This window comes from Methylobacterium litchii, assembly GCF_038442315.1.
Classification (GTDB): domain Bacteria; phylum Pseudomonadota; class Alphaproteobacteria; order Rhizobiales; family Beijerinckiaceae; genus Methylobacterium; species Methylobacterium litchii.
The window spans coordinates 1-114,048 of record NZ_JBBXMY010000014.1 but is presented as its reverse complement, the minus strand read 5'-3'; the positions used below and the strand labels follow the sequence as shown (position 1 = coordinate 114,048).

At 70.7% G+C, this 114,048-nt stretch carries 95 protein-coding genes, 1 tRNA gene and 3 pseudogenes (1 of these 99 only partly in view); 44 read left to right on the top strand and 55 right to left on the bottom strand.

The genetic code is table 11. The features are described from left to right. The 3 genes in view from AAHF99_RS21385 to AAHF99_RS21375 are tightly spaced (at most 19 nt apart) and all read right to left on the bottom strand, a layout consistent with a single transcriptional unit that may run on beyond the window. Positions 1 to 247, bottom strand: partial view of a DUF3618 domain-containing protein gene (locus AAHF99_RS21385; protein ID WP_342166495.1) — the 5' portion only. It extends 125 nt beyond the left edge of the window; the window shows 247 of its 372 coding nt (coding positions 1-247); its start codon is at positions 245 to 247; its stop codon lies off the left edge, out of view. Between the two features lie 19 nt (positions 248 to 266). Continuing rightward, complete coding sequence (locus tag AAHF99_RS21380) at positions 267 to 677, bottom strand: phage holin family protein (protein ID WP_243954250.1); 411 nt, start codon at positions 675 to 677, stop codon at positions 267 to 269. 2 nt (positions 678 to 679) lie between these two features. Further along, positions 680 to 1,198 (bottom strand): hypothetical protein, encoded by a 519-nt coding sequence (locus tag AAHF99_RS21375; protein ID WP_243954248.1) that lies wholly within the window; start codon positions 1,196 to 1,198, stop codon positions 680 to 682. Positions 1,199 to 1,483: 285 nt separating this feature from the next. Between AAHF99_RS21375 and AAHF99_RS21370 the strand changes: the two genes are divergently transcribed. The 7 genes from AAHF99_RS21370 to glgB all read left to right on the top strand — a co-directional run bounded on the left by AAHF99_RS21370 (position 1,484) and on the right by glgB (position 21,033). Further along, positions 1,484 to 2,905 carry an alpha,alpha-trehalose-phosphate synthase (UDP-forming) gene (locus AAHF99_RS21370; RefSeq protein WP_342166480.1) on the top strand — a complete coding sequence of 474 codons (1,422 nt, stop codon included), beginning with the start codon at positions 1,484 to 1,486 and terminating at the stop codon, positions 2,903 to 2,905. Between the two features lie 25 nt (positions 2,906 to 2,930). Beyond that, positions 2,931 to 5,021, top strand: a complete 2,091-nt coding sequence (gene glgX, locus AAHF99_RS21365) for a glycogen debranching protein GlgX (protein WP_342166479.1) — start codon at positions 2,931 to 2,933, stop codon at positions 5,019 to 5,021. Between the two features lie 181 nt (positions 5,022 to 5,202). Continuing rightward, a complete protein-coding gene (gene treZ, locus AAHF99_RS21360) occupies positions 5,203 to 7,008 on the top strand; it encodes a malto-oligosyltrehalose trehalohydrolase (protein WP_342166478.1) in 1,806 nt (601 codons plus the stop codon). After that, complete coding sequence (locus AAHF99_RS21355; RefSeq protein ID WP_342166477.1) at positions 7,005 to 11,906, top strand: malto-oligosyltrehalose synthase; 4,902 nt, start codon at positions 7,005 to 7,007, stop codon at positions 11,904 to 11,906. Before treZ ends, AAHF99_RS21355 begins: the two co-directional genes overlap by 4 nt. Before the next feature lie 103 nt (positions 11,907 to 12,009). Next, positions 12,010 to 15,390: a maltotransferase domain-containing protein gene (locus tag AAHF99_RS21350; RefSeq protein WP_342166476.1), complete on the top strand. Its 3,381-nt coding sequence runs from the start codon at positions 12,010 to 12,012 to the stop codon at positions 15,388 to 15,390. A gap of 97 nt (positions 15,391 to 15,487) precedes the next feature. Beyond that, positions 15,488 to 18,760, top strand: coding sequence for a maltose alpha-D-glucosyltransferase (gene treS, locus AAHF99_RS21345; RefSeq protein WP_342166475.1), 3,273 nt, complete (start codon positions 15,488 to 15,490; stop codon positions 18,758 to 18,760). Then, a complete protein-coding gene (glgB, locus tag AAHF99_RS21340; RefSeq protein ID WP_342166474.1) occupies positions 18,757 to 21,033 on the top strand; it encodes a 1,4-alpha-glucan branching protein GlgB in 2,277 nt (758 codons plus the stop codon). The genes treS and glgB overlap by 4 nt, the downstream gene beginning before the upstream one ends. Positions 21,034 to 21,040: 7 nt before the next feature. Here glgB and AAHF99_RS21335 read toward each other — a convergent pair whose 3' ends face one another. From AAHF99_RS21335 to glgA, 3 genes are all read right to left on the bottom strand, one after another. Beyond that, entirely contained in the window at positions 21,041 to 21,469 is a 429-nt protein-coding gene (locus AAHF99_RS21335; RefSeq protein WP_342166473.1) for a hypothetical protein, read from the bottom strand. Between the two features lie 15 nt (positions 21,470 to 21,484). Continuing rightward, on the bottom strand, positions 21,485 to 21,736 hold the full coding sequence (locus AAHF99_RS21330) for a type II toxin-antitoxin system prevent-host-death family antitoxin (protein ID WP_342166472.1): 252 nt from the start codon (positions 21,734 to 21,736) through the stop codon (positions 21,485 to 21,487). 74 nt (positions 21,737 to 21,810) lie between these two features. Then, positions 21,811 to 23,289, bottom strand: a complete 1,479-nt coding sequence (gene glgA / locus AAHF99_RS21325; protein ID WP_342166471.1) for a glycogen synthase GlgA — start codon at positions 23,287 to 23,289, stop codon at positions 21,811 to 21,813. 563 nt (positions 23,290 to 23,852) lie between these two features. Here glgA and AAHF99_RS21320 point away from each other — a divergent pair. Both AAHF99_RS21320 and AAHF99_RS21315 read left to right on the top strand, forming a co-directional pair. Continuing rightward, a complete protein-coding gene (locus AAHF99_RS21320) occupies positions 23,853 to 26,315 on the top strand; it encodes a glycogen/starch/alpha-glucan phosphorylase (protein WP_342166470.1) in 2,463 nt (820 codons plus the stop codon). A gap of 76 nt (positions 26,316 to 26,391) precedes the next feature. Continuing rightward, entirely contained in the window at positions 26,392 to 26,736 is a 345-nt protein-coding gene (locus tag AAHF99_RS21315) for a hypothetical protein (protein WP_342166469.1), read from the top strand. A gap of 6 nt (positions 26,737 to 26,742) precedes the next feature. Here the strand turns inward: AAHF99_RS21315 and rlmN are convergent, their stop codons facing one another. From rlmN to recQ, 6 genes are all read right to left on the bottom strand, one after another. After that, a complete protein-coding gene (rlmN, locus tag AAHF99_RS21310) occupies positions 26,743 to 28,020 on the bottom strand; it encodes a dual-specificity RNA methyltransferase RlmN (protein ID WP_342166468.1) in 1,278 nt (425 codons plus the stop codon). 170 nt (positions 28,021 to 28,190) lie between these two features. Beyond that, on the bottom strand, positions 28,191 to 28,529 hold the full coding sequence (grxD, locus tag AAHF99_RS21305; RefSeq protein ID WP_243996921.1) for a Grx4 family monothiol glutaredoxin: 339 nt from the start codon (positions 28,527 to 28,529) through the stop codon (positions 28,191 to 28,193). A 30-nt stretch (positions 28,530 to 28,559) separates the two neighbouring features. Next, a complete protein-coding gene (locus AAHF99_RS21300) occupies positions 28,560 to 29,066 on the bottom strand; it encodes a DUF29 domain-containing protein (RefSeq protein ID WP_342166467.1) in 507 nt (168 codons plus the stop codon). Positions 29,067 to 29,089: 23 nt separating this feature from the next. Next, positions 29,090 to 29,326, bottom strand: a complete 237-nt coding sequence (locus AAHF99_RS21295; RefSeq protein WP_238206256.1) for a BolA/IbaG family iron-sulfur metabolism protein — start codon at positions 29,324 to 29,326, stop codon at positions 29,090 to 29,092. A 15-nt stretch (positions 29,327 to 29,341) separates the two neighbouring features. Beyond that, positions 29,342 to 31,567, bottom strand: a complete 2,226-nt coding sequence (gene purL, locus AAHF99_RS21290) for a phosphoribosylformylglycinamidine synthase subunit PurL (protein ID WP_342166466.1) — start codon at positions 31,565 to 31,567, stop codon at positions 29,342 to 29,344. 131 nt (positions 31,568 to 31,698) lie between these two features. Next, positions 31,699 to 33,540, bottom strand: a complete 1,842-nt coding sequence (recQ, locus tag AAHF99_RS21285) for a DNA helicase RecQ (protein ID WP_342166465.1) — start codon at positions 33,538 to 33,540, stop codon at positions 31,699 to 31,701. An 80-nt stretch (positions 33,541 to 33,620) separates the two neighbouring features. Between recQ and AAHF99_RS21280 the strand changes: the two genes are divergently transcribed. Then, positions 33,621 to 33,866, top strand: a complete 246-nt coding sequence (locus AAHF99_RS21280) for a type II toxin-antitoxin system VapB family antitoxin (protein ID WP_342166464.1) — start codon at positions 33,621 to 33,623, stop codon at positions 33,864 to 33,866. Between the two features lie 150 nt (positions 33,867 to 34,016). Here the strand turns inward: AAHF99_RS21280 and denD are convergent, their stop codons facing one another. Genes denD through AAHF99_RS21255 form a run of 5 tightly spaced genes read right to left on the bottom strand, consistent with a single transcriptional unit; the run spans position 34,017 to position 39,323 of the window. Continuing rightward, positions 34,017 to 34,985, bottom strand: a complete 969-nt coding sequence (denD, locus tag AAHF99_RS21275) for a D-erythronate dehydrogenase (RefSeq protein WP_342166463.1) — start codon at positions 34,983 to 34,985, stop codon at positions 34,017 to 34,019. 7 nt (positions 34,986 to 34,992) lie between these two features. Next, positions 34,993 to 36,270, bottom strand: a complete 1,278-nt coding sequence (gene otnK / locus AAHF99_RS21270; protein WP_342166462.1) for a 3-oxo-tetronate kinase — start codon at positions 36,268 to 36,270, stop codon at positions 34,993 to 34,995. Between the two features lie 4 nt (positions 36,271 to 36,274). Then, a complete protein-coding gene (gene otnI, locus AAHF99_RS21265; protein WP_342166461.1) occupies positions 36,275 to 37,051 on the bottom strand; it encodes a 2-oxo-tetronate isomerase in 777 nt (258 codons plus the stop codon). A gap of 33 nt (positions 37,052 to 37,084) precedes the next feature. Continuing rightward, complete coding sequence (ltnD, locus tag AAHF99_RS21260; protein WP_342166460.1) at positions 37,085 to 37,993, bottom strand: L-threonate dehydrogenase; 909 nt, start codon at positions 37,991 to 37,993, stop codon at positions 37,085 to 37,087. A gap of 10 nt (positions 37,994 to 38,003) precedes the next feature. Further along, positions 38,004 to 39,323 carry an MFS transporter gene (locus AAHF99_RS21255; RefSeq protein WP_342166459.1) on the bottom strand — a complete coding sequence of 440 codons (1,320 nt, stop codon included), beginning with the start codon at positions 39,321 to 39,323 and terminating at the stop codon, positions 38,004 to 38,006. Positions 39,324 to 39,488: 165 nt separating this feature from the next. On the opposite strand from AAHF99_RS21255, the gene AAHF99_RS21250 reads away from it, so the two are divergent. Then, positions 39,489 to 40,502, top strand: a complete 1,014-nt coding sequence (locus AAHF99_RS21250) for a LacI family DNA-binding transcriptional regulator (RefSeq protein WP_342166458.1) — start codon at positions 39,489 to 39,491, stop codon at positions 40,500 to 40,502. Continuing rightward, a complete protein-coding gene (otnC, locus tag AAHF99_RS21245; RefSeq protein ID WP_342166457.1) occupies positions 40,499 to 41,176 on the top strand; it encodes a 3-oxo-tetronate 4-phosphate decarboxylase in 678 nt (225 codons plus the stop codon). The genes AAHF99_RS21250 and otnC overlap by 4 nt, the downstream gene beginning before the upstream one ends. Positions 41,177 to 41,346: 170 nt before the next feature. Here the strand turns inward: otnC and glyS are convergent, their stop codons facing one another. From glyS to AAHF99_RS21230, 3 genes are all read right to left on the bottom strand, one after another. Beyond that, positions 41,347 to 43,446: a glycine--tRNA ligase subunit beta gene (glyS, locus tag AAHF99_RS21240; protein WP_342166456.1), complete on the bottom strand. Its 2,100-nt coding sequence runs from the start codon at positions 43,444 to 43,446 to the stop codon at positions 41,347 to 41,349. 50 nt (positions 43,447 to 43,496) lie between these two features. Beyond that, entirely contained in the window at positions 43,497 to 43,940 is a 444-nt protein-coding gene (locus tag AAHF99_RS21235) for a hypothetical protein (protein WP_342166455.1), read from the bottom strand. A 92-nt stretch (positions 43,941 to 44,032) separates the two neighbouring features. After that, positions 44,033 to 44,953: a glycine--tRNA ligase subunit alpha gene (locus AAHF99_RS21230; protein ID WP_342166454.1), complete on the bottom strand. Its 921-nt coding sequence runs from the start codon at positions 44,951 to 44,953 to the stop codon at positions 44,033 to 44,035. Between the two features lie 211 nt (positions 44,954 to 45,164). Between AAHF99_RS21230 and AAHF99_RS21225 the strand changes: the two genes are divergently transcribed. Then, on the top strand, positions 45,165 to 45,434 hold the full coding sequence (locus tag AAHF99_RS21225) for a hypothetical protein (RefSeq protein ID WP_342166452.1): 270 nt from the start codon (positions 45,165 to 45,167) through the stop codon (positions 45,432 to 45,434). Positions 45,435 to 45,437: 3 nt separating this feature from the next. On the opposite strand, the gene AAHF99_RS21220 is transcribed toward AAHF99_RS21225, so the two are convergent. From AAHF99_RS21220 to AAHF99_RS21210, 3 genes are all read right to left on the bottom strand, one after another. Then, positions 45,438 to 47,042: a Na+/H+ antiporter gene (locus AAHF99_RS21220; RefSeq protein ID WP_342166451.1), complete on the bottom strand. Its 1,605-nt coding sequence runs from the start codon at positions 47,040 to 47,042 to the stop codon at positions 45,438 to 45,440. Positions 47,043 to 47,091: 49 nt separating this feature from the next. Further along, positions 47,092 to 47,586: an MmcB family DNA repair protein gene (locus tag AAHF99_RS21215; protein WP_243954202.1), complete on the bottom strand. Its 495-nt coding sequence runs from the start codon at positions 47,584 to 47,586 to the stop codon at positions 47,092 to 47,094. Between the two features lie 81 nt (positions 47,587 to 47,667). After that, a complete protein-coding gene (locus tag AAHF99_RS21210) occupies positions 47,668 to 48,189 on the bottom strand; it encodes a DedA family protein (RefSeq protein WP_342166450.1) in 522 nt (173 codons plus the stop codon). 119 nt (positions 48,190 to 48,308) lie between these two features. Between AAHF99_RS21210 and pdxY the strand changes: the two genes are divergently transcribed. The 9 genes from pdxY to AAHF99_RS21165 all read left to right on the top strand — a co-directional run bounded on the left by pdxY (position 48,309) and on the right by AAHF99_RS21165 (position 59,552). Then, on the top strand, positions 48,309 to 49,157 hold the full coding sequence (pdxY, locus tag AAHF99_RS21205) for a pyridoxal kinase PdxY (RefSeq protein WP_243954200.1): 849 nt from the start codon (positions 48,309 to 48,311) through the stop codon (positions 49,155 to 49,157). A gap of 32 nt (positions 49,158 to 49,189) precedes the next feature. Next, positions 49,190 to 50,074 (top strand): PhzF family phenazine biosynthesis protein, encoded by an 885-nt coding sequence (locus AAHF99_RS21200; RefSeq protein ID WP_342166449.1) that lies wholly within the window; start codon positions 49,190 to 49,192, stop codon positions 50,072 to 50,074. Continuing rightward, a complete protein-coding gene (locus AAHF99_RS21195) occupies positions 50,067 to 50,768 on the top strand; it encodes an NUDIX hydrolase (RefSeq protein ID WP_342166448.1) in 702 nt (233 codons plus the stop codon). Before AAHF99_RS21200 ends, AAHF99_RS21195 begins: the two co-directional genes overlap by 8 nt. 106 nt (positions 50,769 to 50,874) lie before the next feature. Beyond that, complete coding sequence (glgX, locus tag AAHF99_RS21190; protein ID WP_342166447.1) at positions 50,875 to 53,142, top strand: glycogen debranching protein GlgX; 2,268 nt, start codon at positions 50,875 to 50,877, stop codon at positions 53,140 to 53,142. Positions 53,143 to 53,277: 135 nt separating this feature from the next. Continuing rightward, positions 53,278 to 53,367 (top strand) — tRNA-Ser (locus tag AAHF99_RS21185). A 562-nt stretch (positions 53,368 to 53,929) separates the two neighbouring features. Continuing rightward, complete coding sequence (gene oxlT, locus AAHF99_RS21180; RefSeq protein ID WP_342166446.1) at positions 53,930 to 55,246, top strand: oxalate/formate MFS antiporter; 1,317 nt, start codon at positions 53,930 to 53,932, stop codon at positions 55,244 to 55,246. Positions 55,247 to 55,345: 99 nt separating this feature from the next. Continuing rightward, positions 55,346 to 55,528 carry a hypothetical protein gene (locus tag AAHF99_RS21175; RefSeq protein ID WP_342166445.1) on the top strand — a complete coding sequence of 61 codons (183 nt, stop codon included), beginning with the start codon at positions 55,346 to 55,348 and terminating at the stop codon, positions 55,526 to 55,528. A gap of 127 nt (positions 55,529 to 55,655) precedes the next feature. Continuing rightward, the gene (locus AAHF99_RS21170) at positions 55,656 to 57,359 is read left to right on the top strand and encodes a porin (RefSeq protein WP_412759925.1); all 1,704 of its coding nucleotides are present in this window, start codon (positions 55,656 to 55,658) and stop codon (positions 57,357 to 57,359) included. Between the two features lie 255 nt (positions 57,360 to 57,614). After that, on the top strand, positions 57,615 to 59,552 hold the full coding sequence (locus AAHF99_RS21165) for a methyl-accepting chemotaxis protein (RefSeq protein WP_412759926.1): 1,938 nt from the start codon (positions 57,615 to 57,617) through the stop codon (positions 59,550 to 59,552). 33 nt (positions 59,553 to 59,585) lie between these two features. Here the strand turns inward: AAHF99_RS21165 and AAHF99_RS21160 are convergent, their stop codons facing one another. The 3 genes from AAHF99_RS21160 to AAHF99_RS21150 form a co-directional block, all read right to left on the bottom strand. Further along, positions 59,586 to 59,780, bottom strand: coding sequence for a hypothetical protein (locus tag AAHF99_RS21160; protein ID WP_342166442.1), 195 nt, complete (start codon positions 59,778 to 59,780; stop codon positions 59,586 to 59,588). A 148-nt stretch (positions 59,781 to 59,928) separates the two neighbouring features. Further along, positions 59,929 to 61,602, bottom strand: a complete 1,674-nt coding sequence (locus AAHF99_RS21155; protein ID WP_342166441.1) for a putative bifunctional diguanylate cyclase/phosphodiesterase — start codon at positions 61,600 to 61,602, stop codon at positions 59,929 to 59,931. A gap of 2 nt (positions 61,603 to 61,604) precedes the next feature. Beyond that, the gene (locus tag AAHF99_RS21150) at positions 61,605 to 63,437 is read right to left on the bottom strand and encodes an ATP-binding protein (RefSeq protein WP_342166440.1); all 1,833 of its coding nucleotides are present in this window, start codon (positions 63,435 to 63,437) and stop codon (positions 61,605 to 61,607) included. Between the two features lie 293 nt (positions 63,438 to 63,730). Between AAHF99_RS21150 and AAHF99_RS21145 the strand changes: the two genes are divergently transcribed. The 4 genes and pseudogenes from AAHF99_RS21145 (at position 63,731) to AAHF99_RS21130 (ending at position 70,351) form a co-directional block, all read left to right on the top strand. After that, positions 63,731 to 64,117, top strand: a complete 387-nt coding sequence (locus AAHF99_RS21145) for a hypothetical protein (RefSeq protein ID WP_342166439.1) — start codon at positions 63,731 to 63,733, stop codon at positions 64,115 to 64,117. Between the two features lie 92 nt (positions 64,118 to 64,209). After that, positions 64,210 to 65,454, top strand: coding sequence for an efflux RND transporter periplasmic adaptor subunit (locus AAHF99_RS21140; RefSeq protein ID WP_342166438.1), 1,245 nt, complete (start codon positions 64,210 to 64,212; stop codon positions 65,452 to 65,454). Between the two features lie 11 nt (positions 65,455 to 65,465). Continuing rightward, positions 65,466 to 68,645: pseudogene (locus tag AAHF99_RS21135) on the top strand (efflux RND transporter permease subunit); the annotation flags it as partial. A 221-nt stretch (positions 68,646 to 68,866) separates the two neighbouring features. After that, positions 68,867 to 70,351 (top strand): sensor domain-containing diguanylate cyclase, encoded by a 1,485-nt coding sequence (locus AAHF99_RS21130; RefSeq protein WP_342166437.1) that lies wholly within the window; start codon positions 68,867 to 68,869, stop codon positions 70,349 to 70,351. 3 nt (positions 70,352 to 70,354) lie between these two features. Here the strand turns inward: AAHF99_RS21130 and AAHF99_RS21125 are convergent, their stop codons facing one another. Next, positions 70,355 to 71,101, bottom strand: a complete 747-nt coding sequence (locus tag AAHF99_RS21125) for a Crp/Fnr family transcriptional regulator (RefSeq protein WP_342166436.1) — start codon at positions 71,099 to 71,101, stop codon at positions 70,355 to 70,357. 340 nt (positions 71,102 to 71,441) lie between these two features. Here AAHF99_RS21125 and AAHF99_RS21120 point away from each other — a divergent pair, with 340 nt between their 5' ends. The 3 genes from AAHF99_RS21120 (at position 71,442) to AAHF99_RS21110 (ending at position 77,588) form a co-directional block, all read left to right on the top strand. Beyond that, positions 71,442 to 73,400 carry a putative bifunctional diguanylate cyclase/phosphodiesterase gene (locus AAHF99_RS21120; protein ID WP_342166435.1) on the top strand — a complete coding sequence of 653 codons (1,959 nt, stop codon included), beginning with the start codon at positions 71,442 to 71,444 and terminating at the stop codon, positions 73,398 to 73,400. Between the two features lie 173 nt (positions 73,401 to 73,573). After that, the gene (locus tag AAHF99_RS21115) at positions 73,574 to 74,134 is read left to right on the top strand and encodes a PAS domain-containing protein (RefSeq protein WP_342166434.1); all 561 of its coding nucleotides are present in this window, start codon (positions 73,574 to 73,576) and stop codon (positions 74,132 to 74,134) included. Continuing rightward, the gene (locus tag AAHF99_RS21110; RefSeq protein WP_342166433.1) at positions 74,115 to 77,588 is read left to right on the top strand and encodes a CheR family methyltransferase; all 3,474 of its coding nucleotides are present in this window, start codon (positions 74,115 to 74,117) and stop codon (positions 77,586 to 77,588) included. The genes AAHF99_RS21115 and AAHF99_RS21110 overlap by 20 nt, the downstream gene beginning before the upstream one ends. Here AAHF99_RS21110 and AAHF99_RS21105 read toward each other — a convergent pair. From AAHF99_RS21105 to AAHF99_RS21065, 9 genes are all read right to left on the bottom strand, one after another. Continuing rightward, positions 77,575 to 78,513 carry an NAD(P)/FAD-dependent oxidoreductase gene (locus AAHF99_RS21105; RefSeq protein ID WP_342166432.1) on the bottom strand — a complete coding sequence of 313 codons (939 nt, stop codon included), beginning with the start codon at positions 78,511 to 78,513 and terminating at the stop codon, positions 77,575 to 77,577. The genes AAHF99_RS21110 and AAHF99_RS21105 overlap by 14 nt on opposite strands. A 17-nt stretch (positions 78,514 to 78,530) precedes the next feature. Next, on the bottom strand, positions 78,531 to 79,661 hold the full coding sequence (locus AAHF99_RS21100) for an FAD-binding domain-containing protein (RefSeq protein WP_342166431.1): 1,131 nt from the start codon (positions 79,659 to 79,661) through the stop codon (positions 78,531 to 78,533). 33 nt (positions 79,662 to 79,694) lie between these two features. After that, on the bottom strand, positions 79,695 to 80,852 hold the full coding sequence (locus AAHF99_RS21095) for a M20 aminoacylase family protein (RefSeq protein ID WP_342166430.1): 1,158 nt from the start codon (positions 80,850 to 80,852) through the stop codon (positions 79,695 to 79,697). Positions 80,853 to 80,886: 34 nt separating this feature from the next. Further along, the gene (locus AAHF99_RS21090; protein WP_342166429.1) at positions 80,887 to 82,239 is read right to left on the bottom strand and encodes a DUF3100 domain-containing protein; all 1,353 of its coding nucleotides are present in this window, start codon (positions 82,237 to 82,239) and stop codon (positions 80,887 to 80,889) included. Between the two features lie 24 nt (positions 82,240 to 82,263). Next, positions 82,264 to 83,802 (bottom strand): aldehyde dehydrogenase family protein, encoded by a 1,539-nt coding sequence (locus AAHF99_RS21085; protein WP_342166428.1) that lies wholly within the window; start codon positions 83,800 to 83,802, stop codon positions 82,264 to 82,266. Continuing rightward, positions 83,802 to 84,686, bottom strand: a complete 885-nt coding sequence (locus AAHF99_RS21080) for an NAD(P)-dependent oxidoreductase (protein ID WP_342166427.1) — start codon at positions 84,684 to 84,686, stop codon at positions 83,802 to 83,804. The genes AAHF99_RS21085 and AAHF99_RS21080 overlap by 1 nt, the downstream gene beginning before the upstream one ends. 100 nt (positions 84,687 to 84,786) lie before the next feature. After that, positions 84,787 to 85,698, bottom strand: a complete 912-nt coding sequence (locus AAHF99_RS21075) for a LysR family transcriptional regulator (RefSeq protein ID WP_342166426.1) — start codon at positions 85,696 to 85,698, stop codon at positions 84,787 to 84,789. After that, complete coding sequence (locus AAHF99_RS21070; RefSeq protein ID WP_342166425.1) at positions 85,695 to 86,882, bottom strand: amidohydrolase family protein; 1,188 nt, start codon at positions 86,880 to 86,882, stop codon at positions 85,695 to 85,697. The genes AAHF99_RS21075 and AAHF99_RS21070 overlap by 4 nt, the downstream gene beginning before the upstream one ends. Next, positions 86,879 to 87,325, bottom strand: a complete 447-nt coding sequence (locus AAHF99_RS21065) for an Lrp/AsnC family transcriptional regulator (RefSeq protein WP_243954161.1) — start codon at positions 87,323 to 87,325, stop codon at positions 86,879 to 86,881. Before AAHF99_RS21065 ends, AAHF99_RS21070 begins: the two co-directional genes overlap by 4 nt. A gap of 147 nt (positions 87,326 to 87,472) precedes the next feature. Between AAHF99_RS21065 and alr the strand changes: the two genes are divergently transcribed. Both alr and AAHF99_RS21055 read left to right on the top strand, forming a co-directional pair. Continuing rightward, positions 87,473 to 88,576, top strand: coding sequence for an alanine racemase (gene alr / locus AAHF99_RS21060; RefSeq protein WP_412759924.1), 1,104 nt, complete (start codon positions 87,473 to 87,475; stop codon positions 88,574 to 88,576). 8 nt (positions 88,577 to 88,584) lie between these two features. Then, a complete protein-coding gene (locus AAHF99_RS21055; RefSeq protein ID WP_342166423.1) occupies positions 88,585 to 89,844 on the top strand; it encodes a D-amino acid dehydrogenase in 1,260 nt (419 codons plus the stop codon). A gap of 58 nt (positions 89,845 to 89,902) precedes the next feature. Here the strand turns inward: AAHF99_RS21055 and AAHF99_RS21050 are convergent, their stop codons facing one another. Continuing rightward, entirely contained in the window at positions 89,903 to 90,892 is a 990-nt protein-coding gene (locus tag AAHF99_RS21050; RefSeq protein ID WP_342166422.1) for a hypothetical protein, read from the bottom strand. 103 nt (positions 90,893 to 90,995) lie between these two features. Here AAHF99_RS21050 and AAHF99_RS21045 point away from each other — a divergent pair, with 103 nt between their 5' ends. Together AAHF99_RS21045 and zigA are read left to right on the top strand one after the other, a co-directional pair. Next, a complete protein-coding gene (locus AAHF99_RS21045) occupies positions 90,996 to 91,493 on the top strand; it encodes a peptide deformylase (RefSeq protein WP_342166420.1) in 498 nt (165 codons plus the stop codon). An 80-nt stretch (positions 91,494 to 91,573) separates the two neighbouring features. After that, entirely contained in the window at positions 91,574 to 92,788 is a 1,215-nt protein-coding gene (gene zigA / locus AAHF99_RS21040) for a zinc metallochaperone GTPase ZigA (protein ID WP_243954156.1), read from the top strand. Positions 92,789 to 92,798: 10 nt separating this feature from the next. On the opposite strand, the gene AAHF99_RS21035 is transcribed toward zigA, so the two are convergent. The 4 genes from AAHF99_RS21035 to AAHF99_RS21020 form a co-directional block, all read right to left on the bottom strand. Next, positions 92,799 to 93,464, bottom strand: coding sequence for a response regulator transcription factor (locus AAHF99_RS21035; RefSeq protein WP_342166419.1), 666 nt, complete (start codon positions 93,462 to 93,464; stop codon positions 92,799 to 92,801). Between the two features lie 17 nt (positions 93,465 to 93,481). After that, entirely contained in the window at positions 93,482 to 95,551 is a 2,070-nt protein-coding gene (locus tag AAHF99_RS21030; protein WP_342166418.1) for a sensor histidine kinase, read from the bottom strand. Positions 95,552 to 95,620: 69 nt separating this feature from the next. Further along, complete coding sequence (locus tag AAHF99_RS21025) at positions 95,621 to 95,821, bottom strand: ribosome modulation factor (protein WP_342166417.1); 201 nt, start codon at positions 95,819 to 95,821, stop codon at positions 95,621 to 95,623. A 181-nt stretch (positions 95,822 to 96,002) separates the two neighbouring features. Further along, complete coding sequence (locus tag AAHF99_RS21020) at positions 96,003 to 96,254, bottom strand: hypothetical protein (protein ID WP_342166416.1); 252 nt, start codon at positions 96,252 to 96,254, stop codon at positions 96,003 to 96,005. Positions 96,255 to 96,459: 205 nt separating this feature from the next. Between AAHF99_RS21020 and AAHF99_RS21015 the strand changes: the two genes are divergently transcribed. From AAHF99_RS21015 to AAHF99_RS21005, 3 genes are all read left to right on the top strand, one after another. Continuing rightward, positions 96,460 to 96,705, top strand: coding sequence for a hypothetical protein (locus AAHF99_RS21015; RefSeq protein WP_342166415.1), 246 nt, complete (start codon positions 96,460 to 96,462; stop codon positions 96,703 to 96,705). Beyond that, positions 96,683 to 96,859, top strand: coding sequence for a hypothetical protein (locus AAHF99_RS21010; protein ID WP_342166414.1), 177 nt, complete (start codon positions 96,683 to 96,685; stop codon positions 96,857 to 96,859). The genes AAHF99_RS21015 and AAHF99_RS21010 overlap by 23 nt, the downstream gene beginning before the upstream one ends. A gap of 197 nt (positions 96,860 to 97,056) precedes the next feature. Beyond that, positions 97,057 to 99,219, top strand: a complete 2,163-nt coding sequence (locus tag AAHF99_RS21005) for a malate synthase G (protein WP_342166413.1) — start codon at positions 97,057 to 97,059, stop codon at positions 99,217 to 99,219. 148 nt (positions 99,220 to 99,367) lie between these two features. On the opposite strand, the pseudogene AAHF99_RS21000 reads toward AAHF99_RS21005, so the two are convergent. Continuing rightward, positions 99,368 to 99,652, bottom strand: a pseudogene (locus tag AAHF99_RS21000) (ArsR/SmtB family transcription factor); the annotation flags it as partial. After that, on the bottom strand, positions 99,649 to 100,242 hold the full coding sequence (locus AAHF99_RS20995; protein WP_342166494.1) for a peroxiredoxin: 594 nt from the start codon (positions 100,240 to 100,242) through the stop codon (positions 99,649 to 99,651). The pseudogene AAHF99_RS21000 and the gene AAHF99_RS20995, both read right to left, overlap by 4 nt. A gap of 239 nt (positions 100,243 to 100,481) precedes the next feature. Between AAHF99_RS20995 and AAHF99_RS20990 the strand changes: the two genes are divergently transcribed. Genes AAHF99_RS20990 through AAHF99_RS20980 form a run of 3 tightly spaced genes read left to right on the top strand, consistent with a single transcriptional unit; the run spans position 100,482 to position 103,005 of the window. After that, complete coding sequence (locus tag AAHF99_RS20990) at positions 100,482 to 101,885, top strand: cytochrome ubiquinol oxidase subunit I (protein WP_342166411.1); 1,404 nt, start codon at positions 100,482 to 100,484, stop codon at positions 101,883 to 101,885. Positions 101,886 to 101,896: 11 nt separating this feature from the next. Beyond that, the gene (gene cydB / locus AAHF99_RS20985; RefSeq protein WP_342166410.1) at positions 101,897 to 102,907 is read left to right on the top strand and encodes a cytochrome d ubiquinol oxidase subunit II; all 1,011 of its coding nucleotides are present in this window, start codon (positions 101,897 to 101,899) and stop codon (positions 102,905 to 102,907) included. Then, complete coding sequence (locus AAHF99_RS20980; RefSeq protein WP_243954145.1) at positions 102,907 to 103,005, top strand: DUF2474 family protein; 99 nt, start codon at positions 102,907 to 102,909, stop codon at positions 103,003 to 103,005. The genes cydB and AAHF99_RS20980 overlap by 1 nt, the downstream gene beginning before the upstream one ends. A gap of 298 nt (positions 103,006 to 103,303) precedes the next feature. Here AAHF99_RS20980 and AAHF99_RS20975 read toward each other — a convergent pair whose 3' ends face one another. The 5 genes from AAHF99_RS20975 to AAHF99_RS20955 form a co-directional block, all read right to left on the bottom strand. After that, on the bottom strand, positions 103,304 to 103,687 hold the full coding sequence (locus AAHF99_RS20975; protein ID WP_342166409.1) for a CsbD family protein: 384 nt from the start codon (positions 103,685 to 103,687) through the stop codon (positions 103,304 to 103,306). A 57-nt stretch (positions 103,688 to 103,744) separates the two neighbouring features. Further along, positions 103,745 to 103,948, bottom strand: a complete 204-nt coding sequence (locus AAHF99_RS20970) for a CsbD family protein (RefSeq protein ID WP_342166408.1) — start codon at positions 103,946 to 103,948, stop codon at positions 103,745 to 103,747. Between the two features lie 86 nt (positions 103,949 to 104,034). Beyond that, the gene (locus AAHF99_RS20965; RefSeq protein WP_342166407.1) at positions 104,035 to 104,961 is read right to left on the bottom strand and encodes a PhnA-like protein; all 927 of its coding nucleotides are present in this window, start codon (positions 104,959 to 104,961) and stop codon (positions 104,035 to 104,037) included. Between the two features lie 47 nt (positions 104,962 to 105,008). Then, positions 105,009 to 105,509, bottom strand: a complete 501-nt coding sequence (locus AAHF99_RS20960) for a CsbD family protein (protein ID WP_342166405.1) — start codon at positions 105,507 to 105,509, stop codon at positions 105,009 to 105,011. Between the two features lie 37 nt (positions 105,510 to 105,546). Continuing rightward, entirely contained in the window at positions 105,547 to 105,720 is a 174-nt protein-coding gene (locus AAHF99_RS20955; protein WP_342166404.1) for a CsbD family protein, read from the bottom strand. A 367-nt stretch (positions 105,721 to 106,087) separates the two neighbouring features. Here AAHF99_RS20955 and AAHF99_RS20950 point away from each other — a divergent pair, with 367 nt between their 5' ends. Then, positions 106,088 to 106,339, top strand: a complete 252-nt coding sequence (locus AAHF99_RS20950) for a hypothetical protein (RefSeq protein WP_342166403.1) — start codon at positions 106,088 to 106,090, stop codon at positions 106,337 to 106,339. Between the two features lie 61 nt (positions 106,340 to 106,400). Beyond that, complete coding sequence (locus AAHF99_RS20945; RefSeq protein ID WP_342166402.1) at positions 106,401 to 106,637, top strand: hypothetical protein; 237 nt, start codon at positions 106,401 to 106,403, stop codon at positions 106,635 to 106,637. Positions 106,638 to 106,689: 52 nt separating this feature from the next. On the opposite strand, the gene AAHF99_RS20940 is transcribed toward AAHF99_RS20945, so the two are convergent. The 4 genes from AAHF99_RS20940 to AAHF99_RS20925 all read right to left on the bottom strand — a co-directional run bounded on the left by AAHF99_RS20940 (position 106,690) and on the right by AAHF99_RS20925 (position 110,868). Then, the gene (locus tag AAHF99_RS20940) at positions 106,690 to 106,845 is read right to left on the bottom strand and encodes a hypothetical protein (RefSeq protein WP_243953481.1); all 156 of its coding nucleotides are present in this window, start codon (positions 106,843 to 106,845) and stop codon (positions 106,690 to 106,692) included. A gap of 177 nt (positions 106,846 to 107,022) precedes the next feature. Further along, positions 107,023 to 107,259, bottom strand: a complete 237-nt coding sequence (locus AAHF99_RS20935) for a hypothetical protein (protein ID WP_342166401.1) — start codon at positions 107,257 to 107,259, stop codon at positions 107,023 to 107,025. 49 nt (positions 107,260 to 107,308) lie between these two features. Then, positions 107,309 to 109,342, bottom strand: coding sequence for an ATP-binding protein (locus AAHF99_RS20930; RefSeq protein ID WP_342166400.1), 2,034 nt, complete (start codon positions 109,340 to 109,342; stop codon positions 107,309 to 107,311). Beyond that, positions 109,342 to 110,868 carry an ATPase domain-containing protein gene (locus AAHF99_RS20925; RefSeq protein WP_342166399.1) on the bottom strand — a complete coding sequence of 509 codons (1,527 nt, stop codon included), beginning with the start codon at positions 110,866 to 110,868 and terminating at the stop codon, positions 109,342 to 109,344. The genes AAHF99_RS20930 and AAHF99_RS20925 overlap by 1 nt, the downstream gene beginning before the upstream one ends. A 258-nt stretch (positions 110,869 to 111,126) precedes the next feature. Here AAHF99_RS20925 and AAHF99_RS20920 point away from each other — a divergent pair, with 258 nt between their 5' ends. Next, positions 111,127 to 111,387: a hypothetical protein gene (locus tag AAHF99_RS20920; protein ID WP_342166398.1), complete on the top strand. Its 261-nt coding sequence runs from the start codon at positions 111,127 to 111,129 to the stop codon at positions 111,385 to 111,387. Positions 111,388 to 111,678: 291 nt separating this feature from the next. On the opposite strand, the gene AAHF99_RS20915 is transcribed toward AAHF99_RS20920, so the two are convergent. The 3 genes from AAHF99_RS20915 to AAHF99_RS20905 form a co-directional block, all read right to left on the bottom strand. Continuing rightward, positions 111,679 to 112,101 carry a response regulator gene (locus AAHF99_RS20915; protein WP_342166397.1) on the bottom strand — a complete coding sequence of 141 codons (423 nt, stop codon included), beginning with the start codon at positions 112,099 to 112,101 and terminating at the stop codon, positions 111,679 to 111,681. Beyond that, complete coding sequence (locus AAHF99_RS20910) at positions 112,098 to 112,241, bottom strand: DUF3606 domain-containing protein (RefSeq protein WP_342166493.1); 144 nt, start codon at positions 112,239 to 112,241, stop codon at positions 112,098 to 112,100. Before AAHF99_RS20910 ends, AAHF99_RS20915 begins: the two co-directional genes overlap by 4 nt. Before the next feature lie 189 nt (positions 112,242 to 112,430). Next, the gene (locus AAHF99_RS20905) at positions 112,431 to 112,925 is read right to left on the bottom strand and encodes a response regulator (RefSeq protein WP_342166395.1); all 495 of its coding nucleotides are present in this window, start codon (positions 112,923 to 112,925) and stop codon (positions 112,431 to 112,433) included. 81 nt (positions 112,926 to 113,006) lie between these two features. Here AAHF99_RS20905 and AAHF99_RS20900 point away from each other — a divergent pair, with 81 nt between their 5' ends. Together AAHF99_RS20900 and AAHF99_RS20895 are read left to right on the top strand one after the other, a co-directional pair. After that, positions 113,007 to 113,867, top strand: coding sequence for a transglutaminase family protein (locus tag AAHF99_RS20900; protein WP_342166394.1), 861 nt, complete (start codon positions 113,007 to 113,009; stop codon positions 113,865 to 113,867). Between the two features lie 97 nt (positions 113,868 to 113,964). After that, positions 113,965 to 114,048 (top strand): annotated as a pseudogene (locus AAHF99_RS20895) (IS5/IS1182 family transposase); the annotation flags it as partial.

The window sequence follows — 114,048 nt, the reverse complement described above, 5'->3', positions numbered from 1 at the left end:
GCTCGGTCTCCTTGGCCATGCGGCTGAACAGCATCCCGACGCCGGCCGCGATCAGCAGCACGGGAACGGGATTGCGGCGCACCGCGTCGAGCGCCCCGTCGTAGGCGGTGGCGAGCTGAGGCACGCGACGGGCGTTGCCGAGCATTTCATCGACGAGATTGGGCACCGAGAGGCGGCCCTGGATCTGGTCGATCGTCTCGTCGAGACGGGCGCGGCTTTCCTCGATCTCGCGTTCGAGGTCGTTCATCGAACTCATGACGGCATTCTCATCCTGAGACGCGTTCCGACAGGGCCTGGGCGTCCTGTCGAACCTGACGGGTGGTGCGGGTGGGCGCCAGGGTCGAGAGCGAGAGCACGCTCCGCGCCCACAGGGCCATGCCCGCCGCGAGGACGAACAGCGTGCCGCCGACGATGAGCGCCGCGAGCCATTCCGAGCCGACGATGGTGGCGAGCCACTTCACGAAGGCGTCGATGAGCACCAGCAGCGCCACCACGGCGAAGACCGCCGCGCCGATCATGCAGGCGAGGCCCGCGATGAGCTGGCGGACGTTGCCCGCCATCTCCGCCCGGAACAGGGCGATCTCCTTGCGCGCGAGATCGTTGGTCTCGCGCAGGGCGTCGCCGATCAGGCTCTGGATCGAGCTGGCGCCCGGGCGGGGGTCGGATCCTTGGCTCATGGTCAGGCCCGGAATTCGTCGCGGAGGTCGTCGTCCGGCGGAGCGTTCGAGGACTTGATGAAGCGGGCGGCCAGCAGGCCCACCATGAAGGTGCCCACCGCCACGGCGACCGGCGCCCGGCGGGCCAGGGACTCGGCCTCGCCGTAGAAGTCGCTCAGGCTGCGCCGCTCGATCGAGGTGCCGAGCTGTTCCAGCCCGTCGGCCGCGCTGTCGAAGAAGGCGCGCACATGCGGCTTGTCGGACATGTCCTTGCCGGAGCCGCGCAGGGAGCGCGCGAGGTCCTGCACCGATTGGGCCGCCTCACCCTTGCGGCGCTCGACGTAATCCTGAGCCTGGAGGCGAGCCGCGTCGAGGAGGCCGCGCCCCTGCTCGGCGGCGACGCCGGCAAGGTTCTCCACATCGCCCTGCAGGCCGCGCCACTCGGCCTTGGCGCGGGCACCCTCGGTCCCGTCCGGCCCGGAGGCGGACGCCTGGCCGGCGGCGCCGTGCGGCACGTCGTGCGGGAATTCGGGTTCGGCCATCGCGCTCAGACTCCTTTTGTCGCGGTGTCCCGCGACGGCTGTGTAACCGGCTGCGCCTAGGACAGTTCCTCGATTCGCCCCGAAACCCGCAAGGCTCAGCTTGCGTTCACGCGGGGGATGGCATCAGCCGGGCGTCACCCTCGCGAACCCGGCCCTGCTTGACCCGGGCCCGGCTTCGCGCTTGGGTTGATCGCGTTAAGGATCGTGTCTCATTCAGGCGCGTTCTACACACGGTATCTGTGCGTCGGCGCGGGGTTTTCGCGCCAAGAACGGGAGCCCACCCGCGTGGCACGCCTTGTGATCGTATCGAACCGCGTGGCCGTCCCGGAAGAGGGCGGCAAGGCCGTCGCGGCCGGCGGTCTGGCGGTGGCGGTCAAGGAAGCGTTCTCGGCCTATGAGGGCCTGTGGTTCGGCTGGAGCGGGCGCATCACCGAGGAGCCCTCCGAGGAGCCGACGCTCATCGACCGGGGCCGGGTGCAATATGCGGTGGTGGACCTCTCCCCCCGCGACCACGCGGAATATTACGCCGGCTTCGCGAACCGCGCCCTTTGGCCGATCATGCATTACCGGCTGGGGCTCGGCGCCTTCTCGCGCTCGGACTATTCCGGTTACAGCCGGGTGAACCGCACCTTCGCGCGGGCGCTGGCCAAGCTGGTGGAGCCCGAGGACATCATCTGGGTCCACGATTACCACCTGCTGCCCTTGGCGGCAGAGCTGCGCGGCCTCGGCCTCGACAACCCGATCGGCTATTTCCACCACATCCCGTGGCCGGCGGCGGATGTGTTCAACTCCCTGCCCGCGAGCGGCGAGTTGCTGCGCGCCATCGTCGATTACGACCTGATCGGCCTGCAGACCGACCCGGACGTGCAGAACCTGCAGCGCAACCTCATCGACACGCTGCGGGCCATTCCGCTCGGCGGCGGCTCGCTGATGGTCGACGGGCGCCGCACCCGGCTCAAGAGCTTCCCCATCGGCATCGACGTGGCGGGCTTCCAGGAGGCCGCCGACAAGGCCGGCTCCAACAAGGTTGTCCGCGAGACCATGGCGGGCCTGCGCACCCGCAAGCTGCTGATCGGCGTCGACCGGCTGGACTATTCCAAGGGCGTGCCCGAGCGGATGGAGGCGGTGGAGAGCTTCTTCGCCTCGAACCCCGACCAGCGCGGCAACGTCACCTACATCCAGATCACCCCGAAATCCCGCAGCGAGGTGCCGGAATACGAGCAGCTGGCCCGTGACGTGAACGAGAAGGTCGGCGAGATCAACGGCTCGCTCGGCGACCCGGCCTGGACGCCGATCCAGTACATCACCAAGGCCTATCCCCGGCCGGTGCTGGCGGGCCTCTACCGGGCGGCCCGCGTCGGCCTCGTCACGCCGATGCGCGACGGCATGAACCTCGTCGCGAAGGAATACGTCGTCGCCCAGAGCGAGGACGATCCCGGCGTGCTGGTCCTCTCGAAATTCGCGGGCGCGGCACGGCAATTGCCGGAGGCCCTGCTGGTGAACCCCTACGACCGGTTCGAGGTCGCGGAGGCGATCCGCATGGCGCTCTACATGCCCAAGGCCGAGCGCGTGGCGCGCTGGCGCCCCATGGCCGACCGCATGGCCCGCGAGGACGTGGATTGGTGGGCGCGCAACTTCCTCGTCGAGTTGGAAGCTTTCCGCACCACCGAGCGCGAGCCGCCGACCACCGCCGCCGCCGCGGAATAACCCCGATCCTGTCCGGACCACGCCCATGATCGCCGTCGATGACGGGGTGCCGGCACCGCTCGGCGCGCATTTCGACGGGCGCGGGGTGAACTTCGCCCTGTTCTCCGAACACGCGACGGCGGTCGACCTCTGCCTGTTCGAGCCGGGGGAGCGCCACGAGACCCGCACCGTGCGGCTCCCCTGCCGCACCGACGACGTGTGGCACGGCTACCTGCGCGGCCTCCTGCCGGGGCAGCTCTACGGCTACCGGGTGCACGGGCCGTGGGACCCTGCCAACGGCCATCGCTTCAACGCCTCGAAGCTCGTCCTCGACCCCTATGCGCGGGAGATCCGGGGCCGCATCCGCTGGCACGACGCCCTCTACAGCCACCGCCGGAGCGGGACCCGCGCCGACCGGATCGACCGCCGCGACAGCGCCGTCTACATGCCGCGCGGCGTCGTCACCGCCCCCGACGTGCCCGACCTCGCCCTCACCCCCGTGCGCCGGCCGCTCTCGGAGACGGTCATCTACGAGGCGCACGTCAAGGCGCTGACCCGCACCCATCCGGCGATCCCCGAGCAGGAGCGCGGCACCTACGCCGCCATGGCCCACCCGGCGATCATCGAGCACCTCGTCAAGCTCGGGGTCACGGCCCTGGAATTGCTGCCGATCCAGGTCTTCGCCGACGACCGGTTCCTCGTGGACAAGGACCTCGTGAACTTCTGGGGCTACCAGCCCTACGGCTATTTCGCCCCGGACCCGCGCTACCTCGGGGAGGGCGGCGTCGGCAGCCTCAAGGCCGCGATCCGCGAACTGAACGCCGCCGGCATCGAGACCTGGCTCGACGTGGTCTACAACCACACCGCCGAGGGCGGCCTGACCGGGCCGACCCTGAGCTTCCGCGGCATCGACAACGCCACTTACTACAAGGCCGAACCGGGCGACCCGTCCCGCGACCTCGACTGCACCGGCTGCGGCAACACCCTCGACGTGAGCCATCCGCGCGTGATGCAGATGGTGCTCGATTCCCTGCGCCACTGGGTGAGCGCCTACGGCATCGCCGGCTTCCGCTTCGATCTCGCCTCCAGCCTCGGGCGCTCCCCCGTGGACTTCACCCCCCGCGCCGCCTTCTTCCAGGCGGTGGCGCAGGACCCCGTCCTGGCGCGGGTGAAGATGGTGGCCGAGCCCTGGGACATCGGCATGGGCGGCTACCAGCTCGGCGGCTATCCGCGCGGCTGGAGCGAGTGGAACGACCGCTTCCGCGACGCCGCGCGGGGATTCTGGCGGGGGGATTCGGGCACGCTCGCCAAGCTCACGCAGGGGTTGACCGGCTCGCGGGAGACCTTCGCCGCCTCCGGCCGCTCGCCGCTCGCCAGCATCAACTTCATCGCGAGCCACGACGGCTTCACCCTGGCCGACGTCGTCTCCTACGAGGAGAAGCACAACCACGCCAACGGCGAGGACAACCGCGACGGCCACGGCCACAACGTCAGCCGCAATTACGGGATCGAGGGCGACACCGACGATTCCCGCATCCTCGCCCTGCGCGCCCGCCAGAAGCGCAACATGCTCGCCACGATCTTTCTCGCGCAGGGCGTGCCGATGCTGCTGATGGGCGACGAGCGCTCGCGCTCGCAGGGCGGCAACAACAACGCCTACGCCCAGGACAACCCGACGAGCTGGATGGACTGGACGTCCGACCCCGACCCGGACCTGACCGCCTTCGTCGCCCATTGCCTGAGCGTCCGGCGGGCCCAGCCGGCCCTGCGGCGGCGGGCCTTCTTCACGGGCGAACTCATCGACCCCGACGAGCCCCTGCGCGATGTGCACTGGCTCTCCCCCGAGGGCGTCGAGATGGAGGGCCGCCACTGGGGCGACGACGGCTTGCGGGTCTTCGGCATGCAGATCGGCAACGACCGGGTCGAGGCCGACCGGCTGCTGATCCTGTTCAACGGCGGGGAGGGGGAGGTGGCCTTCCGCTTCGCCCCCATCGTCGGCGGCCCCTGGACGCCGGCCCTCGACACGGCCCGCCCGACGGGCGAGCCCCCGGCCGACGCCCCCGCCTACCCGGCGTCCGGCGCCGTGCCCCTGCCGGGCCGCTCGCTCCTCGTGCTGACCGCGTCGGGCGCGCCGTGAGGCGGGTTCCGCCCGCGATGACGGCGGCCCTGATCTGCACCACCCGGCATCCTCGACGCGACTTGGCGCGCTAGGTGCGTTGCATGGGAACCGGATCGGAGCCGGGGCCTTCTCCCCTCACCAGGGTGCGGCCCCGCTTCGCGGCGGATCCGGCGCGAGCGAAAAAGGATGGCGGCCTAAGATGCGGCATGCCCACAGCATGGATTTCGGGGCCGAGATCGTCGAGGGCGGCGTACGCTTCGCCCTCTGGGCGCCGACCGCCCGGAGTGTCACCGTCGTCGTGGACGGCACCGAGCACCCGTTGCCGGAATCCGGCGGCGGCTGGCGGCGCACCGCTCTGCCGGGGATCAAGCCCGGCGCCCGCTACGGCTTCCGCATCGACGGCGACCTCGTCGCACCCGATCCCGCCTCGCGCTTCCAGCCGGAGGACGTGTCCGGCCTGTCCGAGGTGATCGACGCCAGGGCCTTCGAATGGACCGACGACGCGTGGCAGGGTCGCCCCTTCGAGGAGGCGGTGATCTATGAGTGCCATGTCGGCGCGGCGACGCCGGAGGGTACCTATGCCGGCCTCGAAAAGCGCCTGCCCGACCTGAAGGCGCTCGGCGTCACCGCCATTGAGTTGCTGCCGCTCGCCGACTTCAAGGGAAGCCGCAACTGGGGTTACGACGGGGTGCTGCCCTACGCGCCGGATGGCGCCTACGGGCGGCCCGACGACCTCAAGCGCCTGATCGACACGGCCCACGGCCTCGGGCTGATGGTCTATCTCGATGCCGTCTACAACCACTTCGGCCCGGCCGGGAATTACCTCCACGCCTACGCCAAGACCTTCTTCACCGAGCGCCACCAGACCCCCTGGGGCGCCGGCATCAACTTCGACGGCAAGGACAGCGGCGCCACCGTGCGCCAGTTCTTCATCCAGAACACCCTGTACTGGCTGGAGGAATACCGCTTCGACGGCCTGCGCTTCGACGCCGTCCACGCCATCCTCGACGATTCCGCCAAGCACTTCCTCGGCGAACTCGGCGAGACCGTCCGGCAGCGGTTCCCGGGCAGGCACATCCACCTGATGCTGGAGAACGAGAAGAACGAGGCCCGCTGGCTCGAACGCGACGCGGGCGGACGGCCCCGGATGCACGACGCCCAATGGGCGGACGACCTGCACCATTGCTGGCACGTCCTCCTGACCGGCGAGGATGCCGGCTATTATGAAAGCTTTGCCGACAAACCCGTCGCGCGCCTCGCCCGCTGCCTGTCCGAGGGCTTTGCCTACCAGGGCGAGCCCTTCCCGACCCTCGACAACCATCCGCGCGGCGAGCCCTCCGGCCACCTGCCGCCGTCCGCCTTCGTCACATTCCTGCAGAACCACGATCAGGTCGGCAACCGGGCGCTCGGCGAGCGCCTGAACCACCTCGCCGACCCGGACAAGCTGGCGCTGGCCCGCGCCGGCTTCCTGCTGGCGCCGCAGATCCCGATGCTGTGGATGGGCGAGGAATGGTCGGCCTCGACGCCGTTCCTGTTCTTCGTCGATTTCGCGCCGGACGAGGACCTGAACAAGGCGGTGCGCGAAGGGCGCCGCAAGGAGTTCAAGAGCTTCGCCGCCTTCGCGGACGACACGTCCAAGATCCCCGACCCGACCGAGGAGGAGACCTTCCTGGCCTCGAAGCTCGATTGGTCGGAGCGGGAGCGCTCGCCCCACCGGGAGGTGCTTGCCGACACGACGCACCTGCTCGCCCTGCGCCGCGACGTGGTGGTGCCGCTGGCGAAGTCCGGCATCGAGACTGCGCAGGCGCACCTGCCCCGGCCGGATGTGGTCGATTGCACCTGGACGTTCGCGGCGGGCACGCTCCGCTTCGTGGCGAATTTCGGCGACGAGCCCTTTACGGTCGAACCGGGCGGGGGCCGCTCCGTCTGGACGAACGCACCCGACGGGCGCGGCGCATCCCTACCCCCCTGGACCGGCGTGGTCCTGACGGAGTCCCGTTCGTGAGCCGCCTCAAGGAAGACCTCGCCGATCTCGTCGGCGTTGCAGCCGGCTACACGGATGCCTTCGGCAAGCCCGTCGAGACCTCCCTCGATGTCCGCGTCGGCCTGCTCGCCGCGCTGGGCTTCCCCGTCGCGGACGAGACCGAGTTGCGGGAGGGGCTGGACGCCGTCCGCAGCCTGCGGTGCAACCTCGTGCCGCCGCTCCTGCCGGTGGAGGCGCGCCGCGCCACCCGCATCCCGCTCCGCCTGCCCGGCGGGGCGAGCACCCTGGTCTGGCGCCTCGTGGACGAGCGCGGAGCCGCCCGCGAGGGCCGCGCCGCCATCACCCCGTCGGACCCGGCTTTCGACCTGCCGCCGCTGACCCCCGGCTATCACCGCTTGACGGTGGCCGTGGGCGAGGCCCGCGCGGAGTCCTTCGTCATCTCGGCGCCGCAGCGCTGCTGGCGTCCCCGCGCCTACGCGGAGGAGGGGGCCTCCGATTGGGGCCTCGCGGCGCAGCTCTACGGTCTGCGCTCCCCCGGCAACATCGGCATCGGCACCTATGCCGACGCGGGCGAGGCGGCCCGCGAGGCGGCGCTCCGCGGCGCGGCGTTCCTGGGGCTCAGCCCCGTCCACGCCCTGTTCGGCTCCGACCGCACCAAGATCTCGCCTTACTCGCCCTCCTCGCGGCTGTTCCTCGAAACCCTGTTCATCGCGCCCCGCGCCCTGCCGGGGCTCCAGGGCTCGCGGGCGGAGCAGATCCTGGCCGAGTCCGCCCCCGCCGTGGCGGCGTTGCGCGAGGCCGCGCTGGTGGACCATGCCGGCGTCGCCGCCGTGCTCGATCCGGTGCTGCGGGCGCTCTGGGCGGACTCCCCGGCTCGGGCCGGCACCGACGAAGCCTTCGACCGCTTCCGGCGGGAGGGCGGGGAAGACCTCGTCTCCCACGCGCTGTTCGAGGCCCTGTCCGCCCACTTCAAGGGGCGCGGCGCCTATTGGCTCGGCGACTGGCCGGAGGATTTCCGCCGCGCCGGCACCGACTCCGTGCGTGCCTTCGCCGCCGACCATGCGGAGGAGGTCAGCTACTTCGCGTGGCTGCAATACCTCGCCGACACCCAGCTCGCCGCCGCCTCGCAATCGGCGCAGGATGCGGGGATGCGGCTCGGCCTCTACCGCGACCTCGCGGTCGGCGCCGACCGGGGCGGATCGGAGATCTGGTCCCATCCCGAGCGCTTCGCCGACAAGGTCTCGATCGGCGCGCCGCCGGACCTGCTGGCGCCCAAGGGCCAGAACTGGGGCCTGCCCGCCTTCGACCCGCTGGAGATGGAGCGCGACGGGCTCGCCGCCTTCCGCGCCCTGGTCCAGGCGAACATGCGCCATGCCGGCGCGATCCGCATCGACCACGCCTTCCAGCTCGCCCGGCTGTTCCTGATCCCGCTCGGCGAGGGGGCCCATGCCGGTGCCTACGTCGCCATGCCCTTCGAGCCGATGCTCGCGGTGCTGCGGCTGGAGAGCCACCGCAACAAGTGCCTCGTCATCGCCGAAGACCTCGGCACCGCGCCGGAGGGTTTTTCCGATGCGCTGATGAAGGCCGGCGTCCTCAGCTACCGCATCCTCGCCTTCGAGCGCGAGAGCGACGGCCGGTTCAAGGCGCCCGGCGCCTACCCGCGCGACGCGCTGACCGCCATCACCACCCACGACCTGCCGACCTTCGTCGGCTGGTGGCGCGGCGTCGACACGGACACCCGCCAGTCGCTAGGCCTCTACGATCAGGACCGAGCCGAGGCCGAGCGCGGCGAGCGGGTGGTGGAGCGCCGCCGCCTCGCGGAGGCCCTGGCCGGGGAGCAATTGCTGCCCGAGTCCGAGCCGCCGGAGGCCGCGCCCTTCGAGGGCGCCGCCCGCTACCTCGCCCGCGCCCCCTCGGTGCTGACGGCCGTGCAATACGAGGACGTGGTCTCCGAACTCGCCCAGGCCAACGTGCCGGGCTCGACGGAGGGCTATCCGAACTGGCGGCGCAAGCTCGACCGCGACCTCTCCGAGATCGCCGCGCCGGGCGGGCCGCTAGCCAAGCTCGCCGCCGCCCTCTCGGCCGAGGATCGCGGCGCGCGCAGCGCCTCGCGGCTGGCCGACGCCCCGCCGCGGGCGACCTACCGGCTGCAATTCCACAAGGACTTCACCTTCGCGGATGCCGAACGGATCGTCCCCTATCTCGCCAAGCTCGGGATCAGCCACGTCTATGCCTCGCCCCTGCAGAAGGCGCGGCCCGGCTCGACCCACGGCTACGACATCGTCGATCACGGCCGGATCAACCCGGAACTCGGTGGCGAGGAGGATTTCGCGCGCCTCGCCGACGCCCTCCACGCCAACGGGCTGAAGCTCCTCCTCGACATCGTGCCCAACCACATGGGCGTCGGCGGGTCCGACAACCCGTGGTGGCTCTCGGTGCTGGAATGGGGGGCGCTGTCCCCCTTCGCGCACGCCTTCGATATCGATTGGCAGCGCCTCGGCGCCGGCCGCAACCTCGTGATCCCGTTCCTCGGCGAGCGCTACGGCGAGGCGCTGGAGAACGGCCTGCTGGAACTGAAGTTCGATCCCGAAAAGGGCGCCTTCAGCGTCTGGCACTTCGAGCACCAGCTTCCGATCCGGCCCTTCAGCTACCCGACGATCCTCAGCCGGGTGCTCGCGGCCATTGGCGCCGTCGATGACGACACGACGGCGGAACTGCTCGCCATCTCCGAGCGCCTGCGGGCCATGTCGCTCGACACCGACGAGACCCGCCGCCGGGGCTTCCCGGAGGAGGCCGAGGACCTGAAGCGCCGGCTCGCGGCCGTCTACGCCACCTCGCCCTCGATCCAGCAGGCGACGGAGCGGACGCTGGCGCTCCTCAACGGCTTCAAGGGCCGGCCCGACAGCTTCGGCACCCTGCACCGGCTGCTCGAATCCCAGGCCTACCGCCTCGCCCATTGGCGGGTGGCGTCGAGCGACATCAACTACCGCCGCTTCTTCGACGTGAACTCGCTCGCTGGCCTCAGGGTGGAGATGTCGGACATCTTCCACCGCTCGCACGAGGTGGTCTTCCGCCACATCCGCGAGGGACGGATCGACGGGTTGCGCATCGACCACATCGACGGTCTCGCCGACCCGGCGGGCTATGCCCGCGCGCTCCAGGCGGCGGTGGGCCCCGGCTTCTACGTGGTGGTGGAGAAGATCCTCGAACCCGGCGAGCGCCTGCGGCCCTGGCCGGTCGCCGGCACCACCGGTTACGACGTGCTGAACCAACTGGACGGCGTGCTCGTCGACAAGGGCAAGCAGACCAAGGTCCGCCGCCTCTACGAGTGGGCGACCGGCATGGATGAGCCCTACGGCGTGCAGCTGCGCGCCGCCAAGGCCGAGATCCTGGAGATCAGCTTCGCCAGCGAGCTCGAGGTGCTGACGAGCGACCTCAAGGAGGTGGCCGACGGCGACCGGCGCACCCGCGACTTCACCGTCAACGCGCTGCGCCGGGCGCTGATCGAGATCATCGCGCGCTTCCCGACCTACCGCAGCTACCTGCCAGCCGACTTGGAGGAGGGCGAGGTGGAGCCGGAGGACGTGCGGCTCATCGAGGGCGCGGTGGCCAAGGCCAAGCGCTGGTCGAGCCTGCCCGACCGCTCGGTCCACGACTTCGCCCGGGACGTGCTCCTCGGCCGGATCGAGACGACGGGCCCCGGACGGCCCGACCCGCACGTGGTGCTGCGCTTCCGCCGCCGGTTCCAGCAATTGACCGGCCCGGTCATGGCCAAGAGCCTGGAGGACACGCTGTTCTACCGCTACGCGGCGCTGCTCGGCCTCAACGAGGTCGGCGGCGATCCGGGCGAGTACGGCATCGACGTGGAGCATTTCCACGACCTGCAGGCCGCCCGCGCCCGCGACTGGCCGAACGCCATGATCGCGACCGCGACCCACGACACCAAGCGTGGCGAGGACGCCCGCTCGCGCCTCCTCGCCCTCTCCGAGATGCCCGAGGGCTGGGCCGGCGCCTGGGACCTCTGGCAGAAGACCACCGGCCCGCATCTCTCGCGGATCGACGGCGAGCCCGCGCCGGACGCCAACGACCAGTGGATGTTCTTCCAAGCCATCCTCGGGGCGTGGCCCCTCGAACTCATGGAGGGCGAGGACCGGCCGGCGGTCGAGTCGTTCCGCGAACGCCTCAGCGCCTATGCCGAGAAAGCGATGCGCGAGGGCAAGCGCCGGTCGAGCTGGGTCAACGTAGACGAGACCTACGAGGGCACCGTCCGCAAGCTGTTCGAGGCGATCATCGCGCCGGGCTCGGACTTCCTGCGGGAATTACGCCCCTTCGCGCAGCACCTCGCCCATCTCGGGATGCTCGCGGGCCTCGGCCGCACCGTGCTGAAGACGACCCTGCCGGGCCTGCCCGACACCTACCAGGGCACGGAGATCTGGGACTTCTCCTTCGTCGATCCCGACAACCGCCGCCCGGTCGATTACGCCGCCCTGACGCGGATGATCGACGGAGAGGGAGAGGTGGCGCCGCTCCTGTCGCACTGGCCGGACGGCCGGGTGAAGCAGGCGACGCTCCACCGGATGCTGGCCGAGCGCGCCGCCCGGCCGGAGTTCTTCGCCCGCGCCGGCTACGAGGCGGTGGACGCGACGGGCGAGCGGGCGGCGCATGTGCTCGCCTTCCGCCGCACCGATCTCGATCCGGCCGGGGAGGGCGACCTCGTCGTCGCCGTGCCGCGCCTGTTCTCCGGGCTCGTCGGGGATTCCGTGTGGTCCGGCGAGGCCTTCGCCGGCACGACCCTGGCGCTGGGAGCGGGGACGCGCTGGCGCGACGTCGTCACCGGGCAGGCGATCGACGGGGAGGGGGCCGACGCCGGCACCCTCTTCCGGGACCTGCCCTACGCCGTGCTGCGGCGGGTGGGGTGAGGCGACCCGAGACCGTCACAGGTCTCGGGCTAGGGCAGGGCACGCGTGAGGCCGGCACGGCCGGCCACCTCACGCGTTAGCGAGCAGCAGAAGAGGCATCCGCATGAACGCACCGACCAAGGCCGCCGCGCCCGCACAGGCGACGGGAACCCCCGGCACGCTGCCGGCCTCCCTGGCGCCCCGGGCCGAGGGGCCGCGGATCTACAACCTGTTCCCGCTGCTCGTGGGACGGGTCTCGGCCTGGACCGCCGAGCTGCCGCGCATCGCCGATCTCGGCTTCGACTGGATCTACCTGAACCCGTTCCACCAGACCGGCGGCTCGAAGAGCCTCTACGCCGTGGCCGACACGGACAGCCTCGACGAGCGCCTGCGCGACCCGGACGGCACCCCCGACGACGAGCAGATCCGCCGGTTCTGCGCCGCCGCCCGCGCGGCCGGCATTTCGGTGATGACCGACCTCGTCATCAACCACACCGCCGACAACGCCCGCCTCGTGCAGGAGCGGCCCGACCTGTTCATGCGCGAGCCCGACGGCTCGATCATGCACCCGGCGGCGGTGGATCCCGACGACCCGTCGATCCGCACCGTCTGGGGCGATCTCGCCGAACTCGACTATCACAGCCCCGCCGCCCGGCAGGCGCTGACGGAGATCTTCGCCGGCTACGTCGCGCGGATGCAGGATCTCGGCGTCGGCGGCTTCCGCTGCGATGCCGCCTACAAGGTCCCGCCTGAGGTGTGGCGCGTGCTGATCGCCGCCGCCAAGGACAAGGATCCCGCCTGCCTGTTCGCCGCCGAGACCCTGGGCTGCACCTTCGAGGAGGCGCGGGCCACGGCGGGCGCCGGCTTCGACTACCTGTTCAATTCCTTCGCGTGGTGGGACCTCAAGAAGCCCTGGGCGCTGGAGCAGTACGAGCGCCTGCGGGTGCTCGCCCCCTCCATTGCCTTCCCGGAGAACCACGACATGCCCCGCCTCGCCGCCGGGATCGGTGGGGGCAAGGAAGCGGTCGCCGCGCAGTTGCGGACCCGCTACGCGCTCGCCGCCTTCTTCTCGGCCGGCGTGCTGATGCCGATCGGGTACGAATGGGGCTACCGCCGGTCGCTCCATGTGGTCGACAGCCACCCGGGCGACCGGGAGCACGACACTGGCATCGACATCTCGGATGCGATCCGCGCCATCAACGCCCTCAAGGCCGAGTTGCCCGCCGCCAATGTCGAGGGGGCGCAGATGCGTCTCTCGGCGCCGGATGCGGGCTTCGTCGCCCTCGTCCGCTACGACACCGGCCACCACGCCTCGGCGGGCCACGCGGTGCTGGTGCTCTACAACCCGACCGAGGCCCCGGTGCCGGTGGAGGCCGGGCCGCTCATCGCCCGCACGGGCGGGATGCTCGGCCCCTTCGTGGACCGCACGCCGGGCGTCGAGCCCATCGCCTTCCACGGCGGCAGCCATGTCGACCTCGCGCCGGGCGAACTGCGCATCCTCGCCGCGAGCCGCGCCAGCGTCGCCCGCCAGCCCACCCGGGGGGAGCCCCAGGGCGAGGGGCGCGTCGTCATCGAGGCGGTGACGCCGGAACTCGACGGGGGCCGCTCGGCGGTGAAGCGCATCGTCGGCGAGGACCTGCGCGTCGAGGCCGACATCTTCTCCGACGGCCACGAGATCATCGCCGCCGCGATCCTGTCGCGGGTCGTCGGCACGACGGAGTGGCGCGAGGACCCGATGGTCTTCGTGGACAACGACCGCTGGGCGGGCCGCTTCCCCCTGGAGCGCAACGCCCGCTACGAGTTCACCATCGACGCGTGGCGCGATCCCTTCGCCTCGTGGATGCGCGACACGATCAAGAAGCGCGACGCGGGCGTCGACGTGCGCCTGGAGACCATCGAGGGCGTGACCCTCGTGGAGAACGCCGCCTCGCTCGCCACCGGCCGGGACAAGGATCGCTTGGCGGCCCTGGTCGCGGCGCTCGGCGCCGAGCCAAGCGGGTCCGCCGCCCAGCTGGAAAAGATCCTCCAGCCGGATTCCGTCGCCCTGGTGCGGCCCCATGCCGAGCGGGTGAACCGCTCGCGCTACCCGGTGGCGATCCCGGTGATCGCCGACCGCCTCGCGGCCCGATTCTCGGCCTGGTACGAGATCTTCCCCCGCTCGCAATCGATGGACGTGAACCGCCACGGCACGTTCGACGACGTGATCGCGCGCCTGCCGGAGATCCGCGAACTCGGCTTCGACGTGCTGTATTTCACGCCGATCCACCCGGTCGGGCGCACCAACCGCAAGGGCAAGAACAACACCCTGAAGGCGCTGCCCGGCGATGTTGGCTCGGTCTACGCGGTCGGCGCGGAGGAGGGCGGCCACGAGGCCGTCCACCCGGACCTCGGCACCCTCGAAGACTTCGAGCGGCTGGTGGCGGCGAGCCACGCCTACGGCATGGAGATTGCCCTCGATTTCGCGATCCAATGCTCGCCCGACCATCCCTGGATCAAGAACCACCCGGAATGGTTCGAGTGGCGCCCGGACGGGACGCTGAAATTCGCCGAGAATCCGCCGAAGAAATACGAGGACATCTCGAACGTCCATTTCTACGGCGGGGCCCTGCCCTCCCTCTGGATCGAGTTGCGCGACATCCTGCTCGGCTGGTGCCAGCGCGGGGTGCGCATCTTCCGCGTCGACAACCCGCACACCAAGCCGATTCCGTTCTGGGAATGGGTGATCGGCGAGGTGAACGGACAATTCCCGGACGCGATCTTCCTCGCGGAGGCCTTCACCCGGCCGAAGATGATGAAGAAGCTCGCCAAGGCCGGCTACCAGCAGAGCTACACCTACTTCACGTGGCGCAACACCAAGGCCGAGCTGATCGAGTACAGCACGGAACTGGCCGGCGAGATGGGCGAGTACTATCGTCCGAATTTCTTCGCGAATACGCCCGATATCAATCCCTACTACCTCCAGACCAGCGGGCGCGCGGGCTTCGTGGTGCGAGCGACGCTCGCCGCGACGCTCTCCTCCGTCTACGGGATCTATAACGGTTTCGAGCTGTGCGAGGCCGCGCCCTATCCCGGCAAGGAAGAATATCTGAACTCGGAGAAGTACGAGCTGAAGGCCTGGGATTACGATCGGCCGGGCAACATCCGGGAGCACATCGTCAAGCTCAACCGGATCCGGCGCGACAACCCCGCCCTCTGGGACTTCCGCAACGTCGTGTTCACGCCGGCCTGGAACGAGAACATCGTCGCCTACGCCAAGACGACGCCGGAGGGCGACAATTGCGTGTTCGTGATGGTCAACCTCGATCCCAAGAACCGCCAGGAATGCAGCTACGAGGTGCCCCTCTGGCTCTTCGGCCTGCCCGACGACGGGGCGGTCGAGGTCGAAGACCTGCTGCAGGGCTACACGTTCTCGCTCCGGGGCAAGGGGCACCGCATCGCCCTCGATCCGGCGGAACGCTCCTGCGTGATCTGGCGTCTCACCCCACCACGCCGGGTTGCGGGCTGAGGCTGCCCGTGGCACCTGCGGCTTTCTACGAAGGCCGCCCGGCCGCCGGCCAACTCCTGGCCGGCTCCTTCGACTTCATCGATGAGGCAGCGACGCGATGATCGATCGCAGCGATCCGCAATGGTACCGGGACGCCATCATCTACCAGATCCACGTCAAGTCGTTCTTCGACTCGAACAATGACGGGATCGGCGATTTCGAGGGGCTGACCCAGCGCCTCGACTACGTCCGAGACCTCGGCGTCACGGCGATCTGGCTGATGCCGTTCTACCCCTCGCCGCTCCGCGACGACGGCTACGACATCGCCGATTACGAGGGCATCAACCCGTCCTACGGGACGATGGAGCAGTTCCGTGCCTTCGTGGAGGCCGCCCACGAGCGCGGCCTGCGCGTGATCACCGAATTGGTCATCAACCACACCTCGGACCAGCACCCCTGGTTCCAGGCCGCCCGCGAGGCGCCGGCCGGTTCGCCGGAGCGGGACTTCTACGTCTGGTCGGACACCGACGAGCCGTACAAGGACACGCGGATCATCTTCCTCGACACCGAGGCCTCGAACTGGACCTGGGACCCGGTCGCCAAGCAGTATTTCTGGCACCGCTTCTACAGCCACCAGCCCGACCTGAACTTCGACAACCCGAAGGTGCTCGAAGCGGTCATCGCGACGATGCGCTACTGGCTCGACATGGGTGTCGACGGCCTGCGCCTCGACGCGATCCCCTACCTGATCGAGCGCGACGGCACGAACTGCGAGAACCTCAAGGAGACCCACGACGTCATCAAGGCGATCCGGGCCGCCCTCGACGAGAGCTACCCCGACCGGATGCTGCTGGCCGAGGCCAACCAGTGGCCGGAGGAGACCGCGCAGTATTTCGGCGACGGCGACGAATGCCACATGGCGTTCCACTTCCCGCTGATGCCGCGCATGTACATGGCGATCGCCCGCGAGGACCGGCACCCGATCACCGACATCATGCGCCAGACCCCGGAGATCCCGGAAGGGTGCCAGTGGGCGATCTTCCTGCGCAACCACGACGAGCTGACCCTCGAAATGGTGACCGCCGAGGAGCGTGACTACCTCTGGTCGTTCTACGCCGCCGAGCGCCGCGCGCGGATCAACCTCGGCATCCGCCGCCGCCTCGCGCCGCTGCTCGAGAACGACCGGCGCAAGATCGAACTCATGAAGTCCCTCGTCCTGTCGATGCCCGGCACGCCGGTGCTCTACTACGGCGACGAGATCGGCATGGGCGACAACATCTATCTCGGCGACCGCGACGGCGTGCGCACGCCGATGCAGTGGACGCCCGACCGCAACGGCGGTTTCTCGCGTGCCAACCCGCAGCGGCTGTTCCTGCCGGCGATCCAGGACCCGATCTACGGCTTCGACGCGATCAACGTCGAGGCGCAGACCCAGGCGCAGACCAGCCTCCTGAACTGGACGCGGCGGATGATCGCCATCCGCAACAACAGCGTCGCCCTGGGGCGGGGCTCGATCCAGTTCCTCTACCCCTCGAACCGCAAGGTGCTCGCCTGGATCCGCGAGCACGAGGGCGAGCGCATCCTGTGCGTGGCGAACCTGTCGCGGGCGCCGCAGGCGGTGCAACTCGACCTCTCCGAATTTCGCACGGCGGTGCCGATCGAGCTGACCGGCGGCACCGAGTTCCCGCCCATCGGCGAGTTGCCCTACCTCCTCACCCTGCCGGCCTACGGCTTCTACTGGTTCTCCCTGTCGGCCGCCCAATCGGGCGTGGTCGGCCCGCAGCAGGAGCCGCCGGAGCTGTTCACGATGGTCCTCACCGGGGGCATCGAGAGCCTGATGGCGGGACGCGAGCGCGTCGCCTTCGAGCGCACCGTGGTGCCGCCCTTCCTGATGAGCCGCCGCTGGTTCGGGGCCAAGGGCTCGCGGATCAAGGGCGTGAAGGTGGTCGATTGCGCGGCCTTCGGCCCCCGCGAGGGCGGCGAGCCGCGCTACCTGCTGCCGCGCCTGGCCGTCTCGCTCTCCAACGGCGAGACCCACGAGTACTTCGTGCCGGTGGGCGTCGATGAGGGCCGCGAGGACGCGGACCTGATGGAATTCGCCGTGGCGCGGGTGCGGCGCGGGCCGCGCACCGGCCTGCTCTTCGGGGCGGCGGGCTCCAACGATTTCGCCGCCTGCCTCATCGAGGACATGCGCCAGCACCGGGAGATCCCGACCGAGCGCGGCAAGCTCGTCTTCGCCACCACCTCGGCCTTCGATCCGGGCGTGAGCGTGGACGTCGCTGACATCCGCCGCCTCAAGGCCGAGCAGAGCAACACCTCGATCGCGGTGGGCTCGAAGCTGATGCTCAAGCTCCTGCGCCGGCTCCAGCCGGGCACCCATCCCGAGATCGAGGTCGGGCGCTTCCTCACCGAGGTGGCGGGCTTCCCCCACACCCCGGCGCTGCTGGGCACGCTGGAGCACGTCGCCGAGGACGGCACCCGCACCGCGCTCGCCGTGCTGCAGAAGTTCGTCCTCAACCAGGGCGACGCGTGGACCCTGATGCTGGAGGGCCTGCGCCGGGACTTCGAGACCGTGGTGCTCGCCCCCGAGAGCGAGGCCCTGAGCCCGCAGGAGGCGTTCCGCGACCACATGCGCTGGGCCGACCTGCTGGGCCAGCGCACGGCGCAGATGCACGCCGCCTTCGCCATGGAGACCGACGACCCGGCCTTCGCGGCGGAAGCCTTCGAGGAGGACGACCTCGCGATCCTCGCCAGGGACGCCCGCCATCAGGCCGAGCGTGCCTTCCGGGGTCTGAAGGGCCTCGCGGAGCGCGGCCTCGATGCCGGCAAGGACGCCTGCGCCGACCTCCTCGGCCGCCGGGCCGAGGTCGAGGCGCTGATCGAGCGCCTGACCCATGGCCCGCTGCGCGGGGCGCACAAGATCCGCATCCACGGCGATTACCACCTCGGTCAGGTGCTGGTCGCCGAGAACGATCTCATCATCGTCGACTTCGAGGGCGAGCCCTCGCGGCCGGCGGACGAGCGGCGGGCGAAGTCCATGCCGCTGCGCGACGTCGCCGGGATGATGCGCTCCTTCGCCTACGGCGCCGAGACGGTGATCCGCGAGATCGCGAGCCGCTTCGCGGATTCGCAGGAGCGCGCCCGCGCGGCGGCCACGGCGTGGCGTGGCATGATCGATGCGGCGTTCCTCGACGGCTACCAGGGGGCCGTGGACGGCACCCGGGCCGCCGTGACCGACGAGCCCACCCGTGACCGCCTCCTGCGGCTCTGCCTTCTCACGAAGGCGCTGTACGAGGTCGATTACGAGGCCAACAACCGCCCGGACTGGATCGAAATTCCCGCACGTGGGGTTCTGTCCATTCTGGACGAGGACGGAGAGCGTACCGAATGACGGTGACCGACGAGACCTTCGCGCTACGGGCCGGAGAGGGAGCTTCCGGCTCGCCCGCTGGCTCCGAGCGTGCCGCGTCCCCGACGATCCCGACCGTCCACGCGGATGCGATCGCCGCGATCATGGGCGCCAGCCACGGCGATCCCTTCTCCGTGCTCGGGCCGCACAAGGTCGGCCCGAACCATTGGGAAGTCCGCGCCGTGCTGCCGGAGGCCCGCGCCGCGAGCCTGATCGTCGGCGAGCGCACCGTGCCCTTCGAGAAGCGCCACAATGACGGTTTCTTCGTCGCCCGCGTCGAGGGCGAGGGGCGGCCCCTCTACGAGATCGAGATCGAGGCCTGGGACGGAAGGACGAGCCGCCGCTTCGACCCCTACGGGTTCGGCTCGTCCATCGAGCAATACGACGTCGCCGGCCTGCGCGAGGTCGGCACCAATCTCGTCTACCGCATCCTCGGCGCCCAGGCCGGTCGCCTCGATGGGATCGACGGGTTCCGCTTCGCCGTCTGGGCGCCGAACGCCAAGAAGGTCAGCGTCGTCGGCGACTTCAACGAGTGGGACGGCCGCCGCCACCCGATGCGCCTCTGGCAGGATGGCGGGGTGTGGGAGCTGTTCGTCCCCGGCCTCCAGCCCGGCGGGCGCTACAAGTTCGAGATCCGGGGGCCGGACGGTGCCCTGGTGCCGCTCAAGGCCGATCCGGTCGCCTTCGCCGCCGAGCATCCGCCGGCCACCGGCTCGATCCTGCACGGCCTCGGGGCCTTCGACTGGCGGGACGACGGCTGGATGGGCAGCCGCGGCGCCAAGGATCCGCGCCACGCCGCGATCTCGATCTACGAGGTCCATCTCGGCTCGTGGATGCGGGTGCCGGAGGAGGGCAACCGCTACCTCACCTACAAGGAACTGGGCGAGCGCCTCATCCCCTACGTCAAGGAGATGGGCTTCACCCATATCGAGATGCTGCCGATCACCGAGTTCCCGTTCGACGGGTCCTGGGGCTACCAGCCGGTGTCGCTGTTCGCGCCGACCAGCCGCTTCGGCACGCCGGACGAGTTCTCGGCCTTCGTGGATGCCGCCCACGAGGCCGGCATCGGCGTGATGCTCGATTGGGTGCCCGGTCACTTCCCCCTGGACGCCCACGGGCTCGGCCAGTTCGACGGCACGCATCTCTACGAGCACGCCGACCCGCGCCAGGGCTTCCACCAGGATTGGGGCACCTACATCTACAATTTCGGGCGGACCGAGGTCGCGACCTTCCTCACCGCCAACGCCCGGTTCTGGCTGGAGCATTACCACCTCGACGGCCTGCGCGTGGATGCCGTCGCCTCGATGCTCTACCTCGACTACTCGCGCCGCCAGGGCGAGTGGATCCCGAACCGCTACGGCGGCAACGAGAACCTCGAGGCCATCGACTTCCTGCGCAAGACCAACGAAGCCACCTACAGCCACGCCCCCGGCACGATCACGGTGGCCGAGGAATCGACCTCCTGGCCGGGCGTCTCGCACCCGACCTACACGGGCGGCCTCGGCTTCGGCTTCAAGTGGAACATGGGCTGGATGCACGACACCCTGCATTACATGCAGGAAGACCCGATCCATCGCCGCTACCACCACCACAACCTGACTTTCGGGCTGCTCTACGCCTTCTCCGAGAACTTCATCCTGCCCCTGTCCCACGACGAGGTGGTGCACGGGAAGGGCTCGCTCCTGTCCCGGATGCCGGGCGACCGCTGGCAGAAGTTCGCGAACCTGCGCGCCTATTTCGGCTTCATGTGGGGGCATCCCGGCAAGAAGCTGCTCTTCATGGGCGGCGAGTTCGGCCAGGAGCGGGAGTGGAACCACGATGCCAGCCTGGACTGGCATCTGCTCGACGACCCCCTGCACAAGGGCGTCAAGGACGTGGTGCGCGACCTCAACCACCTCTACGCCGCGACGCCGGCCCTCCACAGCCGCGACTCGGAGCAGGCCGGCTTCCAGTGGCTCGTGGCGGACGACCAGGACAACAGCGTCATCGCCTGGGCGCGCAAGGGTGCGGGCGGCGAGATCGCCATCGTGGTCTCGAACTTCACGCCGATCCCGCGCGAGGGCTACCGCGTCGGCGTGCCGGCGGGGGGCCATTACCGCGAGGCGTTCAACTCGGACGCCGCGCAGTATGGCGGCTCGAACATGGGCAACGGCGGCGGCCGCGCGGCGGAGGCGCAAGCCAGCCACGGCCAGCAGCACTCGCTCAGCCTGACGATCCCGCCGCTTGCGACGGTGATCCTCGTGAGAGAGGGGTGAACCTCGGTCAGCGCCCGGTCGTGGTCACACGCCGGGCCCTGATCAAGGTCTGCATGTGCGCCAGCACATCGCGGAAGAAGGCCCTCGTCAGCGTCCCGTAGACGAAGGTCGCCGGATCGCGGCCGGGAACCTCGCGCAGATCGGGACCGGGCCACTGGAACGTGTTGACGTCGGTCAGCACGACCCATTGGCGTTCGCCGTCGAGGCCGAGCCGCGTGCGGAGTTCGGGTGGAACCTCGATCCCAATGGATGGTGCTTCCGGCTCGCGGTGGGTGATCGGGACGACCACGCACTGCCCCTCCTCGGCACGTTTGGCGATCACCAGAGCCGCCGGCCGGTCCTTGCTGCCCTCCGTACGGCCGAGCTTGGCCTCGTGCGACCAGAGGTAGGCGTAGCGGATGACCGTGCCTGCGCCGGGTAAGTCCTGCCGGACCATGGTCGGGACGCCCGGCTAGTCCTTCAGCTCCTCGGGAACGGTGGCATCGAGGATCGCCTGGGCGACATCCTCCGGCAGGTCATCCAAGGTGTAGACCTGCCGGTCGCGCTCGCGCAGCCGGACAAATTCGTCGTAGGCGATCAGCACGGTCTTCGGCCGGCCATGCTTGCTGACGACGATCGGCTTGCGGATGGCCTCGTCCTGGAAGAAGCCGTTGCGCTTGGCGAAATCCGTCGCGTCGGTGTCGAGGGTCGCGAACAGGTTCATGGCGGAGGGCCCGGCCGCGCCGTCCGGCGCGTGTTATCCGTAATTTACGGATTTGGCCGGACGGAACAAGGGCCTTAGACCGTGCTCCACCGCAGGGCGACGCTGTTGCCGATCGCCCTGGCGTAGAGGTCCGCGTAGTTGTCGGCCGCGCGGTCCCAGCCGAAGCGGGTCGCCATGGCCCGGCGGCGCATGGTGTTGAGGCGCTTCTTCTGGCCGAAGACGTCGAGCGCCCGGCGCACCGCGCCGGTCAGCCCGCTGGGCGAGGGGTCCGAGAAGGAGAAGCCCGTGGCGCCGTCCTCGACCGTGTCGGCGAGGCCGCCGGTCTGCCGCACGATCGGCAGGGAGCCGTAGCGCTGGGCGTACATCTGCGCGAGGCCGCAGGGCTCGAAGCGCGAGGGCATCAGCAGGAAGTCGCTGCCCGCGAAGATCCGCCGGGCCTGCCCCTCGTCGAAGCCGACATGCACGCCGACCTGCTCGGGATGCCGCTTGGTGAGGCCGCGGAGCGCTCCCTCGAACCGGCCCTCGCCCTGGCCGATCACCACGAGCTGGCCGCCCTCGGCGACGATGGTCTGGGCCGCCTCCAGGCTGAGGTCGATGCCCTTCTGGTGCACCAGCCGCGAGACGATGGCGAAGAGCGGCCCGCGCGAGACCGCCATGCCGAAATCCTTTCGGACCACATCGGCGTTGGCGCGCTTGCCCTTCCAGTCGTCCGCCTCGAAGGGCAGGGCGAGGTGCGGGTCGGTACGCGGGTCCCAGGATTCGTCGATGCCGTTCAGGATGCCCGCGAGGCGCCCCTGGCCGGCGCGCACCCGCAGCAGGCCGTCGAGGCCGCAGCCCATCTCCGGCGTCTGGATCTCGCGGGCGTAGGTCTCGCTCACCGTCGTGACCTGCGAGGCGTAGTAGAGCCCCGCCTTCAGGAACGAGAGCTGCCCGTAGAACTCGCAGCCATCCATCTGGAAGGCCGAATCCGGCACGCCGATCCGGTGCATCCCGTCGCGGGGGAAGAGGCCCTGGTAGGCGAGGTTGTGCACGGTCAGCACGCTCGGCAGCCGCACGCCACGCCAAGCGAGATAGGCCGGGGCCAGGGCGGCCTGCCAATCGTGCAGGTGCAGGAGGTCCGCCGCCCAGCCGGCATCGACACCCAGCGCGAGGTCCGCCGCCGCGAGGCTGAGGCGGGCGAAGCGCACGTCGTTGTCCGCGAAGTCGCCCGAGGCGTCGCCGTAGGGCGTGCCCGGACGCTCGTAGAGCTCCGGCGCGATCAGCACGTAGACGCGCAGGCCGTCGGCCGTCTCGGCGAGGCCGAGGTCGCAGGGGGGGATGCCGGCGAGACCTTCGAGGCGGGCCACCACCGGCATGTCCGGGAAGGCCGCGCGCACCTGCGGGTAGCCGGGCATCAGGACGCGGACGTCGTAATGCGCCCGCAACGCCCGGGGCAGGGCGGCCGAGACCTCGCCGAGGCCGCCGGTCTTCACGAAATCGGCCATTTCCGGGGTGGCGTAGAGGATGCGCCGGCCCATCGGAATCGCAGAGGGCAGGGGCTTGTACGTGCACATATCGGACTTCCGCGCGGTCAGTCCGGAGCGGTGCACGTGAAGCATGGGCGGTCTTCCAGCCCGGGAGAGATGCCCCGGATGCGCAAAGACCGGGTCAAACGGAACTGCCGCGATCTCAACCACGCCTAACGCTCCCTGTGCGCGACGGTTCCGCTGCGACGCACAAACGAGGCCACTTTTTCGGTTAAGGGCGCGTTATTGATGGTTGCAGTGCGACAATAAAAATCACGCTCGCGCTGTGAAAAGCAGTCGGGCCGGGCTTGCTAGTCTTTTGTGCAGGGCCGTCCAGGGGTCTGCCCTTGATCGCCAAGTCACTGTGCCTATAAAGACACATCGTCGAGGCGCCGATGCCGAAAAGAGCGGCGTCACAAGGTGTTGCCTCGACTTTGCCCGAGACCGTCCACAGGATCGGTGCGATCGGGCCCGGATGCCGGCCCGTTCATGCGGCGGCAATCTGGAACAGAACATAATCCGCCGACGTTATTGGGGGTTCGACTGTGCTCACCGAAGTTCAGACGCGTGCCGCTTCGCCCAGTGCCCCGTCCGAGACCGGACGCGACTCCGTGAAGGCGGCCGTCATCCCGGCGAAGGTGCGTCCGGTCCTGGCCGGAATCGGCGATCCCGTGGTCGACCTGCGGGAGGCGATCCGGGCCAAGCTCGGCATCGTCATCGGCACGACGCCGGAGAATGCCCGTCCGCGCGACTGGTTCGTGGCGACGGCGCTCGCCCTGCGCGACCGGATCGCGGAGGCCGGCCTGCCGAACGCGGGCAAGATCCCGCACAAGCGCGTCTATTATCTCTCGCTGGAATTCCTCATCGGCCGTCTGATGTCGGACGCGCTGAACAATCTCGGCCTCACCGAGACCGTGCGCGAGGCGCTGGCCGAACTGGGCATCGACCTCGATGCCGTGCAGGACGCCGAGCCCGACGCGGCCTTGGGCAATGGCGGCCTCGGGCGTCTGGCGGCCTGCTTCATGGAGAGCATGGCGAGCCTGTCGATCCCCGCCATGGGCTACGGCATCCGCTACGATCACGGCCTGTTCCGCCAGTCCTTCAAGGACGGCTGGCAGCAGGAGGCGCCGGAGACGTGGCTTGCCGAGGGCAACCCCTGGGAGTTCGCCCGCCGCGACGCGACCTACCGGATCGGCTTCGGCGGCGGCGTGACCATGTCGCTCGCGGGCGAGGGGATCGAGCGGCGCTGGCAGCCGGCCGAGACCGTGCTGGCCGTGGCCCACGACGTGCCGGTGGTCGGCTGGCGCGGGCGGCAGGTGAACAGCCTGCGCCTGTGGAAGGCCGAATCCGAGGCGCCCCTCGACCTCGCCCGGTTCAACGGCGGCGACCATGTCGGCGCCCTCTCCCAGCGGATGAGCGCCGAGGCGATCTCCCGCGTCCTCTACCCGAGCGACGCCTCCGCCGAGGGGCAGGAACTGCGCCTGCGCCAGGAATACTTCTTCACCTCGGCCTCGCTGCAGGACCTCGTGGCCCGGCACAAGGCCGAGCGCGGCGACCTGCGCTCGCTGCCGGACCACGCCGCGATCCAGCTCAACGACACCCACCCGGCCATCGCCGTGCCGGAGCTGATGCGCCTCCTCACCGACGACCACGGCCTCTCGTGGGAGGATGCGTGGCACGTCACCACCAACACGCTGCACTACACGAACCACACCCTCCTGCCGGAGGCGCTTGAGACGTGGCCGGTGGAGCTGATGGAGCGGCTGCTGCCGCGCCACATGCAGATCATCTACCTGATCAACTGGATGCACCTTGAGGAGCAGGGCCAGTCGGGCAAGGGCGATGCCGCCCACCTCGCCTCGGTCTCGCTGATCGACGAGGCGAATGGCCGGCGGGTGCGGATGGGCCACCTCGCCTTCCACGGCGCGCGCCGGGTGAACGGCGTCTCGGCGCTCCACACCGACCTGATGCGCTCCACCGTCTTCTCCGATCTGCACGCGCTCGATTCGGACAAGATCGTCAACAAGACCAACGGCATCACCTTCCGCCGCTGGCTGCACACGGCCAATCCCGGCCTCACGAAGCTCGCCGTCGAGGCGGTGGGTGAGGGCGTCCTCGACAATCCCGAACTGCTCACCGGCCTCGACCGGTTCGCGCAGGATGCCGGCTTCGTCGCGCGCTACCGGGCCGTGCGCCGCGAGCGCAAGGAGGCGCTGGCGTCCATCGTTGCCGACCGCACCGGGATCGACATCGACCCCGACGCGCTCTTCGACGTGCAGGTGAAGCGCATCCACGAATACAAGCGCCAATTGCTCAACGTCCTGGAGACGGTGGCGCTGTATCAGGCGATCAAGGCCGAGCCGCACCGGAACTGGACGCCGCGCGTCAAGATCTTCGCCGGCAAGGCGGCGCCGAGCTACGTCCAGGCGAAGCTGATCATCAAGCTCGCCGCCGACGTGGCGCGGGCGGTCAACGACGACCCGGAGGTGGCGGGCCGCCTCAAGGTGGTGTTCCTGCCGAACTACTCGGTGAGTCTCGCGGAGGCGATCATCCCGGCGGCCGACCTGTCGGAGCAGATCTCCACGGCGGGCCTCGAAGCGTCGGGCACCGGCAACATGAAGTTCGCCCTGAACGGCGCGCTGACGGTCGGCACGCTGGACGGCGCCAACATCGAGATCAAGGATCACGTCGGCGCGGAGAACATCTTCATCTTCGGCCTCGACGCGGCCGGGGTGATCGCCCGCAAGGCGGTGCCGGGCTATGCGCGGGCGGCGATCGCGGCCTCCCCGCGCCTCGCGGCGGCGCTGGACATGATCGCCTCCGGCCGGTTCTCGCCGGAGGAGCCGGGCCGCTTCCGCCCGCTCACCGACGACCTGCGCCACCGCGACCCCTACCTGCTGACCGCCGACTTCGACGATTACTGGCGGACCCAGCGCGCCATCGACGCCGCCTGGGGCGACCCGGCGACGTGGTGGGCCAAGGCGATCCACAACACCGCCCGGATGGCGTGGTTCTCCTCCGACCGGTCGATGCGCGAATACGCCCAGGAGATCTGGCGCGTCCGCCTGGATTGAGGGGGATTCCCAAGGGCAAGCCCTTGGGTGGGGTGCCGGGGCGACGCCCCGGCATCGTCGGCGTGGAAGGACAGTGATGCGTACCGTGTTCCGGCTGGCCTTCTGGGGCATGCTCGGCCTTCTGGCCTTCGTCACTCTCTCGCCCATCGGGCTGCGGCCGGAGGTCGGCCCGGCCACCGTCGAGCGCGCCTTGGCCTACGCGGCCTTCGGCACGCTGGCGGCGTTGGCCTATCCGCGCCAGCGCCTCGCGATCCTCGTTTTCGTCGTCGTCGCGGCGGGCCTGCTCGAAGCCGGGCAGAACCTGTCGGCCACCCGCCACGGCCGGGTCGCCGACTTCCTGGTGAAGGCCGCGAGCGGCGTCGCCGGCTGGCTCGCGGCCAGCGCGCTCACCGCCCTCGCCCCGCGCCCGAAGGCCGGCTGACGGGGCCTAGTCCTCGTCGGAGCCGAGATAGAGGCCCTCGGCGATGCCGTCCTCCATCATCATCCGGGCGCGGGCGCGCAGCTTCTCGGTCTCGCTCTTGAGCTGGCCGCAGGCGGCCAGAATGTCCCGCCCGCGCGGCGTGCGCACCGGCGAGGCGTAGCCGGCGTTGAACACGATCTCCGAGAAGCGCTCGATGCGCTCCCAGTCGGAGCATTCGTAGCGGCTGCCGGGCCAGGGGTTGAACGGGATCAGGTTGATCTTGGCCGGGATGCCCTTGAGCAGCCGCACCAGTTCCCGCGCATCCGCATCGGAATCGTTGACGCCCTTCAGCATCACGTACTCGAAGGTGATGCGCCGGGCGTTGTTGAGGCCCGGATAGGCGCGGCAGGCGGCGAGCAGGTCGCGGATTGGGTACTTGCGGTTCAGCGGCACCAGCTCGTCGCGCAGGTCGTCGCGCACGGCGTGGAGGGAGATCGCGAGCATCGCGTTCGCCTCGGCCCCGAGGCGGGGGATCTGCGGCACCACGCCGGAGGTCGAGACGGTGATGCGCCGCCGGGACAGGCCGAGGCCCTCCTGGTCCGACATCACGCCGACCGCATCGACCACCGCGTCGAAGTTGTACAGTGGCTCGCCCATGCCCATGAACACGATGTTCGTGACGAGGCGGCCGACCTCGCCGGCACCCCCGGCGTCGCGGCTCGGCATCTGGCCGGTCCAGTCGCCGAGTTCGTCGCGGGCGACGACGAGCTGCTGGACGATCTCGGCCGAGGAGAGGTTGCGCACGAGGCGCTGGGTGCCGGTGTGGCAGAACGAGCAGGTGAGGGTGCAGCCGACCTGACTCGACACGCACAGGGTGCCGCGATCCGGGCCGGGGATGTAGACGCACTCGATCTCGGCGCCGCGATTGTGCTCCTGCGCGTTGGTCGGCGCCATGCGGATGAGCCATTTGCGGGTCCCGTCGCGGGAGACCTGCCGGGTGACGACCTCGGGCCGCTCCAGGGTGAAGTGCTGGGCGAGTTCAGCCTTCAGGCCCTTGCCGACATTGGTCATCTCGGCGAAGTCCTGCGCGCCGCGCAGGTTGACCCAGTGCCAGATCTGGCCGGACCGCATCCGGCTCTCGCGCTCGGGCACGCCGGCCTCGATGAGGCGGGCCTTCAAGGCGTCGCGGGTGAGACCGACGAGGGAGAGCTTCCGGCCGGGCAGGGCCTCGGGCCGGAACTCGGGGGTCTTCTCGATCGCGGAGAAAGTGGCCGCGCGGGCGCTGTCGAGCGACGGCGTCGCCATGGTGATGCACATCCCTTCGTGTGAAGGGAGTTCATATAGTCGATCTCGCGAGCGGATGCGACCTTGGGGGCTATGCGCCCCCGGCATCCCGGATCAATCCCGTCATTGCTTCGCTTACGCTCGCAATGACGAAAAGGATGATGCTGGGCGCATAGGCGCCCGGCTTCGGCTCACGCGGCGGCGGTCTTCACCGGGATGCCCTTCTCGGACAGGAAGGTCTGCAGCTCGCCGGACTGGAACATCTCGCGGGTGATGTCGCAGCCGCCGACGAACTCGCCCTTCACGTAGATCTGCGGGATGGTCGGCCAGTTGGAGAAGGCCTTGATGCCCTCGCGGATGCCCTGGTCGGCCAGGACGTTCACGCCCTTGAACGGCACGCCGAGGTAATTGAGGATCTGCACCACCTGCCCCGAGAAACCGCATTGCGGCATCTGCGGCGTGCCCTTCATGAACACCACCACGTCCTGGGAGGCGATCTCGTTCTGGATGGTCGTGTTGGCGTCGGTCATCGAAGAGTCCTTGGTTTCCGTATCCGTGATCTAGTGACGGTCGGGCGGGGATTTCAACACGGCGGCGAGGCGTTCGAGGCCACGATCCATGTCGAAGTCGGGTGCCGTCAGTTCTTCGGGAGTGAACGGCAGTCGATCGGGTAGGTTGGCGATGAGGGAATCCCCGAACTCATCGAGCGCCGCCCGGGCGAGCCTGATGGAACGCGTCCAGAGGCGATCCCAGTCGATCCGCTGGCGCATCGAACGGCGATACGTCTTCTCGGCGGCCGCGTGGTGCAAGAGGACTTCGGTTCGCCACGAGCGGGTGGATTGCGCCGACGGTGCCGAGGCATATTTCAGGATGTGAATCAGCATTTGAGCAAGGGCGCTTTCCACTCGCTCTATATCGGACCGCCCCACGCTCTCGATCTCCTCGATCACGTTCTCCCAATCGACCGCGTTCGACAGGTCGCTCCGGGCGGCGAGGGCGCGCAGGGCCGCGACCTGCTCGTCGGCCCAGGTCACGATATCGTCGTCGTAGAGGGTCGGCTGGTCCATCGGCAGCGCCTCCGCGGGAGATCTCAATCCTGCGGGACGCCCGTGGTCAGCGCAAGGGCGTGGAGCACGCCCCCCATGCGCCCCTGGAGGGCGCCGTAGACCATCTGGTGCTGAGCGACCCGGGTCTTGCCCTTGAAGGCGTGGCTCAGCACCGTCGCGGCGTAGTGGTCGCCGTCGCCGGCGAGATCGCGGATCTCCACCTTCGCGTCGGGCAGGGCCTCGACGATCATGCGTTCGATCTCGCGGGCATCCATCGGCATGGGGTTTCTCCGGATTCAGGCGGCGGGGGCGGCGGGCTGGCTCGCCATGTAGGCCGGCAGCCAGCCCTCGTGGGCCTCGCGCAGGTCGGCGATGGCGACGGTCTCGCCGCCCGGCAGGGTCAGGCGGTCGGACCCGGTGATGCCGATGACGGCCGCGTCGATGCCCTGCGCCGAGGCGCTGTACAGGAGGTCGGTCGCCGCCTCGGGCGGGATGGCGATGAGGTAGCGGGCCTGATCCTCGCCGAACAGGTAGGCATGGGCGGGCAGGTCCACCGGCACCTCGGGGAGCGCCGCGCCGATGCCGCCGGCCATCGCCATCTCGGCGAGGGCCACGGCGAGGCCGCCATCCGACAGGTCGTGGACCGTGTCCGCGACGCCGGAGGTGATGAGGCCGCGCACGAAGTCGCCGTTGCGGCGCTCCAGGCCGAGATCGACCGGCGGCGGCGCGCCCTCCTCGCGGCCCTCGACCACGGCGAGGTAGGCGGACTGGCCGAGCCAGCCCTCGCCCGCGCCGATCAGCACCAGGGCGTCGCCCTCGCGCTTCAGGGCGATGGTGGCGTGGCGGGCCACGTCGTCCATCACGCCGACGCCGCCGATGGTCGGGGTGGGCAGGATGCCGACGCCGTTGGTCTCGTTGTAGAGGGAGACGTTCCCGGACACGACGGGGAAGTCGAGGGCGCGGCAGGCCTCGCCGATGCCCTTCAGGCAGCCGACGAGCTGGCCCATCACCTCGGGCTTCTCCGGGTTGCCGAAGTTCAGGTTGTCGGTGATGGCGAGGGGCTTGCCGCCCACCGCCGTGATGTTGCGCCACGCCTCGGCGACGGCCTGCTTGCCGCCCTCGACGGGATCGGCCTCGCAATAGCGCGGCGTCACGTCGCAGGTGATCGCAAGGCCCTTCGGCCCGTCCTCGACCCGCACGATCGCCGCGTCGCCGCCGGGCTTCTGCACGGTGTTGCCGAGGATGAAGTGGTCGTACTGCTCGTAGACCCAGCGCTTCGAGGACAGGTCCGGCGAGGCCAGAAGGCGCGTCAGCGCGTCCGCCAGGGAGGCGGGGGCAGCGACATCGGCCGGGCGGATGACGTCCTGATGGGTGTTGGCGAGGTGGGGCCGATCGTAGAGCGGGGCCTCGTCGCCGAGTTCCTTGATCGGCAGGTCGGCGACCGTCTCGCCGTGCCACTTGATGACGAAGCGCAGGGTATCGGTGGTCTTGCCGATCACCGCGAAGTCGAGGCCCCATTTCACGAAGATCGCTTCCGCCTCGGCCTCCATGCCGGGCTTGAGCACCATGAGCATCCGCTCCTGGCTCTCCGAGAGCATCATCTCGTAGGGGGTCATGCCCTCCTCGCGGGCGGGCACCTTCTCGATGTCGAGTTCGACGCCGAGATCACCCTTGGCGCCCATCTCGACCGCCGAGCAGGTCAGCCCCGCCGCGCCCATGTCCTGGATGGCGATGACCGCGCCCGAGGCCATCAGCTCCAGGCAGGCTTCGAGGAGCAGCTTCTCGGCGAAGGGATCGCCGACCTGCACGGTCGGGCGCTTGGCCTCCGTGCCCTCGTCGAACTCGGCGGAGGCCATGGTGGCGCCGTGGATACCGTCGCGGCCGGTCTTGGAGCCGAGATAGACGATCGGGTTCCCGACGCCGGCGGCGGCGGCGTAGAAGATGCCGTCCTGCTTGGCGAGGCCCACCGCCATCGCGTTGACGAGGATGTTGCCGTCGTAGCGCCGGTGGAAGCCGACCTGCCCGCCGACGGTCGGCACGCCGAAGGAATTGCCGTAGCCGCCGACGCCGGCCACCACGCCGGAGACGAGCCCCCTTGTGCGGGGATGCTCGGGATCGCCGAAGCGCAGCGCGTTCAAGGCGGCGATGGGCCTCGCCCCCATCGTGAAGACATCCCGAAGAATGCCGCCGACGCCGGTCGCCGCGCCCTGGTAGGGCTCGATGAAGCTCGGGTGGTTGTGGCTCTCCATCTTGAAGACGCAGGCCAGCCCGTCGCCGATGTCGATGACGCCCGCGTTCTCGCCGGGGCCCTGGATCACCCACGGCGCCGAGGTCGGCAGGCCGCGCAGGTGCTTTCGCGAGGACTTGTACGAGCAATGCTCGTTCCACATCGCCGAGACGATGCCGAGCTCGGTCAGCGTCGGGTCGCGGCCGATGAGCGCCCGGAAGCGGTCGTACTCGTCCGGTTTGAGGCCGTGCTGGGCCACAAGCTCGGGCGTGATCGGGACATCGTTGCGGAACATGCGGCGGTCTCGACGAACAGGCCTACGGCGACGGACCCGAACACGGTGCTGGAGTGGGCCGCGACGGATTAGTGCCTTCCTGACCTGCGATGCAACATCTTGGGTGAGAGTCGCCTGAACGGAATAGGGGATCAGGCGGCCGTGGGATGGCTCAGGAACTCCTTGATCGCCTCGGCGAAACGGTCGCCGTAGGCCTCGCGCTTGCGCTCGCCGACGCCGTGGATGCTGCGCATCGCCCAGAGATCGACGGGTTTCTGGCGGGCCATCTCGATCAGCGTGCGGTCCGGGAAGACCATGAAGGCGGCGATTCCCTCGGCCCTGGCGATGGTCGCGCGAAGACCACGCAGATGCTGGAACAGCGCCTCGTCCGCCTCGGGCAGGCCCAGTTCCTCGGCCGCGCGGGGTGCGGTGCGGCGACGCTCGCGGGATTCGGGCTTGGGCTCGGGGTCCGGCCGCAGGGTGATGGGCTCGCGCCCGTAGAGGATCTCCGTGCCCTTCTCGGTGAGGCTGAGGCCGCCATACCCGTCGGCGTTCTCGGCCACCGCGCCCGCCGCGAAGAGCTGGCGCAGGATCGCCCGCCACGCCGCCACCGGCTTGTCGGCGCCGACGCCGAAGGTCTTCAGCCCGTCATGGCCGTTGCGGCGGATCGAATCGCTCTCCTTGCCGTGGACCACGTCGCAGACATAGGCCGCGCCGAAGCGTTGCCCGGTGCGCACGATGGCCGAGAGCAGCTTCTGCGCCGGCACGGTGCCGTCCACGAGTTCCACCCCGTCCCGGCAGAGGTCGCAGCGGCCGCACCGCCCGCTAGTCTCGCCGAAATAGGCGAGCAGCGATTGCCGCCGGCAGGAGGCGCCTTCGCAGAGCGAGATCATCGCCTCGAGCTTGCGCCGCTCGACGCGGCGGCGCTCGTCGGAGATCTCCTTCTCGTCGATCTGGCGGCGGCGGAGCGCCATGTCGTCGAGGCCGTAGAGGGTGAGGGTGTCGGCGGGCAGCCCGTCGCGGCCGGCGCGGCCGATCTCCTGGTAATAGCCCTCGACGTTGGTCGGCATGTCGGCGTGGATGACGAAGCGCACGTCGGGCTTGTTGATGCCCATGCCGAAGGCGACGGTGGCGGTCATCACCATCCCGTCCTCCTGCAGGAAGCGGTCCTGGTTGCGGGCTCGCGTCCCCTGGTCGAGGCCGGCATGGTAGGGCAGGGCGGTGAACCCGTCCTTGCTGAGCGTTTCGGCCAGTTGCTCCGTGCGCTTGCGCGACGAGCAATAGATGATGCCGCTCTCGGAGCGGCGGTGCCGCAGGAACCGCTCGATCTGCCGGGACGGGTTGTCCTTCGGCTGGAAGGTCAGGCGGATGTTCGGCCGGTCGAAGGAATGGACGAAGATCCGCGGATGCCGCCCCTCGGGGAACAAACGCTCGGCGATCTCGGCGCGGGTCGCGGCGTCGGCGGTGGCGGTGAGCGCCACGGTCTGGACGTTGCCCAAAGCCTCGCGGGCGCGGGCGATCTCCCGGTATTCGGGGCGGAAATCGTGGCCCCATTGCGAGACGCAATGCGCCTCGTCCACGGCGAGCCGCTGGACCCCGGCTCCGCGCAGGGCCTCCATGCAGCCGTCCATGAGCAGGCGTTCCGGGGAGACGAACAGAAGGCGCATCTCCCCCGAGCGGATCGCCCGCCATGCCTCACGCGATTCGGCCTCCGGCACGGTGGAGTTGAGCGTCGCCGCCGGGATCCCGACGCTGCGCATCTGCTGCACCTGATCGTGCATCAGGGCGATGAGCGGCGAGACCACCACGGTGAGCCCGGCATCGACCAGGGCCGGCAGCTGGTAGGTCATCGACTTGCCGGAGCCGGTGGGCATCACGGCGAACACGTCCTGCCCGTCGAGGACCGCGCCGATCACCTCGTCCTGGCCGGGCCGGAAATCCTCGTAGCCGAAGGTTTCCTTCAGCGCGGCGCGGGCCTCGTCGAGGCGGGTCATCCGTGTTCTCTCAATTTCTGGTGTGCTTGCGGCAAGGGTCGGGCTGGCTTACGTTTTTCCCGCTCATCACGGAGGCAGCCATGCCGCTCACCATCGCCAGCGACGAGGTCGATCAGCTTGCCGAGAAATTGGCATCGCGGACGGGCGTGAGCAAGGCCGAGGCGGTGCGGGTCGCGTTGGTGCACGAACTGGCGCGGACCGGCAAGACGCTCGCCGAGCGCATCCGGCCGATCCAGGACGAGTTGGCACGCTACCCCAAGACCGGCCTCAAGGCGGACAAGGCGTTCTACGACAGTCTGGAAGAAGGGCAGTCGATACAATCGTGAGGGTGCGCGCGAGGCGGCTATCCCCCGCACCGTCATTGCGAACGCAGTGAAGCAATCCAGCAGCGCTACGGTCGGAAACGTCCCGCTTCCCTGGATTGCTTCGCTTCGCTCGCAATGACGATGAAGGAGGAAGGGCGGATGCAGCCCTCTTCAGCCCCCGTGGAACTCGGCGATGTGCTGGGCCACGATGGCGTCGAACGAGGCGTCCGCTTGGAAGCCCAGTTCCGTCGCGGCTTGGGTGTCGAACGCCGCAGGCCATGTCTCGACGATGCGCATCACCGCCTCGTCCGGCTCCCGGCGGATCAGAGCGACCGCCGTGTCGCCGGCCGCGCGACGCAGGGCCTCGATCTCCTCGGCCACCGTCGCGGAGACGCCCGGCATGGTCAGGCTCCGGCGGGTGCCGAGACGGGTGAGGTCGAGCCCCGCCGCGTGGGTCAGGAAGCCGACCGCCGCCGCCGGGCTCGCGAACCAGTGCCGCACCGTGTCGGGCACCGGCAAGCGGGCTTCCTGCCCGGCCAGCGGTTCGCGGATGATGCCGGAGAAGAAGCCCGAGGCCGCCTTGTTCGGCTTGCCCGGCCGCACGCAGATCGTCGGCAGGCGCAGGCCGATGCCGTCGAAGATGCCCCGGCGCGCATAGTCGGCGAGGAGCATCTCGCCCATCGCCTTCTGCGTGCCGTAGGAGGTCGCCGGGCGCAGGATGTGGTCGTCGGGAATGACACCCGGGAAGGGCGGCCCGAACACCGCGAGCGAGGAGGTGAACACCACCTTCGGCCGGTAGCCCTCGATGGCGCGGATCGCCTCGAACAGGAAGCGCGTCGCGTCGAGGTTCACCCGGTAGCCGAGGTCGAAATTCGCCTCCGCCTCGCCCGAGACCACCGCCGCGAGGTGGAAGATCACCTCCGGCCGGTCGCGCACCGCCGCTGCGGCGGCGCCGGGCACCGACAGGTCGGCGGCCTCGGCGCGCACCGGGCCGGGCACGCCGTCGGGGGCGGTGGGGGCGACGACGTCGAGGAGCGTCAGGCCGGTGAGCGGCTGCCCGCCGACCATCCCCTCGCTCACGAGGGTGTCGACGAGGCGCCGGCCGATCATGCCGGCGGCACCGAGGATCAGAGCGTGCATCGAAACCTCACTGCATCATGTCGAGGGCGCGGGCGAAGAAGTCGGGGCCGCCGAAATTCCCCGACTTGAGGGCGAGCAGCATCGGCTCCGGGCGGCCGGCGCTGCGCAGCACCGGCACGCCGGCGGCGATCTCCGGCCCGACGAGGAAGGCGCGCAGGCCGAGGCGGTCGACGCAGGCGCCGGAGGTCTCGCCCCCGGCGATCACGAGGCGCCGCACCCCCGCCGCGACCAGCCCCTCGGCGATGGCCGAGAGGGCCGCCTCGACGGCATGGCCGGCGGCTTCCGAGCCGTGGCGAGATTGGAGCGCGCGCACCGCCTCCGGCTCGGCGGAGGAGGCGATCAGCACCGGGCCTTGCGCGATGCGCTCGCGGGCGAAGGCCAGCGCCTCGGCCACCACCGCCTCCGGCTCGGCAAGCAGCCGCCCGGCCTCGAGGCGCAGCACCGGCATCAGGGCTTCCGCCGCCGCGACCTGCCCGAGGGTCGCCTGCGAGCAGCTGCCGGCAAGGCAGGCGGCATGGCCACCGACCGGCTCACCCACGGCGGCGCCGGCCGCGTCGCGCGTGCCCCTACCATCCGCCGCCAGCGCGCGGGCGAGGCCGAGGCCCAGGCCCGAGGCGCCGACCGAAAACCGCCGCCCGACGATGGCGCGGCCCAGCGTTTCGAGGTCGTGGTCGAAGATGGCGTCGGCGATGGCCGCGCCCTTGCCCTCGGCAGCGAGCGCGTCGAGCTTGGCGGCGACCGCCTCCGGTCCCTGCGTGACGGTCGCCATATCGATGAGCCCGACCCCGCTCCGGCTCTGGCGGGCCAGCACCCGCACGAGGTTGGCGTCGCGCATCGGGTTGAGGGGGTGGTCCTTCAGCGGGCTCTCGTTCAGGGGCAGGGCGCCGACGAACAGGTTGCCCTGGTAGACGCTGCGGCCGGTCTCCGGGAAGGCGGGGGTCACGAGGGCGATGGCCTCGCCCGCCGCCTCCCGCAGGGCGTCCGCGACGGGGCCGATATTGCCCTCGTCCGTCGAGTCGAAGGTCGAGCAGACCTTGAACATCACATGTGCGGCGCCCCGCTGGCGCAGCCAGGCTTCCGCCTCGCGCGAGCGGGCGACGGCCTCCGGCGCCGGGATCGAGCGGCTTTTCAGGGCCACCACCACCGCATCCGTCTCCGGCAGCGAGAGGTCGGGGCTGGGGATACCGATGGTCTGGACCGTGCGCAGGCCTGCCTTGGTCAGGGTGTTCGCGAGGTCCGAGGCGCCGGTATAGTCGTCGGCGACGCAACCGAGGGCGAGCGTCATCGGGTCAGGCCTTCCTGTAGGGGGCGAACCAGCCGAGGCCCGCCTCGGTGTTCCCCGCCGGGATGTATTCGCAGCCGACGAACCCGTCGTAGCCGAGCCGGTCGAGTTCCGCGAAGAGGAACGCGTCGTCCATCTCGCCGGTGCCGGGCTCGTGCCGGTCGGGCACGCTCGCCGTCTGCACGTGGCCGACCATCGGCATCAGGTCGCGCAGGCGCATGGTCACGTCGCCATGCAGGATCTGGCAATGGTAGAGGTCGAACTGGAGCTTCAGGTTCGGCAGGGCCAGCTCCCGGATCAGGGTCGCCGCCGCCCCGAAATCGTTGAGGAAATAGCCCGGCATGTTGCGGCCGTTGATCGGCTCCAGCACGAGGTCGAGCCCGGCTGGGGCGAGTTTTTCAGCGGCGTAGGCGACGGCCTTCCGGTAGGCGTCCCGGGCCTGCGGATCCGCCGGGTCGGCGAGCCCGGCCATCAGGTGCAGGCGCTTCACGCCCGTCGCCTCGGCGTAGCGGAGGGCCGTCTCGACGCCAGCCTTCACCTCATCGAACCGGTGAGGAAGCGCCGCCAACCCCCGCTCGCCGCCGGCGAAATCCCCCGGCGGCATGTTGAACAGCGCCTGGGTCAGGCCGTTCGCGCGCAGGCGCTCGGCGATGGCCTCCGGCGGATGCTCGTAGGGGAACAGGAACTCCACCGCCGTGAAGCCCGCCCGGGCGGCGGCCTCGAACCGGTCGAGGAACGGCACCTCGTTGAACATCATCGTGAGGTTGGCGGCGAAGCGGGGCATTTTCTTCAGACTCCCTGGGTCGAGGACGGCGGTCTACTTCTCCGGCAGCACGGCCCCGGAGACCTGCGCGTAGAGCCTTGCCACGGAGGCATCGTCGTCCCGGCCCATGCCGGCACCCGAGGCCATCAGGAACATCTGCAGGGCGGCGGCCGCCACCGGCACCGGGTACTTCTCCGCCCGCGCCATGTCCTGCACGATGCCGAGGTCCTTCACGAAGATGTCGACGGCGCTCTTCGGCGCGTAATCCGCGTCGAGGATATGCGGCACCCGGTTCTCGAACATCCACGAATTGCCGGCGGATTTCGTGATCACCTCGTAGACGCGGCGGAGGTCGAGGCCCTGCTTGGCCGCGAAGCTCATCGCCTCGCAGGCGGCGGCGATGTGCACCCCCGCGAGCAACTGGTTGATCATCTTGAAGGCCGCGCCCTGGCCCGCCTCGTCGCCGAGTTCGTAGACCGTGCCAGCCATGGCGGTCAGCGCGTCCCGCGCCCCCGCAAACGCCGCCTGCGAGCCGGAGGCGAGGAAGGTCAACTCCCCCTCGGCGGCACGCGCGGCGCCGCCGCTCATCGGCGCGTCGAGGTAATGCCGGCCGGTCTCCTCCAGCCGGGCCGCGAGGCGCCGGGCGATGGCCGGGTCCATGGTCGCGGAGGAGACGAACACCGCCCCCTCCGGCATCGCCGCCGCCGCGCCGTCCGGCCCGAACAGCACCGCCTCGGTCTGGGCGGCGTTCACCACCACCGCGACCACCACGGCGGCCCCCTTCGCCGCCTCGGCGGGATTGGCCGCCGCCTCGCCGCCGGCCTCCCGGAAGCGGGCGACCGCCTCCGGGTTCACGTCGCAGGCCGCGACGGAAAAGCCCGCCCGCAGGAGCGAGGCCGCCATCCCTGAGCCCATCGAGCCCAGGCCGATCACCGCCGCGTGGCGCTGTCTGGTGTCCGTCATCGCGGCCTCCTCACTTGTTCACGAGGCGGGGCGGCACTACGAACACGCAGGCCGCGCCGAGGACCAGGGTCACGGCCAGCACGTACATGCCGGCGGCGGTGCTGCCGGTGTAGTCGCGCAGCGCCCCGATGGCGTAGGGGCCGGCGAAACCCGCGAGGTTGCCCACCGAGTTGATGAGCGCGATGCCCGCCGCCGCGCCCGCGCCGCTGAGGAAGGCGGTCGGCAGCGACCAGAACAGGGGCGAGCAGGCGAGCACGCCGCCGGCCGCCACCGAGAGCGCCGCGATGGCGACCACCGTGTCGGTGCTGGAGGCCGAGACCGTGAAGCCCACCGCGCCGATCAGCGCCGGGACGATGAGGTGCCAGCGGCGCTCGCGGAAATGGTCGGCGCTGCGGCCGAGGGCCACCATCACCACCGTCGCCACGAGGAACGGGATCGCGCTCACGAGGCCGATGTTGAAGTTGCCCTGGATGCCGGACGCCTTGACGATGGTCGGCACCCAGAAGGCCAGTCCGTACTGCCCGGCCACGAACAGGAAGTAGATCAGGCTCATGAACCACACGCGGCCGTTGCGGAACACGGTGGCGATGGAGTGCGGGCTGTCGGTCTTGGTGCGCTCCTCCGCTGCGATGTCCCGCTCCAGCACCTGCCGCTCGGCGGGGTTCAGCCACTTCGCCTCGGAGGGGCGGTTGTCGAGGTAGAGCAGCACGGCAATGCCGACGAGGACGGCGGGGATCGCTTCCAGCAGGAACATCCACTGCCAGCCGGACAGGCCGTGGGTCTCGTGGAACGTGTCCATGATCCAGCCCGAGAGCGGGTTGCCGAATACGCCCGAGACCGGGATCGCCGCCATGAACACGGTGATCACCCGCGCCCGGCGGTGGGAGGGGAACCACGAGGTCACGTAGAGGATGACGCCCGGATAGAACCCGGCCTCGGCCAGCCCGAGGAGGAAGCGCATCGCGTAGAAGCTCGCCTCCGAGTTCACGAACACGAACGCCCCGGAGATCAGGCCCCAGGTGATCATGATCCGCGCGATCCAGACCCGCGCGCCGACCCGGTGGAGGATGATGTTCGAGGGCACCTCGAACAGGAAGTAGCCGAGGAAGAAGATGCCCGCGCCGAGGCCGTAGGCGGTCTCGGAGAAGCCGAGCTCCTTCGACATCTGCAGCTTGGCGAAGCCGACATTCACCCGGTCGAGATAGGCGACGATGTAGCAGAGCATCAGGAACGGCACGAGCCGCCAGAAGACCTTGGCGTAGGTCCTGTCGATGAAGCCCTTGTCGCTGGACGCGGTGCTCCCCGTCACCGCGGCGGCCTGCACTGGCATGGCTGTGTCCCTCCCTTGCCCCCCGTTGCGGGTAGGCCGATCCGCCGCTCCCCGGCGGCTGTGAATCGCGCTATATCTCGCTTTGGCAGCGCTGCCAATTCTGTTGTGAAACAAAATGCAGCCCTGTATGCCGGTCCTGGGGAAGGGCGCCGGGAGGATGCGGGGATGGCAGGGTTCGACCCGCCGGGACGGCTCGTGACGCTCACCGACGTGGCGCGGGAGGCCGGCGTCGGCGAGAGCACGGTCTCGCGGGTGCTGCGCAACCACGGCTCCTATTCGAAGCGCGCGGGCGAGCGGGTGGCGGAGGCCGTGGCCCGCCTCGGCTACGTGCCGAACCGGCTGGCGGGGAGCCTCGCCGGGGGCGGGGCGGGCACGGGGTCGGGCCTCGTCGGGGTGGTGATCCCCTCGCTCGCCAACATCGTCTTCCCGGACCTGCTGCGCGGCCTCACGGCGGCCCTCGACGGCACGGGGACGCAGAGCGTCGTCGGCGTCAGCGAATACGATCCCGACCGGGAGGAGGCGCTGGTCGCCGCGCTGCTGTCGTGGCGGCCGGAGGCTCTGCTGCTCACCGGGCTGGAGCACAGCCCCGGCACGGTGAGCCTCGCCCGCGCGGCGGGGGTGCGGGTGGTGGAGATGATCGACACGGACGGGGAGGGGATCGACCGGGTGGTCGGCTTCTCGAACCGGGCGGCGGGGGAGGCGAGCGCCCGGCATCTCCTGGCCCGGGGCTACCGGCGGATCGGCTATATCGGCCTCGATCCGGGGAGCGACCGGCGGGGCGGCAAGCGGCTCGCGGCCTTCGAATCGGTGCTGGCGGAAGCCGGCCTGTCCCTCGTGGGGCGGGAGGTCCGGGAGGGCCGCTCCTCGGCCGCCATGGGCCGGGCGGGGTTCGAGGCGCTGCTGGCGCGCCACCCGGACCTCGACGCGGTGTATTTCGCCAACGACGACATGGCGCTCGGCGGCTGGTTCGCCTGCCTCGCGGCGGGGCTCGCCGTGCCGGAGCGGATCGCCCTGTTCGGCTTCAACGGGCTCGACTTCACGGAGGCGATGCCCCAACCCCTCTCGACGATCCGCACGCCGCGCCTCGCCATCGGGCGCGCGGCTGCCGGCTGCCTCACGGGCGACGGCCCGGCCCGGATCGACCTCGGATTCGACCTCATCGAAGGAGCCACCGCATGAGCGAGGAAGCCCGCCTGCGCGAGGAGATCTGCCGCTACGGCCGGTCCCTGTTCGAGCGCGGGCTGACGCCCGGCTCCTCGGGCAACATCTCGCTGCGCCTGCCCGATGGCGGCTGGCTGGTGACGCCGACCAACGCGTCGCTCGGCTTCCTCGATCCGGCGCGGATCTCGCGCCTCGACGGGGAGGGGCGGCTCCTGTCCGGCGACAAGCCGACGAAGGAGATCCCCCTCCACACCGCCCTCTACGAGAGCCGGGGGAGCGCGAAGGCCATCGTCCACCTGCACTCGACGCACGCGGTGGCGGTGTCGATGCTGCCGGAGATCGACCCGAAGGCGGTGCTGCCGCCGATGACGCCCTATTACCTGATGCGCACCGGGGGCACGGCGCTGGTCCCCTATTTCCGCCCCGGCGACCCGGCAGTGGCCGACGCGATCCGGGGCTTGGCCGGGCGCTATTCCTCGGTGCTGCTGGCCAACCACGGGCCGGTGGTGGCGGGCGACAGCCTGGAAGCGGCGGTCTTCGCCACGGAGGAACTGGAGGAGACGGCCAAGCTCTACCTCCTCCTGCGCAACCTCAACCCGCGCCACCTGTCACCGGGGCAGGTGCAGGATCTGGTGAGCCATTTCGGGCTCACGCTGCCGGAGCATGACGGGCATGGGCACGATCACGGGTGAGGGGGGCCTCCAAAGCCCTCCTCCGTCATTCCGGGGCCGCGCAGCGGAGCCCGGAATCCAGAACCTTGACTGTTCAGAACGTAGCGAGGCCGTTCGGGAAGGTTGCGGCTCTGGATTCCGGGCTCTCGCCTTCGTCGAGCCCCGGAATGACGAAAACCGCAAGTCTGGCGTCACCCCTCGATCTTCGAGAAGTCCGCGACCTCCCGCGTCGCGGCGCGGAGCGCGTTGAGGAGCGCCAAACGGTTCTCGCGCAGCTTCGGATCGTCCGCGTTCACGGTGACGTCCGTAAAGAAGGCATCGACCGGGGCGCGCAGCGTCGAGAGCGCCCGCATGGCGCCGGCGAAATCCTCCGCCGCGACCGCCTTGGACGCCTCGGCGCGGGCCGTCTGCAAGGCCTCGGCCAGCGCCCGCTCGGCCGGCTCGCCGGAGGCCGCGAGGGCGGCATCGGGTTCGGCGTCGTAGGCACGGCCGTCCTTCTTCTCCTCGATGCGCAGGATGTTGGCCGCGCGCTTGTAGCCCGCAAGCAGGTTCTTGCCGTCCTCGGTCTCCAGGAATTTCTGCAGCGCCTCGACCCGGCGGGCGATGAGCAGGAGGTCGTCCTGGCCGGGCAGGGCGAAGACCGCGTCCACGAGGTCGTGCCGGGCGCCCATGTCCCGAAGGGTGATCTTCAGGCGGTCGGCGAAAAAGGCGAGGAGGTCCGCCGGATCGGCCCCGGCCCGCTCGGCCAGACCGCGATCGGCCGCGGCGAACCGGTCGAGCAGCCGCAGGCGCAAACCCCGGTCGAGGATCAGCCGGACGACCCCCAAAGCCGCCCGGCGCAGCGCGTAGGGGTCCTTGCTGCCCGTGGGCTTCTCGTCGATGGCCCAGAAGCCGACCAGCGTGTCGAGCTTGTCGGCCAGTGCCACGGCGATGGCGACGGGGTCGCTCGGCACCCGGTCGGAGGGGCCGAGGGGCTTGTAATGGTCGCCGAGCGCCGTCGCGACGCTGGGCGGAAGGCCTTCCAGCGCCGCGTATTTCGCGCCCATCAGCCCCTGCAACTCGGGGAACTCGCCGACCATCTCGGTCACGAGGTCGGCCTTGGCCAGCAGCGCCGCCTGCTCGGCGAGCGCCGGGTCGGCGCCGACGAGGGGCGCCAATTCCTTGGCGAGCGCCGCGATGCGCGCTACCCGCTGCCCCTGCGTCCCAAGCTTCTCGTGGAAGACGATGCTGTCGAGCTTCGGCAGACGGTCTTCCAGCGGGATCGCCTTGTCGGTCTCCCAGAAGAACTTGGCGTCCGAGAGCCGCGCCCGCACCACCCGCTCGTTGCCGGCGGTGATGGCGAGGCCGCCGTCGCTGGCCATCAGGTTCGAGACCAGGATGAAGGCCGGGGCCAGCTCCTCCGAGCCGGACTTCCGCAGCACGAAGCACTTCTGGTTCGCGCGGATCGTGGCGCGGATCGCCTCGGCGGGAATGTCGAGGAAGGCTTCGTCGAAGGAGCCGAGGAGCACGACCGGCCATTCGACCAGCCCGGCGACCTCTTCCAGCAGGCCCTCGTCCTCGACCAGTTCGAGGCCGCGGGCGAAGGCGAGGTCGCGGGCGTCGTGCAGGATCACGTCCTTGCGCCGGTCGGCGTCGAGGATGACCTTCGCCTTCTCCAGAGCCTGGATGTAGTCGTCGAAGCGGCGGACCTCGATGGGGCCCGGCGCCAGGAAGCGGTGGCCGTAGGTCGTGGTGCCGGCCGTGATACCGCCGACCGTGAAGGGGACCACCTCCGGCGTCTCGGTCTCGGGGCCGAAGGTCGCCACGATGGATTGCAGCGGGCGCACCCAGCGCAAGGCGCCCGGCTGGGCCGAGGCCGCGCCCCAGCGCATCGCCTTCGGCCAGGGGAAGCTCTTGACGATCTCCGGCAGGATCTCGGCCAGCACGTCCAGCGTCTCGCGCCCGGCCTTCTCGATCACCGCGAGGTAGAACTCGCCCTTCTTCGGGTCGGTGATCGTGGTCGCCTGATCGAGGCTCGTCAGCCCGGCGCTCTTGAGGAAGCCCTGGATCGCGGCCTCGGGGGCGCCGACGCGGGGGCCGCGCCGCTCCTCGCGCACGGCCTCGCCGCGCGCCGGCAGGCCGGCGACGTGGAGGGCGAGGCGGCGGGGCGTCGCGAAGGCCTTGGCGCCCTCGTAGAGGAAGCCCCGCGCCACGAGGGCGTCGGTGACGAGCTTCCGGAGATCCTCGGCCGCGCGCCGCTGCATGCGGGCGGGGATCTCTTCCGAGCGGAGTTCGAGCAGGAGGTCGGGCATGGCGCGGCCATATCGCCGCGCCGCAACCCTGTCGAGGGCTCAGGCCGGCGTCAGCGCGCCTCGCCCTTCAGGATGGTGGAGAGCTGCCACTTCCGGTCGCCGATGGAATGGGCGTCCGACACCCGCCACGCCCCATCCTCGCGCACGAGATCGTAGACGATGGACTTCGCGCCGTCGCCGCCCTTGCGCTGGACCGTGACCTTCGCCTGGTCCTTGCCCTCGGTGGCCTCCTTGAAGGTGAGGCTCTTCACCGTGTCGGGCTTCATCGGCTCGCCGTTGAGGCGGAAGTCGAAATCGAGGTTGCCGGTGGCGCCGTTCGCCTGCTTCGCGTCCGCGTCGAACAGCCCCTGCAGGCGCTTGGTATAGACGGCCGAGTGATTCGGGTGCGGCTCGGCGTAGAGCTTCTTCACCACGGCCTCCGGGCCGGGCTCGGCAGCGAGCGCCGGGGCGAGGCCCAGCGCGAGGAAGCCGAGGGCGAAGGCGGTCTGTTTCATGATGCAAATCCCGCTGTGAGAGGCGCCGGAGACGCCTGCCTGAGCGGGGTGTGGAACGCGCGAGGGGCCAAGGGGCTCCCTTGAGGATCCGCTTACGCGCCGCCGCCCGCCGTCCTGAGCCACGCCGCGCCGCAGGCCTTGGCGAGTTCCCGCACCCGCAGGATGTAGCTCTGGCGCTCCGTGACCGAGATCACCCCACGCGCGTCGAGCAGGTTGAAGACGTGGCTCGCCTTGATGCACTGGTCGTAGGCCGGCTGCACCATGCGGTGGCGCTCGCCCTCGTTCGGCGCGCCCGCGTCGAGATAGGCGCGGCAGGCGGATTCCGCGTCGGTGAACTGGCGGAACAGCATCGTCGTGTCCGCCGCCTCGAAGTTGTGGCGGGAGTATTCCTGCTCGGCCTGAAGGAAGACGTCGCCGTAGGTGACGCGGTCCTCGCCCTCGGCGCCGTTGAAGTCGAGGTCGTAGACGTTCTCGACGCCCTGCACGTACATGGCGAGCCGTTCGAGGCCGTAGGTCAGCTCTCCCGCCACGGGGGCGCATTCGAAGCCCGCGACCTGCTGGAAGTAGGTGAACTGGCTCACCTCCATCCCGTCGCACCAGCATTCCCAGCCGAGGCCCCAGGCGCCGAGCGTCGGGCTCTCCCAATCGTCCTCCACGAAGCGGATGTCGTGCAGGGCGAGGTCGACGCCGATCGCCGCCAGGGAGGCGAGGTAGAGTTCCTGCAGGTTCGGCGGGTTCGGCTTCAGGATCACCTGGAACTGGTAATAGTGCTGCAGTCGGTTCGGGTTCTCGCCGTAGCGCCCGTCCTTCGGCCGGCGGGAGGGCTGGACATAGGCGGCCTTCCACGGCTTCGGCCCCAGCGCCCGCAGGGTCGTGGCCGGATGGAACGTGCCCGCGCCGACCTCCATGTCGTAGGGCTGCAGGATCACGCAGCCCTTGTCCGCCCAGTAGGTCTGGAGCGCCAGGATCAGCCCCTGGAAGGATCGGTTGGGAGTGGGCGCGGGGCTCGGCATGCTCGGTCGGTGCTTTCGGACTCGGCCGGGGGTCTAGGAGAGCGGGGCCCTCGGCGCAAGGCGCGGCGGGCGAGGGGCGCGCCCTATGGCGCCGACGCGAACGGTCAAGATTGCTGCGACGACCGGAACCGGGACGCCCACAGCCAAGTTATTCGCGCAACCAGGGGTTATCCGGCGCCCGATGTGCTGCCGAATGTTGCGGAATTGGACCATGACCACGTCGCCCAGGAAGTCTTTCGCCCGTCGTAACCTTGCCCTCGTCGCCACCCTTGCCCTCTCGGCGATGGCCGCGACCCCCGTCGTGATGAATGCGAGCCGCGCGCTCGCGACCTCGGACGACCCCATCCCCGCCGCGACGCTCCGCGTCGAGCCGGTGGAGGTCGCCCCCATCGCCCCGGTCGCCAAGCCGGCGTGCCAACACAAGGTGCGCGTCGTCTACGGCAGCTACGGCACGCCGGAGGGCTGCGCCGCCGCCCGCTGAACCTCAGCCATGCCCGGCGGCCTCGCCCGAGAGCCGCCGGAGATGCAATTCCTCGAGGTCGAGTTCGGCCTCGATGGTTCTCAGCACCGAGCCGTGGATGCGGCCCTCCCGGTGCAGGGAGGCGAGGGCGGCCCGCCCGGCCCGGACGGCCCCGAGCGCAGCCTCCATGTGGGCGTCGCGCTCCAATTCGGCTTCGGAGCGCGCGTCGCGCAGGCGCGAGGTCGCCCAGACCCGGCGGCGATACTGCTCCACGAGGATCGGGTGGCGGTGCTCCCCCGTCTCGGGGGCGAGCAGGGTTTCCAGGGCGGCGAGCCCCGCCTCGTTCACCGCGACGCGGGCCATGGCGGCGTCGAGATGCCCATCCGGCAGGCTTGAGCGCGCATCGAGGCGCAGGCGCCGGATCAGCGGACCTAGCGTCGTGCCCTGCACCAGCACCGTGAACAGGATCACCGCGAAGGCAGCGAGCAGGATCGGGTCGCGGCCGGGGAAGCCGAGCGGCAGGGCGAGGGCCGCCGCCAGCGTCACGACTCCGCGCATCCCCGCCCAACCGACCACCAGCGGGATCGCCGGGCGCAGCGCGGGGGAGGGGTCCCGCCAGCGCCGGGGCAGCAGCCGCGACAGGTAGACGGCGGGAAACACCCAGGCGAGCCGCGCCGCGACGCAGGTGGCCGTCGCCGCCAGCGCCAGGGGCAGGCCGGTGACGAGCGCGTCCGCGCTGCCGCCCATCCGGTCGAGCACGCCGCGCAGCGCCAGCCCGATCAGCACGAAGACCAGCGCCTCCAGCACGAACACCACGAAGCCCCACACGGCCAGCGCATGCGTGCGGGTGCGGGCGTCGAAGGTCTCGTGCTCGCGCCCGCCGAGCATCAGGCCGCAGGCCACCACGGCGAGGACGCCGGAGGCGTGGATCTCCTCCGCCGCCAGATAGGCGAGGTAGGCGACGAGGAAGGTGACGATCGTGGCCGCGTCGGCATCGTGCAGGCGGGCGACGATCCGGGTGGCGACGAAGCCGAGGGCGACGCCCACCGCTACGCCCGCCACGGCGAGCCACGCGAAGCTGCCGAGCGCCGCCCAGGCATCGAAGGCGCCGGTGAGGGCGGCGGCCACCGCGAAGCGGTAGAGCACGAGGCCGGAGGCGTCGTTCACGAGGCTTTCGCCTTCGAGGACGGTGACGGTCTTGCGCGGCAGCGTCACCCGCGCGAGCACCGCCTTGGCCGAGACGGCATCCGGCGGCGAGACGATGGCGCCGAGCGCGAAGCAGGCGGCCCAGGGCAGGCCGGGGGCGACCGCATGGGCGACCACCCCGACGACCAGCGTCGTGAACAGCACGGCCCCGAGGGACAGGGAGAGGATCGGCCCGATCGCGGCGCGGAAATCCCGCCAGACGGTGAAATAGGCCGATTCGAGCAGGAGCGGCGGCAGGAACAGGACCAGGATCAGGTCCGGGTCGAGATCGAAGGCCGGCAGGCCCGGCGCGACGGCGAGCGCCATGCCGCCGACCACGAGCGCCACGGCGGGCGGCAGGCCGAGCCGGCCGGCGACCAGGGACAGGACCAGCGCGGCCGCGAGCAGCGCGAGCACCAGTTCGAACAGGGCGACGGGTGTCATGCCCCCGCTGTGGACGCGGCGGCGCTCCGGGGCAAGCCGGACGCGGTGTTCAGAGCGCCCCTTCGCGGATCGCGCCGGGGTCGGCGAGCGCGTGCAGGAGCCGCGCGGCGCTGTGGGCGAAGCGCAGCGTCACCGCCTTGCGCCGGGGGCCGCTGAGGGCATGCTCGGGCGCCTCGCGCAGGATCGCGGCGCCGTAGGCGTCGGCGACGATCAGGCCGCATTCCTCGGGGATCAGGTCCTCCGGCACGTCGTCGGGGATCGCGAAGAAGAAGCGGTCGCAGAAGTCCCGGTAATCCGGCCATTTCCGGTCGGCGCGGAAATCGGCCACGCTCGACTTGATCTCCACGATGGTGAGCCGCCCCGCGCCGCAGAGGGCGATGACGTCGGCCCGGCGCCCGTTCACCAGGGAGAATTCCGGCAGGGTCACGCAGCCCATCTCCGAGAACAGCCGTCGCACCCCGCGCTGGATCCGCAGGGCGGTGGGGGATTGGCGCCGGTCCGGGGGGAGGATCAGCGCGGGTTCTGGTGTGGCGGTAGCTGTCATGACCGAATCGGTATCGTGCCGAATCGGGACATGGTGAAGGCGCGCGCCGGCCGCGTCACCTGCGGCGCGGCATCACGCGGCTCACTTCTCGAACCACGCGAGCAGCCCGGCGCCGGGCGCCAGCAGCACGAAGGCCCAGACCAGCGCCGAGGCGACGTTGGCGAGTTGGAAGGGCAGGCGGCTCATGCCGAGCACCCCGGCGAGCAGCGGCACGAGGGCCCGCGCCGGGCCGAAGAAGCGCCCGAGCGCCACGGCGGCGACGCCCCAGCGCTGGATGAAGCCCTCGGCCTTGGCGGTCATCTCGGGGTAGCGGCTCAGGGGCCATTTCTGCTTGGCGCCCGGCCCGAGCCAGTGTCCGAACTCGTAGGAGACCCAATCGCCCAACGCCGCCCCGACGGCGGCGCCGATCACCACCGGCCAGAAGGCGAGCCCGGCCCCGCCGACCAGCGCGCCGACGGCCACGAGGATCACCGTCGCGGGGACGAAGATCGAGAGGACGGCGATCGATTCGCAGAAGGCGAGCCCGGCCGCGATCAGCGGTGCCCAGGCCTTGTGGGTCTCGACGAAGGCCATCGTCGAGTCCTTGAGGGCTTCGATGTCCATGGGGGCGGAAAACTCTCCTCGTGTCGGTCCCATCTGAGTCCGGCATGGCAGCTCGGCAAGAGCGGGGGTGCGAAGGCGCGTGGAACGGGCTAACCACGGCGCGTCGAGGAGCCCTTCAAGTGAACGTCCTCTCCATCCAGTCCCACGTCGCCTACGGCCATGTCGGCAACGCCTCGGCGGTGTTCCCGATGCAGCGGCTCGGGGTCGAGGTGTGGCCGGTCCACACCGTGCAGTTCTCCAACCACACCGGCTACGGCGCGTGGCGGGGCGAGGTGTTCGCCGCCGAGACCATCCGCGACGTGGTGCGGGGCGTGGGCGAGCGCGGAGCGCTGGCCCGCTGCGACGCGGTGCTCTCCGGCTACATGGGCTCGGCCGCCATCGGCGAGGCGATCCTGGAGGCGGTGGCCGCCGTGCGCGCCGAGAACCCGGCCGCCCTCTATTGCTGCGATCCCGTGCTCGGCGACACGGAGGAGGGCGTCTACGTCCGCCCCGGCATCACCGAGTTCATGCGCGAGCGCGCCGTGCCCGCCGCCGACATCCTCACCCCGAACCAGTTCGAGCTGAACCTCCTGACCGGCCTGCCGAGCGGCACCCTGGACGAGGCGCGCGCCGCCATCGCCGCCCTGCAGGCGCGGGGGCCACGGGTGGTGGTCGTGACCTCGGCGGCCACCGCCGAGACGCCCGCCGACCGCATCGACCTGTTGGCCGGGGAGGGCGGGCGGCTGTTCCGGGTGCGCACCCCGCGTCTCGACCTCGCGATCAACGGCGCGGGCGATTGCATCGCCGCCCTGTTCCTCGTCCACTACGCCCGGGAGCGCTCCGCCGCCCTGGCGCTGGAGAAGGCGGCGGCCTCGGTCTACGGCCTGTTGCGCGCCACCGCCGAGGCGGGCTCGCGGGAGATCCTGACCGTGGCCGCGCAGGACGAGTTCGTCGCCCCCTCCGCCGTGTTTCCCGCCGAGGCGGTCTGAGGACGGCCGCCCCATCCGACAGAGGTGATGCCATGACGCGCCGCTTCGCCACCCTCGACGTGTTCACCACGCAGCCGCTCGCCGGGAACCCGCTGGCGGTGGTCCTCGATTCCGAAGGCCTCGACGGGGCGGCGATGCAGGCCATCGCCCGAGAGTTCAACCTGTCGGAGACGGTGTTCGTGCTGCCGCCGGCCGAGCCCCGCCACCGGGCGCGGCTGCGCATCTTCACCCCCGCCCGGGAACTGCCCTTCGCCGGTCATCCCACCGTCGGCACGGCGGTGCTCCTTGCCCTGCAGGATCCACCCGGCGCCGACGCCCGCGCCTTCGGCCTGGAGGAGGGGATCGGCGTCGTGCCCTGCGTCGTCGAGACCCTGCCCGACGGCACGGGCGGGCGCGCCCGGTTCAAGCTGCCCGCCCTGCCCGAATATCTCGGGCCGGGGCCGGAGCCGGAGGAGCTGGCCGCCCGCCTCGGCCTGGAGCCGGGGGAGATCGGCTTCGGCCGCCACCGCCCGAGCCGGCACGGGACGGGGCCGCGCTTCACCTGCGTGCCGGTCGCCTCGGCCGCGCGCCTCGATGCGGTGCGCCCCGCCGCCGCGCCGGAGGAGGGCGACGGGCTCTATCTCTACGCCCCCGACCCGGAGGGGATGGGCCTCGCCTTCCGCACGCGGATGTTCGCCCCCCGGATGGGCGTGCCGGAGGACCCCGCCACCGGCTCGGCAGCAGCGGCCTTCGCCGGGGTGCTGATGCAGTTCGAGGCGCTGGGCGACGGCGTCCACGACATCGCCATCGCCCAGGGGCAGGCGATGGGCCGCCCGAGCACCATCGCCCTGCAGGTCGACATCGCGGCGGGCGCCCTGCGCTCGGTGGAGATCGGCGGCGCGGCGGTCCTCGTGTCGGAGGGTACCTTGCGTGCCTGAGGCTTTGCGGACCACGCGGCTGCGGGGGATCGAGGGCCGCCTCGTGCCCTACGCATGGCCCTGGGCGCGGGACAACGCGGACAAGATCGCCGCCCATTGGGAGCGGCGCCGCGCGGCGCGGCCCGCCATGTTCGACGGCATCGTCCTCCTGTCCTGCGCCTGCACCGTCGAGGGCGGGATTGCCCGGGTGGACCTGTTCGAGGCGCGGTTCTCGCAATTCGTGGCATATCGCGACGGCGGGGCCTTCGACGCCACGGTCGCCAACGCCTTCGCGGCCATCGTGCCCTGGAGCGCGGACGGGGCGGTGCTGGTGGGCGAGATGGGCGCACACACCGCCAATGCCGGCCAGCTCTACTTCCCCTGCGGCACCCCCGACCGGGACGACCTGCGGGGCGAGACGGTCGATCTCGCGGGCAGCGCGGAGCGGGAATTCGCCGAGGAGACCGGCCTGTCGGTGCCCGAGGGCGGCGCCGAAGAGTGGATCCTCCTCGAAGGCGAGGGGCAGCTCGCCTTCCTGCGCCCCGTGCGCTTCCCCGAGACGGCCGACATCCTCCTGGCCAGGGCCGAGGCCCACCGGAGGGCGGAGGCCGATCCGGAACTCGCCGCGCTGCGCCTCCTCCAAGGACCCGCCGACGTCGACCCGCAGCGGATGCCGGGCTTCGTGCGGGCCTATCTGGCGCAGGCGTTCGGCTAGATCGGCGCCGCACCAAATTTTCGCCGAGCGGGGGGAGCTTCGCCGTGTCCGGCACGTTCCCGCACTGCCCCCGCCGCGACGTGGCGGGCCGAGCACCGGAGACCCCATGTCCGATTCCCCTCGTTCGACGTTCCAGGCCCGTGCGGCCCGCTCGCGCATCCTGGAGGGTCTGCCCTATCCGCTCGGTGCCACCTGGGACGGGCTGGGGGTGAACTTCGCCGTGTTCTCGGCCTACGCCACCAAGGTCGAACTGTGCCTGTTCGACGACCAGGGCGAGCGCGAGATCGAGCGGATCGAACTGCCGGAATACACGGACGAGATCTGGCACGGCTATCTGCCCGACGCCCGGCCCGGCACCATCTACGGCTTCCGCGTCCACGGCCCCTACGAGCCCACCGCCGGGCACCGGTTCAACCCGAACAAGCTCCTCATCGACCCCTACGCCAAGGGTCTCGTCGGCTCCATCACGTGGAACCCGGCCCTGTTCGGCTACAAGATGGAAACCGGCGACGACACCACCTTCGATGACCGCGATTCCGCCGCGTATACCCGCCGCTCGCGGGTGATCGACCCCGCCTTCACCTGGGGCCGCCACCAGAAGCCGAACGTGCCGTGGGAGCGGACCATCGTCTACGAGGCCCACGTGAAGGGCCTCACCAAGCTCCACCCGAAGGTGCCGGAGAAGCTGCGCGGCACCTATGCCGGCCTCGGCACGCCGGAAGTGCTCGACTACATCAAGAGCCTCGGCGTCACGTCGGTGGAATTGCTGCCGGTTCACTCCTTCGTGCAGGACGATTACCTGCAGGAAAAGAACCTCGTAAACTATTGGGGCTACAACACCATCTCGTTCTTCACCCCCGCCCGGCGCTACGCGGCGGTGCCGGACTTCGCCTTCTCCGAGTTCAAGGAGATGGTCTCCCGCCTGCACGGGGCGGGCCTCGAGGTGATCCTCGACGTGGTCTACAACCACACGGCCGAGGGCAACGAGAAGGGGCCGACCCTCTCGTTCAAGGGCATCGACAACGCCTCGTACTACCGGCTGCTGCCGAACGAGAAGCGCTACTACATCAACGACACCGGCACCGGGAACACGTTCAACCTCTCGCATCCGCGGGTGCTGCAGCTCGTCACCGATTCGCTGCGCTACTGGGCGACGGAGATGCGGGTCGACGGCTTCCGCTTCGACCTCGCCACGATCCTCGGCCGCGAGCCCTACGGCTTCGACGAGGGCGGCGGCTTCCTCGACACCTGCCGCCAGGACCCGGTGCTGAACTCGGTGAAGCTCATCGCGGAGCCGTGGGATTGCGGGCCGGGCGGCTATCAGGTCGGCGGCTTCCCGCCGGGCTGGGCCGAGTGGAACGACCGGTTCCGCGACGACGTGCGCGGCTACTGGAAGGGCGACGGCGGCCTGCTGCCGGACATGGCGGCGCGGGTCAGCGGCTCGGCGGACAAGTTCGACAAGCGCGGCCGCAAGCCCTGGGCGAGCGTGAACTTCCTCACGGCGCACGACGGCTTCACCCTGCACGACACGGTCGCCTACAACGACAAGCACAATGAGGCCAATGGCGAGAACAACCGCGACGGGCACTCGCACAACCTCTCCTACAATTACGGGGTCGAGGGCCCGACGGAGGATCAGGGCATCCGCGCGGTGCGGCTGCGCCAGATGCGCAACATGCTGGCGACGCTGTTCTTCTCGCGGGGCACGCCGATGTTGCTGGCCGGCGACGAGTTCGCCCGCACGCAGAACGGCAACAACAACGCCTATTGCCAGGACAACGAGATTTCCTGGCTGGACTGGGACGCCATCGGCGAGGAGGAGCGGGATCTCGCGGAGTTCACGCAGCGCCTGATCATCCTGCGCAACGCCCTGCCGATCCTCAACCGCGGCCGGTTCCTGACCGGGCGCTACGACGAGGAGTTCGGCGTCCAGGACGTGACGTGGCTGCGCCCGGACGGGGGCGAGATGGCCCCGGAGAACTGGACGGACGGGGAGGCCCGCGCCTTCGCCGTGCGCCTCGACGGCCGCGCCCAGGCGACCGGCCTGCACCGGAAGGGCGGCGACGCGACGCTGCTCCTCCTGTTCAACGCCTACCACGACCTCGTGACCTTCAACCTGCCGGAGACGGTGGGCGGCGAGGCCTGGACGCGGCTCCTCGACACGAACCTGCCCGACAGCCAGGACGCGGAGAGCTTCGGCTTCGCGCAGCCCTACGAGGTGACGGGCCGCTCGATGCTGATGTTCGTGCTGAAGCCCGAGGACACGCCGGGCGACGCGCCGACGGAGATGGAGCGCTCGTACCAGCACGTGATGCAGGCCTTCGAGCGGGCCAATGTCGAGCAGGTGCGCTTCCACCTCGCCGAGAACGAGTGACGGGAACGACGATCGGGACGGGGGGCGAGATTTCCTCCCGTCCCGCCTTGCGTGACTCCCCTCGCGCAGGATACAGGACGCCCTCCGCGCGGCCGATCCGCGCCCGGCCCCGCGCCGGGCGCCTGGCCCCGGACCGGAGGGGTGGCCGAGTGGTTGAAGGCGCACGCCTGGAAAGTGTGTATACGGGAAACCGTATCGCGGGTTCGAATCCCGCTCCCTCCGCCAGCGCTCGATTTTAAGCCCGAACAATCGGCGTCGGCCCGAGCCGAGCGTCAGCCTCCCGCGCCAGACGTTCGGACGTTGCTCCAAGTTCGTCTGAAGCAGGCAATATTATCAATTGCCTTGTCCGGGTGGCGGCGAAGTCCGAACACGAATGCGGTGCGGCAGATCCTTCCGCTGCTCATCTGTCGATCTGTGACGACCCCACTTCATCGAATTCTGATTTGGCGGCCCCTGTGGGATCCGCGCCGGTCTTTCGCATCGCAAAAACGAATTGTTGCGACATGCGCTTGACGCTGATCTGTCATGCGATATCGTTGGTATACCACATACAAGAACCGACGGGTGAGTCTGTCGTCGTATGGGGTCTGTCGTCCGCCGTGTTCCGGACGGAGTAAAGACTTGTGCACTCGATCGATGCTGCTTCGGCCGGCGGTATCGATGCGCTCTATGCTTGTGATTACGCCAAACTTGCATCGCACACGCTGATACCATTCGTCAGAATCATCAAAAAACAGAATCTAACGCTGCGGACTGCGCTCCAGTCACTCAGCAGGGAGGTTATCCGATGCCACAACCAACTGAGGCAGTCCCCCAACGGGTCAGCGACGGGTTCCGCTGGATGCAGCTCGTCCTCGGCGTCGTCTGCATGGTCATGATCGCCAACCTGCAGTACGGCTGGACCTTCTTCGTCCCCGAGATCCAGAAGACGTTCGGCTTCGATCGCGCCGCGATCCAGTGGGCCTTCACCCTGTTCGTGCTGTTCGAGACCTGGCTCGTGCCGGTCGAGGGCTGGTTCGTGGACAAGTACGGCCCCAAGGTCGTCGTCCTGTTCGGTGGCGCCCTCTGCGGCATCGGCTGGGTGATCAATGCCTATGCCGGGACGCTCGGGATGTTCTATCTCGGCCAGATCGTCGCCGGCATCGGCGCGGGCGCGGTCTACGGAACCTGCGTCGGCAACGCGCTGAAATGGTTTCCCGACAAGCGCGGCCTCGCCTCGGGCATCACCGCCGCGGGCTTCGGCGCCGGCTCTGCCCTCACCGTCGCGCCGATCCAGTGGATGATCGCCGACAAGGGCTTCCAGGCCGCGTTCTTCTACTTCGGCATCGGCCAGGGCCTGATCGTGGCCGCGCTGGCCTTCTTCCTGCTCTCCCCGAAGAGCGGGCAAGTCCCGGAGGCGGCGACCAACACCGCCGTCATCCAGACGCGGCGCAACTACACGCCGAGCGAAGTCGTCCGCCAGCCGATCTTCTGGCTCATGTACTTCATGTTCGTCATCGTGGGCGCCGGCGGCCTGATGATCACCGCCAACCTGAAGCCGATCGCCGCCGACATCCATGTCGACAAGGTGCCGGTGACGCTGTTCGGCGTGACGATGGTGGCGATCACCTTCGCCGCCACGATCGACCGCGTGCTCAACGGCCTGACGCGGCCGTTCTTCGGCTGGGTCTCGGACCGGATCGGGCGCGAGAACACGATGTTCATCGCCTTCGCGATGGAAGGGTTCGGCATCTACATGCTCTACCTCTGGGGCAGCGATCCCCTGTGGTTCGTGCTCCTGTCGGGCTTCGTGTTCTTCGCCTGGGGCGAGATCTACTCGCTGTTCCCCTCGACCTGCACCGACACGTTCGGCTCGAAGTTCGCCGCCACGAATGCCGGCCTGCTCTACACGGCCAAGGGGACGGCCGCCCTGCTCGTGCCCTTCGCCAACTACCTGCAGCAGAGCTCCGGCAACTGGGACGGCGTGTTTCTGGCGGCGGCCGGGGCCAACATCCTCGCCTCGGTCCTGGCGATCGCGGTGCTCAAGCCCTGGCGCAAGCGCGTCGTGGCGGAGGCGCAGCTCCCCGCCACGATCACCCCCCTGAACCGGGTCGCGACGGCCTGACCCGAGGGGTTCACCCCTCGCTGCACGAAGGGGAGGGTCCGGATTGGCGTCCGGGCCCTTTTCCTTGCCTTGACACCCCGTCCGAGGGAGGACCGACCCATGCTGCCGCCCGTCCAGATCACCGACCTGCTGGGGCTCGGCTGTCTGATCCTCGCCCTCGCGGTGGCCGGCCTCGCGGGCGTCGGCGCGGGGAGGCGTCTGACGGAGGATTCGCGCGAGTATCTCGCGGGCGGTGCGCTGCTGGTCGCGATCCTCGGCCTCGTCTTCGTGTTCGCCGAATAGGGAGCGCGTCCGGCGAGGTGCCATCGCGCTCTTGCGGGCCGTCCCCACCGCCGGGGGACGCCCCAAACCAGGATTGTTCCGGCGCCGCGAGACGTCCTGTCCAAGGGGGCAAGATGCGGATGGTGGAATGGTGGGCAAGAGGCGTGTGCGTGGCGTGAGACGTCCGGGGCACCGGGCAGGGCGGGGAACCAGGGGCCTTCTGGCGGGTGCGGCGGGGTTGCTGAGCCTGCCCGCGCAGGCGGCGGAACTGCCCGACCGGCGGGGGGCACCGGCCTTCGAAAGCGTGCGGATCTGCTCGACCTACGGCGTCGCCTTCTTCTACATTCCCGGCACGGATACCTGCCTGCGCCTCTCGGGCCGGGCGCGCTTCGAATACGCCTACCAGCCCTCCTTCAGCCGCAGCGGCAACAATGCCGGCGCCACGCCGGGGGATTACAGCGGCTACCAAGCCCGCGCCCGCATCAACCTCGATGCCCGGACCCAGACGGACTACGGCACCCTGCGCTCCTTCCTGCGCCTCGATACCGGGAGCCGCACCGGCTTCGCCACCATGCATGCCGGGGCGCTGAACCGGATCGGCGGAGCCTTCGCCGCCACCGGCCTCGACCAGATCGGGCGGGTCCAGCAGCAATTCACCGTCGACAAGGCCTTCGTGCAGTTCGCCGGGGTCACCGCCGGCCGCGCCTCGTCGTTCTTCGACTTCTACGCGCACGATTTCGAGTTCATCGTCGCCACGATGGGCTCCGACATCCCCTCGACCAACCTCGCCGCCTACACGGCGACGCTGGGCAAGGGCCTGTCCGCGACGCTCTCGGTGGAGGATCCCTCCTTCCGCCATACGCCGGTCTATTCGGCCCAGAACGCGGTGCCCCGGTCGGTGGTCGATTCCGGGGCCCAGGTCTTCGGGCCGGCGAACCCGGTCACGCCGATCTTCGTCGGGTTCGACGCCGCCGGCCGCCCGACCGGCCTCGGCTTCGTGGACACGGTCCAGCGCAACCGCATGCCCGATGTGGTCGGCGTGCTGCGCTACGACCAACCCTGGGGTTCGGCGCAGGTCTCGGGCGCCCTGCACGAGGTCAATCACGGCCAGATGGACAGCTTTTCCTTCACGGGCACGAATCTCGGCTCGCCCGTCACGCTCGGGAACAACCAGGCGCCGCGCGGCCCGGCCTCGGCCCTCGGCTTCGCGGTGCAGGGCGGCCTGAAGGTCAACCTGCCCTTCATCGCGGCCGGCGATACCCTCTACCTGCAGGGCGCCTACGGGGAGGGCGCCGCGCTCTATACGGGGCTGCCGGCCTATAACGGGCCCTGGGCGCAGGCGGCCACGGCGGTCCAGGGGGCGGCCTTCTCGCAGTTCTTCAACGACGGCGTGATCAACCCCTTCACCAACCGCCTCGAACTGACGTCGAGCGTCTCCTTCACCGCCGCGATGCTGCATTACTGGACGCCCTCGGTGCGCTCGGCCCTCTTCGGCTCCTACGGCGCCATGACCTTCGCCCGGGGCGCCCGCGAGGCGCAGGGCGCGTTCTTCAGCCTCACCAACACGGGGCCGGGCACCCCCGGCACCCGGTTCTTCGACCTGAGCCAGGTGCTGCGCGACAGCTACCGCTTCGTCGTCGGCGCCAACCTGATCTGGTCGCCGGTCAAGGAGTTCGATATCGGGCTCGAAGCGATCTACACCCGCTATGGGCCGCAGAAGGGCCGCATCCTCGACCTCGGCCGGTTCCCCAACCAGAACCCTGCCTTCGTCAACAATGCCGCCAACCCGGTGGCGACCGCGAGCCAGGTCGATGCGATCCAGGTGCGGGCGCGGGTGCAGCGGGACTTCTAGGGCCGCCCACGGCCGGCGCCGATCGCGAGCGCCGGCCGAACGGCGCCACTAACGCCGTTTTCCGACATGACAAGTCCCCGCTCGCGATCAATTGCTGACCTGAGTTATATTGCGTCAACATCGCGCAGCATAGGCGATGATGAGACTAGCGCCGGTGATGATCGTTTAACGTCCAGCCTCTACAACTCGTCTGATAAGAATTGTGGTGGTGGGGACGTTCGGGTGCGCCTCTTCGAAACAGACCTTCGCGCCCTGATGGCGGCGCTCGACAGGTCGCGGGCCCGGATCGAGTTCACGCCCGACGGGACCATCCAGACCGCCAACGCCAACTTCCTCGGCCTGATGGGCTACACCCTGGCGGAGGTGGCGGGGCGGCATCACAGCCTGTTCGTGCCGCCGGCCGAGCACGCGAGCGAGAGCTACCGCGCCTTCTGGGACGCACTGCGCCGGGGCGCATCGCAGACGCGCGAGTTCCGGCGCATCACCAAGGACGGGCGGGCGGTCTGGATCCAGGCGACCTACAACCCCGTGCTCGACAGGGCCGGGCGGGTCGTCCGCGTGGTCAAGTTCGCCTCCGACGTCACGGACCAAGTCCTGCGCGCCATCGACCACGACGGCCAGCTCGACGCCCTGCACCGCTCCCAGGCGGTCATCGAGTTCGCCCTCGACGGCACGATCCTGACCGCCAACGCCAACTTCCTCGCCGCGGTCGGCTACCGGCTCGACGAGATCCAGGGGCGTCACCACAGCCTGTTCGTGGATCCCGCCGAGCAGGCGAGCGCGGCGTATCGCGGCTTCTGGGACCGACTCGGCCGGGGCGAGTTCGCCTCCGGCGAGTTCCGGCGCATCGCCAAGGGCCGGCGGGAGATCTGGATCCAGGCGACCTACAACCCGATCTGCGACCGCGACGGGGTGCCGATGAAGGTGGTGAAGTTCGCCACCGACATCACCGAGCAGAAGCTGCGCACCGCCGACGCCACCGGCCAGCTCGCCGCCGTGCACCGCTCCCAGGCGGTGATCGAGTTCGCCCCCGACGCCACGGTGCTCGACGCCAACGCCAACTTCCTCGGGACGGTCGGCTACACGATCGAGGAGGTGCGGGGGCGCGCGCACGCGATGTTCGTGGAGCCCGGCTACGCGCAATCCGCCGATTACGCCGCCTTCTGGGACCGGCTGCGCGGGGGCGCCTTCGCCGCCGGCCTGTTCCAGCGCGTCGCCAAGGGCGGCCGCGCGATCTGGATCCAGGCGAGCTACAACCCGATCTTCGATCCGGCCGGGCGGCTGACCAAGATCGTGAAATACGCCACCGACGTCACCGCCAACATGGCGGCGCGCTCGACGGCCATCGACGCGGCCGAGGGGACCCTGGCGCATGTCCAGGCCATCACCGGCGCGGCCGAGCACATGAACGTCGCCGCGCACGCCATCTCGGACAGCATGGCCCGGTCGAAGGAGGTCGTGGACGACATCCAGGGCCGGGCGGGCGAGGCCGACCGGGCGACCGAGCGGCTCACGGCGGCGGCGGGCGCGATGGGTGACGTCGCGACGATGATCGCGGGCATCGCCCAGCAGATCAATCTGCTGGCGCTGAACGCCACCATCGAGGCGGCGCGGGCGGGGGAGGCGGGCCGGGGCTTCGCCGTCGTCGCCACCGAGGTGAAGGCCCTGGCCGGGCAGGCCGCCGCCGCCACCGCCCGGATCGGCGGCGAGGTGGTGGGGATGCAGGCGGTCTCGGCCGAGGTGGCGGCGACGCTCGCCTCGATCACCGCCGCGATCGGCACGATCAGCGCCCATGTCGATGGGGTGAAGGCCTCGATGGACGACCAGTCGCGCGCCACGGGGAACATCCTCGCCAGCATGCGGCAGGCGGCGGAGGGCGTCTCCACCATCGGCACCAGCCTGGACGATTGGACGGAGGGCATGGAGGAGCGCCGCTCGGAGCGCCGCACCCGCATCCTCCTGCCGGCCCATATCCACGCGGCGGGGCAGGAGCCGCTCGCCTGCTCGATCCGCGACCTGACCCAGGGCGGCGCCCGGCTGCACGTGCCCGCGCAGGGCCGGGTGCCCGAGCGGTTCGACCTCGTCATCGACACGGATGGGCGCCGGTTCGCCTGCGCGACGCGGCACCGCGCGGCCTCGACGGTGAACGTGCAGTTCCTCGATCCGGCGCGGGCGATCGCCGCAGCCGCGTGACTTCGGCCACGCCCCCGCACCGGGGGCTCGGCCTCAGAGGCGAAGGCCCCGGGCGAGGCGCTGCTGCGCCGTCCGGATGTCGAGGGCGCGGCCCGCCTCGTCGATGATGCGGATGGTCTGGTAGCCCTGCTCCGCCCAGCGCATGGCCAGGACCACCGCGCTCGAAGGCTGCACCCGGGTTTCCGAGCGGGGTTGGGCATTCCGCTCGGCGCGGATCGTATAGGGCATGGCGACGCTCCTCGAATCGCACACCCGCGCTTTTACCAATCGTCGCGCTGAAGATCTATGATCGATATATCATTTGTACGATACTATCGTGCAAAACCAAAATGCGATCCAAACTTGCCGTTACCGTCGGCGATACTGGGCGAAGTCCTCACGCGTGCCGGCGCATCAGCGGCTCGCGCATCGTGGCGGCGCGGCGCTGGCGCTCCACCGGGCGCTCGCCGGGATGGCGGACATGCTCCAGGCGGATCTGGTCGATCAGCATCGGCCGGGCGAAGTAATAGCCCTGCGCGCAGCGGATCTGGGTGGCGGCGAGGAGGTAGGCGACCTCCTCGTGGGTCTCGACGCCCTCGGCCACGACCGACATGCCGAGCGCCATCCCGAGGGACTCGATCGCCTTGAGCACGATCTGGCTGCGCGGGCGCTGGTGGATGTCGGTGATGAAGGAGCGGTCGATCTTCAGTTCGTCCGCCGTGATCTCGGCCAGCGCGGCCAGCGAGGAATAGCCCACCCCGAAATCGTCGATGGAGACGCGGGCGCCGATGGCGCGGATGCGCGGCAGCACCTCCCGCTGGAACCGGCCCTTGGTGAAGAATGCCTCCTCGGTCAGTTCGAGGATGAAGCGCGGGGCGAGGCCGGTCTGGCCGAGGGATTCGCAGAAGGCCGTCATGAACGGCACGTCGCAGGCTTGCTTCGCCGCGATGTTGAGGCTCACCGTGATCTCGTCCCCGAACATGTCGTCGAGGTCGGGGATGGCGCGCACCGTCTCGGCGAGCACCTGCAGGGTGATCTCGTTGATGAGCCCGAGTTCGATGGCGAGGCCGACGAAATCCCCCGGCGCCTGGATCACGCCGAGTTCGTCGCGCCAGCGCAGCAGCACCTCCACGCCCTTCACGGCATGGGTGCGCATGTCGACCTTGGGCTGGAAGGCGCAGCAGAAGCAGCGGTCGCGGATGGCGAGGCGCAGGCGCTGCTCCACCGCCATGCGGGCGGTGGCCGCTTGGCTCATCGCCTCCTCGAAGACGCTGACGCCGCCCTTCACGCTGCCCTTCACGCGGTACATGGCGCTGTCGGCCTGCCGCCGCAGGGTCTCGTAGGCGGTGCCGTGGTCGGGGAAGAGGCTCAGGCCCATGGAGGCCGAGGCGAAGATCTCGTGGCCGTCGATGAAGAAGGGCTGCTTCAGCCGCTCCGAGATCTCGGAGACGCAGGCGAGCGTCGCGTCGCGGTCGAGGACCGGGTTGAGCAGCAGCACGAACTCGTCGCCGCCGAGGCGGGCGAGCATGTCGCTCGGGCGCAGGGAGCCCCGGATCCGCTCCGCCACCTTGCGCAGCAGCGTGTCGCCGGCGGCGTGGCTGTAATAGTCGTTGATGTGCTTGAAGTTGTCGAGGTCGATGAAGGCCAGGGCGAAGCGGTCCGAGCGCTGCGCCCCGGCGATCAGTTCCTCGATGCTCTGCTCGAACATCAGCCGGTTCGGCAGGCCGGTGAGCGCGTCGATATAGGCCCGGCCGATCAGGTCGCGCTGGATGCGGTGGTGCTGGGTGACGTCGAGGAGGGTGGTGAGGGTGAAATCCTCGCTGTCCACGGAAAGGGGGCGCGCCTGCGCCTCCACGACCCGGTCGCCGACCTCGGCCACCGCGCGGCCGGCGGCCGGGGGGCCGTCGGGGGCGGGCAGGTCGAGGGTCGCCTCGGGGTCGAGGTGCCGCGCGGCGGCGTTCGCCAGGATGCAATGGCCCTGCGCGTCGTGCACGACCATCCCCACGGGCAGCGCCTGGATGGCGGACTCGAGGAGATGACGGCGGTGGCTGGGATGGGCCGACTCGGTCACGCTCACTCCTGCTGCCACAGCGACCGGACGAGGCGGCTGCCGGCCTCCGCCGGGCCGGGGACGGCGTCGCCGGCCTCCAGCGGGCGGCGCAGCAGCCGGCGGTGGGCTTGGTCCAGGGCGGGGGCGTTACCCTGCTCCGGGCCGGCCTCGCGGGCGAGCCGCGCGGCGACCGAGCCCTCGCCGTCGAGGCCGGAGGGCTTGCTCATGGTCGCGGCGCGCCAGCGCTCTACCACCGCGCCGACGAAGGGGCCGCCGGCCTGCGCCCGCCCTTCCTCCGGCATCCGCCCGCTCACGTCGTTGCGCGGCTGGCGCCCCGGGGGCAGCTGGCTGAAGGTCATGCGCGCGGGCACCGGCACGCCCTCGCCGAAGGCGATCACCTCGCCCGTCCCGAGGGAGGGCACGAAGGCGAGGAGGTTCACCGCGTCCGAGACGGCGGCGGCCAGGAAGGCCTGGTCGCGCTCGTTCGTCATGCGCATGGCGAACAGGGTGCTGCACTGGGAGATGATCGCCGGGTCGAGTTCGGCCGGGCGCTGGGTGACGAGGCCGAGGAAGACCCCGTGCTTGCGGCCCTCGCGGGCGATCCGCGACAGGGCGCGGCGGGTGGGGGTGAAGCCGACGGAGCGGTCCGCCGAGGCGTAGCGGTGGGCCTCCTCGCAGACGAGGAGCAGCGGCACCGCGCCCTCGCTCCAGATCCCGAACTCGAAGGCGAGGCGGCAGAGGACGCAGACCACCGCGTCGACCACCTCGGTCGGCAGGCCGGCGAGCTGCATGATGGTCATCGGCCGCCCGTCCGGCTCCAGCCGGAACAGGTGGGCCAGGAGTTCGCCCATCATGTCGCCGCCGACATTGGCGTTCTCGAACATGAAGCCGTAGCGGGGATCGTTGCGGATCGTCTCGATCCGCGAGATCAGCCGGTGATAGTGCATCCGCGAGGCGCGGTTCTCCAGGCGGCCCATCCGCTCGTCGATGAGCAGCGTCAGATCCTGGAGGGTGTAGGGGACCGGCGTGTCCACGGTGAAGCCGGCGTTCTTGTTGAGGCCCCGCTTCACGATCTGCCGGTCGGCGGCCTCCTTGTACTGGAGGTATTTGGTCTTCGCGAGCGGGATCACCTCGGCGAGGATCTCGATCTCCTCGTCGACCGGCGGACGGCCGCCATAGATCACGTCGGTGATCTCTTCGAGGTTGAACAGCCAGAACGGCAGTTTGAGGTTGCGCGGGGTGACGATGTTCGCCCGGTCCCCGAAGCACGAGGCGTATTCGTTGTGCACGTCGAGGAGGAAGACGCGCACGCTCTCGTGCACGCTCATCACCCGGTCGAGGATCACCGCGACGCCGCTCGACTTGCCGACCCCGGTCGCCCCCAGCACGGCGAAGTGCTTGGACAGGAGGTCGTTGACCCGGATGCTCGCCGGGGTCTCGGGGTCCATGTAGAGGGTCCCGACCGGCACGTTGTCGCCGCCGGACACCTGATAGACCGCGCGCACGTCGGCGCGCGGCAGAAGCTCGACCTCGTCGCCGATGGCCGGGTAGCGGGCCACGCCCCGGCGGAACCGCTTCTCCCCGCCCTCGGTGAGGATTTCGCCCAGGAGGTCGAGGCCCGCGAAGGCCGACAGCCCGCCGCCGGGCTCGCTGCGCGAGGTGAGGGCGGTGATGATGCCGACGAGGATCGCGCCCCCGGCCTGGACGCGCACGAACCGTCCGACCGTGACCCGGTGGCTCGGCCGGCCGGCCTGCGATTCGAGGGCGAGGTTGACCTTCAGCCCGTCGATGGACGCCACCGTCCCGATCCGCGCCGCCGACTCGGCCTCGTCGGAGATGCCTGCCGTGCTGAACATCCGAAAAACCCCTGGCCGGCGTGTGGCCTGCGCGAGAGCGACACCGGGGAGCACGGCCACGCCGCTTCCCGCCGGACACAATGCCCGGTTGTTGTTGACAATTCCTATACAGCGCCGCCGCGCAATCTCATTAACACGGTCTGAATTGTGCCGAGAGCATTCTCGGCGTCGGTTTTAGGCTTGGCATCATATGTCATCTTTGTTGATTATTTCGCGAGGTCTATCAAAGTAACTCAAGCAATGAGAGCGGCATTGCTTGTGCCGACGCCGCACATCGCCCATAAGGAGGGAGGATGATCGCGGCACGTCGACAGGGGGCCTTCGGCGCCCCAGGAGCGTCTGGCGGGTGGTGGCAGGCCGCCGCCCGGATGATCGCGCTCGTCCTCGCCCTGGCCCTCGCGGTGCCGGCGGCCGGGCTCGCGGAGGATCTGGCCTTCCACGGGCACCATGACGGGGCCGGACTCGCCCTCGGACAGGCCGGCGCCGTCGCGGAGGCTGCGCATCAGGCGGCCGATCCCGGCCTCGTCTGCCATGCCCATTGCGGCTGCCACGTGAGCGCGACCCCCTGTGAGGCGGGCCTCGCCCCGCCCGCCGCCTCGCCGCGCCCGCGCTACGCCCGCACCCACGTGACGGCCTCCTCGGTCGTCCCCGACAGGCTCCCCCGGCCCCCCCGCGCCTGAGGCGACGCGGACCCGCGCGGGTCCGATCCGTCCCCTGACCGCAACCGATCGCGCGAGGCCCCGAGGCCCGCGATCCCGGCCGAGCCTGTTCCATGCGCATCCTTCCGAGCGCGGCCCTCGTGGCCGCCGGCCTCCTCGCGGGCGCCGCCATCCCCCTGTTCCTCGGCCCGGCCGGGGATTCCCCGCCGGCCCCGACCCCGGCCGCCCACACGCAGGAGCACGATCACGATCACGGCCCGGCGGAGGCGGGCGAAGGGCTCGTCAGGATGACGCCGGAGCAGATCCGCGATCAGGAGATCGCGGTGGCGCCGGTGCGCGGCGGGATCCTGTCCCGCCACGTTCTCGTGCCCGGCACGGTCACGCCCGACGCCGACCGCATCGCCCGCGTCCCGGCGCGGGTGGTCGGCACGGTCTCGCAGATGCGCAAGCGCCTGGGCGACGAGGTCGCCAAGGGCGACGTGGTGGCGATCCTCGACAGCCGCGAGGTCGCCGACGCCAAGAGCGACTACCTGACGGCCCTCGTCCAGTCGGAATTGCAGAAGGCCAACTTCGAGCGCCAGGAGAAGCTGCTCGCCTCCCGCGCCGTCTCCGAGGCCGCGTGGCAGAACGCCCGCGCCCTGTTCCAGGAGAACCAGCTGCGCCTGGACCTCGCCCGGCAGAAGCTCTCGGCGCTCGGCCTCAACGCCGCCGAGGTCGCCGCCGCGCAGAAGCGGGACGAGGCGACCCCCAACGCCTCGACCCTGCGCCAGTACGAGCTGCGCGCGCCGCTCGGCGGGCGGATCGTGGAGCGCAAGGTCGATGTCGGCACGGCGGTGGGCAAGGAGGGCGACCCGGCCGACCTCTACACCGTGGCCGACCTGTCGAGCGTCTGGATCGACCTCGCGGTCTCGACCGCCGACCTCCCGGACGTGCGCGACGGCGCCCCCGTGGCGGTGCGGCGGGGGCAGGGGGCCGAGGCCCCGGTCGGCCGGGGCCGGGTGATCTTCGTGAGCCCGCTCCTCAACACCGAAACCCGCTCGGCGCGGGTCGTCGTGGCGCTGCCGAACGCGGACATGGCGTGGCGCCCCGGCACCTACGTCACCGCCGAGATCGGGATCGCGGAGGATGCCGTCGCCGTGCGCCTGCCGAAGCCGGCGCTCCAGACGATCGAGGGCAAGCGCGTGGTCTTCGTGCGGGTGCCCGACGGCTTCGCCAAGCGCGAGGTCGAACTCGGCCGCGCCGACGACGATGCGGTGGAGGTCGTCTCCGGCCTGTCGCCGGGGGAGGAGGTCGTCGTCGGCAACAGCTTCCTCCTCAAGGCCGAGCTCGGGAAGAGCGAAGCCGAGCACGGCCACTGAGGAGACCGGACATGATCGACCGCATCCTCGACTTTGCCGTCCAGCGCCGCTGGCTGGTGCTGCTCCTCACCCTGCTCGCCGCCGGCTTCGGGCTCTCCGCGGCGACGCGCCTGCCCATCGACGCGGTGCCGGACATCACCAACAATCAGGTGCAGATCAACACGATCGCCCCCTCGCTCTCGCCGGTCGATATCGAGAAGCAGGTCACCTACCCGATCGAGGCCGCCCTCGCCGGCATCAAGGGGCTCGACTACACCCGCTCGCTCTCGCGCAACGGCTTCTCGCAGGTCACGGCGGTCTTCGCGGAAAAGCTCGACACCTACTTCGCCCGGCAGCAGGTGGCCGAACGCCTCGCGCAGGTGGCGCGGGACCTTCCCCCCGGCGCGCAAGCCGCCATGGGGCCGATCTCCACCGGCCTCGGGGAGATCGTGATGTGGTCCGTGCGCTTCGCGGACGCCAACGCGCGCCGGCCCGCCGCCGCCGGCAAGCCCGGCTGGCAGGAGGATGGCAGCTACCGCACCCCCGAGGGCCAGCGCCTGACCGGCGACCTCGAACGGAAGGCGTATCTGCGCACCGTGCAGGATTGGATCGTCCGGCCGCAGATCAGGACCGTGCCGGGGGTGGCGGGGGTCGACAGCATCGGCGGGTTCGAGAAGCAGTACCACGTCCAGCCCGACCCGACTGTGCTCGCCTCGCTGGACCTGTCCTTCGCGGACGTGGCGCGGGCGCTGGAGGCGAACAACGCCAACCAGGGCGCCCGCTACCTGGAGGACAACGGCGAGAGCTACGTGGTGCGCGCCGCCGGCCGGCTGGAGGGCATGGCCGACATCGGCAACGTGGTCGTGGCCACCCGCGGCGGCGTGCCGGTGCGGATCTCGGACGTGGCGAGCGTGCGCATCGGGCGCGACCTGCGCACCGGCTCCGGCAGCGAGGACGGCGCCGAGGCGGTGATCGGCACCGCGCTCATGCTCATCGGCGAGAACAGCCGCACGGTGGCCGAGGCCGTCACGGCGCGGATGGACGCGATCCGCCGCTCCCTGCCCCCCGGCATCGAGATCCGCATCGTCCTCGACCGCACACAGCTCGTGGAGGCCACGGTGCGGACGGTGGGCAGGAACCTCTCCGAGGGGGCGCTCCTCGTCGTCGTGATCCTGTTCCTGCTGCTCGGCAACATCCGCGCGGCCCTGGTGACGGCCCTCGTCATCCCCGTCGCCATGCTGATGACGATGACCGGGATGGTCGAGGCGAAGATCTCGGCGAACCTCATGAGCCTCGGCGCCCTCGATTTCGGGCTGATCGTCGATGGCGCCGTGATCATCAGCGAGAACGCCCTGCGCCACGTCGCGGAGCGCCAGCACGCCCTCGGGCGGCCCCTCGCCCTGGAGGAACGGCTGACCACCGTGCGGGATTCGGCTCGCGAGATGATCGCCCCCTCCCTCTACGGGCAGGCGATCATCATCCTCGTCTACGTCCCGCTCCTCACCTTCACCGGGGTGGAGGGCAAGATGTTCGAGCCGATGGCGCTCACCGTCATCATCGCGCTGGCCTGCGCCTTCGTCCTGTCCCTGACCTTCGTGCCCGCGCTCCTCGCCATCGTCCTCACCGGACGGGTGAGCGAAACGGACAACGCCCTGGTCCGGGGGATGAAGGCCGCCTACCGGCCGGTCCTCGACGCCGCGATCCGGGCGCCCTTCGCCTTCGCCGTTTTCGCCCTGGCGCTCCTCGCAGGCGCGGGCCTCCTCGCGACCCGGCTCGGCACCGAGTTCATCCCGCAACTCGACGAGGAGGCCATCGCGCTGAACGCCACCCGCATCCCCTCGACCTCCCTCACCCAGTCGCAGGCGATGCAGTTGAAGGTCGAGAAGGCGGTCCTGGCCTTCCCCGAGGTCGCGACGGTCTTCTCCAAGACCGGCACGGCCGAGGTCGCCTCCGATCCGATGCCGCCGAACTCCTCGGACACCTTCGTCATCCTGAAGCCGCGCGGGCAGTGGCCGGACCCGGCCCTGCCCAAGGCGGACCTGCAGGCGCGGATCGAGACGGCGGTCGGGCAACTCGCGGGCAACGTCTACGAGTTCTCGCAGCCGATCCAGCTCCGCTTCAACGAGTTGCTCGCGGGCACCCGCGGCGACCTCGCGGTGAAGGTGTTCGGCGACGAGTTCGAGCCCCTGCTCGCCACGGCCAACCGCATCGCCGGGATCCTGCGCGGCATCGCGGGCGCCGAGGACGTGAAGGTCGAGCAGATCGAGGGCCTGCCCATCCTCGACATCACGATCGATAAGGCCGAGGCCGCCCGCTACGGCCTCAGCACTGGGGCGATCCAGGACGTGATCGGCGCCGCCATCGGCGGACGCGAGGCGGGGGTGGTGTTCGAGGGCGACCGCCGCTTCCCCATCGTCATGCGCCTCACCGACCGGGTCCGCGAGGACCGCGAGACGCTGGAGAACATCCCCGTGCCGCTGCCGCCCGGCGCCGGGGGGAGGGCGGGCTCGATCCTTCTCAAGCAGGTCGCGTCCTTCTCCGTCACCGAGGGGCCGAACCAGATCAGCCGCGAGAACGGCCGCCGCCGGGTGGTGGTGACGGCCAACGTGCGCGGGCGGGACATCGGCTCGGTGGTGGCCGAGGCGCAATCTCAGGTGGGACAGGCGGTGTCTCTGCCGGCGGGCTCCTCGCTGACCTGGGGCGGGCAGTTCGAGAACCTCGCCTCGGCCAAGCGCCGGCTCGCGGCGGTCGTCCCGGCCTGCTTCCTCTTGATCCTCCTGCTCCTCGGTTCGGCGCTCGGCTCGGTCCGTGACGCGCTCCTCGTGTTCAGCGCCGTGCCCCTGGCGCTGACCGGGGGCATCCTCGCCCTGTGGCTGCGGGACATGCCGGTCTCGGTGCCGGCGGCGGTGGGCTTCATCGCCCTCTCCGGCGTCGCGGTCCTGAACGGCCTCGTGATGATCAGCGCCATCCGCAGTCTCGCCGCCGGGGGGCTTCCCCTGCGCGAGGCGATCCGCGAGGGCGCCGCGACCCGGTTGCGGCCGGTGGCCATGACGGCGCTCGTCGCCTCCCTCGGCTTCGTGCCGATGGCGCTCGCCACCGGGACCGGGGCCGAGATCCAGCGCCCCCTCGCCACGGTGGTGATCGGCGGGCTGATCAGCGCGACGCTCCTCACCCTCGTGGTCCTGCCGGGCCTCTATGCCCGGTTCGGCCGGCCCCCCGGCGGCGGCCCGGCGAGCCGACCTGTTCTTGTCGAACCGAGTCGATCACTTGGCCGTGAGCCCAACGCGAAGAGATCGGCGACAGACGAGCAGCAACGGCGTCCTATCGAAGGGGATAAAGTCGCAGGAGACCGCAATTCGCAAGTTTTCTCTAACCCCCGGTGAGCAACCTGTGGTGAGGAGCGGGCGGCATTCGGCCGAGCCCATTAGGAACGATGCGCGCGAACCGGGCTGCAGAGACGGGGGCTTCCGACGAGGCGGCGGGGGCTTCGGCACCCGCCACGCCGCGCCGGCTGCTGGCCGCCCTCGCCCTCGTGGTCGTCGGCGGCATGTGGATCTACACCGCCTGGACGATCCACGACCTGCGCCGGCAGGCCTGGGACAGCGCCCGCCACGACGCCCTCGGCCTGCTCGGCACCAGCGAGCGGGCGATCGCGCGCGACATCGAACTCTACGACCTGTCGCTGATGACTGTGTCGAGCCGCCTGAACCTGCCGGCCCTCGACGGGGCCTCGCCGGAACTGCGCCACCTCGGCCTGTTCGACCGGGTGTCGCAGGCGCGGGGCTACGGCTCGATCCTCGTCCTCGATGAGAAGGGCCAGGCCTTCCTCGATTCGGGCTCCCTCGTCCCGCGCCGCCTCGACGGGTCCGACCGGCTCTATTTCACGATCCACCGGGACGCGCCGGAGACCGGCCTGTTCATCGGCCGCCCGTGGCGCACGCGGCTGAGCGGGCGGGACATGATCCCCCTGAGCCGCCGCTTCGCCTACGCGGACGGCAGCTTCGCCGGCGTCATCGTAGGCGCGATCGAGCTGGCCTATTTCCGGGAAGTCCTCGACCGCCTGAAGGGCAGCCGCGACTTCACCGTCACCCTCGACTTCACGGACGGAAGCGAGGTGATGAACACCGGGCAGGCCGCCGCCGCCGACGCGCCGGGCCTGCGGGAGGCGCGGCAGGTCGCCCCCTGGCCGCTGCGCCTGTCGGTGTTCCTGCCGGCCTCGGCCATCGACCGGGCCTGGAAGCCGCAGACCCGCATCGTCCTGGCGTTGGCCCTGCTCCTGAGCCTCGGCATCCTCGGCGTCGTCGGGCTGCTGCACCGGGAGTTCAGCCGCCGGGAGCGCGCGGAGCGGCAGGCCCTGGCCGCGCGGGCCGAACTCGAACGCCTCGCCGCCACCGACGCCCTGACCGGCCTGTGGAACCGGCGGCATTTCGAGGTGAGCGTCACCCGCTGCGCCGAGCCCGCTGAGCGGGCGCGCTGGGCGCTGCTCAGCATCGACGCCGACCATTTCAAGGGCTTCAACGACCGCTACGGCCACCCGGCCGGCGACCGGGCGCTGAAGCAGGTCGCCGCCGTGCTGTGCGGGCGCGCGGCGCAGGCCGGCGGCAGCGCCTTCCGGGTCGGGGGCGAGGAATTCGCCCTCCTCGTCCGTTGCGAGCCCGGCGAGGCCGCGATGCTGGCGGAGTCGGTGCGCGCGGGCGTCGCCGCCCTGGGCCTGCCCCATGCCGACCATCCGCGCGGCATCCTCACCCTCAGCGTCGGCATGGCCCATGGCGCGCTCGCCCCCGCGGCGAGCCTGCAGGGCTGGATCGACGCCGCCGACGCGGCCCTCTACGCCGCCAAGCGGCAGGGGCGGGACCGCGTCTGCCATGCCGGGGCGCAGGAAAGCCACACCCCGCCGCGCCTCTCGGCGGCCGGCTGAGGCTCAGCCGTCCATGTGGCGCAGGTGGAGGTAGGTGGGGTCGAACTCGCCGGCCTTGGCGAGGGCGTCCCAATCGTGGATCGTCAGGCGCCCGCCCCCGAGGGTGATGAGGCCGCTCTCGCGCAGCTCCTTCAGGATCCGGTTCACATGGACCGAGGTGATGCCGAGCGCGTCGCCGAGTTCGTACTGCGTGAGGGGCAGGCCGCAGGAATTGTCGGCCGCGAGGCCGACCATCTCCAGGCGGATCATCAATTCGCAGAACAGGTGGGCCATGCGCGGGTAGGATTCCCGCCGGCCGTTGTTGAGCATCCATTCGCGAGCGAGCGAGCCCTCGATCAGCGTCGTGCGCCAGAACGCGTCGCCGAGGCGGGGCTCGGCGGCAAACAGCGCGCGCAGGGCCTCGTGCTGCACGAAGCCGATGCGCAGCGGCGCCACGGCGCAGATGCTGAAATCGAGCACCTCCAGATGCAGGCTCTGGAAATCCGGCACGTCGCCGGGGACGTGGTAGGCCGTCACCTGCCGCCGCCCGTCCTCGGTGGTCTTGTAGGTCGCCGCGATCCCGCTCAACACCGCGAAGCACCGGTTCGGCCGGTCGTGCTCCACCACGATGTCCTGCCCGGTCTCGTACTCCGCCACGTGCAGCGGCAACCCGACCAGCGCCGCCCGCTCGGATTTCGACAGGTCGAACAGCGCCACGCTCTCGATCTTGCGGACGAAGGGATTGGTGTCCGCCTGGATCGTCTCTGCCATCGCTGACCCCCCCCTTCGTGCCGGCAGCGATTATAGGGCATTCGCCCGGCCCTTCCGCCCCCTTTCGCGGGGGCTGCGGGACCTTTCGGGTCCGGTCGAGGTCGGCGGCCCCGGCAGCCCCTCATCGCGACGGGATCGATCCCTCCCAAGGCCATCCGGGATCGCCCGACGTTCACCCGATCGCTCTCACAAATGGATAGTTATAGATTCTCACGTTTGCGCGATAGATTGATCGTGAAAGGATCATCCTCACCTCTCCCCTTGCGATATCGGAGAATGGTGCAAGCGAGCTTTAATTAATTCAAACTACATTGCCCAAGATCATTTCGGCGCGGGCGCAATGTTCAGGCGATTTCGTTTCCATCACCCGCTGACCGCCATCCTCGTGCGGCGCGCCGAGACACTGCCGGCCACGCGGCAGGTGTCGGAACTGCGCAAGCAGATCCCGACCCTCTACGGATTGCTCTGCGTCAATTCCTGGACGCTCGCCGCCACGCACCTGCGCGTCGCGCCGGCCCTCCTGACCCTGGTCTTCCCCACGCTCGTCGTCTTCATCTGCGTCGCCCGCGCGGCGACGTGGTGGCGGATCCGGCCGGAGACGCTGACCGAGGCGCAGGCGATCCGGCAACTGAACGTCACGAGTACCCTCACGGCCATCCTCTCGGCGGTGTTCGTGGGCTGGGCGGTGGCCCTGCGCGACTACGGCGGCCCCTACGAGCAGTGCCACGTGGCGATCTTCATCAGCGTCACGATCATCGCCTGCACCTTCTGCCTGACGCACCTGCCGGCCGCCGCCTACATCAGCACCGGCACGGTGCTCGCCGTGTTCCTCGTCTGCTGCCTCCTCAGCGGAAACGAGGTCTTCCTGGCGGTCGCCGTCGACACCGCCTTCGTGACGGCGGTGATGGTGCGCATCCTGACCAGCAACTACCGGGATTTCGTGGACCTCGTCGCCTCGAAGGCCGAGGCGAGCCGGCTCTCCGACGAGAATGCCCGCCTCGCCCACACCGACAGCCTCACCGGCTTGCCGAACCGGCGCTACTTCTTCCAGCACCTCGAAGACCTGGCCCGGACCTGCGCCGCCGAGGACAGGCGCTTCGCCCTGGCGATCTTCGACCTCGACCAGTTCAAGCCGATCAACGACACCTACGGCCACACGGTGGGCGACCGGGTGCTGGCCGAGACCGGGCGGCGCCTCGCCGCCTTCGCGGGACCCGGCGTGACCCTCGCCCGCCTCGGCGGCGACGAGTTCGGCGTCCTCATCCGCGATCCGGCGGCACCCGCGACGGTGATCGCGTTCTGCGACCGGATCTGCGCGGCCTTGCAGGAGCCGATCCGGCTGGCGGAGATCCGGGTGGTGGCCGGATGCTCCTGCGGCCTCGCCAAGTTCCCGAGCGCCGGCCGCGAGGCGGCGGCCCTGTTCGACCGCGCCGATTACGCGCTCTACCATTCCAAGTTGCACCGCCGGGGCCGGACGACCCTGTTCTCGCAGGTCCACGAGGACGCGATCCGCGCCGAGCGGGCGGTGGAGACCGCCCTGCGCACCGCCGACCTGCCCGCCGAGATGCGGATGCACTACCAGCCGATCCTCGACACCGAGACCGGGGCGATCACCCTGGTGGAGGCCCTGGCGCGCTGGACGAGCCCCGTCCTCGGGCAGGTCCCGCCGGACCGCTTCGTGGCCGCCGCCGAGCGCAGCGGCATGATCCACGCCGTCACGCTCCTGCTGCTGCGCAAGGCGCTCGCCGACGCCGCCCGCCTGCCTCACCGGGTCGGCCTGTCCTTCAACCTCTCCGCGCACGACCTCGCTGCCCCCGAGACGGTGGACGCGATCATCGCCGCCGTGCGCGAGAGCCGCCTCGACCCCCGGCGGCTCACCCTCGAACTCACCGAGACCGCGCTGATGCGCGACTTCGAGCAGGCCAAGACCGCGATCGTCGCCCTGCGGGCCCTGGGCATCAAGATCGCCCTCGACGATTTCGGGACCGGCTATTCGAGCCTCGGCTACGTCCACCGCCTGCCCCTCGACAAGATCAAGATCGACCGCAGCTTCATGGCCGCCGCCGACACCGAGGTCGGCGGGAGCGTGATCGCCACGATCCTCAGCCTGTGCCGCAACCTCGGCCTCGACGGGATCGCGGAGGGGATCGAGACGGAGGACCAGCGCGAGGCCGCCCGCCGCCACGGCTGCCGCTACATCCAGGGCTACCTCGTCGGCCGCCCGATGCCGATCGGCGACCTCCTCGCCCGCCTCGCCGAGGACCGGTCCGGCGGCGAGCCCCTGCGCCTCTCCGCCTGACGGGACCGCCCGCGCCCGCCCGTGGCGCATCGACCGCCCGCCCTGGCCATGGCGGCGATGCTTGCCATATCCGCCCCATGCCCGCATGAGGCGACGGGCTTCCGCATGCACGCGCCGGTTGTAGGGGCAGCGCCTGCGCGGATCCCGCAAGCGGAGGCGATCAAGGAGCGGCCGTGCCCAGCCAAGACATCCCCGGCGAACTCCGGCAGTATTTCGAGGCCTCGCACATCGCGCTCGCCCTGGCGGACGTGACCGAGGACAACCCGCTGCTGCTCGTCAACGAGCCGTTCCGCGCGCTCACCGGCTACGACGACGCCGAGGTCATCGGCCGGAATTGCCGCATGCTCCAGCGCGACGCCGAGAACCGGCAGCCGCGCGCCAAGATCCGCAGCTTCCTGGAGGCCGGGCGGCAGGCCTCGGTGCGGACCACGATCCTCAATTTCCGCAAGGACGGGAAGCCCTTCGTCAACCTCCTCTACATGTCGAAGCTGACGTCTCTCTCGGGGGAGGTGCGCTTTCTTTTCGCATCCCAATTCGATGTCAGCCGCTCGCAACCGGAGCTACTTTCCGCCTACGATAACGAACTGGGACGGACCCTCTCCCGGCTCGGCCCGGCCTTGGCCGAAAGCGGCATGGTCATCGAGGGCTCGCTGATGACCATCGCCAACACCGTCGCCACCGTTGCGCAGGCGAAGCTCACCCTCGCGGATCTCGATGCACCAGGATTTCCTTGACGACGCCGGGGCGGGCGCCTCCGAGATCCTGGACGGCCCGGTCAAGGACGCGCCCGCGCCCTTCACCGGCCCCGTCGTCGGGATCGGCGCCTCCGCCGGCGGCCTGGAAGCCCTGCGCGAGATGCTGGCCCGCGCCCGCTTCCCGACGGGCATGGCCTTCGTCATCGTCCAGCACCTCGATCCCAACCACGAGAGCATGCTGGCCCAGCTCCTCGACCGGCACACCGAACTGGAAGTGCTCCAGTGCGAGGGCGGCGAGCGGATCGCGGGCGACCGGGTCTACATCATCCCGCCGGGGCGGGGGCTCGCCATCCAGAACGGGGTGCTCGAACTCACGCAGTTCGTGCAGCCGCGCGGCCTGCGCCGGCCCATCGATGACTTCTTCCTGTCCCTCGCCGTCGATCAGCAGGCGAACGCGGCCTGCGTGATCCTCTCCGGGACCGGGGCGGACGGCACGACGGGCCTGCGGGCCATCAAGGAGCATGGCGGCGTCTGCGTGGTGCAGCAGCCGGATTCGGCCCGCTACGACGGCATGCCGCTCTCGGCGGTCGGCACCGGGCTCGTGGATTTCGTCCAGCCGGCGGGCGAGATCGTCGATTGCCTCGCCGCCTTCTTCCGCCGCCGCAGCCACGACGGCGCGGGCGAGCAGGCCGACCTCGTCGCCGACCACGTGGACGACCTCTGCCGGGTGATCCGCGCCGCCGTGGGCCACGATTTCGCGGGCTACAAGCGCACTACTCTGGTGCGCCGGGTCGAGCGGCGGATGCACGTCCTCGGGCTCGATTCCGGCCGGGCCTACCTCGCCCGCGTCCGGGCCGACAAGGACGAGTGCGAGGCGCTGTTCCGCGACCTCCTCATCAACGTCACCCGCTTCTTCCGCGACGCGGAGATGTTCGAGGTGCTGCGCGAGCGGGCGATCGAGCCCCTGCTGCGCACCCGCAACCCCGACGAGGACCTGCGGGTCTGGATCCCCGGCTGTTCCAGCGGCGAGGAGGCCTACAGCATCGCCATGCTGTTCGCCGACGCCGCCCGGCGGATGGACGTGCCGGCGGCGGTGCAGATCTTCGCCACCGACATCGACGAGCGGATGCTCCAGATCGCCCGCGACGCGACCTATCCGGCCGCCGCGCTCGCCGACATCCCCGCCCACCTGCGCGAGCGCTACGTGGTGCCCCATGCCGAGCGCTTCACCATCGCGCCCGAGATCCGCGACCTGATCCGCTTCTCCAGCCACAGCCTCGTGAAGGACCCGCCCTTCTCGCGGGTGGACCTGCTCTCCTGCCGCAACCTGCTGATCTATTTCGATGACCGGCTGCAGCAATCGGTGGTGCCGCTGTTCCATTACGCGGTGCGGCCCGGCGGCTACCTGTTCCTCGGCCCCTCCGAGAGCGTGAGCCGGTTCGAGCAGCTTTTCCCGGCCATCGACCAGCACGCCCGCCTGTTCGAGCGCCCGCCCGGCGCCCCGAAATACCCGATCGACCTGCCCGGCGGCGCCCGCCGGGGCGACGCCCCGCGCGGCGAGCGCCCGGAGCGCCGCGAGCCCTCCATCGGCGACGAGACCGTCGCCGTGCGCCGGGTGGTGGAGCGCTACGCGCCGCCGAGCATGGTGCTGAACGAGGATGGCGGCATCATCGCCGCCTACGGACGGCTGAGCCGCTACTTCGACTTTCCCGTGAGCCGCGCGGGCGGCACCAGCGCCATCACCCTGGCCCGGCCCGGCCTGCGCGACGTGATCGGCCCGCTGCTGCGCCAGACCCGCGACGCCCGCAAGCGCGTGGTGGTGCGCGACGTCGACGTCCAGTCGGAATACGGCGTCCAGACGGTGGAGGCGATCTGCGATCCCCTGCCGGACGGCTCGATGCTGCTCATCATCCGGGACATCGGCGCCTTCAGGCCGTCGAACGACCTCGACCTGATGGAGATGGACACCGGCGGCGACCACGTCGAAGCGCTGGAAGAGGAATTGCTGCGCACCCGCTACAAGCTGCGCTCGACCGTCGAGGAACTGGAGACGACGAACGAGGAGCTGAAGAGCTCCAACGAAGAAATGATGTCGATGAACGAGGAGCTCCAATCGACCAACGAGGAGCTGTCCACCGTCAACGACGAGCTGAAGACCAAGGTCGAGGCGCTGACCATCGCCAACGCCGACCTGCGCAACTTCTTCGAATCGACCGACCTCGCGGTCATCGTCCTCGACCGGGCCCTGCGCGTGCGCAGCTTCACCACGGCGGCGACCACGATCTTCCCGCTGCAGCCGGGCGACCGGGGGCGGCCGCTGGCCGACGTGTCGAGCCGGCTCGCGGGGCAGGATTACCTGCACGACGCCGAGGCGATCGTCGCCGGCGGCACGGTGATCCAGCGCCGCATCCTCACCCGCGACGGCGCGCGCACCCTGTCGCTGCGCGTGCTGCCCTACCGGCAGCAGAACGGCAGCATCGACGGCGCCACCCTGGTCCTCACCGACATCACCGAGGCCCTGGCGCTGGAGCGCCAGCTCGCCTCGGAGCGGGAACGGCTCGACCTCGCGGTCAAGGCCGGCGGCATCGGCGTGTGGGAATACAGCCCCGATTCCGCGACCATCGTCTTCGACAGCACGGCCGGGGGGATGTTCGGCCTCGCGCCCGACACGCCGCACGGCACCGAGACCCTGGTCTCCCGCGTCTTCCCCGAGGACCGCGAGGCGCTGGAGACGGCGCTCGGCGAGGTCGCGCACGGGCTCGACGAGTTCGAGGCGCGGCTGCGGGTGCGGGCGGGCAAGCACGCCTCCCGCCATATCCGCAGCTACGGCCGCCTGACCCGCAGCGGCGACCGCAAGCGGGTCGTGGGCGTCTGCATCGACGTGTCGCCGGAATACGCGCTCGCCGAGACCCGCGACCTGATGCTGCGGGAGATGAACCACCGGGTGAAGAACCTCTTCGCCATCATCGGCGGGATGATCTCGGCGGGCGCGCGCACGCACAAGGAGATCGGCGTCTTCGCCTCCGACATGCGCGACCGCATCTCCGCCCTCGGCCGCGCGCATTCGCTGGCCGACCCCACGGGCACGCAGGGGATGAGCGACCTCGCGGGGCTCATCAACGCGACGCTCAGGCCCTACCGCGACCACGTCCCCACGACGATCGACGGGCCGCTCGTCGCCGTCGACTGGCGCCACGTCTCATCGCTGGCGATGATCCTGCACGAATGGGCGACGAACTCCGTGAAGTACGGGGCGCTCGGCTCCAACGACGGGTCCCTCTCCGTCACCTGGGAGCGGGTCCCGGACGGGCTCACCCTCACCTGGATCGAGCGCGTGACCAGCGTCGCCAGCCCGCGCCCCGGCCGGGGGTTCGGCTCGCTGCTGGTGGAGATGTCGCTGCGCCAGCTCGAAGCCTCGGTGGAGCGCGAGCACGACGACACCGGGCTCAAGCTCGTCCTCAACCTGCCGGGCCTCGTCCTCATCCGGTCGTGACGGCCTCCGCGAGGCGGCGGCCCGAGAGCCACGCATTCTCGACGCGGGGGCCGGTGAGCCAGTCGCCGCAGGCGCCGAGGCGCGCGCGCGAATCCCACAGCACCTCGCGCCGCGCGGCGCCGGAGCGCGCGTAGCGCCAGCGATGCGCCTTCAGCAGGGCGGTCGCCACCGGAGCGAGGCCGGCGGCGGCGAAGAACGCGGCGAGCAGGGCTTGCGCCACGGCGTCCGCCCCCTCCTCGAGATGGGCGCGGGACCAGTCCGGCCCCGCCTGGATCACCCACGCCTCCGTCGCCGGGCGGCCGGGCTTGGCGGAGTTGCGCGCCGCCCAGCCGACGGCGCCGTCCGTGCGCAGCACGTCCCCGGCGACATAGAGCCGTTCGGGGAAGGCGGCCATCGCCGTCCAGCACGGCGCGGAGGGCGTGCCCAACGCGACCTCGGCGAGGGCGGGGGCGTGGTCCGCGAGGAGGGGGCCGGTCTGCTCGGCGGGGATCGCCGTGAGCACCGCCGAGAACCCGCCCTCGTCGAGCCCGTCGCCCTGCAGCCGCCAGCCGACCGCTTCGCGGACGAGGCCGTCGACCCGCGTCTCCCAGCGGACGGGCAGGTCGCGGGCGAGCGCCACGAGGGGCGCGTTCATGGCCGGCACCCCGACCCAGGCCTCCGCCCCGGCGGCGGGCCAGGGCGCCACGAGCCCGGCCTCCCGCCAAGCCGCCAGCCTGGCGACGAAGGCAGGATCGCGCCCAGTCATGTACTGCGCGCCGTGGTCGAACCCGACCGGCCCGGCCGGGCTGTCCCCCGACCGGCTGGACATCCGCCCGCCGGGCTTGCGGCCCTTGTCGAACAGGGCCGTCGCGAAGCCCCGCTCGCGCAGGGCCTCCGCACAGGCGAGCCCCGCCATCCCGGCGCCGACGATCGCGATCCGCTCCATCCGTCCAAACCTCCCCGTCAGCCGTGCAGGATCGTGGGAATGGCGCTGCGCAGGCGCGAATAGCCCCGGTTCGCGCGCGGCCACGCCCGCTCGTCCCAATCGCGGCGGAGGCGCAGGCAGCCCTCCGGCAGGGCATCCGCCGAGGGGCCGACCGGCGCCCAGGCCGTCACCACCGGCAGGCCCTCCTCCCACCCCTCGGAGACGGGCGCGGCCGGGCAGCCGAAATGCGCTCCGGCGCGGGCGAGGGCGTCGGCCATCGCCGCCGTATCGGCCTCGCGCACCCGCGCCACCGCCTCATCGGCATGGACGACGAGGCCGCCGATCCGCGTCACCCGGGCCGGGCCGAGATCCAGGCTCTCCGGGTTCAGGTCGTCGAGGTGCAGGAGCAGGGCGACCTCCCCGGCGGGCAGGGCATCGGCCCGCGCGAGCGGTTCCTCGCGGGGCGGCGTCGCCTCGTCGAGGGAGTCGGCGTCCTCATCGAGGCCGTCGGGATCGTAGCCCTCGCTCGTGTAGCGGCGGATGTTGTCGCGGCGGGCGAGGTAGTGCTTGCCCCGCGTGTGCAGGCCGGCGACCCAGCGCCAGGACAGGGTGTTGCTGGCGGGATCGCCGTCGAGGAGATGCGCGATGAAGAACGCGGCCCCGAGTTCCCAGGGCAGGCGCAGGGTGAAGATCCAGATCGAGGCGAACCACATCCGCGTGTGGTTGTGAAGCCAGCCCTCCTCCACGAGCTGCCGCGCCCAGGCGTCGAACCCGTCGATCCCCGTCTCCCCGGCGATGGCCCGGTCGTGGATGCGCCGCAGGCCGGGTTCGGCGTCGAGGCGGGTGCGGGCGGTGTCGCGCCCCTCGCGGTAGCCGGTCCAGGCGGCGGGATGGGTTTCGAGATGGCCCTTGAAGTAGGTCCGCCAGAACACCTCCGAGACGAACTTCTCCGCGCCCTCGTCGCCGTAGGCGTGCAGCGCGGCGCGGGCCACCTCCTCCTCGGTGACGAGGCGGCGGCGCAGGTAGGGGGAGAGCGCGGAGGTCGTGGGCGTCTCGCCCCGCCCGCGATCCGTGTTGCGGGCGGCGGCATAATCCGCGCCGGGGCCGTCGAGGAAGGCGGCGAGCGCGGCGAGCCCAGCGTCGCGGGTGAGGGGGAGCGGATGCGGCATGGGCCTCATCTAGGCCCGCGCCGCGATCCGGCATCAGCGCGGGTGCAGGAACCGCGTCGCCAGGGTGGCCCAATACGCCGCGCCCAGGGGCAGCACCGCATCGTTGAAATCGTAGGCCGGGTTGTGGAGCGGCACGCCGGGCTCGGCCCCGTCCGCCCCGATCCAGGCATAGGCGCCGGGGCATTCCCCGAGCATGTAGGAGAAATCCTCCGAGCCCATGGAGGGGGCGATCTCGTCCTTCACCTCCGTGAGGCCGCCGACGGCGCCGGCCGCGTCGAGGGCGAGGCGCACCGGGCCGGCGGCGTTGATCGTGGCCGGATAGCCGATCGTGTAGGTGATCTCGGCCGTCGCCCCGTGGGTCGCCGCGACGCCCTTGGCCAGGGCCTCGACCAGCCCCGCGATGCGCTGGCGGGTCGCCTCGCCGAGGCAGCGCACCGTCCCCCGGATCACCGCCCGGTCGGGGATCACGTTGTAGGCCTCGCCACCATGGATCTGCGTCACGCTCAGTACGGCGGGCTCGGTGGGAGAGATCCGGCGGCTCACCACCGTCTGCAGGGCCAGGACGAGCTCGGCCGTCGCCACGAGCGGGTCGGTGCCGCGCTCCGGCATGGCCGCATGGGTCCCGTAGCCGTGGATCGTGATCTCGAACGTGTCGAGGGAGGCCATGATCGGCCCGACGCGGGTGGCGAAGGTGCCGACCGGCAGGCCCGGCCAATTGTGCAGGCCGAACACCGCGTCGCAGGGGAAGTCCCGGAACAGGCCGTCCTCCACCATGGCCCGGCCGCCGCCCTCGCATTCCTCCGCCGGCTGGAAGATCACGTGGACCGTTCCCGCGAGGTCGTCCCGCCCGGCGAGGTGGCGCGCCGCGCCAAGCAGCATCGCCACATGGCCGTCATGCCCGCAGGCATGCATCACGCCGGGCGTCGTGGAGGCGTAGGGCAGGCCGGTGGCCTCGCGGATCGGCAGGGCATCCATGTCGGCGCGCAGGCCGATGGCGGGGCCGGCGCCCCGGCTCAGCGTCCCGACGACGCCGGTGCGGCCGAGGCCCGTCTTCACCGTGTAGCCGCAGGCGGCCAGTTCCCGCGCCACGAGATCCGCCGTGCGGGTTTCCTGGAAGGCGAGTTCGGGATGGGCGTGGAGGTCGTGCCGCCACGCCACCATGCGCTCGACGATGTCCGCCGCGATGCTCATTCCGTCACTCCCGTTGCCGCCCCCGCCCGCCTTGCTACCCCAAAGGGGCGTGCAGGAAGAACTGCGCGATCAGGGCCGCGCCGAGGAACGTGCCGGCATTGGCCATGAACGAGACCACGACGATGCGCCAGCCGAGGCGGCGGAAGGCAGGCACGTCCTTGGCGACCGACAGGCCCGCGAAGGTGAGGATCGGCGTCGCCAGGGCGAGGAAGTTGATCTTGCCCGTCATGGCCGCGATCTCGGCCGCATAGGGCGTGGCGGGATAGGTGAGCGCCATGCCGATCAGCGAGACCCAGAGCACGGCGGGGAGCTTCCGGCCGCAGAGGAGGTACAGGGCGTAGCCCGCCAGCACCACGCCGACGATGATCGCCATGCCCGCGACGACGGTGCGGTCCGGCGCGATGCCGTAGGTCAGCCAGTTGCCGATGAGGCCGTAGGCGCCGATCAGGATCCAGGCGAGCACCGTCTCGGGCAGGCCGATCCGCGCCTCCTCGTGGACGGGCGCGTCCAGGGCCGCCGGGGCGGGACCGGCCGCGTCGGGCCGGTGGCGGCCGAGGATCGGCTCCAGCTTGCCGTAGGCCCAGATTGTGAAGGGCAGCGACAGGAACAGGGTGAAATACGTGCCGATGGTGGTGGTGACGAGGTTGCTCGCCGCCGCGAAGGTCGCGACCTCCTTGGCGACCTCGGGCGTCTGCTGCGCGGCGATGGCGCCGGAGGCGGCGGCCATCATGCTGCCGGAGCCGACGCCCGCGCCCATGGCGAGCGCCAGCGGGTTGAAGATCCCGAGGCTGGTGATGAGCCCGGCCAGCAGGGCGATGAACACCGCCCCGAACACCGTGCCGGTGAGGTATTCCGCCAGCACGCCGCGCCCTTCCGGCGAATCCATGCCGTAGCGCTCGCCGATGATGGCGAGGCTCGGCTCGCGGCCCACCGAGAAGGTCGCGCCGATGGCCTCGCGCTTGATGCCGAGCAGCAGCGCCACCGGCAGGCCGAACACCATCGTCCCGAAGAAGTGGCCGAATTCCTGGAAGACCAGCGCCCAGCCCGAGGCGAGGATCTTCGGCAGCGAGCCGCCGACCAGCAGGCCGAGCTTGGCGATGAAAATCAGGAGCGCCGGCTGCAGATAGGCCGAGGCCGCGTTCTGCATCGCGCCGGAAAGGCGCAGCGGCGGCGGCAGGCGGGGGCTCAAGAGGCCGATGGCGCCGCCCAGCAGCAGCGCCCAGAGGAGGGGGAGCAGGATGATCTTGCCCGTCCCCACCGGGATGCTGACGTTGCCGATCGCCTCGGCGATGACGACGATGACGAGGGCCAGCAGGAACAGCAGCAGCTTCCCGGCCCCCGTGACGGGCCGCGCCCTCGTTTCCGCCGCCAGCACGTCCGTCGTCATCGCCGTCTCCCCCGTCCGTTCCGATTATCCCACGTAGCCGAACGCCACCGCCGGATGCGCGGCCGTCTCGACCCACACGCTCTTCGTCTGGGTATAGGCCATCAGCGCCTCCCGGCCGGAGGACCGCCCGAAGCCCGAGCGCCCGAAGCCGCCGAAGGGCGAGGCCACGTTGATCGTCTTGTAGCCGTTGACCCAGAAGGTCCCCGCCCGCACGGCGGCCGCGACCCGGTGCCCGCGCCCGATGTCGCCGGTCCAGACCCCCCCCGCGAGCCCATAGGGGGTCGCGTTGGCGAGCGCCACCGCCTCGTCCTCGTCGTCGAAGGGCAGGACGGTGAGGACCGGACCGAACACCTCCTCGCGGGCGATGTCCGCCTCCGGGCCGACGCCGTCCACGATGGTCGGGCCGTAATAGAAGCCGCCCGTCTCCCGCAGGGCGTCCGGGCAGGCGCCGCCCGCCGCGATGCGCGCGCCCGCCGCCGCGGCGGCCTCGACCATGCCGGCGATCTTGTCCCGCTGGCGGCGGTTGTTGATCGGCCCGATCTGCGTCGCCGGGTTGGTCGGGGCGCCGACCGGGATGCGACCGGCCGCATGGGCGAGGCGGGCCACGAAATCCGCATGGACCGAGCGGTGGACGAGGAGGCGCGAGCCCGCGACGCAGCTCTGCCCGGCGCCGCCGAAGATCGCCGCCTGGGCGCCGAGCAGCGCGCGGCCGAGGTCGGCGTCGGCGAAGACGATGTTGGCGGACTTGCCGCCGAGTTCGAGGACGCTCGGGACGATGTTGCGCGCCGCCGCCGCCGCGATCTGCGCCCCCGCCTCGGCCGAGCCGACGAAGACGACGAGGCGGGTGTCGGCATGGGCGACCGCCGCCGCGCCGGTGGTCGGGCCGGCGCCGGCCAGCACCGAGACGAGGCCGCGCGGCATCCCCTCGGCCTTCGCGCAGAGCACGCCCAGGGCCAGGGAGGTGAGGGGGGTGAGTTCGGAGGGCTTCAGCACCACCGCGTTGCCGGCGCAGATCGCCGGGGCGATCTGCCAGCCCGCCGTGAAGATCGGCGCGTTCCAGGGGGTGATCTGCACCACGGTGCCGTAGGGCTCATGCCGGGTGTAGTTCAGGTGCGAGGTCGGGACCGGGATGACCTCGCCGTGGAGCTTGTCGCACCAGCCGGCATAGTACTCGAACATCTCCGCGACCTTGGCGACCTCGCCGCGCGTGTCGCGGATCGGCTTGCCGGCCGAGAGGGTCTCCAGTTCGGCCAGGGCCTCGGCGTGGCGGCGGACCAGGGCGGCGACGGCCCACATCGCCCGGCCCCGCGCGGCGGCGCTCATCGCCCCCCAGGCGCGCTGGCCCTCGCGGGCCGCCGCCATGGCGGCCTCCACGACGGAGGGCCCGGCATCGGCGAAATGGGCGAGGACGCCGCCATCGGCCGGGTTGACCAGGGCGAGGGCGTCGCCCGTGCCGGCCAGCACCTCGCCGGCCACGACGCTGCCGATCCTCCCGCCGGGCAGGAGGTCGGCGAGGAGGTCGGCGACGCGGGCGGCGGCGTCGGAGCGCGTGGGTGCGGACATCAGAGGACTCCCTCGTTCGCGCGGTAATCGGCCATGCGGGTGAAATCGGCGGTGTCGGGGATGCTCACGCGGCTCTCGCGCCAGATCCGCCCGACCTCGTCGGAGAGGGGCAGCGCGACCCCGCTCTCGGCAGCCAGTTCGAGGGCGAGGCGCACGTCCTTGCGCATCAGCCCGGCGGAGAAGCCGCTGTCGAAGGTGTCCGGCACGACCCAGCGGGGCACCATCACCTCGCTGACGGCGCTGCGGCCGGTGGCGGTGTTGACGACCTTCACCGCCTCCTCGGCGGAGAGGCCCGCCGCCTGCGACAGGCGCAGGGCCTCGCCCGTGGTGACGAGATGGGCCGCGACCAGCAGGTTGTTCACGAGCTTGACGATGTTGCCCGCCCCCGAGGGGCCGACATGCGGCGCGCGGGCCGACATCGCCTCCAGCACCGGCCGGGCGAGGGTGTAATCCTCCTCCCCGCCGCCGACCATCATGGTGAGCGTGCCCTCGGCAGCACCGGACGGGCCGCCGCTGACGGGGGCGTCGAGGAGGGCATGCCCGGCCTCGGCCAGCCGCGCGGCGAGGCGGCGCGTCGTGCCGGGATCGGAGGTGGAGGTGTCGATCACCACGACCTTGCGGTCGCTGCGGGAGAGCAGCCCGCCCTCGGCGGTGACGACCGCCTCGACGTCCTTGGCGAAGGGCAGGGAGAAAACCAAGGCGTCGGCCCGGCGCAGCACCTCCGTCAGGGAGGGCACGAAGGCCACGCCCGCCGCCTCGACCGCCGCCCGGCGGTCGGCCGCGATGTCGAAGCCCAGCACCGTGAAGCCCTTGCGGGCCAGCGTCGCGGCCATGCCCCGGCCCATGTTGCCGAGCCCGACGACGCCTATCGTTGCGATGTCCATGCCGATCGATTCCCGTGGTCGGCTCAGAATGTCCCTCCCCGCGAGTGTTGCGACAAGAAGGGAATTCGGCACGAACCGTGCGGAAATCGCGAACGGTCGCTCAGGTCGGCGTCGGCCGGAAGGCCACCATCCGCTCCGCGAGCCAGCCGATCAGCCGCCCCATCGCCTCCGGCAGGCGCCGCCCGGCGCGCACGACGAGATGCGCGCTCGCCTCGGAAAGGATCGGCTCGCGCAGGGGCACGGCCGCGAGCTGGTCGGCCTGCAGCTCCGCCGCCACGACGAAGCGCGGCAGGAAGGCGATGCCCATCCCCGCCGTGACGAAGCGGCGGTGCAGTTCGAAGGCGCCGGTCTCCAGGCGCGGGACGAGGCGGAAGCCGCCATCGGCCTCGGCGCGGCCGAGCATCTGCCGCACCCCGTGGTCGGGCGGCAGCAGGATCGCGGGCTCGGTGGCGAAGGCGCGCAGGGGCACCGGGCCGGAGGCGCGGGCGAGGGGATGGCCCTTCGGCAGGATGGCGAGGAGCGGCTGGCGCGCCGAGACCACGCCGCAGACATCCGGCCGCGCCGGGGGGTTGTAGGCGAGGCCGAGATCCGCCTCGCCCTGCGCGACGGCGGCGAGGATGCCGTCCGTGGTGCCGCCCTCGATCTGGTAGGCGATGCCGGGATGGGCCTGCGCGAAATCCGCCAGGGCGTTGTCCACGAGGTCGATGAGGAAGCCCGCCCCGCAGCGCAGGCGGATCGTGCCCTGCTGCACCCCGCGCAGGCGCTTCAGCCGGTCCTCCAGCAGGGTGGCCTCGTCGGCCTGCCGCTGGGCGTGCTCCGCCACCATCCGCCCCGCTTCCGTCGGCACGACGCCGCGCGGCAGCCGTTCGAGCAGCGCCTCGCCGACCTGCGCCTCCAGGTCGATGATCTGCCGGCTCACCGCCGAGGCGGCGACGTTCAGGGTCTCGGCGGCGGCCCGCACCGAGCCGGCGCGCACCACGGCGAGGAAGTAGCGCAGCGCCCGGTCGGTCATGGGACCTCCCAGGCCGTCGCGCCCTGGGCGATGACGCGGCGGGGCTGGCGCCGCTCCACGATCACCTCGGCCGCGCAGGAGGCCTCGAACAGGGCGAGGTCGGCGGGCACGCCCGGCGCCACCGCACCGGGGCCGAGACCGAGGGCACGGGCCGGGATCGCCGTGGCATGGTCGAGGAGGGCGGTCAGCGCCGCGTCCGTGCGGCAATCGAACCGGTGGGCGGCGAGCATCGCCCGGTCGACCATGCCGGTGACGGTGGCCGGATTCCAGCAATCGCGCACGTTGTCGGTGCCGAAGCAGATCGCGACGCCGAGTTCCCGCAGGCGGGGCAGGGGAGGGCAGCGGGTCCCGCCCGGCACGCTGCTCACCAGGGTGATGCCCGCCTGCACCAAACCCTCGGCGATCCGGCCGAGGCGGTGATCGTCGGCCTCGGCCAGGGCGAAGGCGTGGCTGATCGCGACCCGGCCGTGCAGGCCGGCGGCCTCGGTGCGAGCGATGATCCCCTCGATCTCGGACAGCCCGCCCTCGCCGCCATCGTGGAGATGGATGTCGAGGCCGCGCCCGTGGCGCTCGGCCAGGGCGAAGAGCGTGTCGAGGGGCGCTTGCGCATCCCCGTCGATGCCGAGCGGATCGAGGCCGCCGACGAGGTCGGCGCCCATCCGCATCGCCTCATCGAGGTGATCCGCCGCCGGGGGGCAGGCCAGCAGGCCGCTCTGCGGGAAGGCGACGATCTCGATCCGCATCCGGCCGGCCCAGCGGGCGCGCAAGTCGAGGATCTGCGCGAGATGGCCGGTCCCCGTCACGTCGTCGATGTCGACATGGGTGCGCAGGCTCGTCGTGCCCCCGCGCAGCATCCGTTCCAGCAGGGCCTCGGCGCCCTGCTCGGCGAGCGGCACCCGGCTCTCCCGCCGAAAGGCCTTCTCGTCCTCGATCCGCGCCCGCACCGAGCCCGCCGCCCGGTGGGGACGCCAGGGGAGCCCGAGCAGGCACTTGTCGAGATGGACATGCGCGTCGGTGAGGCCGGGCAGGACCAGCGCCCCGGCGCAGTCGATCTCCCGCGCCGCCCTAGGGCCTGCCTCGCCGGGCTCGCGGATCGCCGCGATGCGGCCCCCGGCTATGTCGATGACCCGCTCCCGTCCGTCGAGGTTCGCGCGCAGGAGGCGCAGGGCGACGGCGGCGCTCATGCGCGGCCCGCCGCCACGACGGTGCGGATCGCGAAGCTCGATTGCAGCCGCGCCACGCCGGGCAGGCGGGACAGCACCTCCTTGTGCAGCCGCTCGTAATCGGCCGCGTCGCTGATCTTGAGCTTCACGAGGTAATCGGCCGTGCCGGTCATCAGGTAGCAATCCTGCACCTCGGGGCAGCGCCGCACGGCGGCCTCGAAGCGGTTCAGGTAATCCTCCGTCTGCCGGTCCAGGGTGAATTGCGTCAGCACCACCAGCCCCGGCTCGTCGGTGACGCCGCCGATGATCGCGGTGTAGCCCCGGATCACCCCGCTCTCCTCCAGCACCCGCACCCGGCGGTGGCAGGCCGAGGCCGACAGCCCGACCTTCCCCGCGAGGTCGGCGTTGCTGATGCGCCCGTCGGCCCGCAGGGCCCGGATGATGCGGTGGTCGATCTCGTCCATGGCGGAAACGTCCGAATGTCCGCAGAAAGTTGCACCGCCACGCTTAGAACGCAATCACCTGCGGCGGAAACGCCGGAAATTCGGTGATCCTGCGTGTAGCGTAGCCCTGTCGTCTTGGGGGCGGGCATGGGCATTGTCGATCGGGTCATGAGGCAGGATACGAGCCTCGCCGCCGCCTTCCTGAGCATCGACCTCGGCGCCCTCCGGGACAATTACCGCCTCCTCGCTCGCCGCGTCGGCCCGGCCGCCTGCGCCGCCGCGGTGAAGGCCGACGCCTACGGCCTCGGAATCGCCCGCGTCGCGCCGGTCCTGGCGGAGGCCGGGTGTCGGCAGTTCTTCGTCGCCCAGGTGGGGGAGGGGGTGAGCCTGCGGGCGATCCTCGGCCCCGGCCCATCGATCGGCATCCTCAACGGCACGACCCCCGGCAGCGAGGCGGCCTGCGCCGCGAGCGATCTCGTCCCCGTCCTCAACGACAGCGCCCAACTCGACGCCTGGACGCGGCTGGCGCGGCATCTCGGGCGCCGCCTGCCCGCGATCCTGCAGGTCGATTCCGGCATGACGCGCTTCGGCTTCGATCCGGCGGAAGCCCTCGCGCTTTTCGATGAGCCCGATGCCTTCGCGGGGCTCACCCTCACGCTGGTGATGAGCCACCTCGCCTGCGCCGACACGCCGGAGCATCCGGCCAACGCGGCCCAGCTCGCCGCCTTCTCCGCCATCCGCCATCGCCTGCCGCTCGTGCCGGCGAGCCTCGCCGCCTCGTCGGGGATCGTCCTCGGGCCGGAGTTCCATTTCGACATGGTCCGCCCCGGCGCCGCCCTCTACGGGATCGCGCCGCAGCCGGGCCGGGACAACCCGATGCGGCCGGTCGTCTTCCTGCGCGCGCGGGTGATGCAGCTCCGCGCCGTGCCGGCGGGCACGCCGGTCGGCTACGGCCATGCGGGCGTCACGGCGCGGGACTCGCGCCTCGCCACGGTCGCGGTCGGCTACGCGGACGGGTTCCCGCGCGGCACGGCGGGCGCGGCGGGCTTCCTCGCCGGGACGCGCCTGCCGCTTGTCGGGCGGGTCTCCATGGACAGCCTCGTCCTCGACGCCACCGACGTGCCCCCCGGCGCCATCGGGCCGGGGTCGCTCGTGGACCTGATCGGGCCGGAGCAGGGGGTCGATGCCCTCGCGGCGGCCTCCGGCACCATCGGCTACGAGGTGCTCACGCGCCTCGGCCAGCGCTTCCGCCGTACCTATACCGGAGCTTGAGGCAGGCCATGCACGTCACGATCCTCGGCGGCGGCGTCGTCGGCGTCACCTCGGCCTATTACCTCGCCCGCGCCGGGCATCAGGTCACGGTGCTGGAGCGCCAGCCGGGCGCGGGGCTGGAGACCAGCTTCGCCAATGCGGGGCAGGTCTCGCCGGGCTATTCCGCCCCCTGGGCGGCGCCGGGCATCCCGGTGAAGGCGATGAAGTGGCTGATGATGCGCCATCGCCCCCTCGTCCTGTGGCCGAGGCTGGAGCCGCGCCTCTACGGCTGGCTGGCACGGATGCTCGCGAACTGCACGGAGGACGCCTACACCCGCAACAAGGGCCGGATGGTGCGGCTGGCGGAATACAGCCGCGACGTGCTGCGCGACCTGCGCGCCGAGACCGGCATCGCCTACGACCACCGCGAGAAGGGCACGCTCCAGCTCTTCCGCACGCAGAAGCAGCTCGACCATGTGGGCGACGACACCCGCGTCCTCGACGCCTACGGCGTGCCTTACGACGTGCTGGACCCCGCCGGCTGCATCGCCGCCGAGCCGGCGCTCGCGCGGGTCGGCGGGGTGTTCGTGGGCGGCCTGCGCCTGCCCGGTGACGAGACCGGCGACGCCCATCTGTTCACGCAACGCCTCGCCGCGCTCTGCGAGGGCCTGGGCGTCACCTTCCGCTACGGCGTCTCCATCGCGCGTCTCCATCACGAGGGCGGGCGGGTCACGGCGGTAGAGACCACGGCCGGCGAACGGCTCGCGGCGGATGCCTATGTCGCGGCGCTCGGCAGCTACACGCCCTCCCTGCTGCGGCCGCTCGGCATCGCCCTGCCGGTCTATCCGGTGAAAGGCTATTCCCTGACCCTGCCGGTCACCGACCCGGAGGCCGCACCGGTCTCGACGGTGATGGACGAGACCTACAAGGTCGGGATCACCCGGCTGGGCGAGCGCATCCGCGTCGGCGGCACGGCCGAACTCGCGGGGTTCAGCAGCCTCCTGCGCGAGCCCCGCCGCGAGACCCTGGCGCGATCCGTCGGCGACCTCTTCCCCGAGGGCGGCGACCTCGCCAAGGCGACGTTCTGGACGGGCCTGCGCCCGATGACGCCGGACGGCACGCCCATCGTCGGGGCGACGCCGCTCACGAACCTGTTCACGAACACCGGCCACGGCACGCTCGGCTGGACCATGGCCTGCGGCTCGGGCCGGCTGCTCGCGGACATCGTCACCGGCCGCACCCCGGAGATCGCAGGCGACGACCTCGCCGTCGCCCGCTACGCGGCGTAAGAGAGCCCCCGGCGGTTCCTTCGTACCGTGGTCGCCCGTGTCAATTCGTAAGGGCCAATCAGTTCGCAAGGGCCAAGAGGTAGGCGTCCCATTTCGTCGCGGCGGCATTGCGGGCTGCGGGATCGCTTGGGTGCTCGTACATCGCCTGTGCCGCGGCCATGGCGCTCCGAAGCATCGGGTCGTGATAGACGACGGGCTGCAAGATTGCGGAGATGGAATCGATGAAGGCTCGACCGCCCGAGCTCGGTTGGCCCTTGGCCAACGCGGTGAGGATGCGGTCGAGGGGGGAGCCCCCCGTCTTGGGGTCCCCACCCGTCACGAAGTCCGCCCGATTGGCGATCAGCGAGGTGAGATCGGTCACATCCATCTCGTCGAGGTTCTTCATCATGCTCTGCAACCGCAAAGCCTGGATTGCCGGGTCACGGGCTGCGGCGAGGATCGCCTCCGACTTGGGCGTCGAGAACAGGGTAAACATGCGCTGCGCCGATTCGGCGGCGGCCTTGGCATCGTTCGGGTAGAGGACGTGTGACACCGCAGTATCCAGCGGCTTCTTCATCTCGATCGTCCACATTGCCCAGCTCGGGACACCGTCGTTCAGCCGGGCCGTGAGATTGGTGGAGGTGGCCGTCCACGGATTGCCGTTGATCGCGTCGAGCACCCGCGTCAGCGGAGACCCATTTCGCCAGTTGCTCCCGCCGGGCAGGTTCTCCGGAATCGTCAACGCGGTGGCCACCCCCCCCATCTGGGAGACGCCGGCGCGCTGGATCATGTCCGACAGCTGGGCGGACGAGATCGTCGGATCCTTGGCGGCGGCGAGGATCGCCGCCACCTGGGCCGACGGCGCCGAACCTCCCGGCTGACCGGATGGCGGGATGGCGAAAAAGTGAACGAAGATGTCCCGCGACGGGTCGTTCGCCGACGTGCTCTGCGCCACGGCACCCTGCGCACCGGAGCGATCGACACTGAAGACGGCCTGCGAGGCCTGCTGATCGTGGGTGATCGCCGCCGGCCAGAGGGGAGGTTGAAATCCGCCGATCGAGGACGCCATGGCCTGTTCCTTCCGTAAAGACGGTCCAGGCTGAGGCGTGAAGCTGACGGGAACCTGTCGGCCCGGCCTCGCCCTTGCGGATCGCACGGCGTAAACGGGCGCCATGCCCGCGCGCCCCCTCGTCCTGTTCCCCGATCCCCGCCTCTCCGCCCGGGCGGCGCCGGAGGAGGCGTTCGGCCCCGACCTCCGGGCCGTGGCGGACGACGTCCGCGAGACCCTGCTCGCCGTCTCGGCCCTCGGCCTGACGGCGCCGCATATCGGGATCCTCCGGCGGGTCGTCGTCGCCCGCATGGCGCCGGAGGACGCGCCGCGCGTCTACGTGAACCCCGTCGTCCTCTGGGCCTCCCCCGAGACCGCGACCCACGACGAGGGCAGCGTGAGCATGCCGGGCGTCCGCGAGCGGATCACCCGCCCCGCCCGCATCCGCCTCGGCTACCGGGACCTCGCGGGCGACGCCCACGAGGAGGAGGCGGCCGACTTCTCGGCTGCAATATTGCAGCATGAGATCGACCAGCTCGACGGCCTGTTCTGGATCGACCGCCTCTCGCGCCTCAAGCGGGATCGCCTGCTCAAGCGCTTCGCCAAGGTGAAGCCGGTCTGAGCCGGGCTCCCGGCCCGGTTGACTCTGTAACGTTATTACATTTTATCTGGTCTAGTTCCGGCAATCGATCGGTCACGGCCATGCGCGACACCCGACTTCCCGTCACCGTCCTCTCCGGCTTCCTCGGCGCGGGGAAGACGACCCTGCTCAACCACGTCCTGCACAACCGCGAGGGGCGGCGGGTGGCGGTGATCGTCAACGACATGAGCGAGGTGAACATCGACGCCGACCTCGTGCGCGACGGGGGCGCCGGCCTCTCCCGCACCGACGAGCGGCTGGTCGAGATGACCAACGGCTGCATCTGCTGCACCCTGCGCGACGACCTCCTCGCGGAGGTCCGCCGCCTCGCGGGGGAGGGGCGCTTCGACTACCTGCTGATCGAGGGCACCGGCATCGCCGAGCCCCTGCCGGTGGCCTCGACCTTCTCGTTCCGCGACGAGGCGGGCCATTCCCTCTCGGACGTGGCCCGGCTCGACACGATGGTCACGGTGGTCGATGCCGTGAACCTGCTCAAGGATTACGGCTCGAACGACTTCCTGCGCGACCGGGGCGAGACCGCCGGCACGGAGGATGCCCGCACCCTGGTCGATCTCCTCGTGGAGCAGATCGAATTCGCGGACGTGGTGGTGATCAACAAGGCGCGGGACGTGCCCGCCGACCGCCTTGCCCTGGTGCGCGCGGTGGTGCGCGGCCTAAACGGCGACGCGCGGATCGTCGAGACGGATCACGGGCAGGCGCCCCTCGACGCGATCCTCGATACCGGCCTCTTCGACGAGGAGCGAGCCGAGCGGCACCCGCTCTGGTTCAAGGAACTCTACGGCGCCGCCGAGCACGTGCCCGAGACGGAGGAATACGGCATCGCCTCCTTCGTGTACCGGGCCCGGCGCCCGTTCGATCCGGCGCGGTTCAAGACCTTCATCGACGCGACCTGGCCGGGGCTGATCCGGGCCAAGGGCCATTTCTGGCTGGCGACCCGGCCGGATTGGGTGGGGGAATTCTCCCTCGCAGGGGCCGTGGCCCATGTCTCGGCGATGGGCTTCTGGTGGTCGGCGGTGCCGCGCAAGCGCTGGCCGGAGGCGGACGAGTTCCGCCAGCGCCTCCAGGGCGTGTGGAGCGAGGTCTGGGGCGACCGCCGGCAGGAACTCGTCTTCATCGGCACCGGCATGGATCGGGCCGCGATCACCGCCGCGCTCGATGCCTGCCTCGTGGAGACCGGACGCGACGCCACGCCCTTCGATCCGGCGCCCTACCGGCACCTGCCCGACCCGTTCCCGGAATGGCGCCGCGCCGCGTGAGGGCGGCGGGTCAGGTCCGCAGGGCGAGGGCGTCGAGCCAGCCCCGCGCGGCTGCGTAGCGGATGATCTCGGCCCGCGTCCGCAGGCCCAGCTTCTCGGCGGCCCGCGCCTTGTAGGTCTCGACCGACTTCACGCTCACGTCGAGGCGCCGGGCGATCTCCTTGTTGCTGAAGCCCTGCGCGATGAGCCGCAGGGTCTCGGTCTCGCGGGGACTCAGGGCCTCGCCGCCCTCGGCCGCCTCCGCCCGCCCGGCCGCGCCGGACGGGTCCAGGGCATGGCCGGCGATGGACGGATCGAGATAGATCCCGCCCGCCGCCACCGCGTGGACCGCGCGGAGCAGGTCGTCGGCGGCCGAGCGCTTCAGCAGGTAGCCGCGCGCCCCCGCCTTCAGCAGCGGCTGCACGTAGGCCGCGTCCTCGTGGACGGTGAGGATCAGCACCCGCGTGCCGGGGCATTCGCCCGTGACCCGCTCGGTGAGTTCGAGCCCGTTGAGCCCCGGCATGGAGACGTCGATCACCGCCACGTCCGGCCCGGCGGCGCGGATCATCGGCAGGGCGTCGCGGCCGCTCGTCGCCTCGCCCACGAGGTCGATCTCCGGGTCGGCGGTCAGCAGCGTGCGGATGCCCGCGAGCACGATCGGGTGGTCGTCGGCCAGGGCGACGCGGATGCGGTCCATGATGGTCTCCATGCGCCTCAGGCCGCCTGCGGCACGGGGATGTCCACGAACAACGCCGTGCCGATGCCGGGGGACGTCTCCAGGGTGAGCGTGCCGTCGAGGAGGGCCAGCCGCTCGCGGATCCCCGACAGGCCGAGGCGCGGCTTGCCCGGCGCCCCGGCTCCGCCCGGCCGCGCGGCATGCTCCGCGTCGAAGCCGATCCCGTCATCCTCCACGATCACCCGCATCGCGTCGGTGCGATGCTCCACGGCGACGCTGACGGTCGCCGCCCCCGCGTGCTTCAGCACGTTGGTCAGCGCCTCCTGCACGATGCGGTAGACGGCGGTCTCGACCGGCGCCGGCACCCGCGCCGCATCGCCCAGGAATTCGAGGTCGGCCCGGATGCCGTGCCGCCGGCTCCACTCCCGCAGCAGCGTGGCGAGGGCTTCGCGCAGGCCGAGGTCGTCCAGGGCGGTGGGGCGCAGATCGACGGCGGCGCGGTGGATGTCGCGGCCGATCTCCCCGGCGAGCCCCTGCAGCCACTGGACGTGGCGGCCCGCCTCCGGCCCGCTGCCGGCGACGAGCCGTTCCAGGCTCTTCAGGCCGAGCGAGAGGCCCGTCACCGTCTGCCCGACCTGATCGTGCAACTCGCGGGCGATGCGGCGCTGCTCGTTCTCCTGCGCCTCGCCGAGGCGCCGGAGCAGTTCCAGCCGCTCGGCCTCGGCGCACTTGCGCGGCTCGATATCCGACACGACGCCGTAGATGAGCCCGGCCGGCGTCTCCCCTTGCAGCTGGGGCGCCCGGCCGGCGAGGCGCACCCAGCGCGGCCCGCCCGTCCCGTCGGCGACGCGGAACTCCTCATCGACGGGGCCGCCCTCCGCGAGGCTCCGGCCGATGGCGTCGTCGAGCCGCGCCCGGTCCTCGGCGAGGACGGCACCCAGGGCCCCGGCGAGGCCGGTCTCGGTCTCGCGGCCCTCCGCGACCTCGCCCCGCCAGCCGAGCAGCGTCGCGGCGCGGGCGGAGGCGGTCACCCGCCCGCGCCCGGCATCCCAGCGCAGGGTGCCGAGCTCGGCGGCCTCGGCGGCGACGGCCCCCTGTTCCTCGCTCGACCGCAGGGCGAGGGTGAAGCGCGCCTGCTCGCCCGCCCGGCGCTGGGCCATGTCGCGCCCCACCAGTCCGACGAGGGCCAGGGCGAGGCCGATGCTGAGGACGCTGCCCCCCGCGAGCACCGCGTAGGAGCGCGAGACCGGGGCGTTCAGCGCGGCCACCGGCATCCCGAAATGCACCGACCAGCCGCCCGTGTCCTTGAGGGTACGGTAGACGACCTCGACATTCGCGCCCTCCAGGGTCGGGCCGGTGTAGAAGCCCTGCGGCGCCCGGCGGATCGCCGCCTGCAGGGCCGCGTTCGCCGGCTGGCCCAGTTCCTCCGCCTCGGCGCGGGTGCGGGCGATGGTGATGCCGTCCGCGTCCACGATGGTGCCGACCCAGCCCTCCGGCGCCCCCGCATCCCGCAGGATCGAGCTGACGGCGTTGGTGGCGAGGCGCACCGAGAGGACGTAGCGCAGCACGCCATCCCGGATCACCGGCACCCGCAGGGCGACGAGGCGCTTGCCCGAGACCGTGCCCACCGGCCCGATCCCGCCGATCACCGGCTTGCCCGTGCGCACGACGGCGTCGAAGCTCGCCCGGTCCGAGGTGGGCCCGAGGGTGTCGTCCAGCGAGCGCAGGAGGTTGACCACCTGCCCGCCGTCCGGCCCGGCCAGCTCGATCGTCTCCCAGAGGGGATGGGCCTGCCGCAGGCGTTCGGCCTCGGCGTAGAAGGCGGCGAGGTCGGGCGTGTCGAGGGTGGCCGAGGCGGCCTCCGCCTCCAGCACCGTGACCTGCGAGGCGATGTCGGAGGCGACGCGCTCGGCCACGCGGGTGGCGCTGGCCACGGCCGCCCGCCGGTCGAGGTCGCGCTGCTGCTGCGCCATCAGGGTCGCGACCCAGCCGCTGAGCAGCAGGACCGGGATCGCGGCGGCGAAGACCAGGGCGACGAAAGTGCGGCCGTTGCCGCGACTCAGGTGGTGCTCGCCGCCCGGGACCCCACCTGTTCTTCGGATGCTCATGGGGCGCGCCGGGCGAACCTTCCCTCCGGGACAATCCCCGCGAGCCTACCCCGTTCGGGGCGCGTCAGGTCAAGCCGGCACCCGGACGGGTGCGGCGGCGGGGCGGGTGAGGGCGGGGTGGGGCGCCCGCGCGCCGAGGTCGCTGACCGACCCGTCGAACCCCTCGAACCACGCGCGGCGCTCGCGGGATTCCCCCGGATAGGGGCAGGCGTCGCGCGGCCGACCGAGCGTGCGGGCCCGGGCGCCCTGCTTGATGATTTCCATGATCATGGACCCGATCCTCCCGCTTGCCGAAACGTAGCGGTAACAGGAGGGCCCATGATCGTCGTCCGGACAAGTATTTTCGGCGTCGGCGCCGGTCTCTCCGACACCTGTCGGGGTCATCCCGACAGGATCGGCGGAGGAATCGTCTTGACCGTTGCCTGTCGATGACTGTCCTTCGTGGCCGGGCTCAGTAACCGTAAGGCCCGTAGCCGAAGCCGATGCCCCGGAAGCCGCGATAGTGGCGGCCGTAATGCCGGCGGTGATGCCGGTGGCCGAAATGGCGGTGATGGCGCAGGCCGTGATGGCGCCCGCGGAATCCGTGATGGTGCCCGGCGTGATGCCCGCCCAGTCCATGACCCCGGACAGGCCGCGCCTCGCTCGATGGCGAGAACAGGACGAGGCTCGATACCGCCGCGAGGGCGATCGCAAGGTGTTTCATCGGGATGGCTCCTTTGTCTCGACCATCCCTGATCTGGGAGCGGGGGGGCCGCTCGCGCAGTCGGAGAGACCCGCGACCCTGTCGGGACAACCCTGACAGCCCCTCTGTCACCCCTGCGGGCGGGGGTTGCGAGGGTGGGGTCGATTGACGAAGCGTTAAGCATGGCCCTGGGACTCTGCACCGCATCGCATGGACGAGGAGCGACATGACGACAGCGAAGGCCTTCACCGCCCGGTTCACCCTGGGCTGGCGGCAGCGGGACCGGGATGCGTCCCCCGACGCGGCGGGCGCGGTGGCGCAGGCGATGCGCAACGCCTCGCCCGAGGATTGGGCGCGCTACGGCGGTGGGCTCGTCGCCCCGGACCTCGCGGAGCAGGGGGCCTCCCTCCACGCCGGCCGCATCGACGACGGGAGGGACGAGGCCGGGCATGACCTGTCCGCTGCCGTTTGATCCCGGTTTCGTCGGGGTCCGCCCCTCCGGCAAGGCGCCCCGCGCCGCCAACGACAACGGGCACCACGCCCTCACCTGGACCCTGCACGCGGTCGGCGGCGCTTCCCTCGGCCTCGCCGTCCTCTGCGGACTCGCGGCCATCCTGACGGCCTGACCGGCGGGGCGACCCCGTGCGGCGCCGGGCTACAGACGGCGGCCCTCGCCATCTGAATGCTATATACGGCGGGTGCCATCCGGCCGGAGGTTTGCTATGCGGACCCCGCCCGGACCCTGCCACGCCGACAGGTTCGGGCTCTCGGCACCGTCTGCAACGGGCGGCCCCGGCCGCCGAACCTCCCGAGTGTTTCGAAGATGGATCGACTGACCATTGGCGGCCTCGCCGTCGCGCGGGTGCTCCACGATTTCATCGCGGAGGAGGCCCTGCCCGGCACCGGCATCTCGCCCGAGGTGTTCTGGGGCGGCCTCGGCGCCATCGTCCGCGATCTCACCCCGAAGAACCGGGCCCTGCTGGCCAAGCGCGACGCGCTTCAGGCCAAGATCGACGCCTGGCACCGGGAGCGGGCGGGCAAGCCCGTCGATCCGGCGGCCTACAAGGCGTTCCTGACCGAGATCGGTTATCTCCTGCCGCCCCCCGGCCCGGTGCAGGTGCGCACCGAGAACGTGGACGACGAGATCGCGCGCATCGCCGGGCCGCAGCTCGTGGTGCCGGTCTCGAACGCCCGCTACGCGCTGAACGCCGCCAACGCCCGCTGGGGCTCCCTCTACGACGCCCTCTACGGCACCGATGCGGTGTCGGAGGAGGGCGGGGCGGTGCGCGGTGGCGGCTACAACCGCGCCCGCGGCGCCCGCGTCGTCACCCGCGCCCGCAGCACGCTCGACCGCTTCGTGCCGCTGGCGGGCGGGCGCCACGCCGACGTCGTGACCTACGCCGTCGAGGACGGGCAGCTCGTCGGCAACATGAACACCGGCGAGACCGTGCCGCTAGCGCGGCCGGAGCTGTTCGCGGGCTATCGCGGCCGGGCGAGCATGCCCTCGGCCCTGCTCCTGCGCCACCACAACCTGCACATCGAGGTCGTGATCGACCGCACCCACCGGATCGGCCGGTTCGACGCCTCGGGCGTCGCCGACATCCTGCTCGAATCCGCCGTCTCCACGATCATGGATCTGGAGGATTCGGTGGCGACGGTGGATGCCGACGACAAGGTCGTCGTCTACCGCAACTGGCTCGGCCTGATGAACGGCACCCTCGCGGCCGGCTTCGAGAAGGACGGCCGCCGCCAGGAGCGCCGCCTGAACCCCGACCGGCACTACATCGCCCCGAACGGCGGCGAGGTGGTGGTGCCCGGCCGCTCGCTGATGCTGGTGCGCAATGTCGGCCACCACATGGACACCGACGCGGTGCTCGACGGAGAGGGCCACGAGATCCCCGAGGGGATGCTCGACGCCGCCGTGACGGCGATGATCGCCATCCACGATTTGAAGGGCGATTCCGGGCTGCGCAACAGCCGGAAGGGCTCGGTCTACATCGTCAAGCCGAAGATGCACGGGCCGGAGGAGGTCGCCTTTGCGGTCGAGCTGTTCGACCGGGTCGAGGCGATGCTGGGCCTGGAGCCCAACACCCTCAAGATGGGCATCATGGACGAGGAGCGCCGCACCACGGTGAACCTCGCCGCCTGCATCGCGGCGGCCGCGAGCCGCGTCGTGTTCATCAACACCGGCTTCCTCGACCGCACGGGCGACGAGATCCATACCTCGATGGAGGCCGGACCGGTCATCCGCAAGAACGACATGAAGGCGACGCCCTGGATCAAGGGCTACGAGGAGAACAACGTCGATGTCGGCCTCGCCTGCGGGCTGAAGGACCGGGCGCAGATCGGCAAGGGGATGTGGGCGGCCCCCGACGCCATGGCCGAGATGCTGATGCAGAAGGGCGCCCACCCGAGGGCCGGCGCCTCGACGGCCTGGGTGCCCTCGCCCACCGCCGCGACGCTGCACGCGCTCCACTATCACGAGATCGAGGTCGCGGCGCGGCAGGCGGAGCTCGCCCGGCGCCCCCGCTCGGCCCTCGACGAGATCCTGGAGATCCCGCTCGCCCGCTCGAACTTCGCCCCCGACGACGTGCAGCAGGAGATCGACAACAACGCGCAGGGCATCCTGGGCTACGTCGTCCGCTGGGTGAACCAGGGCGTCGGCTGCTCCAAGGTGCCGGACATCCACGATGTCGGCCTGATGGAGGACCGGGCGACCCTGCGCATCTCCTCGCAGCACATCGCCAACTGGCTGCACCACGGCGTGGTCAGCGAGGAGCAGGTGATGGAGACGCTGAAGCGGATGGCCAAGGTGGTGGACCGGCAGAATGCCGGCGACCCGCTCTACACGCCGATGGCCCCCGGCTTCGACGGCCCGGCCTTCCAGGCGGCGAAGGACCTCGTGCTCAAGGGTCGGGCGCAGCCGAACGGCTACACCGAGTGGGTCCTCACCGCCCGCCGCCGCGAGGCGAAGGCAGCCGGCTAGGCCGCCGGCCGGGGAGGGGCGCTCACGCCTCGTCCCCGACCTGCCCGAACTCCCCGACCTGCCCGAACATGGCGGCCTGCCCCAGGGCGCGGGCCCGCGCCTCGGGGCCCCGCGCCGTCGCCCGGTGTTGCGGGCGGCCCGCGATCAGGATGTCCTCGATCGCGCCGAGGAGGGCGACCATGCGCGGATCGGTCAGGCTGTAGAACACCACCTTGTGCTCCCGCCGGGTGGCGACGATCGCGGCGTTGCGCAACTCGCCGAGCTGCTGCGACAGGGTCGGCTGGCGGATGCCCAGGCGCTGCTCGATCTCGGAGACCGCGCATTCGCCCCGCGCCAGCAGGGCGAGGATCCGCAGGCGGTTGGGGTTGGCGACCAGCTTGAGCCGGTCGGCGGCGGCGGTCGCGGCCGCCTCGTCGGGCCCGGGGAGCGTCACAGGCGCTCCAGCCGGTGATACCAATCGGCCCCGCAGGCGCCGACCTCGTCCCCCGTCATCGGCGGATGGGTCAGGACCGGATCGCCCGGCCGCCAGCCCTCGGGCGTCGAGACGTCGGCCGCGTCGCTCGCCTGGAGCGCCCCCACCAGCCGCAGGATTTCGGCGACGCTGCGCCCGACCGTGAGCGGGTAGGCGGTGAGGGCGCGCACGATTCCCTCGGGGTCGATGACGAAGGCGGTGCGCACCGTCGCGGTGGAGGTCGCCCCCGCCGGCAGCATCCCGTAGGCGCGGGCGATGCCCATCCCCGGATCCTCCACGATGGGAAAGGGGATCCGCACGCCGAAATGCTGCGCGATGCTCTGCTGCCACGCGAGATGCGACGACAGGCTGTCGACCGAGAGGGCGAGGAGATCGCACCCGAGCGCCTGGAACGCCGCATGGGCCTGCGCGAAGGCGATGAACTCGCTGGTGCAGACGGGGGTGAAATCCGCCGGGTGCGAGAAGAACACCAGCCAGCGCCCGCGATAGGCGCCGAGGGTGCGCGGTCCCATCGTGGTGCGGGCGCGGAAGGCCGGCGCGGCATCCCCGATGAGCGGCGGGCCGGGCGGCACGGTGGCTTCGATGGTCACGGCACGGGGCTCTCGGACAAGGCGCGCGATGATGGCGGCCGGCGCCCCAGGGGTCAATCTATCGTCTCGCGATATGGCGCAATTGGCCTATGAAAAACATGGATTGACAGCGCGGCGTTGCAGCGCACACTGCGCGGCGATGTGTCGCTGAGTCGGTCGGGTTTGGCCGTCTCCGGCCATCCCTGACGGGGACCGATTCGATGCTGGCCGACCATCTCCCGAGCGCACTCGATCTCGCCCGCAGCCAGTTCGCCTTCACCGTGGTCTGGCACTTCCTGTTCCCGTCCTTCAGCATCGGCCTCGCGAGCTACCTCTGCGTGCTGGAGGCGTTCTGGCTCGCCACGGGGCGGGACGTCTTCCTCGACACCTACCGCTACTGGCTGAAGATCTTCGCCGTCGTCTTCGCCATGGGCGTCGTGTCCGGCTTGGTGATGAGCTACCAGTTCGGCACCAACTGGTCGGTCTTCTCGGACAGGACCGGCCCGATCCTCGGCCCGCTCCTGGGCTACGAGGTGCTGACGGCCTTCTTCCTGGAGGCGGGCTTCCTCGGGGTGATGCTGTTCGGGCTGGAGCGGGTCGGACCGCGCCTGCACTTCCTCGCCACCGGGCTCGTGGCGTTCGGCACGCTGATCTCCGCGTTCTGGATCCTCTCGGCCAATTCGTGGATGCAGACGCCCACCGGCTACGGCCTCGATGCCGAGGGCCGGTTCGTGCCGGCGGATTGGTGGGCGGTGGTGTTCAACCCGTCCTTCCCCTACCGCTTCGCCCACACCGTGACGGCGGCCTACCTGACGACGGCGATGATCGTCGGCGCCGTGGGGGCGTGGCACCTGCTGCGCGACCGCGCCAATCCCCGCGCCCGGCTGATGTTCTCCATGGCGATGTGGATGGCGGCCCTGGTCGCGCCCTGCCAGATGGTGCTCGGCGACCTCCACGGGAGCAACACCTACCACCACCAGCCCGCCAAGGTGGCGGCGATGGAGGGCCATTTCGACAGCGTGACCCGCGCGCCCTCGATCCTGTTCGGCTGGCCGGACGCCCAGGCCGCCGAGACGAAGCACGAGATCGGCATCCCCGGCCTCGCGAGCCTCTACCTCGCCCACGACCTCGATGCGAAGGTGACGGGGCTGAAGGATCTGCCCCGCGAGACATGGCCCACCAACCTGCCCCTCGTCTTCTGGGCCTTCCGGGTGATGGTCGGCCTCGGCCTCATGATGATCACCCTCGGCCTGTGGTCCCTCGTCCTGCGCGCCCGGGGCCGGCTCTACGAGACGCCCTGGCTGCACCGCTTCGCCGTAGCGATGGGGCCCTCCGGCCTGATCGCCGTGACGGCGGGATGGGTGGTGACGGAGGCCGGGCGCCAGCCCTTCACGGTCTACGGCCTGCTGCGCACGGCGGACAGCGTCTCGCCCATCGCCGCGCCCGCCGTGGCGGCCTCGCTCGCGGCCTTCGCGCTCGTCTACTTCGCGGTGTTCGGGGCGGGCATCTGGTACCTGTTCCACCTGTTCGACCAGACCCCGCGCCCGCATGAATCCGGCCCGCCCGTCGGCCAGCCGGTGCGGACCGCCGGCATCACCCCGGCCCCCGCCGTGGCGGCCGAGTGACGGAGGCTGTCATGGACATCGACCTCACCCTGATCTGGGCCTTCCTGATCGCCACCGCCGTGTTCCTCTACGTGGCGATGGACGGGTTCGACCTCGGCATCGGCATCCTCTTCCCGGCGATCCGCGCCAAGGCCGACCGGGACGTGATGGTGAACTCGGTCGCCCCCGTCTGGGACGGCAACGAGACCTGGCTGGTGCTCGGCGGCGGCGGGCTGTTCGCGGTGTTCCCGCTCGCCTACGCCACGATCCTGCCGGCCCTCTACATGCCGCTCATCCTGATGCTGCTCGCCCTGGTGTTCCGGGGCGTGGCCTTCGAGATGCGCTTCCGGGTCGCCACGCCGCGTGGGCAGCTCTGGTGGGACCGGGCCTTCTCCTGGGGGAGCGTCGTCGCGGCCTTCTGCCAGGGCATCGCGCTCGGCGCCTTCGTCCAGGGAATCCGCATCGAGGGCCGCGCCTATGCCGGCGGCTGGTGGGACTGGCTGACCCCGTTCTCGCTGCTCACCGGGATCGCCCTGGTGGTGGGCTACGGCCTCCTGGGCGCCTGCTGGCTGATCTGGAAGACAGGCGGCGAATTGCAGATCCGGGCCTACCGCCTCGCCAAGCCCCTCGCGGTGGCGACGCTGGTCCTCATCGCCGTGGTCTCGGCGACGATGCTCGGGGTGAGCGCCGCCTTTCGCGCGCGCTGGCTCGGCCTGCCGGGCATGCTGGTGGGCGCGCCGGTGCCGCTCCTCGTCGGGGTGCTGGCGTGGCGCTTCGCCCAGGCCCTTGAGCGGCGGGAGGAAGTCTCGCCCTTCCTCTGCGCGCTGGGCTTCTTCCTGCTGTCCTATATCGGGCTGGGCATCAGCATGTGGCCCTACATCGTGCCGCCGAGCGTCACGATCTGGCAGGCGGCGACCCATCCGAAATCCCAGGCCTTCCTGCTCTACGGGGCGACGGTGCTGGTGCCGCTGATCCTGGCCTACACGGCCTACGTCTACTGGCTGTTCCGCGGGAAGGTCACGGCGGAAGCGGGGTACCATTGATGCGCCGGCTCGGGTGGTTCGTCCTGCTTTGGGGCCTGAGCGTCGCGAGCCTCGCGGCGGTCGCCCTGCCGCTGCGATGGCTCCTGAAGGCCGTGTGACGGAGGCGGGGACCCGTGGGCTCCGCGCTCCCCCTACGATCCGGCGAGCAGGCCGGCGGATTGGACCACGACCGCGACAAGCGTGCACAGGGCCGCCGCCGCCACGACATACGATACGATCTTCATGAGGGGCGGCATCGCGGGGCTCCTGGCGTCGTGGGGGCGAGGGTCAGTAGCCCCGGCGCGGCGGGGTGGTCGCCCGGCCGGTGACGCGGCGCGTGACGAAGGCGATCAGCTTCGGCAGCAGGAAGGCGGTGAGAATCTTGCGGATCATCGGGATCTCCAGCGTGCGAGGATGTCAGCGCGAGGGGCGGGCGAGCCAGCCCAGGGCGAAGGCGACGCCCACCAGCGCAAGCAGCGTCGTGCCGCGGTTGGCGTCGGCGTAGCGGACGGCGCTCCGGCCGTGGGTGGTTGCCCGGCGGCGGGCTTCCTGGGCGTAGTGCCGGCCGTCCTCGATGAGATGGTCGGCCCGCTCACGGGCCTCGTGGGCGAGGTGGCGGCCATCCTCGGCGAGGTCCTCGGCGCGGTCGCGGGCGCGGCCGTAGGCGTATTGGGCACCGCCGGCCACCTGGTTCACGGCGCCGCGCACTTGGCGGGCCGGATCGCCGGTCAGGCCACCGAGGGTGGTCTGCGCGCGACCCTTGAGGTGACGGGACGCGCCACGGATCTGGTCGCGGTTCATGGGTCTCTCCTGTGCGGGTTGGAGGGGGCGCCGGAAGGGCCGGCGCCGCCGATGGGATCAGTGCTTGCCGGTGATCTTGTCCGCGACGTTCTTGGCGCCGTCCTTGACGTCGCCGACGGTCTTCTGCGTCTCGCCCTTCAGCTCCTGCGCCTTGCCTTCGGCCACGAGCTTGTCGTTGCCGGTCACGTTGCCCACGCCCTGCTTGACGTTGCCGACGGCCTCGTTGGCCAGACCCTTGAGCTTGTCGGTGGTGCTGCTCATCGTGTGCGCTCCTGCTTGGTGGGGAAGGCCGGAGGCTCCGGCCGGGGGATGACCCCCGCCCTGGGGCGGGGGCCGGTGGAAGGGGATCAGACGCGGCGGGCGTCGTAGGTCGAGAGCAGCGTCGTGGGCTTCGGGGCGCCGAGGCGGCCGCCGAGGAACGCGGCGAGCGCGCCGAGGACCAGGGCGATGGCGGCGTAGAAGGCGCCCTGCGTGGCGGCCGACTTCGCCGTGACGGCAGCGGCCTCGGCCTTCTGCTTGGCGGTGGCGACGGCCTGATCGTACTGCTTCTCGTAGTCGTTGATCTGCGTCTTGGCCTGATCGGGGGAGATGCCCTGGGCCTTGGCCAGCGCGTCGGCGGCCCGGTTCTTGGCCTGCTCCTTCTGGGCCGGATCACCGGTCAGCACGGCGCGCACGGCCGCCACGGCGGCGTCCTTGGCGGCCTGCGGGTCCTGGCCGGCGGATTGCTGGCGGACCGTCTGCTCGATGCCGTCGATCGGGTTCGAGATCTTCGACAGCGAGGGTGCGGCGGCCTGCGCGGCCGTCTGGACGGTGCCGCCGACGAGGTTGCCCGCACCACCCAGCGCGCCCGAGACGGTGCTCAAGGTGCCGCCGACGAGGCCGCTGGCGGCGGAGGTCAGCAGGTACAGGACGACGAGGGTCGTCACCGCCCAGGAGACGAGGCCGTGCAGGGCGGCCACGCCCGGCAGGGGCTTGCCGGAGAGACGGCCGGCGATGAGACCGCCGGCCAGCGAGGCGACGATGCCCGAGGCCACGAACCAGATCCCGGCGCCGGCCGAGACGGTCGAAGCGGCCGGGTTGTCGGTGGCGTTGACGCCGACACTGGCGAGGCCCACCCCGACGCCGACGAGGTTCACGATCACCTGGGTCACGAGGGCCGAGACGGCGCCGGCGAAGATGGCGCCCCAGGACACCTCGTTGAGCAGGACGGCCCGCGTATGGGCTTCCGCCGACGGGGTGGCGAGGGGGGTACCGGTGGTCTGGATGGTGGTCACACTGTCACTCCGGGTGTTGGCAAACCGTGGTCGCCGGGGGCGGCCACTCAGTCGCGGGTCGTCTTGACGAGAAGGGCGAGGCCGAAGCCGACGGCCCCCGCGATCAGCAGGGCGGCGAGGGGATACTCGGCGACCTGTCCGCTGACCCCGCCATGGCGCAGGGCGCGACTGCCGCGTCCGTAGGCGTCCTGGGCGTAGTCGGAGACCTCGCCGGCGGTGCGGCGGGCGGAGTGGCGGGCCCGGTCGAACTGGTCCTCGGCGGCACCCTGGGCGCGGCGGGCGCGGTCCTCGATGTCGTCGGAACCGACGATGCCGCCGACCGTCTCGCGGATCCGGCCGCCGAGATCGCGGGCGGTGTCGGCGACCTGCTCGGCCGCGTCGCGCACCGTGTCCTTGGCCTGGCCGTAGAGGTTCTCGGCCTTGCCGGCCGCCTCGTGGGCGCGGCCCTCGACCGAGTCCCGCTTCGAGCCGGTGAGGTCGCCCACCGCGCCCTGCACCTTGCCGCCGAACTCCTTGGCGGCACCCGTGATCCGGTCCGTATCGACCATGTTCGTGCTCCTGTCTTGTCGTATCGCGATGGCAGCGTCAGCCGCTGTCCCGCCCGTGGGGCTTCGACCGGCCGACCCTGGAGGAGGGGGCGCCCCGATTCTGGCGCCGACCCTCGGCCTCGATCCGGCTGTCGCCGGTGAGCTTCCCGAGGGCTTCCTTGACCGAGCCCCTAAGGTGCTCGACGGAAGTAGAATGTCTGTCTTCGGCCATGAGCGCTCCGTAATCAGCGGGAAACCCAGGACCGACCGTGAGATGATGGCTCGCTACTGAAATTCAATGAGCATTCCATACTGGTAAAATGATCATTTTGTTCCAGACATGTAGGATCGAAATCTACCTCCTCGCGGCGAGCGCCGAGCCCGCACGGATCGCCGCACGGATCGCCGCACGCCGTGCGGCAGCGAGCCAAGAACTGGTTGCGCGCAAGGCGGTTCCAAAATTTATGTTATGATCGTGGTACGCACGTATCATCGGCGTGGCCGGCGGGATCGTGCGAGGGGCCGCCATCGCGCCAGCACAGGCAGGCCAAGCGTCGCAGAGGCTGTCGCCGTGCGCGCGGAGCGGATATCAGCCGCGCATGACCAAGCGCACCAAATCCGCACCGAAGCTCCAGGGCTTCGTCCTTTTCGATGTCGTGTACGAGGATGGCAGCCGCGCCTCGAACCGGCGCGTGCCCGTCGAGATCCTCGGGGGGTTGGATGGGGACGCGCCCGCGCGCGACCTCATCACCGCCCAGGACAGCGAGGTCGCCCAGAAGTCGGGGCGCCCGGCCCGGGAGATCGCGAGCCTGACCCGCTCGCCGCAGCCGACCCCGAAGGTCGGCGTGTGAGCGCGACCCGGAACAGGTCGTCGTCTCTAGAAGAAACGGCGGCTTCGTGTAAGTTCGGCGGATGATCGAGCCTAATCAAACCGCCTTCATTGTGAAGGTCGCGCTGCCGGACGAGGCCGCACCGGAGAACGCGATCACGCTGTTCTATGCCGTCATTGCGGACAGTTCGGATCGCGGGGTCGAGATCGTCCGGGGCGCCGTCAAGGAAGGCGCCGAGGTCACAATGACCGAGGTGCGTCTTTCCCAGGCGACGGCCCAAGCGATCGAGCTGCTTCCGGGCTACGCGCGGGCCCTCTAGCGGGGACGGGACGGACCCCGTTCCCCGCACCCTGTCTCTGCCCGGCGGGACGTCAGTCCTTCACGGGCGGCTTGCTGTTCTTAAAGCCCTTGGTCTTCACCTCGGCCTTCCGGGGATCCGGCTTGTCCGCCATCAGGCGCTTCACACGTTCGTTGAAGTCCTGGGTGGAAACGCCCTGAGCGCGCCCGGTGGTGAGTTCGCGTGCCATGTCGGCCTCTCGATCGTCGGCCCAGGCACGATATTGCGCGAAGGGTCCATCATATATCGGGTTGCGAGGACCAATTACAATCGCTGAAAGCGCAGGTAAAACTTGTCGAACGCGCCATGACGCCTGCGTCTTGCCCGTCGATTCACTGCCGTTTTCAAGGCTTCAGGCAACTCAATCTTACCGTCGCCGCTCGTGGCGCCAGAGGGCGACCGCGACCCGGCGGGCCTCGTAGCTGCGGCGCAGATCCGTCCCGAGGTCGCCCTGTCCTTCCGGCGTGAAGCCGTGGATCAGGACCCCGTCGGGACCGTAGCTGCGGCGCATCTCGGCGCGCCAGCGCCGGTCGGCCGTCGCGAGCGCCGCCTCCGTGAGGCCGAGCCGGTCGGGGTTGGGTGAGGGGAGGGAGGGGGCGGTCATCCCGGTCAACGCGCCGATCGGCGCCGGGGTCCCGCGAGCGCCACGGCGATCACGAGGCCTTGCCCCCGAGGACCATCCGCAGCGAGCGCGCCAGCTCGTCCCGGCGGTAGGGCTTGTTGAGGACGGGCAGGTCGCCCCGCCCGAGGACTTGGCCCTCGTCGAGGTTGGCGACGTAGCCGGAGGTGAGGAGGACCTTGAGGCCCGGGCGCAGCTTCTTCGCCTCGGCGGCGAGCTCCGACCCGTTCATGCCGCCGGGCATCATCACGTCGGAGAACAGGATGTCGATCCGCCCGATGCCCTGGAGGTGGATCAACGCCTCGGGGGCGTTCCGGGCCACCACCACCCGGTAATGGAGCTCTTCCAGGCTCTCGACCGCCATCCCGAGCACCTGCTCGTCGTCCTCCACGAGGAGCACGGTGTCGCCGTCGGTCGCCCGGCGCAGCGGCAGGCTGCCCATGGCGCCGGGTCCCCGCTCCTCGCCCGCCGGGTCGCGCGACCGGGGGAACAGGAGGCGGAAGGTGGTCCCGAGGCCGAGATCGGTGGCGATGCCGACGAACCCTCCGGCGCTGCGGGTGAAGCCGTAGACCTGCGACAGACCCAGCCCCGTGCCTTTGCCGACCTCCTTCGTGGTGAAGAACGGCTCGAACACCCGGGCGAGGGTTTCGGGGGGCATGCCGCTGCCCTGGTCGGTGACGGAGACTTCGACATAGGCCCCCGGCTGGACGCCGTAATCCGCCACGGCGGCCGTATCGAGATGCACGTTCCGGCTCCGGATCTCGATCAGCGAGCCGCCCCCCTCCATCGCGTCGCGGGCGTTGACGACGAGGTTCAGCACCGCCGCCTCGAACTGCGCCGGGTCGATGCGGATCGGGTCCAGGGCCGGGTCGAGGTCGAACGCGACCTGGATCGCGCCCCCGGCCGCCCGCTCGGCCAGGGGCCGGAAGTCGATGAGGAGCCGGTTCGGGTTCAGGGTCTGCGGCCGCAACATCTGCCGCCGGGAGAAGGCCAGGAGCTGCTGGGTCAGCTGCTCGCCGCGCCGGGCCGCACTCATCGCGGCCTCCCCCAGGCGCACGACCCGGTCGAGGTTGTCGGGCCGCCGCAGGATCATGTCGAGGCCGCCGACGATGACGGTGAGCAGATTGTTGAAATCGTGCGCGACGCCCCCGGTCAACTGCCCGATGGCCTCCATCTTCTGCGCCTGCCGCAGGGCCTCCTCGGTGTTGCGCTGGTCGGTCCTGTCCAGCACGATCCCGGCCATGCGGACGGGCTGCCCGTCGGTGCGATACTCGGCCCGGCCCTTGGCGGCGATCCAGCGGACGGTGCCGTCCGGCCGGCGGATGCGGTATTCGAGATCGAGGGAGCCGCTCTCGACGGCGCGGGCGAACGCGGCCTCGACGACGCCCTGATCCTCCGGGACGGCATGGGTCACGAAGTCGGCCCGGCGCCATGACGGCAACGGCGCGTCGTAGCCGAAGATGGCGTCGTGCCGGCGCGAGCGCCGCACGGTGTCGTGGAAAAGATCGAGGTCCCACGAGCCCATCCCGGCCGAATCGAGGGCGAAGGCCAGGGTCTCGCGCGCCGCCTCGACGGCCCGCGTCCGGTCCTCCACCCGCCGTTCGAGCAGGTCGTTGGCTACCCGCAGCCGCTCCTGGGCCTCCTCGCGCTCGCGGATATGGGCCCGCGCCTGGTACTGGCGCCGACGGACCCGGAGGGCCGAGGACACCGCGCTGGCCAGGGTCTCGGCGTTGACCGGCCGTTCCAGCAGCACGACGTTGCCGAGCCGGTCGATGACGGTGGCCGCCCGCGCGGTGCGCCGGCCCGGCTGCCGGGTGGCTAGCACCACGAACGGGAAGTCCGACCAAGGCGGCTGATCGGCGATCCAGTCATCCAGGGCGTCCTGGTCCACGTCGAGGAGCGCTTCCTCCGTGACGATGGAGGTCGCCGCCGCGCCGCGGAGGCCGTCGAGCCACGCTGCGGCATCCGGGCAGACGGCGACGGCGTGGCCGGACCGGGCCAGCAGGCTCGACACCACGGCGGCGTCCCGCCCGCGTGGGGCGAGGATCAGGATGCGGTCTTCGTCCATCACCGCGTCTCGGAGGGATTGGCCCCCTGCACCGTCGCCCCGCCCGCGATGAGGGCTCCGTCGCCCCCATAGGTCGGCACGCCGGAGAGGACGCCGAGGAAGTCGGTGAGCGCGTCGCCGACCTTCAGGCCGATCGGCGTGAGCGTCAGCTCCCGGATGGTGCGTTCGTGGGCGTTGACCCGGCTCTTCAGGACCGAAAGGGCGGTGCGGACCTCGCCCTTCGCCTCGAAGTAGCGGAACAGCAGGATGCCGTCGCTGAGATAGCTGAGGTCGATGTCGGAGCGCACGTCGCCGACGACCCCGTGCTGGCCGAGGACCAGCAGGGTCGTGACCCCCTTCTGGTTCAGGTAGTTGAGGAGTTCGTGCATCTGCAGCACGAGGAATTCCTCGCCCGGCATGGCGTGGATGTAGGCGTTGAGGCTGTCGAAGACGACGAAGCTGGCGCCCCCGTTCTCGACCGTCCTGCGGACTCGGCAGGCGAATTCCCCCGGCGAGAACTCCGCCGGCTCGATCTCGTCGATGATCAGCGCACCGCTCGCGAGATGGGTATCAAGGCTCATCCCCAGGGAGCGGGCCCGCGCCAGCATCGTCTGGCGCCCCTCGTCGAACAGGAAGTAGGAGGCCCGCTGCCCGCGCTCCAGCGCTTCCAGCATGCAGCGGATCGCCGTCGTGGTCTTGCCCACGCCCGAGGGGCCGAGGAGCAGGGTGTTGGTCGCCGGGACCAGCCCGCCCCCCAGGAGGGCATCGAGCTCCCGCGAGCCGGTGGAGGCGGGCACCATCGAGAAGACGGCGCCGTGATCGTCGGCCACGAGGCTGGGGAAGACCTCGACGCCGCCGGTATCGAGGGTGAAGTCGTGCATCCCGCCGTGGAACTTGACGCCGCGCATCTTCAGGACGTGAAGCCGCCGCCGCGCGGCCCCGAAGCCCCGCCGCGACTGCTCCAGCACGATCACCCCGTGGGCGATGCTATGCAGTTGCGCGTCGGCGGTGCCGTCGTCGAGCATGATGACCGTGCATCCGCGCGCGGCGAACATCTGCTTCAGCGCCAGGATCTGGCGGCGGTAGCGCAGCGGGTTCTGCGCGAGGAGGCGCAATTCGGACAGGCTGTCGAACACGACGCGATCCGGCCGGAGGTCGTCGATCCGCGCGATCACCTCCCGGACGGTCTCGCCGAGTTCGACCTCGGACGGGTGCAGCACCGATTGTTCGCTGTCGGGGTCAAGCCCCATCTCATTGACGAGTTCGTAGAGTTCGAGGCCGTCCAGGCTCCAGCCGTGCGAGGCGGCGCTGGCCCGCAACTCGTCGGCGCTCTCCGACAGGGTGACGTAGAGGGCCTTCTCCCCCCGGGCGACGCCTTCGAGCAGGAATTGCAGGCCCAGGGTGGTCTTGCCCGTGCCGGGCGTCCCCTCGAGGAGGTAGAGCCGCGCCCGGGTCAGCCCGCCGGCCAGGATCTCGTCGAGGCCGGGCACGCCCACCGGGATGGTGTCTCGCGGGCTCAACGCCGTCATCGTGTGGAGGTCGGCCATCGGGCACCCGCAGCTCGGTATCCGGCGGCCGTGTCGTCGGCTCGTGGGCACCAGGGAAAATACATTCGCAGGACAACGTTGCCCGGTCGGTTTGGTCCCCTCGCGACGTCCGACTCCGCGACGGGCTCGCCCGCGCGGAGTCTCGACCCAACCGCATTGCCAATGTATCGCCGATTCACATATCCTGCCGCCGTGCTTGCGCGCGAGAACAAAGCGGATACAAGCAGCGTCTCTCGTTCACCGGTCAGGGGCCTGCCCATGGACTTCGACCCTTTGCCCGATTCGAACGAGGCCGAGAGGCGAGAATACCGCGCGATCACCTTGGCCCATGACGGGCGCGTGAGGGAGGTCCGGTTGCTGTGGGCCGGGTCGGATGCGGAGGCCATCGCGCAGGCGGAGACGTTGGTGCGGGACTGTGCCCTGGACCTCTGGGACGGCTTACGCTTCGTGGAGCATGTCGCGGGACGGCCCATCCGGACGGGGAGCCTGCTCGCTGCTTCCCTGATCGCAAGAGGTTGAACTCAGCCACCGGAGCACGTGGTGCGGATGCTGGGGAACCGGAAACAGCGTACTCAACCCATCGGCGACGCCCCGCAGGACCGCATCGTCCGGCGCATCACCCTGACGCGTGGGTACAACTATAAATTTCATGCCGTCCCCCGGGGCGATTACCTGCGTCAAACGACCGGATTGCCTATGGTTCCCAGACGGTAAACGGATTTGGCGAAGTGTGGCCCGCGTGCCGCACGCGCCGGCCAAGGCTTCAATCAGGCGTTGAACAGAGCGAGGGCGTCGGCCCGGTCCGCTCCGCTAGATCGACCCGCTCCGCTGAGACACGAAGGCGAACACGCTTCCGACCAGCGACCGGGGTTCGCACGGCTTCGTCAGGAAGCGCGCGCCCTCCGGTAAATCGCTCACACGTGGGCGGCTCTGGCCGGAGATGATCAGCAGGCCGATCTCCGGCCAGCGCATCGCGATCACCTGCGCCAACTGAAATCCGTCGAGGCTGCCGTCGCGCATGTCGACGTCGGTGATCGTCATGAGCACGTCGGGCTCGGTGGACAGCACCCGCAGGGCCTCGTCGGCATTGCGGGCCTCGAACACGACGAAGCCGGCCTCGGTGAGGGACTGAGCCATGTCCATCAACACGATGGGATCGTCGTCCACGAGGAGCACGCCGATCTTCCGCGCGGACGAAGACACCTGCTGGTCGGGGCTGAGCGCGGGACTCATGACGGGGACCCTGTCCGAAGATGGCTCGACAGCGTGCTGATCCGCGAGCCGACCATCCACACGGCCTTGCGCAGCTGCGCTTCCGTGATCCCGTAGCGCTGAATCCATGCCGAGCGCACCGCGCGGTCGTGAATATCCATGTGCGTGGTGGTGCGGCTCACAAACGGAGACGGAGTGAAAGACATAGGTTCTGCCTCGCGACTTCTTGCGAAAGTCGCGCCTCATGCGGTCGATTGAGTGGATACTCACCAACGGACGCAGGAGATTTAGGTTGCATCCCGCTGGAATCGGCCGTCGGCGTCCGTCCGGCCGAATCGACCCGGGCGCTGCTACTCCTTGAGCATCCTCGGCTGCTTCTCGTCGGGCATCGAGTCCCGCACGTGCTGCCGCACGATCTCGGCGCTGAATGGCTTGCTGATGAAGGTCGCGCCCTGGGGCAGGTCGCCCGGCCTCGGCGCGGCGCGGCCGGAGGCGACCACGACGGCGATGTGGGGCCAGCGCTCGGCCGTCTGGCGGGCCAGGTCGAAGCCGTCCTGGCCGCCCGGCATCTGCACGTCGGTGAAGAGCAGCTGCACCTTGGGGTGGTGCCGTTCGAGGACATCAAGTGCCTGGGCGACGTTCATCGCCTCCAACACTTGAAAGCCCGCATCTTCGAGGATGCTGGTCGCGTCCATCAAGATCAGGGCATCGTCATCGACGACAACGGCGTGGGGCGCATCGCGCGAATTTTTCTGTGTCACGCCATTCAACGCGCATCGCAGCCGAAAAAGCAGCCTGCCTGCATAAAATACATGGAGGAAGCGTCCCGCCGGCATTTGCGCCATCGGTCGCCCTCGGCGCCGTGCTAGGCTTGGCCGAAGGCCGGGACGTCCATGCCCGGCCACGGCAGATCCGGGGATGGTCCGTTGGTCGAGGTCAGCATCCGGCACCGGACCACCTATCGCTACCGCCAGCCGGTCAGCCTGGGGCCGCACCGGCTGATGATGCGGCCCCGCGAAAGCCGCGAGCTGCGCCTCCTGTCGAGCGTGCTCACCCTGACGCCGGAGGCCCACGTGACCTGGGCGCAGGACGTCGCCGGCAATGCCGTGGCCACAGCCCTGTTCGGATCGCCCTCCGAGACCCTCGTCGTGGAATGCCTGTCGCGGGTGGAGCTTTCGGCCAGCGCCTATCCGGTCTTCGACATCGCCGCCACGGCGATCACCTTCCCCTTCCGGTACACCGACGACGCCTGGGCGGATCTCGGGGCTCTGACCATCCTGCAATATCCGAAGGGCCAGCCGAGCCTGCGGGACTGGGCCCAGGGATTCGTCGCATCCTGGCCCACCGACACCCTGTCCCTGCTCAAGGACCTGAATGCCGGAGTCGGGAGCGCGATCATCTATCAGGCGCGCGAGGATGAGGGCACGCAATCGCCGAGCGAGACCCTGTCGCGCGGGACGGGCTCCTGCCGGGACTTGGCGACGCTCCTCGCCGAGGCGGTGCGCAGCCTGGGCTTCGGGGCCCGGCTGGTCTCGGGCTATCTCCACGATCCGACGCGGACCCTGCTCGGCTCGGCGGATGCGGGCGCCACCCATGCCTGGGTGGAGATCTTCCTGCCGGGTGCGGGGTGGATCACCTTCGATCCCACGAACCGGGCCGTCGGCGGCGCGAATCTCATCCCGGTGGCGGTGGCCCGCGACATCCGCCTCGCCATGCCGCTGACCGGCAGCTACGCCGGACCGGCCGGTGCGTTCCTCGACATGGCGGTGGAGGTGAGCGTCGATTGAACGGTGCGGCTGACCTTGATGCGATGTGACCGATGTGCCGCTCCGCTGTCGGTCCTTAGAGCCTCTAACAAAACCGGGTTTGGCGCGTTGAGTGGAGATGGCGAGACCGCTCCTTCCCGATGGCCTGTGGGCCGAGATCGCACCGCTGCTGCCGCCTGAACGGGCCAAGCCGAAGGGCGGT

Coding starts and splice junctions, on each gene's coding strand:
- AAHF99_RS21380 (WP_243954250.1), bottom strand. CDS start 677: ATGAGCCAAGGATCCGACCCCCGCCCGGGCGCCAGCTCGATCCAGAGC.
- AAHF99_RS21375 (WP_243954248.1), bottom strand. CDS start 1,198: ATGGCCGAACCCGAATTCCCGCACGACGTGCCGCACGGCGCCGCCGGC.
- glgX (WP_342166479.1), top strand. CDS start 2,931: ATGATCGCCGTCGATGACGGGGTGCCGGCACCGCTCGGCGCGCATTTC.
- treZ (WP_342166478.1), top strand. CDS start 5,203: ATGCGGCATGCCCACAGCATGGATTTCGGGGCCGAGATCGTCGAGGGC.
- AAHF99_RS21350 (WP_342166476.1), top strand. CDS start 12,010: ATGAACGCACCGACCAAGGCCGCCGCGCCCGCACAGGCGACGGGAACC.
- treS (WP_342166475.1), top strand. CDS start 15,488: ATGATCGATCGCAGCGATCCGCAATGGTACCGGGACGCCATCATCTAC.
- glgB (WP_342166474.1), top strand. CDS start 18,757: ATGACGGTGACCGACGAGACCTTCGCGCTACGGGCCGGAGAGGGAGCT.
- AAHF99_RS21335 (WP_342166473.1), bottom strand. CDS start 21,469: ATGGTCCGGCAGGACTTACCCGGCGCAGGCACGGTCATCCGCTACGCC.
- AAHF99_RS21330 (WP_342166472.1), bottom strand. CDS start 21,736: ATGAACCTGTTCGCGACCCTCGACACCGACGCGACGGATTTCGCCAAG.
- glgA (WP_342166471.1), bottom strand. CDS start 23,289: ATGTGCACGTACAAGCCCCTGCCCTCTGCGATTCCGATGGGCCGGCGC.
- AAHF99_RS21315 (WP_342166469.1), top strand. CDS start 26,392: ATGCGTACCGTGTTCCGGCTGGCCTTCTGGGGCATGCTCGGCCTTCTG.
- rlmN (WP_342166468.1), bottom strand. CDS start 28,020: ATGGCGACGCCGTCGCTCGACAGCGCCCGCGCGGCCACTTTCTCCGCG.
- grxD (WP_243996921.1), bottom strand. CDS start 28,529: ATGACCGACGCCAACACGACCATCCAGAACGAGATCGCCTCCCAGGAC.
- AAHF99_RS21300 (WP_342166467.1), bottom strand. CDS start 29,066: ATGGACCAGCCGACCCTCTACGACGACGATATCGTGACCTGGGCCGAC.
- AAHF99_RS21295 (WP_238206256.1), bottom strand. CDS start 29,326: ATGCCGATGGATGCCCGCGAGATCGAACGCATGATCGTCGAGGCCCTG.
- purL (WP_342166466.1), bottom strand. CDS start 31,567: ATGTTCCGCAACGATGTCCCGATCACGCCCGAGCTTGTGGCCCAGCAC.
- recQ (WP_342166465.1), bottom strand. CDS start 33,540: ATGACCCGCCTCGACGAGGCCCGCGCCGCGCTGAAGGAAACCTTCGGC.
- AAHF99_RS21280 (WP_342166464.1), top strand. CDS start 33,621: ATGCCGCTCACCATCGCCAGCGACGAGGTCGATCAGCTTGCCGAGAAA.
- denD (WP_342166463.1), bottom strand. CDS start 34,985: ATGCACGCTCTGATCCTCGGTGCCGCCGGCATGATCGGCCGGCGCCTC.
- otnK (WP_342166462.1), bottom strand. CDS start 36,270: ATGACGCTCGCCCTCGGTTGCGTCGCCGACGACTATACCGGCGCCTCG.
- otnI (WP_342166461.1), bottom strand. CDS start 37,051: ATGCCCCGCTTCGCCGCCAACCTCACGATGATGTTCAACGAGGTGCCG.
- ltnD (WP_342166460.1), bottom strand. CDS start 37,993: ATGACGGACACCAGACAGCGCCACGCGGCGGTGATCGGCCTGGGCTCG.
- AAHF99_RS21255 (WP_342166459.1), bottom strand. CDS start 39,323: ATGCCAGTGCAGGCCGCCGCGGTGACGGGGAGCACCGCGTCCAGCGAC.
- AAHF99_RS21250 (WP_342166458.1), top strand. CDS start 39,489: ATGGCAGGGTTCGACCCGCCGGGACGGCTCGTGACGCTCACCGACGTG.
- otnC (WP_342166457.1), top strand. CDS start 40,499: ATGAGCGAGGAAGCCCGCCTGCGCGAGGAGATCTGCCGCTACGGCCGG.
- glyS (WP_342166456.1), bottom strand. CDS start 43,446: ATGCCCGACCTCCTGCTCGAACTCCGCTCGGAAGAGATCCCCGCCCGC.
- AAHF99_RS21235 (WP_342166455.1), bottom strand. CDS start 43,940: ATGAAACAGACCGCCTTCGCCCTCGGCTTCCTCGCGCTGGGCCTCGCC.
- AAHF99_RS21230 (WP_342166454.1), bottom strand. CDS start 44,953: ATGCCGAGCCCCGCGCCCACTCCCAACCGATCCTTCCAGGGGCTGATC.
- AAHF99_RS21225 (WP_342166452.1), top strand. CDS start 45,165: ATGACCACGTCGCCCAGGAAGTCTTTCGCCCGTCGTAACCTTGCCCTC.
- AAHF99_RS21220 (WP_342166451.1), bottom strand. CDS start 47,042: ATGACACCCGTCGCCCTGTTCGAACTGGTGCTCGCGCTGCTCGCGGCC.
- AAHF99_RS21215 (WP_243954202.1), bottom strand. CDS start 47,586: ATGACAGCTACCGCCACACCAGAACCCGCGCTGATCCTCCCCCCGGAC.
- AAHF99_RS21210 (WP_342166450.1), bottom strand. CDS start 48,189: ATGGACATCGAAGCCCTCAAGGACTCGACGATGGCCTTCGTCGAGACC.
- AAHF99_RS21200 (WP_342166449.1), top strand. CDS start 49,190: ATGACGCGCCGCTTCGCCACCCTCGACGTGTTCACCACGCAGCCGCTC.
- glgX (WP_342166447.1), top strand. CDS start 50,875: ATGTCCGATTCCCCTCGTTCGACGTTCCAGGCCCGTGCGGCCCGCTCG.
- oxlT (WP_342166446.1), top strand. CDS start 53,930: ATGCCACAACCAACTGAGGCAGTCCCCCAACGGGTCAGCGACGGGTTC.
- AAHF99_RS21175 (WP_342166445.1), top strand. CDS start 55,346: ATGCTGCCGCCCGTCCAGATCACCGACCTGCTGGGGCTCGGCTGTCTG.
- AAHF99_RS21170 (WP_412759925.1), top strand. CDS start 55,656: ATGGTGGGCAAGAGGCGTGTGCGTGGCGTGAGACGTCCGGGGCACCGG.
- AAHF99_RS21165 (WP_412759926.1), top strand. CDS start 57,615: ATGGCGGCGCTCGACAGGTCGCGGGCCCGGATCGAGTTCACGCCCGAC.
- AAHF99_RS21160 (WP_342166442.1), bottom strand. CDS start 59,780: ATGCCCTATACGATCCGCGCCGAGCGGAATGCCCAACCCCGCTCGGAA.
- AAHF99_RS21150 (WP_342166440.1), bottom strand. CDS start 63,437: ATGTTCAGCACGGCAGGCATCTCCGACGAGGCCGAGTCGGCGGCGCGG.
- AAHF99_RS21145 (WP_342166439.1), top strand. CDS start 63,731: ATGATCGCGGCACGTCGACAGGGGGCCTTCGGCGCCCCAGGAGCGTCT.
- AAHF99_RS21140 (WP_342166438.1), top strand. CDS start 64,210: ATGCGCATCCTTCCGAGCGCGGCCCTCGTGGCCGCCGGCCTCCTCGCG.
- AAHF99_RS21130 (WP_342166437.1), top strand. CDS start 68,867: ATGCGCGCGAACCGGGCTGCAGAGACGGGGGCTTCCGACGAGGCGGCG.
- AAHF99_RS21125 (WP_342166436.1), bottom strand. CDS start 71,101: ATGGCAGAGACGATCCAGGCGGACACCAATCCCTTCGTCCGCAAGATC.
- AAHF99_RS21120 (WP_342166435.1), top strand. CDS start 71,442: ATGTTCAGGCGATTTCGTTTCCATCACCCGCTGACCGCCATCCTCGTG.
- AAHF99_RS21110 (WP_342166433.1), top strand. CDS start 74,115: ATGCACCAGGATTTCCTTGACGACGCCGGGGCGGGCGCCTCCGAGATC.
- AAHF99_RS21105 (WP_342166432.1), bottom strand. CDS start 78,513: ATGGAGCGGATCGCGATCGTCGGCGCCGGGATGGCGGGGCTCGCCTGT.
- AAHF99_RS21100 (WP_342166431.1), bottom strand. CDS start 79,661: ATGCCGCATCCGCTCCCCCTCACCCGCGACGCTGGGCTCGCCGCGCTC.
- AAHF99_RS21095 (WP_342166430.1), bottom strand. CDS start 80,852: ATGAGCATCGCGGCGGACATCGTCGAGCGCATGGTGGCGTGGCGGCAC.
- AAHF99_RS21090 (WP_342166429.1), bottom strand. CDS start 82,239: ATGACGACGGACGTGCTGGCGGCGGAAACGAGGGCGCGGCCCGTCACG.
- AAHF99_RS21085 (WP_342166428.1), bottom strand. CDS start 83,802: ATGTCCGCACCCACGCGCTCCGACGCCGCCGCCCGCGTCGCCGACCTC.
- AAHF99_RS21080 (WP_342166427.1), bottom strand. CDS start 84,686: ATGGACATCGCAACGATAGGCGTCGTCGGGCTCGGCAACATGGGCCGG.
- AAHF99_RS21075 (WP_342166426.1), bottom strand. CDS start 85,698: ATGACCGACCGGGCGCTGCGCTACTTCCTCGCCGTGGTGCGCGCCGGC.
- AAHF99_RS21070 (WP_342166425.1), bottom strand. CDS start 86,882: ATGAGCGCCGCCGTCGCCCTGCGCCTCCTGCGCGCGAACCTCGACGGA.
- AAHF99_RS21065 (WP_243954161.1), bottom strand. CDS start 87,325: ATGGACGAGATCGACCACCGCATCATCCGGGCCCTGCGGGCCGACGGG.
- alr (WP_412759924.1), top strand. CDS start 87,473: ATGAGGCAGGATACGAGCCTCGCCGCCGCCTTCCTGAGCATCGACCTC.
- AAHF99_RS21055 (WP_342166423.1), top strand. CDS start 88,585: ATGCACGTCACGATCCTCGGCGGCGGCGTCGTCGGCGTCACCTCGGCC.
- AAHF99_RS21050 (WP_342166422.1), bottom strand. CDS start 90,892: ATGGCGTCCTCGATCGGCGGATTTCAACCTCCCCTCTGGCCGGCGGCG.
- AAHF99_RS21045 (WP_342166420.1), top strand. CDS start 90,996: ATGCCCGCGCGCCCCCTCGTCCTGTTCCCCGATCCCCGCCTCTCCGCC.
- zigA (WP_243954156.1), top strand. CDS start 91,574: ATGCGCGACACCCGACTTCCCGTCACCGTCCTCTCCGGCTTCCTCGGC.
- AAHF99_RS21035 (WP_342166419.1), bottom strand. CDS start 93,464: ATGGACCGCATCCGCGTCGCCCTGGCCGACGACCACCCGATCGTGCTC.
- AAHF99_RS21030 (WP_342166418.1), bottom strand. CDS start 95,551: ATGAGCATCCGAAGAACAGGTGGGGTCCCGGGCGGCGAGCACCACCTG.
- AAHF99_RS21025 (WP_342166417.1), bottom strand. CDS start 95,821: ATGATCATGGAAATCATCAAGCAGGGCGCCCGGGCCCGCACGCTCGGT.
- AAHF99_RS21020 (WP_342166416.1), bottom strand. CDS start 96,254: ATGAAACACCTTGCGATCGCCCTCGCGGCGGTATCGAGCCTCGTCCTG.
- AAHF99_RS21015 (WP_342166415.1), top strand. CDS start 96,460: ATGACGACAGCGAAGGCCTTCACCGCCCGGTTCACCCTGGGCTGGCGG.
- AAHF99_RS21010 (WP_342166414.1), top strand. CDS start 96,683: ATGACCTGTCCGCTGCCGTTTGATCCCGGTTTCGTCGGGGTCCGCCCC.
- AAHF99_RS21005 (WP_342166413.1), top strand. CDS start 97,057: ATGGATCGACTGACCATTGGCGGCCTCGCCGTCGCGCGGGTGCTCCAC.
- AAHF99_RS20990 (WP_342166411.1), top strand. CDS start 100,482: ATGCTGGCCGACCATCTCCCGAGCGCACTCGATCTCGCCCGCAGCCAG.
- cydB (WP_342166410.1), top strand. CDS start 101,897: ATGGACATCGACCTCACCCTGATCTGGGCCTTCCTGATCGCCACCGCC.
- AAHF99_RS20980 (WP_243954145.1), top strand. CDS start 102,907: ATGCGCCGGCTCGGGTGGTTCGTCCTGCTTTGGGGCCTGAGCGTCGCG.
- AAHF99_RS20975 (WP_342166409.1), bottom strand. CDS start 103,687: ATGAACCGCGACCAGATCCGTGGCGCGTCCCGTCACCTCAAGGGTCGC.
- AAHF99_RS20970 (WP_342166408.1), bottom strand. CDS start 103,948: ATGAGCAGCACCACCGACAAGCTCAAGGGTCTGGCCAACGAGGCCGTC.
- AAHF99_RS20960 (WP_342166405.1), bottom strand. CDS start 105,509: ATGGTCGATACGGACCGGATCACGGGTGCCGCCAAGGAGTTCGGCGGC.
- AAHF99_RS20955 (WP_342166404.1), bottom strand. CDS start 105,720: ATGGCCGAAGACAGACATTCTACTTCCGTCGAGCACCTTAGGGGCTCG.
- AAHF99_RS20950 (WP_342166403.1), top strand. CDS start 106,088: ATGACCAAGCGCACCAAATCCGCACCGAAGCTCCAGGGCTTCGTCCTT.
- AAHF99_RS20945 (WP_342166402.1), top strand. CDS start 106,401: ATGATCGAGCCTAATCAAACCGCCTTCATTGTGAAGGTCGCGCTGCCG.
- AAHF99_RS20940 (WP_243953481.1), bottom strand. CDS start 106,845: ATGGCACGCGAACTCACCACCGGGCGCGCTCAGGGCGTTTCCACCCAG.
- AAHF99_RS20935 (WP_342166401.1), bottom strand. CDS start 107,259: ATGACCGCCCCCTCCCTCCCCTCACCCAACCCCGACCGGCTCGGCCTC.
- AAHF99_RS20930 (WP_342166400.1), bottom strand. CDS start 109,342: ATGGACGAAGACCGCATCCTGATCCTCGCCCCACGCGGGCGGGACGCC.
- AAHF99_RS20925 (WP_342166399.1), bottom strand. CDS start 110,868: ATGGCCGACCTCCACACGATGACGGCGTTGAGCCCGCGAGACACCATC.
- AAHF99_RS20920 (WP_342166398.1), top strand. CDS start 111,127: ATGGACTTCGACCCTTTGCCCGATTCGAACGAGGCCGAGAGGCGAGAA.
- AAHF99_RS20915 (WP_342166397.1), bottom strand. CDS start 112,101: ATGAGTCCCGCGCTCAGCCCCGACCAGCAGGTGTCTTCGTCCGCGCGG.
- AAHF99_RS20910 (WP_342166493.1), bottom strand. CDS start 112,241: ATGGATATTCACGACCGCGCGGTGCGCTCGGCATGGATTCAGCGCTAC.
- AAHF99_RS20905 (WP_342166395.1), bottom strand. CDS start 112,925: ATGGCGCAAATGCCGGCGGGACGCTTCCTCCATGTATTTTATGCAGGC.